110 protein-coding genes (2 of these 110 cut by a window edge) are annotated in these 112550 nt (G+C 65.3%); 71 read left to right on the top strand and 39 right to left on the bottom strand.

The genetic code is table 11. The annotated features are described in order from the left end of the window. Nucleotides 1-816, top strand: partial view of a DNA polymerase III subunit delta gene (gene holA, locus OSH05_RS10075; protein ID WP_104219328.1) — the 3' portion only. The gene continues 222 nt to the left of window position 1, outside the view; 816 of the gene's 1038 nt are visible here — the last part of the coding sequence; the start codon falls outside the window, past its left edge; the stop codon is at nucleotides 814-816. 124 nt (nucleotides 817-940) lie between these two features. Here holA and OSH05_RS10070 read toward each other — a convergent pair whose 3' ends face one another. The 5 genes from OSH05_RS10070 to mnmE all read right to left on the bottom strand — a co-directional run bounded on the left by OSH05_RS10070 (nucleotide 941) and on the right by mnmE (nucleotide 6767). After that, on the bottom strand, nucleotides 941-1813 hold the full coding sequence (locus OSH05_RS10070; RefSeq protein ID WP_104219329.1) for a ParB/RepB/Spo0J family partition protein: 873 nt from the start codon (nucleotides 1811-1813) through the stop codon (nucleotides 941-943). A gap of 46 nt (nucleotides 1814-1859) precedes the next feature. After that, nucleotides 1860-2708 carry a ParA family protein gene (locus OSH05_RS10065; protein WP_104219330.1) on the bottom strand — a complete coding sequence of 283 codons (849 nt, stop codon included), beginning with the start codon at nucleotides 2706-2708 and terminating at the stop codon, nucleotides 1860-1862. A 23-nt stretch (nucleotides 2709-2731) separates the two neighbouring features. Next, complete coding sequence (gene rsmG, locus OSH05_RS10060; RefSeq protein WP_266352144.1) at nucleotides 2732-3316, bottom strand: 16S rRNA (guanine(527)-N(7))-methyltransferase RsmG; 585 nt, start codon at nucleotides 3314-3316, stop codon at nucleotides 2732-2734. 95 nt (nucleotides 3317-3411) lie between these two features. Next, on the bottom strand, nucleotides 3412-5286 hold the full coding sequence (mnmG, locus tag OSH05_RS10055; RefSeq protein ID WP_104219332.1) for a tRNA uridine-5-carboxymethylaminomethyl(34) synthesis enzyme MnmG: 1875 nt from the start codon (nucleotides 5284-5286) through the stop codon (nucleotides 3412-3414). Between the two features lie 170 nt (nucleotides 5287-5456). After that, a complete protein-coding gene (gene mnmE / locus OSH05_RS10050; RefSeq protein WP_165801609.1) occupies nucleotides 5457-6767 on the bottom strand; it encodes a tRNA uridine-5-carboxymethylaminomethyl(34) synthesis GTPase MnmE in 1311 nt (436 codons plus the stop codon). 64 nt (nucleotides 6768-6831) lie between these two features. On the opposite strand from mnmE, the gene OSH05_RS10045 reads away from it, so the two are divergent. Beyond that, complete coding sequence (locus OSH05_RS10045; protein WP_104219334.1) at nucleotides 6832-8850, top strand: thioredoxin domain-containing protein; 2019 nt, start codon at nucleotides 6832-6834, stop codon at nucleotides 8848-8850. Between the two features lie 59 nt (nucleotides 8851-8909). On the opposite strand, the gene rho is transcribed toward OSH05_RS10045, so the two are convergent. From rho to hemE, 3 genes are all read right to left on the bottom strand, one after another. Beyond that, on the bottom strand, nucleotides 8910-10175 hold the full coding sequence (gene rho / locus OSH05_RS10040; RefSeq protein ID WP_104219335.1) for a transcription termination factor Rho: 1266 nt from the start codon (nucleotides 10173-10175) through the stop codon (nucleotides 8910-8912). 213 nt (nucleotides 10176-10388) lie between these two features. After that, the gene (gene hemJ, locus OSH05_RS10035; RefSeq protein ID WP_104219336.1) at nucleotides 10389-10817 is read right to left on the bottom strand and encodes a protoporphyrinogen oxidase HemJ; all 429 of its coding nucleotides are present in this window, start codon (nucleotides 10815-10817) and stop codon (nucleotides 10389-10391) included. Nucleotides 10818-10826: 9 nt separating this feature from the next. Next, nucleotides 10827-11858 carry a uroporphyrinogen decarboxylase gene (gene hemE, locus OSH05_RS10030; RefSeq protein WP_104219575.1) on the bottom strand — a complete coding sequence of 344 codons (1032 nt, stop codon included), beginning with the start codon at nucleotides 11856-11858 and terminating at the stop codon, nucleotides 10827-10829. A gap of 434 nt (nucleotides 11859-12292) precedes the next feature. Here hemE and OSH05_RS10025 point away from each other — a divergent pair, with 434 nt between their 5' ends. From OSH05_RS10025 to dnaQ, 5 genes are all read left to right on the top strand, one after another. Then, the gene (locus OSH05_RS10025; protein ID WP_104219337.1) at nucleotides 12293-13141 is read left to right on the top strand and encodes a pyruvate, water dikinase regulatory protein; all 849 of its coding nucleotides are present in this window, start codon (nucleotides 12293-12295) and stop codon (nucleotides 13139-13141) included. Continuing rightward, nucleotides 13138-13728, top strand: coding sequence for a Maf family protein (locus tag OSH05_RS10020; RefSeq protein ID WP_104219338.1), 591 nt, complete (start codon nucleotides 13138-13140; stop codon nucleotides 13726-13728). Before OSH05_RS10025 ends, OSH05_RS10020 begins: the two co-directional genes overlap by 4 nt. 8 nt (nucleotides 13729-13736) lie before the next feature. After that, on the top strand, nucleotides 13737-14582 hold the full coding sequence (locus OSH05_RS10015; RefSeq protein WP_104219339.1) for a shikimate dehydrogenase: 846 nt from the start codon (nucleotides 13737-13739) through the stop codon (nucleotides 14580-14582). Continuing rightward, nucleotides 14579-15187 carry a dephospho-CoA kinase gene (coaE, locus tag OSH05_RS10010; RefSeq protein WP_104219340.1) on the top strand — a complete coding sequence of 203 codons (609 nt, stop codon included), beginning with the start codon at nucleotides 14579-14581 and terminating at the stop codon, nucleotides 15185-15187. Before OSH05_RS10015 ends, coaE begins: the two co-directional genes overlap by 4 nt. Nucleotides 15188-15254: 67 nt before the next feature. Further along, entirely contained in the window at nucleotides 15255-15965 is a 711-nt protein-coding gene (dnaQ, locus tag OSH05_RS10005; RefSeq protein ID WP_104219341.1) for a DNA polymerase III subunit epsilon, read from the top strand. On the opposite strand, the gene secB is transcribed toward dnaQ, so the two are convergent. Beyond that, nucleotides 15966-16439, bottom strand: coding sequence for a protein-export chaperone SecB (secB, locus tag OSH05_RS10000; protein WP_104219342.1), 474 nt, complete (start codon nucleotides 16437-16439; stop codon nucleotides 15966-15968). It lies immediately after the preceding gene. Nucleotides 16440-16684: 245 nt separating this feature from the next. Between secB and OSH05_RS09995 the strand changes: the two genes are divergently transcribed. From OSH05_RS09995 to OSH05_RS09975, 5 genes are all read left to right on the top strand, one after another. Then, nucleotides 16685-17428 carry a Tim44/TimA family putative adaptor protein gene (locus tag OSH05_RS09995; protein WP_104219343.1) on the top strand — a complete coding sequence of 248 codons (744 nt, stop codon included), beginning with the start codon at nucleotides 16685-16687 and terminating at the stop codon, nucleotides 17426-17428. 12 nt (nucleotides 17429-17440) lie between these two features. Further along, complete coding sequence (gene mltA / locus OSH05_RS09990; protein ID WP_104219344.1) at nucleotides 17441-18520, top strand: murein transglycosylase A; 1080 nt, start codon at nucleotides 17441-17443, stop codon at nucleotides 18518-18520. Next, nucleotides 18517-19098 carry a Smr/MutS family protein gene (locus OSH05_RS09985; protein WP_104219345.1) on the top strand — a complete coding sequence of 194 codons (582 nt, stop codon included), beginning with the start codon at nucleotides 18517-18519 and terminating at the stop codon, nucleotides 19096-19098. Before mltA ends, OSH05_RS09985 begins: the two co-directional genes overlap by 4 nt. After that, nucleotides 19095-19463 carry a helix-turn-helix domain-containing protein gene (locus OSH05_RS09980; protein WP_104219346.1) on the top strand — a complete coding sequence of 123 codons (369 nt, stop codon included), beginning with the start codon at nucleotides 19095-19097 and terminating at the stop codon, nucleotides 19461-19463. Before OSH05_RS09985 ends, OSH05_RS09980 begins: the two co-directional genes overlap by 4 nt. Nucleotides 19464-19541: 78 nt before the next feature. Further along, nucleotides 19542-19925 carry a hypothetical protein gene (locus tag OSH05_RS09975; protein ID WP_133163116.1) on the top strand — a complete coding sequence of 128 codons (384 nt, stop codon included), beginning with the start codon at nucleotides 19542-19544 and terminating at the stop codon, nucleotides 19923-19925. 7 nt (nucleotides 19926-19932) lie between these two features. On the opposite strand, the gene OSH05_RS09970 is transcribed toward OSH05_RS09975, so the two are convergent. From OSH05_RS09970 to hslV, 4 genes are all read right to left on the bottom strand, one after another. Beyond that, on the bottom strand, nucleotides 19933-20880 hold the full coding sequence (locus OSH05_RS09970; protein WP_104219348.1) for a DUF1402 family protein: 948 nt from the start codon (nucleotides 20878-20880) through the stop codon (nucleotides 19933-19935). 144 nt (nucleotides 20881-21024) lie between these two features. Continuing rightward, nucleotides 21025-22329, bottom strand: coding sequence for an ATP-dependent protease ATPase subunit HslU (gene hslU / locus OSH05_RS09965; RefSeq protein WP_104219349.1), 1305 nt, complete (start codon nucleotides 22327-22329; stop codon nucleotides 21025-21027). Between the two features lies 1 nt (nucleotide 22330). Then, the gene (locus OSH05_RS09960; protein WP_104219350.1) at nucleotides 22331-22843 is read right to left on the bottom strand and encodes a GNAT family N-acetyltransferase; all 513 of its coding nucleotides are present in this window, start codon (nucleotides 22841-22843) and stop codon (nucleotides 22331-22333) included. Then, on the bottom strand, nucleotides 22833-23414 hold the full coding sequence (hslV, locus tag OSH05_RS09955; RefSeq protein ID WP_165801597.1) for an ATP-dependent protease subunit HslV: 582 nt from the start codon (nucleotides 23412-23414) through the stop codon (nucleotides 22833-22835). Before hslV ends, OSH05_RS09960 begins: the two co-directional genes overlap by 11 nt. A gap of 172 nt (nucleotides 23415-23586) precedes the next feature. Here hslV and hisB point away from each other — a divergent pair, with 172 nt between their 5' ends. The 10 genes from hisB (at nucleotide 23587) to OSH05_RS09905 (ending at nucleotide 30517) form a co-directional block, all read left to right on the top strand. Continuing rightward, entirely contained in the window at nucleotides 23587-24180 is a 594-nt protein-coding gene (gene hisB / locus OSH05_RS09950) for an imidazoleglycerol-phosphate dehydratase HisB (RefSeq protein WP_104219351.1), read from the top strand. A 4-nt stretch (nucleotides 24181-24184) separates the two neighbouring features. After that, nucleotides 24185-24667: a DUF2628 domain-containing protein gene (locus OSH05_RS09945; protein ID WP_104219352.1), complete on the top strand. Its 483-nt coding sequence runs from the start codon at nucleotides 24185-24187 to the stop codon at nucleotides 24665-24667. Next, on the top strand, nucleotides 24664-25314 hold the full coding sequence (gene hisH / locus OSH05_RS09940; protein WP_104219353.1) for an imidazole glycerol phosphate synthase subunit HisH: 651 nt from the start codon (nucleotides 24664-24666) through the stop codon (nucleotides 25312-25314). Before OSH05_RS09945 ends, hisH begins: the two co-directional genes overlap by 4 nt. Next, nucleotides 25314-26057, top strand: a complete 744-nt coding sequence (gene hisA / locus OSH05_RS09935; RefSeq protein ID WP_104219354.1) for a 1-(5-phosphoribosyl)-5-[(5-phosphoribosylamino)methylideneamino]imidazole-4-carboxamide isomerase — start codon at nucleotides 25314-25316, stop codon at nucleotides 26055-26057. Before hisH ends, hisA begins: the two co-directional genes overlap by 1 nt. Further along, nucleotides 26057-26845, top strand: coding sequence for an imidazole glycerol phosphate synthase subunit HisF (gene hisF, locus OSH05_RS09930; RefSeq protein WP_104219355.1), 789 nt, complete (start codon nucleotides 26057-26059; stop codon nucleotides 26843-26845). Before hisA ends, hisF begins: the two co-directional genes overlap by 1 nt. Nucleotides 26846-26852: 7 nt before the next feature. Further along, the gene (locus OSH05_RS09925) at nucleotides 26853-27176 is read left to right on the top strand and encodes a phosphoribosyl-ATP diphosphatase (protein WP_104219356.1); all 324 of its coding nucleotides are present in this window, start codon (nucleotides 26853-26855) and stop codon (nucleotides 27174-27176) included. A 21-nt stretch (nucleotides 27177-27197) separates the two neighbouring features. Further along, nucleotides 27198-28151, top strand: a complete 954-nt coding sequence (gene coaA / locus OSH05_RS09920) for a type I pantothenate kinase (protein ID WP_104219357.1) — start codon at nucleotides 27198-27200, stop codon at nucleotides 28149-28151. Between the two features lie 116 nt (nucleotides 28152-28267). Then, on the top strand, nucleotides 28268-29167 hold the full coding sequence (locus OSH05_RS09915; protein WP_104219358.1) for a cation diffusion facilitator family transporter: 900 nt from the start codon (nucleotides 28268-28270) through the stop codon (nucleotides 29165-29167). An 87-nt stretch (nucleotides 29168-29254) separates the two neighbouring features. Continuing rightward, nucleotides 29255-29866, top strand: a complete 612-nt coding sequence (gene grpE, locus OSH05_RS09910) for a nucleotide exchange factor GrpE (protein ID WP_104219359.1) — start codon at nucleotides 29255-29257, stop codon at nucleotides 29864-29866. A gap of 6 nt (nucleotides 29867-29872) precedes the next feature. Further along, nucleotides 29873-30517 (top strand): trimeric intracellular cation channel family protein, encoded by a 645-nt coding sequence (locus OSH05_RS09905; RefSeq protein ID WP_104219360.1) that lies wholly within the window; start codon nucleotides 29873-29875, stop codon nucleotides 30515-30517. 3 nt (nucleotides 30518-30520) lie between these two features. On the opposite strand, the gene OSH05_RS09900 is transcribed toward OSH05_RS09905, so the two are convergent. Next, on the bottom strand, nucleotides 30521-31381 hold the full coding sequence (locus OSH05_RS09900) for a GNAT family N-acetyltransferase (RefSeq protein WP_266352379.1): 861 nt from the start codon (nucleotides 31379-31381) through the stop codon (nucleotides 30521-30523). A 282-nt stretch (nucleotides 31382-31663) separates the two neighbouring features. Beyond that, nucleotides 31664-33196: a YifB family Mg chelatase-like AAA ATPase gene (locus OSH05_RS09895; protein WP_104219362.1), complete on the bottom strand. Its 1533-nt coding sequence runs from the start codon at nucleotides 33194-33196 to the stop codon at nucleotides 31664-31666. Between the two features lie 186 nt (nucleotides 33197-33382). Between OSH05_RS09895 and OSH05_RS09890 the strand changes: the two genes are divergently transcribed. Then, nucleotides 33383-34078 carry an HNH endonuclease gene (locus tag OSH05_RS09890; protein WP_165801598.1) on the top strand — a complete coding sequence of 232 codons (696 nt, stop codon included), beginning with the start codon at nucleotides 33383-33385 and terminating at the stop codon, nucleotides 34076-34078. Between the two features lie 28 nt (nucleotides 34079-34106). Here the strand turns inward: OSH05_RS09890 and gshB are convergent, their stop codons facing one another. From gshB to rsmI, 3 genes are all read right to left on the bottom strand, one after another. Next, nucleotides 34107-35048, bottom strand: coding sequence for a glutathione synthase (gshB, locus tag OSH05_RS09885; RefSeq protein WP_104219364.1), 942 nt, complete (start codon nucleotides 35046-35048; stop codon nucleotides 34107-34109). An 89-nt stretch (nucleotides 35049-35137) separates the two neighbouring features. Beyond that, on the bottom strand, nucleotides 35138-35515 hold the full coding sequence (locus OSH05_RS09880; RefSeq protein WP_266352143.1) for a YraN family protein: 378 nt from the start codon (nucleotides 35513-35515) through the stop codon (nucleotides 35138-35140). Continuing rightward, on the bottom strand, nucleotides 35493-36401 hold the full coding sequence (rsmI, locus tag OSH05_RS09875) for a 16S rRNA (cytidine(1402)-2'-O)-methyltransferase (protein ID WP_104219366.1): 909 nt from the start codon (nucleotides 36399-36401) through the stop codon (nucleotides 35493-35495). Before rsmI ends, OSH05_RS09880 begins: the two co-directional genes overlap by 23 nt. Before the next feature lie 198 nt (nucleotides 36402-36599). Here rsmI and OSH05_RS09870 point away from each other — a divergent pair, with 198 nt between their 5' ends. Beyond that, the gene (locus tag OSH05_RS09870; RefSeq protein WP_266352142.1) at nucleotides 36600-37757 is read left to right on the top strand and encodes a penicillin-binding protein activator; all 1158 of its coding nucleotides are present in this window, start codon (nucleotides 36600-36602) and stop codon (nucleotides 37755-37757) included. Between the two features lie 7 nt (nucleotides 37758-37764). Here OSH05_RS09870 and hemW read toward each other — a convergent pair whose 3' ends face one another. The 3 genes from hemW to rph are packed head-to-tail and all read right to left on the bottom strand — an operon-like array spanning nucleotide 37765 to nucleotide 40290. Further along, nucleotides 37765-38922, bottom strand: a complete 1158-nt coding sequence (gene hemW, locus OSH05_RS09865) for a radical SAM family heme chaperone HemW (protein WP_104219368.1) — start codon at nucleotides 38920-38922, stop codon at nucleotides 37765-37767. A 5-nt stretch (nucleotides 38923-38927) separates the two neighbouring features. Further along, a complete protein-coding gene (gene rdgB, locus OSH05_RS09860) occupies nucleotides 38928-39569 on the bottom strand; it encodes an RdgB/HAM1 family non-canonical purine NTP pyrophosphatase (RefSeq protein ID WP_104219577.1) in 642 nt (213 codons plus the stop codon). 7 nt (nucleotides 39570-39576) lie between these two features. Beyond that, entirely contained in the window at nucleotides 39577-40290 is a 714-nt protein-coding gene (gene rph, locus OSH05_RS09855; RefSeq protein WP_104219369.1) for a ribonuclease PH, read from the bottom strand. 134 nt (nucleotides 40291-40424) lie between these two features. Between rph and hrcA the strand changes: the two genes are divergently transcribed. Beyond that, a complete protein-coding gene (gene hrcA, locus OSH05_RS09850; RefSeq protein WP_104219370.1) occupies nucleotides 40425-41510 on the top strand; it encodes a heat-inducible transcriptional repressor HrcA in 1086 nt (361 codons plus the stop codon). An 85-nt stretch (nucleotides 41511-41595) separates the two neighbouring features. Then, the gene (locus OSH05_RS09845) at nucleotides 41596-42567 is read left to right on the top strand and encodes a complex I NDUFA9 subunit family protein (protein ID WP_104219371.1); all 972 of its coding nucleotides are present in this window, start codon (nucleotides 41596-41598) and stop codon (nucleotides 42565-42567) included. A gap of 106 nt (nucleotides 42568-42673) precedes the next feature. Here the strand turns inward: OSH05_RS09845 and OSH05_RS09840 are convergent, their stop codons facing one another. Then, nucleotides 42674-43480, bottom strand: coding sequence for an undecaprenyl-diphosphate phosphatase (locus OSH05_RS09840; protein WP_104219372.1), 807 nt, complete (start codon nucleotides 43478-43480; stop codon nucleotides 42674-42676). Between the two features lie 151 nt (nucleotides 43481-43631). Between OSH05_RS09840 and OSH05_RS09835 the strand changes: the two genes are divergently transcribed. Then, nucleotides 43632-44324, top strand: coding sequence for a glutathione S-transferase family protein (locus OSH05_RS09835; RefSeq protein WP_104219578.1), 693 nt, complete (start codon nucleotides 43632-43634; stop codon nucleotides 44322-44324). Then, the gene (gene queG / locus OSH05_RS09830) at nucleotides 44321-45457 is read left to right on the top strand and encodes a tRNA epoxyqueuosine(34) reductase QueG (protein ID WP_104219579.1); all 1137 of its coding nucleotides are present in this window, start codon (nucleotides 44321-44323) and stop codon (nucleotides 45455-45457) included. The genes OSH05_RS09835 and queG overlap by 4 nt, the downstream gene beginning before the upstream one ends. Here queG and OSH05_RS09825 read toward each other — a convergent pair. The 8 genes from OSH05_RS09825 to dnaK form a co-directional block, all read right to left on the bottom strand. Further along, nucleotides 45442-45666 (bottom strand): type II toxin-antitoxin system HicB family antitoxin, encoded by a 225-nt coding sequence (locus OSH05_RS09825; RefSeq protein WP_104219373.1) that lies wholly within the window; start codon nucleotides 45664-45666, stop codon nucleotides 45442-45444. The two genes, queG and OSH05_RS09825, sit on opposite strands and share 16 nt — an antisense overlap. Before the next feature lie 240 nt (nucleotides 45667-45906). Then, nucleotides 45907-46527, bottom strand: coding sequence for a 2,3-bisphosphoglycerate-dependent phosphoglycerate mutase (locus OSH05_RS09820; protein ID WP_104219374.1), 621 nt, complete (start codon nucleotides 46525-46527; stop codon nucleotides 45907-45909). Nucleotides 46528-46555: 28 nt separating this feature from the next. Further along, nucleotides 46556-47365 (bottom strand): 4-hydroxy-tetrahydrodipicolinate reductase, encoded by an 810-nt coding sequence (gene dapB / locus OSH05_RS09815; protein ID WP_104219375.1) that lies wholly within the window; start codon nucleotides 47363-47365, stop codon nucleotides 46556-46558. 59 nt (nucleotides 47366-47424) lie between these two features. After that, a complete protein-coding gene (gene pyrF / locus OSH05_RS09810; protein WP_104219376.1) occupies nucleotides 47425-48132 on the bottom strand; it encodes an orotidine-5'-phosphate decarboxylase in 708 nt (235 codons plus the stop codon). 32 nt (nucleotides 48133-48164) lie between these two features. Then, on the bottom strand, nucleotides 48165-48731 hold the full coding sequence (locus OSH05_RS09805) for an NADPH-dependent FMN reductase (RefSeq protein ID WP_104219377.1): 567 nt from the start codon (nucleotides 48729-48731) through the stop codon (nucleotides 48165-48167). A gap of 69 nt (nucleotides 48732-48800) precedes the next feature. Next, nucleotides 48801-49397: a class I SAM-dependent methyltransferase gene (locus OSH05_RS09800; RefSeq protein ID WP_104219378.1), complete on the bottom strand. Its 597-nt coding sequence runs from the start codon at nucleotides 49395-49397 to the stop codon at nucleotides 48801-48803. 68 nt (nucleotides 49398-49465) lie between these two features. Continuing rightward, on the bottom strand, nucleotides 49466-50608 hold the full coding sequence (dnaJ, locus tag OSH05_RS09795) for a molecular chaperone DnaJ (protein ID WP_104219379.1): 1143 nt from the start codon (nucleotides 50606-50608) through the stop codon (nucleotides 49466-49468). A gap of 118 nt (nucleotides 50609-50726) precedes the next feature. After that, complete coding sequence (gene dnaK / locus OSH05_RS09790; RefSeq protein WP_266352141.1) at nucleotides 50727-52631, bottom strand: molecular chaperone DnaK; 1905 nt, start codon at nucleotides 52629-52631, stop codon at nucleotides 50727-50729. A gap of 213 nt (nucleotides 52632-52844) precedes the next feature. Between dnaK and OSH05_RS09785 the strand changes: the two genes are divergently transcribed. Both OSH05_RS09785 and pncA read left to right on the top strand, forming a co-directional pair. Next, nucleotides 52845-53474 (top strand): alpha-ketoglutarate-dependent dioxygenase AlkB family protein, encoded by a 630-nt coding sequence (locus OSH05_RS09785; RefSeq protein ID WP_104219380.1) that lies wholly within the window; start codon nucleotides 52845-52847, stop codon nucleotides 53472-53474. Nucleotides 53475-53544: 70 nt separating this feature from the next. Further along, nucleotides 53545-54162, top strand: a complete 618-nt coding sequence (gene pncA / locus OSH05_RS09780; protein WP_104219381.1) for a bifunctional nicotinamidase/pyrazinamidase — start codon at nucleotides 53545-53547, stop codon at nucleotides 54160-54162. 17 nt (nucleotides 54163-54179) lie between these two features. Here the strand turns inward: pncA and OSH05_RS09775 are convergent, their stop codons facing one another. Together OSH05_RS09775 and OSH05_RS09770 are read right to left on the bottom strand one after the other, a co-directional pair. Then, nucleotides 54180-54560: a VOC family protein gene (locus OSH05_RS09775; protein WP_104219382.1), complete on the bottom strand. Its 381-nt coding sequence runs from the start codon at nucleotides 54558-54560 to the stop codon at nucleotides 54180-54182. 75 nt (nucleotides 54561-54635) lie between these two features. Further along, on the bottom strand, nucleotides 54636-56918 hold the full coding sequence (locus tag OSH05_RS09770; RefSeq protein WP_104219383.1) for an NADP-dependent malic enzyme: 2283 nt from the start codon (nucleotides 56916-56918) through the stop codon (nucleotides 54636-54638). A gap of 155 nt (nucleotides 56919-57073) precedes the next feature. On the opposite strand from OSH05_RS09770, the gene mutS reads away from it, so the two are divergent. The 5 genes from mutS to OSH05_RS09745 all read left to right on the top strand — a co-directional run bounded on the left by mutS (nucleotide 57074) and on the right by OSH05_RS09745 (nucleotide 65866). Further along, complete coding sequence (gene mutS / locus OSH05_RS09765; RefSeq protein WP_266352140.1) at nucleotides 57074-59809, top strand: DNA mismatch repair protein MutS; 2736 nt, start codon at nucleotides 57074-57076, stop codon at nucleotides 59807-59809. A 67-nt stretch (nucleotides 59810-59876) separates the two neighbouring features. Continuing rightward, nucleotides 59877-62654 (top strand): [protein-PII] uridylyltransferase, encoded by a 2778-nt coding sequence (locus OSH05_RS09760; RefSeq protein ID WP_104219581.1) that lies wholly within the window; start codon nucleotides 59877-59879, stop codon nucleotides 62652-62654. Between the two features lie 6 nt (nucleotides 62655-62660). After that, on the top strand, nucleotides 62661-64223 hold the full coding sequence (gene murJ, locus OSH05_RS09755) for a murein biosynthesis integral membrane protein MurJ (RefSeq protein WP_104219384.1): 1563 nt from the start codon (nucleotides 62661-62663) through the stop codon (nucleotides 64221-64223). 60 nt (nucleotides 64224-64283) lie between these two features. Then, the gene (trpS, locus tag OSH05_RS09750) at nucleotides 64284-65324 is read left to right on the top strand and encodes a tryptophan--tRNA ligase (protein ID WP_104219385.1); all 1041 of its coding nucleotides are present in this window, start codon (nucleotides 64284-64286) and stop codon (nucleotides 65322-65324) included. Nucleotides 65325-65374: 50 nt separating this feature from the next. Further along, nucleotides 65375-65866 (top strand): universal stress protein, encoded by a 492-nt coding sequence (locus tag OSH05_RS09745; protein WP_104219386.1) that lies wholly within the window; start codon nucleotides 65375-65377, stop codon nucleotides 65864-65866. Nucleotides 65867-65928: 62 nt separating this feature from the next. Here the strand turns inward: OSH05_RS09745 and OSH05_RS09740 are convergent, their stop codons facing one another. Beyond that, nucleotides 65929-67566 (bottom strand): alkaline phosphatase PhoX, encoded by a 1638-nt coding sequence (locus OSH05_RS09740; RefSeq protein ID WP_104219387.1) that lies wholly within the window; start codon nucleotides 67564-67566, stop codon nucleotides 65929-65931. Between the two features lie 168 nt (nucleotides 67567-67734). Between OSH05_RS09740 and OSH05_RS09735 the strand changes: the two genes are divergently transcribed. From OSH05_RS09735 to OSH05_RS09605, 27 genes are all read left to right on the top strand, one after another. Next, nucleotides 67735-68292: a NifU family protein gene (locus OSH05_RS09735; RefSeq protein WP_104219388.1), complete on the top strand. Its 558-nt coding sequence runs from the start codon at nucleotides 67735-67737 to the stop codon at nucleotides 68290-68292. A 38-nt stretch (nucleotides 68293-68330) separates the two neighbouring features. Then, entirely contained in the window at nucleotides 68331-68996 is a 666-nt protein-coding gene (gene tsaB / locus OSH05_RS09730) for a tRNA (adenosine(37)-N6)-threonylcarbamoyltransferase complex dimerization subunit type 1 TsaB (RefSeq protein ID WP_104219389.1), read from the top strand. Further along, nucleotides 68993-69484, top strand: coding sequence for a GNAT family N-acetyltransferase (locus OSH05_RS09725; protein ID WP_104219390.1), 492 nt, complete (start codon nucleotides 68993-68995; stop codon nucleotides 69482-69484). Before tsaB ends, OSH05_RS09725 begins: the two co-directional genes overlap by 4 nt. 40 nt (nucleotides 69485-69524) lie before the next feature. Next, complete coding sequence (locus OSH05_RS09720; protein WP_104219391.1) at nucleotides 69525-69968, top strand: Fur family transcriptional regulator; 444 nt, start codon at nucleotides 69525-69527, stop codon at nucleotides 69966-69968. Beyond that, nucleotides 69968-70810: a lysophospholipid acyltransferase family protein gene (locus OSH05_RS09715; RefSeq protein ID WP_104219392.1), complete on the top strand. Its 843-nt coding sequence runs from the start codon at nucleotides 69968-69970 to the stop codon at nucleotides 70808-70810. The genes OSH05_RS09720 and OSH05_RS09715 overlap by 1 nt, the downstream gene beginning before the upstream one ends. A gap of 53 nt (nucleotides 70811-70863) precedes the next feature. Continuing rightward, complete coding sequence (miaB, locus tag OSH05_RS09710; RefSeq protein WP_104219393.1) at nucleotides 70864-72267, top strand: tRNA (N6-isopentenyl adenosine(37)-C2)-methylthiotransferase MiaB; 1404 nt, start codon at nucleotides 70864-70866, stop codon at nucleotides 72265-72267. 50 nt (nucleotides 72268-72317) lie between these two features. Then, nucleotides 72318-73361 (top strand): PhoH family protein, encoded by a 1044-nt coding sequence (locus OSH05_RS09705; protein WP_104219394.1) that lies wholly within the window; start codon nucleotides 72318-72320, stop codon nucleotides 73359-73361. Continuing rightward, a complete protein-coding gene (gene ybeY, locus OSH05_RS09700) occupies nucleotides 73358-73873 on the top strand; it encodes an rRNA maturation RNase YbeY (RefSeq protein WP_104219395.1) in 516 nt (171 codons plus the stop codon). The genes OSH05_RS09705 and ybeY overlap by 4 nt, the downstream gene beginning before the upstream one ends. A gap of 11 nt (nucleotides 73874-73884) precedes the next feature. Next, nucleotides 73885-74862, top strand: a complete 978-nt coding sequence (locus OSH05_RS09695; RefSeq protein WP_104219396.1) for a hemolysin family protein — start codon at nucleotides 73885-73887, stop codon at nucleotides 74860-74862. Nucleotides 74863-74928: 66 nt separating this feature from the next. Further along, nucleotides 74929-76572: an apolipoprotein N-acyltransferase gene (gene lnt, locus OSH05_RS09690; protein WP_104219397.1), complete on the top strand. Its 1644-nt coding sequence runs from the start codon at nucleotides 74929-74931 to the stop codon at nucleotides 76570-76572. Between the two features lie 146 nt (nucleotides 76573-76718). Next, on the top strand, nucleotides 76719-77132 hold the full coding sequence (locus OSH05_RS09685) for a helix-turn-helix domain-containing protein (protein WP_104219398.1): 414 nt from the start codon (nucleotides 76719-76721) through the stop codon (nucleotides 77130-77132). Nucleotides 77133-77326: 194 nt separating this feature from the next. Further along, nucleotides 77327-78517, top strand: coding sequence for a methionine adenosyltransferase (metK, locus tag OSH05_RS09680; protein WP_104219399.1), 1191 nt, complete (start codon nucleotides 77327-77329; stop codon nucleotides 78515-78517). Further along, the gene (gene trmB, locus OSH05_RS09675; protein WP_104219400.1) at nucleotides 78514-79212 is read left to right on the top strand and encodes a tRNA (guanosine(46)-N7)-methyltransferase TrmB; all 699 of its coding nucleotides are present in this window, start codon (nucleotides 78514-78516) and stop codon (nucleotides 79210-79212) included. Before metK ends, trmB begins: the two co-directional genes overlap by 4 nt. Nucleotides 79213-79665: 453 nt before the next feature. Further along, complete coding sequence (gene rimP / locus OSH05_RS09670) at nucleotides 79666-80283, top strand: ribosome maturation factor RimP (protein ID WP_104219401.1); 618 nt, start codon at nucleotides 79666-79668, stop codon at nucleotides 80281-80283. Nucleotides 80284-80323: 40 nt separating this feature from the next. Then, nucleotides 80324-81919: a transcription termination factor NusA gene (nusA, locus tag OSH05_RS09665; RefSeq protein WP_104219402.1), complete on the top strand. Its 1596-nt coding sequence runs from the start codon at nucleotides 80324-80326 to the stop codon at nucleotides 81917-81919. A 28-nt stretch (nucleotides 81920-81947) separates the two neighbouring features. Next, nucleotides 81948-82640: an RNA-binding protein gene (locus OSH05_RS09660; protein WP_104219403.1), complete on the top strand. Its 693-nt coding sequence runs from the start codon at nucleotides 81948-81950 to the stop codon at nucleotides 82638-82640. A 7-nt stretch (nucleotides 82641-82647) separates the two neighbouring features. Continuing rightward, nucleotides 82648-85338 carry a translation initiation factor IF-2 gene (gene infB / locus OSH05_RS09655; RefSeq protein WP_104219404.1) on the top strand — a complete coding sequence of 897 codons (2691 nt, stop codon included), beginning with the start codon at nucleotides 82648-82650 and terminating at the stop codon, nucleotides 85336-85338. A gap of 21 nt (nucleotides 85339-85359) precedes the next feature. Then, complete coding sequence (gene rbfA / locus OSH05_RS09650; protein ID WP_104219405.1) at nucleotides 85360-85794, top strand: 30S ribosome-binding factor RbfA; 435 nt, start codon at nucleotides 85360-85362, stop codon at nucleotides 85792-85794. A 3-nt stretch (nucleotides 85795-85797) separates the two neighbouring features. Next, nucleotides 85798-86733 (top strand): tRNA pseudouridine(55) synthase TruB, encoded by a 936-nt coding sequence (gene truB, locus OSH05_RS09645; protein WP_104219406.1) that lies wholly within the window; start codon nucleotides 85798-85800, stop codon nucleotides 86731-86733. Between the two features lie 218 nt (nucleotides 86734-86951). Continuing rightward, the gene (gene rpsO, locus OSH05_RS09640; RefSeq protein WP_104219407.1) at nucleotides 86952-87221 is read left to right on the top strand and encodes a 30S ribosomal protein S15; all 270 of its coding nucleotides are present in this window, start codon (nucleotides 86952-86954) and stop codon (nucleotides 87219-87221) included. Between the two features lie 194 nt (nucleotides 87222-87415). Beyond that, on the top strand, nucleotides 87416-89551 hold the full coding sequence (pnp, locus tag OSH05_RS09635; RefSeq protein WP_104219408.1) for a polyribonucleotide nucleotidyltransferase: 2136 nt from the start codon (nucleotides 87416-87418) through the stop codon (nucleotides 89549-89551). A gap of 363 nt (nucleotides 89552-89914) precedes the next feature. Beyond that, nucleotides 89915-90907, top strand: a complete 993-nt coding sequence (locus OSH05_RS09630; RefSeq protein ID WP_104219409.1) for an alpha/beta hydrolase family protein — start codon at nucleotides 89915-89917, stop codon at nucleotides 90905-90907. 274 nt (nucleotides 90908-91181) lie between these two features. Beyond that, nucleotides 91182-92060 (top strand): DMT family transporter, encoded by an 879-nt coding sequence (locus tag OSH05_RS09625; RefSeq protein WP_104219582.1) that lies wholly within the window; start codon nucleotides 91182-91184, stop codon nucleotides 92058-92060. Between the two features lie 178 nt (nucleotides 92061-92238). After that, the gene (locus OSH05_RS09620; protein ID WP_104219410.1) at nucleotides 92239-93153 is read left to right on the top strand and encodes an ABC transporter permease; all 915 of its coding nucleotides are present in this window, start codon (nucleotides 92239-92241) and stop codon (nucleotides 93151-93153) included. 9 nt (nucleotides 93154-93162) lie between these two features. Beyond that, complete coding sequence (locus tag OSH05_RS09615; RefSeq protein ID WP_407660357.1) at nucleotides 93163-94098, top strand: ABC transporter permease; 936 nt, start codon at nucleotides 93163-93165, stop codon at nucleotides 94096-94098. Continuing rightward, nucleotides 94091-95722, top strand: coding sequence for an ABC transporter ATP-binding protein (locus OSH05_RS09610; RefSeq protein ID WP_104219412.1), 1632 nt, complete (start codon nucleotides 94091-94093; stop codon nucleotides 95720-95722). The genes OSH05_RS09615 and OSH05_RS09610 overlap by 8 nt, the downstream gene beginning before the upstream one ends. Continuing rightward, on the top strand, nucleotides 95719-96669 hold the full coding sequence (locus tag OSH05_RS09605) for a 2-hydroxyacid dehydrogenase (RefSeq protein WP_104219413.1): 951 nt from the start codon (nucleotides 95719-95721) through the stop codon (nucleotides 96667-96669). Before OSH05_RS09610 ends, OSH05_RS09605 begins: the two co-directional genes overlap by 4 nt. A gap of 27 nt (nucleotides 96670-96696) precedes the next feature. Here OSH05_RS09605 and OSH05_RS09600 read toward each other — a convergent pair whose 3' ends face one another. After that, nucleotides 96697-97410, bottom strand: coding sequence for a GntR family transcriptional regulator (locus tag OSH05_RS09600; protein ID WP_104219414.1), 714 nt, complete (start codon nucleotides 97408-97410; stop codon nucleotides 96697-96699). A gap of 147 nt (nucleotides 97411-97557) precedes the next feature. Here OSH05_RS09600 and araD point away from each other — a divergent pair, with 147 nt between their 5' ends. The 6 genes from araD (at nucleotide 97558) to OSH05_RS09570 (ending at nucleotide 104668) form a co-directional block, all read left to right on the top strand. Further along, nucleotides 97558-99294: an L-arabinonate dehydratase gene (araD, locus tag OSH05_RS09595; RefSeq protein ID WP_104219415.1), complete on the top strand. Its 1737-nt coding sequence runs from the start codon at nucleotides 97558-97560 to the stop codon at nucleotides 99292-99294. An 8-nt stretch (nucleotides 99295-99302) separates the two neighbouring features. After that, nucleotides 99303-100028, top strand: a complete 726-nt coding sequence (locus OSH05_RS09590; RefSeq protein ID WP_104219416.1) for a ribonuclease activity regulator RraA — start codon at nucleotides 99303-99305, stop codon at nucleotides 100026-100028. 39 nt (nucleotides 100029-100067) lie between these two features. Further along, nucleotides 100068-100973, top strand: coding sequence for a 5-dehydro-4-deoxyglucarate dehydratase (locus tag OSH05_RS09585; RefSeq protein ID WP_104219417.1), 906 nt, complete (start codon nucleotides 100068-100070; stop codon nucleotides 100971-100973). Continuing rightward, nucleotides 100970-101875 (top strand): dihydrodipicolinate synthase family protein, encoded by a 906-nt coding sequence (locus tag OSH05_RS09580; protein WP_104219418.1) that lies wholly within the window; start codon nucleotides 100970-100972, stop codon nucleotides 101873-101875. Before OSH05_RS09585 ends, OSH05_RS09580 begins: the two co-directional genes overlap by 4 nt. 156 nt (nucleotides 101876-102031) lie before the next feature. After that, nucleotides 102032-103543 carry an ABC transporter substrate-binding protein gene (locus OSH05_RS09575; protein ID WP_165801610.1) on the top strand — a complete coding sequence of 504 codons (1512 nt, stop codon included), beginning with the start codon at nucleotides 102032-102034 and terminating at the stop codon, nucleotides 103541-103543. A gap of 57 nt (nucleotides 103544-103600) precedes the next feature. Further along, nucleotides 103601-104668, top strand: coding sequence for an Ldh family oxidoreductase (locus OSH05_RS09570; RefSeq protein ID WP_104219583.1), 1068 nt, complete (start codon nucleotides 103601-103603; stop codon nucleotides 104666-104668). Between the two features lie 23 nt (nucleotides 104669-104691). Here OSH05_RS09570 and OSH05_RS09565 read toward each other — a convergent pair whose 3' ends face one another. The 5 genes from OSH05_RS09565 to OSH05_RS09545 form a co-directional block, all read right to left on the bottom strand. Further along, nucleotides 104692-106203 carry a sugar ABC transporter ATP-binding protein gene (locus OSH05_RS09565; RefSeq protein WP_104219420.1) on the bottom strand — a complete coding sequence of 504 codons (1512 nt, stop codon included), beginning with the start codon at nucleotides 106201-106203 and terminating at the stop codon, nucleotides 104692-104694. 14 nt (nucleotides 106204-106217) lie between these two features. Continuing rightward, on the bottom strand, nucleotides 106218-107201 hold the full coding sequence (locus OSH05_RS09560) for an ABC transporter permease (protein ID WP_104219421.1): 984 nt from the start codon (nucleotides 107199-107201) through the stop codon (nucleotides 106218-106220). Next, a complete protein-coding gene (locus OSH05_RS09555; RefSeq protein ID WP_104219422.1) occupies nucleotides 107198-108109 on the bottom strand; it encodes an aldose 1-epimerase in 912 nt (303 codons plus the stop codon). Before OSH05_RS09555 ends, OSH05_RS09560 begins: the two co-directional genes overlap by 4 nt. A gap of 3 nt (nucleotides 108110-108112) precedes the next feature. Beyond that, nucleotides 108113-109162: a zinc-dependent alcohol dehydrogenase family protein gene (locus OSH05_RS09550; protein ID WP_104219584.1), complete on the bottom strand. Its 1050-nt coding sequence runs from the start codon at nucleotides 109160-109162 to the stop codon at nucleotides 108113-108115. A 77-nt stretch (nucleotides 109163-109239) separates the two neighbouring features. Continuing rightward, a complete protein-coding gene (locus OSH05_RS09545) occupies nucleotides 109240-110217 on the bottom strand; it encodes a substrate-binding domain-containing protein (RefSeq protein ID WP_104219423.1) in 978 nt (325 codons plus the stop codon). Nucleotides 110218-110492: 275 nt separating this feature from the next. Between OSH05_RS09545 and dgoD the strand changes: the two genes are divergently transcribed. The 3 genes in view from dgoD to OSH05_RS09530 are tightly spaced (at most 58 nt apart) and all read left to right on the top strand, a layout consistent with a single transcriptional unit that may run on beyond the window. After that, the gene (dgoD, locus tag OSH05_RS09540; RefSeq protein WP_266352138.1) at nucleotides 110493-111683 is read left to right on the top strand and encodes a galactonate dehydratase; all 1191 of its coding nucleotides are present in this window, start codon (nucleotides 110493-110495) and stop codon (nucleotides 111681-111683) included. Nucleotides 111684-111690: 7 nt separating this feature from the next. Further along, nucleotides 111691-112485 carry an SDR family oxidoreductase gene (locus OSH05_RS09535; protein ID WP_104219425.1) on the top strand — a complete coding sequence of 265 codons (795 nt, stop codon included), beginning with the start codon at nucleotides 111691-111693 and terminating at the stop codon, nucleotides 112483-112485. Between the two features lie 58 nt (nucleotides 112486-112543). Beyond that, nucleotides 112544-112550: the beginning of a FadR/GntR family transcriptional regulator gene (locus OSH05_RS09530; protein ID WP_266352137.1), read on the top strand. It continues 740 nt past the right edge of the window; 7 of the gene's 747 nt are visible here — the first part of the coding sequence; its start codon is at nucleotides 112544-112546; the stop codon falls past the right edge of the window.

Raw genomic sequence — 112550 nt, 5'->3', positions numbered from 1 at the left:
ACCATTCCGCTTTTCGGCGGCTCCCGCGTCATCCGCGTCCGCGTGTCGGGCAACCGACCCATCCTGAATGCCGTCGAGGCGGTACTTCGTTCGCCGCCTAAGGATAGCTGGATCGTTCTGGAGGCAGGCGAGATTCGCAAGGGCGTGGGCCTCCGCAAGCTCTGCGAGGCCGCGCCCGGCGCGGCCGCCATTGCCTGCTATGCGGACGAAGGCCCAGCGCTAGAGCGATTGATAGACAGCGAACTATCGGCCTTCCGCCTCGATCCCGAAGCACGCGCGCTACTGCGCACGCTGCTGGGTTCGGACAGGCTGGCAAGCCGCTCGGAGCTCTCCAAACTGGCGCTCTTCGCCCGCGGACAGGCGACAATCAACGTCGAAGATATACGTACCGTCATTGGCGATGGCGGGGGCTTCGCGGCCGACGACGCTGTCGATGCGGCGGCCACGGGCGATGCCGAGGGCCTCGACCGGAATTATCGCCGCATCCTGGCCTCCGGCACGCCGGCCTACGTCGTCGCCTCGGCGGCGCTGCGCTATTTCCAGCATCTTCACCGCATCCGCGCCGCCATCGAAGCTGGAGAATCGACGCAAAGCGCGATGGACCGCGCCGGCGGAGCTATCTTCTTTCAGCGCAAGGCGAAGCTCGAACAGGCGGTTCGGGTCTGGACGGGCGACCGGGTACTCTCCGCGCTGGAACGTCTCGACCGCGCCATCCTCGACAGCCGCCTGAAGGCCGCAATCGGCGACGAGATCATCGGCCAGGCCCTCCTCTCGATCGCTGTCCTGGCCCGCCAGGCTCGCCGCCTCACGACGTAAAGCGGAGCGGACCCTCCCTCGGGGTTGAGACCCTGGCGCTCGGACCGCGGTGGCGGCGGGATCGCAAATAGCTATTGAAGGATGCGGGTGGCGATCAGCGGCACTTATGCGTCGCCAACGCCCGCTATTCTCGCTTGAGCAGCCGGCATACCCCGTCGAGCTGCTCAAGCGTGCTGTATCCGACGCGAAGCGTGCCCGAACCATCGCGCCGGTGATCGATCGTGACGACGAGGCCGAGCATGTCGGAAAGCAGACGCTCCAAGGCCCGGGTGTCGGCATCCTTTTCCGGACGCGGCTTCGTCTCGCCGCGCCTCGGCTCCTGCTGCGTCAGCGCCTCGGCATCACGCACGGTGAGCCCGCCCTCGACAATCCGGGCCGCGACGGCCGCCGGATCATTGACGGTGACCAACGCACGCGCATGTCCGGCCGTCAGCTTGCCCTCACGCAGATAGGTCTTGACGCTGTCGGGCAGCTTCAACAGCCGCAGCGTATTGGCGACATGCGGCCGGCTCTTGCCGATGACATCGGCGAGCGCCGTCTGGGTATAATCGAACTCGTCGATCAGCTGCTGGTAGCCGAGCGCTTCTTCCAGCGCATTGAGATCGGCGCGCTGCACATTTTCAATGATGGCGAGTTCGAGCGCCTCCTTGTCGGAAACGTCGTTGATGATGACCGGGACGTCGTGCAGGCCAGCGCGCTGGGCGGCGCGCCAACGCCGCTCGCCGGCGATGATCTCATAGGCCTCGCCGCCGCCGCGCACTGGACGAACCAGGATCGGCTGAACGATCCCCTTCTCGCGGATCGACGCCGTCAGATCGGCAAGATCCGCCTCTTCGAAGGACTTGCGCGGATTGCGCGGATTGGGCGACAGGAAGGCGACGGGAACCCGTCGCGACGAGCGAGAGCGCTCATTGACCACCGCCTCCGTATCGACATCGCCGATCAAAGCTGCCAGGCCGCGGCCGAGGCGTCGGCGAGATCCATCTTCGAAACTCATGAGGATACTCCCGGGCTAGTCGAATGATATTCCGGCCGCGACATCGTCATGCCGCCCGCAGGCGCTTCTCGCGCTGGATGATCTCGGAAGCGAGCCGCAGATAGGCCTGGCTGCCCGTCGATTTGAAATCATAGAGCAGCACCGGCTTGCCATGCGACGGCGCCTCGGAAATGCGGACATTGCGCGGGATGATCGTGTCATAGACGGCGGCGCCCATATGGGCGCGCACATCCGCCACCACCTGGCCGGCGAGATTGTTGCGGCTATCGAACATGGTCATGACGATGCCATGGATCGAAAGCTCCGGATTGAGCGCCTGCTTGACCTGCTCGACCGTCAGCAGCAACTGGCTGAGCCCCTCCAGCGCGAAGAACTCGCATTGCAGGGGCACCAGGATCGAATGCGACGCCGACAGCGCGTTGATGGTCAAGAGGTTCAGAGACGGCGGGCAATCGACCAGGACATAGGTATAGTTTCGGCCACGAATCGATTCCGCGCGCTGCATATGACTGGCGAGGGCGCGGCGTAGACGGAAGGCGCGATCGGATCGGCTCGCAATCTCCAGCTCGACGCCGAGGAGATCCATCGTCGACGGCGCAACCGAGAGCCGAGGCACGGCGGTCTCGACGACGATTTCCGACAGAACGGCATCGCCCACCATCAGATCATAAGTCGAGCGCAGCCGGCTCCGGCGGTCGATGCCGAGCCCGGTCGAGGCATTGCCCTGCGGATCGAGATCGACGATCAACACCTCCTCGCCGATCGCAGCCAGCGCCGTGCCGAGATTGATCGCCGTCGTCGTCTTGCCCACGCCGCCCTTCTGATTCGCAAGCGAGATCACCCTCGGATGCGGAGGAAGCAGGGAGGGGGGCGAATAGTTCTCATTCAGGGTCATCGGAGGCCTCTTCCAATGAACTATTAACCCGCCGGACGGCGCTCCGCCCGAAGGATCTCGACGACGGAACTGTCCGCGTCGATCATGCTCTTGTGTCTTACCAGATCGAGCGACCAAGATTTAGAGGCTTCTCTCAGTTCCCCCTCGAAATCTGCACCTTTATGAAAGGCTGCGCGGGCGCCAGAGGCGAACAGGGGTTCGCTGAGGTCGAGAAGCGAAACGAGCGGCGCCAGCGCGCGGGCACTGACATAGTCGACCGGCTCGACGAAATGCTTCAGAACCGATTCGATCCGCCCTTCATGCACCATCGCCGGCGCGCCAGTCTCCCGGACGACGGTTCGGAGGAAGGCGCATTTGCGCTGATTGCTCTCGACGAGGTGCACCGCGGCTCCATCGCGGCCCGTTAGTAGAATCGCGGTGACCAAGCCTGGAAGTCCGGCGCCGCTGCCAAGATCCGCCCATCTGAGAGCCGCAGGAAACAGGGCGACGAGTTGGGCCGAATCCGCGATGTGTCGCCGCCAGATCTGGTCCATGGTCTTCGGGGAAACGAGATTTTGCGCCGGCTGCCACTTTCGGAGCAGCGCCACATAGATCTCGAGCCGCGCCATTGTTTCACGTGAAACAGGGAGGATCCGCGCAATCGCCCCGGGCCCGTCTACGACGGCGCTCGCCGGCCTTCGAAGGCCGCCCATCCCACCATCGCTCATGCCACACCTCGTATGGCTGGGCGCCGGCTCCGCGCAAGGATCAAGGCCAAGGCCGACGGTGTCATTCCCTCGATCCGGGCTGCTTGCCCAAGCGTGCCAGGACGGACCAACGACAGCCGCTGCTTCAGTTCGTTCGAAAGCCCATCCATGGCGCTGAAATCTATATCCTCAGGCAGCGCGACACCTTCGTCGCGACGTACCGCTTCAATGTCATGGCGCTGCCGATCGAGATAGACGGCATATTTCGCATCCGATTCGATTTGCGCCAGCACACCCACCTCAAACAAGCTCAGTTCTGGCCAAATCGCGGCGAGACGCTGCGGCGTGACATCCGGATAGGCCAGGAGATCGAAGGCGCTGCGCCGGACGCCATCCTGATTGACGCTCAGACCATGCCGCGCCGCCTCGGTCGGCGTCAGGTTCGCCGCGTGAAACGCGTCACGCGCCGCAACGAGCGCCGCTAGCTTCTCGCCATACCGGCGGCGACGTTCCATCCCCACGACACCGAGCGCATCGCCCCAAGCGGTCAGACGCTGGTCAGCATTGTCGGCACGCAACGACAAACGATATTCGGCGCGGGATGTGAACATGCGGTAGGGCTCGCTAACGCCGCGCGTGACGAGATCGTCAATCATAACGCCGATATAGCTGTCGGAGCGCGCCATAACGACGCCGTCCCGGCCACCGGCCCGCAGCGCCCCGTTCAAGCCGGCAACAATGCCCTGCGCCGCGGCCTCCTCATAGCCCGTCGTGCCATTGATCTGTCCCGCCAGAAACAAGCCGGCGACCCGCTTCGTTTCCAGCGTCGGATGCAATTCGCGCGGATCGACATGATCATACTCAATCGCATAACCGGGACGCAGGATCACCGCGTTCTCAAGCCCCGGAATCGACGCGACCAGCGCCCGCTGCACGTCTTCAGGCAGCGAAGTCGAGATGCCGTTGGGATAGACCGTCGGATCGTCGAGCCCCTCCGGCTCCAGGAAGATCTGATGCCCGTCCCGCTCGCCGAAGCGGACGACCTTGTCCTCGATGCTTGGACAATAGCGCGGTCCGCGGCTTTCGATCTGGCCGGAATACATCGGCGACCGCGCCAGGTTGGCCCGGATGACACGATGCGTTTCGTCCCCCGTCCGGGTGATAAAGCAGTCCACCTGTGGCCGTGTGATTGCCTTGGTCAGGGTCGAGAACGGCTCCGGCTCGTCATCGCCCTTCTGGCGCTCGAGGCTGGCCCAATCGATCGTCCGTCCATCCAGCCGCGGCGGTGTCCCGGTCTTGAGTCGCGCCAGCCGAAAACCCGCGCGCTCCAGCGTGCGCGACAGGCCCATGGCCGGCTGCTCGCCCATTCTCCCCGCTGGAAAGGACCGCTCGCCGATATGAATGAGGCCGCGCAGAAACGTACCGGTGGTAATGACGACGCTGGCGCAGGTCAGATCACGGCCATCCGCTAGGCGAACGGATTGAACCGCACCGTCCGAGACGACGATATCGTCGGCCTCGCCTTCAACGACGGTCAGATTGTGCGTCCCTGCGATCGCCGCCTGCATCGCCTCGCGATAGAGCTTGCGATCGGCCTGCGCACGCGGGCCGCGCACGGCCGGACCCTTGCGCCGATTGAGCAGACGAAACTGGATACCCGCCGCATCAGCAACCCGGCCCATCAATCCGTCCAGAGCATCGATCTCGCGAACGAGATGGCCCTTGCCCAGACCACCGATCGCCGGGTTGCAGGACATGATCCCGATCGTGGCGTGGCTGTGGGTGACCAGCGCCGTGCGGGCGCCCATGCGCGCGGCGGCAGCGGCGGCCTCGCAGCCCGCATGACCGCCACCGATCACGACGACATCAAACGCGCTCCTGGCGTCGTCCATGGTTCATCAAACTCCGAGGAAATGGGTTCGGCTGTCAGACCGCACGCGGAACCGCGCCTTGGCCCGACAATAGCCGCACCGCAAGGCCATAGCCGCAACCGTGCCTGTCGTCAAAGCCACAACTGTTTCACGTGAAACAACGCCGCCAATTACACCGCTTTCGCAGCAGCTCACTTTCCGATGCAGAACTCACGAAAGATCACGTCAAGCCATTCATCCACATCGATCCGCCCCGTTAGCCGGCCGATGGCATCGCCGGCCTGCCGCAAGCGCTCGGCCTTGAGCTCGGCCGCCGTCTCCCCGACCGCGAAGCGCAATGCCGTAACGGCGGTGCCGAGTTCCCGCCGCTGCCGCTCCCGTGTTATCAGGGCGGCCGGACGTGGGTTCAACAGGCCTAGCGCCGTGACGATCGCCGCCTTCAGATCCCCGAGCCCGGAACCGTTGGCTGCCGAAACCGCCACGTCATATTGGTTCGGACCCGAATCGATCCGTGCGAGATCCGTTTTCGTCCTTACGCGGATCACACCTCTGATCGTCGACGGCAGATCCTCCGGGGCCGCGATCTCGCCGTCGGAGAGGACGAGCACAAGGTCCGCCGCCCCGCCGCGAACCCTGGCACGCCGAACCCCCTCGCTCTCGACCAACCCAGTCGTCTCGCGAAGTCCGGCAGTATCGACCAGAGTCACCGCGTAACCTTCCAGATCCATGGCGACCTCGATCATATCGCGCGTCGTACCGGCTTCGGCCGTCACGATGGCCACATCCCGTCGCGCCAAGGCGTTCAGCAGGCTCGATTTGCCAACATTGGGAGCGCCGAGCAGCACCACTTCGAAGCCCGAACGGACGCGCTCGCCAAAATCCGCCGCCCGCAGATGGCCTTCCATCTCCTGTGCCACGGCCTCCGCGACTTCATCCGCCGCCGAGCCGATCAACTCCGGCACGTCGTCCTCATCGCTGAAATCCAGCTCGGCCTCCAGATATGCCCGAGCCTGGATAAGCCGCGCCCGCCAGTCCTCGGCGATTTTCCGCATGGCTCCGCCGGCAACGCCGACCGCCTGGCGACGCTGCGCTTCCGTCTCCGCCGCGATCAGATCCGAGAGACCCTCTACCTCGGTCAGGTCGGCCTTGCCATTGGCGAAGGCCCGACGTGTGAACTCGCCCGCTTCCGCCGGCCGGTAGCCGGGGAGCGAAGCCAGAGCGGATAGCGTGGCGGCGACAACAGCGCGTCCACCATGGACATGCAACTCCGCGACGTCCTCGCCGGTGAAGCTCCCAGGCGCTGCGAAATACAGGATCAAAGCCCGGTCGAGGCTGCCGCCCGAACGATCGCGCAGGGTTGCGAGGGTGGCGATCCGCGGCGCCGGAACATGCCCGGCCAACGTTTCGAGTCCGAATCGAATCCCGGGTCCGCTGGCCCGGATGACGGCCACGCCGGCTGGGGGCATGCCGCTGGAAAGCGCAAAGATCGTCTCGCCGCTCATTGTCATGCTCGACCCGTTGTCATTCGGCGCTACTCTCTCCCGCGAAACGATCGGAAGGCCTGACATGAGCAAAAACCTGCTGCGTCATGAGACCAGCCCCTATCTGCTGCAACATCGCGATAACCCCGTCCATTGGCGGGCCTGGAATGCGGCGGCTCTCACCGAGGCTGCGACGCTGAACCGCCCGATCCTGCTGTCCGTCGGCTATGCGGCCTGCCACTGGTGCCATGTGATGGCCCATGAATCGTTCGAGGACGTAGAGACCGCCGCCGTCATGAACGCTCTGTTCGTCAACATCAAGGTCGATCGAGAGGAGCGGCCCGACCTGGACCAGATCTATATGGCGGCGCTCCACGCGATCGGCGAGCCCGGCGGCTGGCCTCTCACCATGTTCCTGACGCCGGACGGCAAGCCGATCTGGGGCGGCACCTATTTTCCGAAACAGGCGCGCTATGGTCGTCCCGGCTTCATCGATGTGATGCGCCGTGTAGCCGAGGTCTATGCCGACGATCCAGTCGGAGTCACAGAGCAGGCAAGCTGCCTAACGGCGCACCTGTCCGCGCCGCCGAGGCAGGATCGCACGGCCCAGCTCGACGGGGCCTTGCTGGACCAGGCGGGACATTCCCTGCTCGGCGTCATGGACCCCGAGCTAGGTGGAACGCGTGGCGCCCCGAAATTCCCGAATTTCCCGCTCCTGGACTTCCTCGCCCGGAGCGCCGAGCGGACCGGCCGCGTCGACCTGACGGAAGCCGTCGACGCCGCGCTTCACGGCATGACCGCAGGCGGCATCTTCGATCATGTCGGCGGCGGTCTCGCGCGCTATTCGACCGATCCGAAATGGCTTGTGCCGCATTTCGAGAAGATGCTGTCCGACAATGGATTGCTGCTCGAACGTCTAGCCTTCGCGGTCCCGCTCGACGAGCCCGACCACCTGTTTCGTGACCGAATCGAATCGACGATTGCCTGGCTCGAGCGGGACATGCGGCTCGACAACGCGCTCTTCTGCGCCAGCCTCGATGCCGATTCCGACGGCCATGAAGGCGCCTTCTATGTCTGGCGACGCCATGACCTGGACGAACTCCTGACCGAAGCCGATGCGGGCTTCATCGCCGCGCTCTACGACATTTCAGCCGAAGGCAATTGGGAAGGCGTTTCGATCCCGAATCGTTTGCACCCCCACCCAGTGCTAAGCGAAGCGGAGGACGCTCGCCGACGTCGCATTCTTCAAACGCTGCGAATCGCGCGCGAGCGCCGCCCGCATCCTGCCCGCGACGACAAGCAACTCACCGACTGGAACGCCTTCGCCATTGCCGGCCTTGCGGCAGCCGCCTTTCGGCTGGATCGATCGGACTGGCTCGCTCTCGCAGTCGATGCCTTCGCGGCAACGGGGACTATCCTCCAGCTGGCCGGAAGGCCGGTCCATGCCCACCGCGCTGGCCGCCATATCGGACCTGCCTTCTCGTCCGACCTCGCTGCCCTCGCCCATGCCGCGCTCTCGCTGCATCGCGCGACGCAGGACACCGCCTATATCGACGAGGCCATCCGGCTGCTGGGCCTCCTTGACAGCCACCACGCGACCGGCGATGGCGGATACTTCTTCACGGCCGACGATGCCGAACCGCTAATCCAGCGTCGACGCGACCGACAGGATGACGCCGCGCCCAACGCGCACGGTCTGGCGGCCGATGCACTCATCCGCCTCTGGTCGCTGACGGGAGAGGACCGCTTCCGCGCCGAGGCCGACGCGCTCCTGGCCGCGGCGGGCGGCAGTATCGCGGCCAACGCCTTCGGCGCGGCAAGCCTTCTCGCCGCGCTCAATCTGCGCATCCGTGTGAGGAGTATCGTTATCGTGGCGCCAAATGTCGAGGCCGCCGAGCCCCTGCGCCGCGTCGTCGCTCAGAACTGGCGCTCGAACTGGACGCTGGATATCCGGACGGACGGAGCCACGTTGCCGTCCGATCATCCCGCCCATGGCCGCGGCGCCATCGAGGGCCGCGCGACCGCCTATCTGTGCCGGGAAGGCTCGTGCTCGCTGCCGATCCAGGAACCCGCCGAATTGGCAGATCAGCTGGTCGAAGGCTGAACCGGACCGCGACAAGCGCCTCCGCGGTCCCGCGGAAGCGCTCCGCTTCCGGATTCCGATCAGGTATTCATCTGATCGAAGAAGTCCGAATTGCTCTTGGTCTGCTTGAGCTTGTCGAGCAGGAATTCGATCGCGTCGACCGTGCCCATCGGCATGAGGATGCGGCGGAGCACATACATCTTCTTGAGCACATCCGGCGGAACCAACAGCTCCTCCTTGCGCGTACCCGAGCGGGTGATGTCGATCGCGGGGAAGGTGCGCTTGTCCGCGACCTTGCGGTCGAGGATGATTTCCGAGTTGCCCGTGCCCTTGAACTCTTCGAAAATGACTTCGTCCATGCGGCTGCCGGTATCGATCAGGGCCGTGGCGATAATCGTCAGCGAACCACCTTCTTCGATATTGCGCGCGGCGCCGAAGAAGCGCTTCGGCCGCTGCAGCGCATTGGCATCGACGCCGCCGGTCAGCACCTTGCCGGACGATGGCACGACGGTGTTGTAGGCACGGCCGAGGCGTGTGATCGAATCGAGCAGGATCACGACGTCGCGGCCATGTTCGACCAGCCGCTTCGCCTTTTCGATGACCATCTCGGCGACGGCGACGTGGCGCGTCGCGGGCTCGTCGAAGGTCGAGGAGATCACCTCGCCTTTCACCGAGCGCTGCATGTCGGTGACTTCTTCCGGACGTTCGTCGATCAGAAGAACGATCAGGTAGCATTCCGGATGGTTGACGGCGATCGACGACGCGATGTTCTGCAGGAACACGGTCTTGCCGGTACGCGGCGGCGCAGTGACAAGCGCGCGCTGGCCTTTGCCGAGCGGAGCCACGAGATCGATGATTCGCGGCGTCATATCCTTCGAGGCCGGAACCTCGAGTTCCATCTTGAAGCGCTCATTGGGATAAAGCGGCGTCAGATTGTCGAAATGGACCTTGTGGCGCGCCTTGTCCGGATCTTCGAAATTGATCGTGTTGACCTTGAGCAGCGCGAAATAGCGCTCGCCATCCTTGGGGCTGCGGATATAGCCCTCGACCGTGTCGCCGGTCCGCAGCGAGAAGCGGCGGATCTGGGAGGGCGACACATAGATATCGTCGGGACCCGCCAGATAGTTCGCGTCGGGGGAGCGCAGGAAGCCGAAGCCGTCCTGGAGAACCTCGACCACGCCCTGGCCGACGATCTCGACATCGTTTCCGGCCAGCTGCTTCAGGATCGCGAACATCAATTCCTGCTTGCGCAGGGTGCTCGCATTCTCGACCTCGAGCTCTTCCGCGAAGGCAAGAAGCTCCGTCGGCGATTTGGACTTGAGGTCCTGTAGTTTCATTTCACGCATGTGTCTTGCGAATCTCGCTTGGATTCAACGAAGAATGGTTCGTCAGGGGATTGGCAGAACTTCAACCAGCGGCGGCTTCAAGGGCCGGCGGTGCGGTGCTTCCATCAACCCTGGCAGGCCGACTGGCACCCGTCTGCTTCGATAAGATGCCGCACCTTAATCGCTCGAACGCCGATCGGCAAGCGCAACGCTCACGAAAGGTGTCGTTTCGTTTCAGAATGGCTTTACCACGACGAGAACGACGATAACGATCATCAGGATCGTAGGGATCTCGTTGGCAAGCCGATAGCCTCGTTCGGAGATACGATTGCGATCCGCGGCAAAGTCGCGGCGCCGGGCGGCAAGCCACATATGGAAAGCGCTCATGGCGACGACAAGGGCGAATTTCGCCATGAACCAGCCCTGCTGTGTCCAGCCGCCATCCCAGGCAAGCCAGAGACCGGCAAGCCAGGTGACGATCATCGCCGGATTCATGATGATCCGCAGCAGCTTGGCTTCCATGACCTTGAAGGTCTCGCTGGCTTCCGAACCGACCGCCGCGTGGCTGTGATAGACGAAGAGGCGGGGCAGGTAAAAAATGCCCGCCATCCAGCTGATCACCGCGATGATGTGCAGCGCCTTGATCCATTCATAGCCGGCCATCCTCGTCTCCTATCCGCGTATGCGGCGCACGAGCTGTTCGACATGCGCGATGGGCGTTTCCGGCACGATACCATGACCGAGATTGAAGATGTGGCGGGCCCCTTCCATCGCGGCAAGGATCGAATCGATACCCGCATCCAGAGCGGCACCGCCCGTAACCAGCGCCATCGGATCGAGATTGCCCTGCAAAGCGACGCGGTTCTGCGTCTCCCGCCGGATGGTCTCCAGATCCACAGTCCAGTCGAGCCCGATAGCATTGGCTTCCATCGCCGCCGCATAGGCCGACAGCGCCCGATCCGCGCCTTTGGGAAAACCGATGATGCGCGCACCCGGAACGCGGGCCCGCACGCCGGCTGCGATCCGGGCCGCCGGACCCAGCGACCAATTGGCAAACGATGACGGCGACAGAACGCCGGCCCAGCTATCGAAGATCTGCACAGCGTCGGCGCCAGCCTCCAACTGCGCCACCAGATAATCCGTCGAAGCGATGACCAGCGCTTCGATCAGGCGCGCAAAGGAATCAGGATCGGCCAGCCCAAAGCGACGGGAGGGCGCCTGGTCGCTCGTGCCGCGCCCGGCGATCATGTAGGTGGCAACCGTCCAGGGCGCGCCGCAGAAGCCGATCAGAGCCGTTTCCGGAGCCAATGCCGCACGAACGCGGCGCACCGTCTCGATCACCACACCGAGATCGTTGACGACGGCACCCGTCTCCCGGCTTCGGGCCAGAACCTCGACAATCCCCGCCGCATCGATCGGATCGAGCCGGGGTCCTTCGCCCTCGACGAAACGAACGTCGCGGCCAAGCGCCTTGGGGATCACCAGAATGTCGGAAAAAAGGATAGCAGCATCGAAGCCGAAGCGGCGGATCGGCTGCAATGTCACCTCGGTGGCGAGATCGGGCGAAAAGCAGAGATCGAGGAAGGAGCCTGCCTTGGCTCGCAGCTCTCGATATTCAGGAAGATAGCGTCCCGCTTGCCTCATCAGCCAGATTGGCGGAGAGGCCAGGCTCTCTCCGTCCAGCACGGCCAGCAGCGGAGAGATTGGGCGAGAGCCGGGGTCGCGCTGCACAGGCACCTTCCAATCAAGAGAGAGAGTCTAGAAATGTTTCTTCTTATTGACCGGGGATTAGCGTCATTCCTATCCATCCACAATGCGGCGCATTCGTAAGGCCACCAGCGCTGGTTTGGGCCGCTCGCAGGCACCCATGTGGAAATGTTAACGCACCCGGCGGCGCATCGGCCTGAATCTTAACGGATCTTGCCCATTCGTTAAAATTGTAACGATCTGGTCCGCTTGTTAAGAACTCGTTCATAATTGGCTATCATTACGGCTTGTCCCCGATTCCCGCGAAAGGCTCGGATTGGATCCCCAGCCCCACTGCCTGTTGATCCTTTCGAGCGGATCGGGGAGAGTTCGGCCTTGAGGCTGGAGTGGGCGATTTCGTCCCTATTTTTCCACAGCCCGGCGGAGCGACTGTGAAGAACGAGGCGCGCCACCTTCATCTCCATCTTGTCTCCGACGCGACTGGCGAGACGCTCATTACCGTCGCCCGTGCCGCTTCCGCGCAATATCCAAGCGTTGCCGTCGTCGAGCATCTCCATTCGATGACGCGGGCGCCCAAACAGGTCGAGCGGATCCTCGCCGATATCGAGCGCGAACCTGGCATCGTCCTGTTCACCCTGGTCGATCGCGCCATCGCCGATCCGCTCGAGCTGGGCTGCCGCGAGATCGCCGTGCCATGCTTCTCCGTCCTCGGCCCGGTGCTGCAACTCTTCCAATCCTATCTTGGCGCTTCCAGCGAAGGCCGTGCCGGGGCCCAGCATGCGCTGGACGGCGAATATTTCCGTCGCATCGAGGCGCTGACCTTCGCGATGATGCATGATGACGGCCAGCTCCCCGAAGAACTAGACCTCGCCGAAGTGGTGATTCTCGGCGTCAGCCGCACCTCGAAGACGCCGACGAGCATCTATCTCGCCAATCGCGGCGTGCGCGCGGCCAACATCCCGATCGTTCCCGGCGTCGCCTTGCCGGTGCAGCTCGCCGAGGCGAAGCGGCCATTGATCGTCGGGCTGATCGCGACGCCGGACCGGATCGTGCAGATGCGCGAGAACCGGCTTCTCGCCTTTTCCCAGGTTCCCGGCGGCGATGTCTATGTCGACCGCGCCGCCGTCGCCAACGAAGTGGCGGCGACACGCAAGATTTGCGCGCGCAATGGCTGGCCGGTCATCGACGTTACCCGCCGTTCTATCGAGGAAACGGCGACAGCGATCCTGGCGCTGCGCCGCGGTGAACAGAACCGAATCCGCGAGGCTCTTGGACCATGATCGTTCTCGCTTCCTCCTCCAGAGCGCGCCAGTCGCTGCTGACCCACGCCGGAATCCGCTTCGAGGCGTTATCCCCGGGCGTGGACGAGCGTCGCATCGAACGTTTGCTGGCAGCGGGTGGAGCCTCGCCTGGCGATCTCGCCATCGCGCTCGCCGATGCCAAGGCGCTCGCGGTGCTGCCGCTGCGACCCGACGATATCGTCATCGGCTCGGACCAGGTGCTGGATCTGGCGGGCGAGCGCTTCAGCAAACCTGCCGACCGGGCGGCGGCGGCCGACCAGCTGGCGCGTCTCTCCGGCCGGACCCATCGCTTGAATTCGGCAGTATCGATCGCGCGAGGCGATATCGTCGTTTGGCGCCATATCGCCACCGTCTCGCTCACGATGCGGTCGCTTTCGGAACGGGCGATTTCGCGCTATCTGGACGCCGCCGGCGAGGATGTCCTCCATTCCGTCGGCGCCTATCTGATCGAAGGCATCGGCATCCAGTTGTTCTCAGCCATAGAAGGCGATTATTTCGCGATTCTCGGCCTGCCGATGCTGCCTCTCCTCGAAGCGCTGCGCGAACTCGGCGCCCTCGAAAGTTGATCCCGCCGATGTCCGCCTTTGCCGTTCCCACCGCCTGCATCCTTGGCTGGCCCGTGCGCCATTCGCGCTCGCCTCTGATCCACCGTCATTGGCTCGGTCGCTACGGCATCGCGGGTGACTACATCCCTCATGCGGTTCCGCCGGAAAAAATCGCTGGCTTCCTTCGTGCCTTCCCCGCCAGCGGATTCGTCGGTGGCAATGTCACGGTCCCGCACAAGGAGATTGCCTTCGCCTCGGTCGATCGGACTGATGCGGTGGCCGAGGCGCTCGGCGCCGTGAACACGATCTTCTTCGAGGACGGCAAGCTCGTAGGTGCCAACACCGATGCGCCGGGCTTCCTCGCCAATCTCGACCAGAGCGCATCGGACTTCGGTGGACGCGGCGGTCCGGCGATCGTGCTGGGAGCCGGCGGCGGCGCAAGGGCGGTCATCTGGTCGCTGCGCGAGCGGGGCTTCGCGCCGATTCATGTCGTGAACCGCACCCGCGCTCGCGCGGAAGCGCTCGCGGAGCGATTCGGCGCCGCCGTCCGGGCGGCGGGCTGGGAGGATCTGCCGGCGCTGCTGCCTTCGGCGTCCATTCTGGTCAACACCACATCCCTCGGCATGGAGGGCGAGCCGCCGCTGGAGATCGATCTCGAGCCGGCGCCCGACGAACTTCTCGTCACCGACATCGTCTATGTTCCGCTGGTGACGCCGCTGCTCGCCAAGGCACGCCAGCGCGGCCTTGCCACGGTCGACGGCCTCGGCATGCTGTTGCATCAGGCGGCGCCCGGCTTCGAGCGCTGGTTCGGTACACGTCCCGAGGTGACGGAGGAACTCCGGCAGCTTGTGCTCGCCGACATGGAATCCCGATGATCACCATCGGCCTTACCGGCTCGATCGGCATGGGCAAGTCGACGCTCGGCCGTTTTTTCGCGGCGCGAGGCGCCCCTTTGCTCGACGCCGATGCCATGGTCCACGCCCTCTATCGCGGCGCCGCCGTCGATCCGGTTGGGCAGGTGTTTCCGGACGCCATTCGTGATGGAGCCGTCGACCGCGCGCTCCTCTCGGCCGAAATCGCCCGGCGGCCAGCGGCGCTGGCCGAGCTGGAAGCGATCGTCCATCCTCTGGTGCGGGCCGGGCAGGCGGAATGGCTGGCGAAAGTCCGGGGCGCCGGGCATGCCTTCGCTGTGCTCGACATTCCGCTGCTGTTGGAGACCGGCGGCGAGACGCGCGTCGACGTCGTGGTGGTGGCCTCGGCTCCATCGCAGATCCAGCGCGCCCGCGTCCTGGCTCGTCCCGGCATGAGCTCGGCGAAGCGGGACGCAATCCTGGCGCGGCAAATGCCCGATGCGGAGAAACGCGGGCGCGCGCATTTCGTCGTCGATACGGGCGGGGCGCTGGAAGCGGCCGAACGCCAGGTGGACGACATCCTGCGCGCGCTGGCTGCCAGCGCAGCGGCGCGAGGTGTCAGGGGATGAACGCCCTCGAGGCTTGTACGGCCGAAGGCGACGCCGCAGGATAACAGCGGCAAAAGGAAGAACGAATTTGCGCGAGATCGTTTTCGACACCGAAACCACCGGCCTCGAGCCGTTGAAAGGCGACCGGCTGGTCGAGATCGGCGGCATCGAGCTGCTCAACCACATCCCCACGGGCCGGAGCTATCACGTCTATGTCAATCCCGAGCGCTCGATGCCGGTCGAGGCATTTCGCGTTCATGGCCTCTCGGACGAATTCCTCGCCGACAAGCCGCTGTTTCGCGATGTGGTCGACGATTTCATCGCCTTCATAGAGGGCGCGACGTTGATCGCTCACAATGCGACCTTCGATATCAGCTTCATCAATGCGGAATTCGCGCGGCTCTCGCGTCCGCCGATCCCGCCGGACCGCGTGATCGACACGCTGATGCTGGCGCGTCGCAAGCATCCTGCCGGGCCGAACTCGCTGGATGCGCTCTGCTCGCGCTACGGCATCGATACGTCGAAGCGTACGCTGCATGGCGGCCTGCTCGACGCCGAACTGCTGGCGGAGGTCTATATCGAGCTGATCGGCGGGCGCCAGCCGGATCTGGTTCTGGTGAGGGCGGAGGAGAGGACGACAAGCTCCGGCATCGCCGGGTCGGCCGTGCGACGGCCGCTGGTGCGGCCTGCGCCGCTCGCCCCGCGCGGCAACGAGGAAGAGTTCGCCGCGCACGAGGCCTTTGTTGGGAAGATCAAGGACGCACTCTGGAGCCGCTATGCGGCGGCAGAGGCGGAGTGATCAGCTAGGGCGGCCAGAAGGCTGCGTCTGGGCGAATTCCATCAGGCGCTGGCGATACAACGCGGTGAAATCGACCGGATCGATAAGCAGCGGCGGGAAGCCACCATTGCGCGTCAGGTCGGCGAGGATCTGACGAGCGAACGGGAACAGCAGCCGCGGGCACTCGATCATCAGCAGCGGCGGAAGGTTTTCCTTCGGCACATTCGTGATGCGGAACACGCCAGCATAAAGCAGCTCGGCCACGAAGAGGACCTGATCGCCGTCGGTGGCGCGGCCCTCAAGGCGGAGTTCGATTTCGAAATCCTCCTCGTCCAGCGGGTTCGCCGAGACGTTGATGCCGATATTGATGTTCGGAGCCTGCCTGCGCGGACCGAGCGAACGCGGTGCTCCGGGGTTCTCGAACGACAGGTCCTTTACGTACTGGATAAGGACCGTGAGGTTCGGCTGCGCGCCGTCTTCATTGATATCGGCCATGGCATGGCGCTCCTGTCGACTGGCGGAATTCGATCGTCCGCTTTCGGACGGCTCGCTAACACTTCCGAACCGGCGACACAAGCGCGAGGGGGGCTCCGGCGCGCGACGGCTTGACAGCACCGCCCTTCATCGGGCTTGAGAGCTTGACGCTCTTGGATCGGCGATCGACCATGACCAGATATAGGTTAAGGTCATGCGCGACCGGGTCTAGCGGCGCTACCGAATTGGGACAGGATGCCATCGGCATGAGCTTTGATATCTACACGCTGATATTCCTCGTCCTCGCGGTCGTGATCTTCTTCAAGCTCAGAAGCGTGCTGGGCCAGCGCACGGGCACGGAGCGACCTTCTTTCGATCCATTCTCAAGGCGCAACAAGAATGCCGAAAAGCCGGATGACGGCAAGGCGATCGACGCGCAGCCGGTTGGCGGCGCGGGGCAGGACGGCGGCAATGTCGTGTCGCTGCCGCGGCCCGAGGGCGCTCCCGCAGCTGTGGCTGCGGATGAGCGCATCGCGGCGGTGGCCACAGCCGGCTCGCCGGCGGCGATCGGCCTTGGCGCCATCCTGCTCGCCGACCGCAACTTCGATCCCGGGCAGTTCCTCGACGGCGCCCGCACCGCGTACGAGCTGATCGTAACCGCTTTCGCGCGCGGCGACCGCAAGGCGCTCAAGCCCTTGCTCGGCCGCGAAGTCTTCGACGGTTTCTCGAACGCCATCCAGCAGCGCGAGCAGAATGGCGAGACGGTCGAGTTCAACTTCGTCGGCATCGAGAAGGCGGAAATCGTCGACGCGGCGATGAAGGGCTCGACCGCGCAGGTCACGGTTCGGTTCGGCTCCAAGCTGGTTTCGGCCACGCGCGACAAGGCGGGCGAGGTCGTCGAGGGCGATCCAGTCCTCGTCGCCGATGTCACGGATGTGTGGACTTTTGCCCGCGACGCCAGTTCGCGGGATCCCAATTGGGCACTGGTCGCGACCGAAACGGTCGAGTGAGCTGTTCTTGCCATGCCGTCCGTGGGTCTCTTTCCGGCCGAATTCGACGCGCTGGAAGGCTGGGCGGCGGATGATCACGCCGCGGCTTTTGCTGCCTTCCGCCTGAGCGCTGCCCACGCGGCAAACCAACCGCCCAAGACCCGCGCGCTCGGCATCGACGGCGCGGCGCTGGCGCGGATCGCGGCGGCTGCGCTCGCTCTGCCTCCCGTCCTGGACCGCGAGACCGCGCGCAGATTTTTCGAGAGCCATTTCGAACCTCGGATCGTCGGCGCCGATGGCTTCTACACCGGCTTCTATGAGCCGGAATGCGAGGCGCGACGTCAGCCCGAGCCGGGCTTTTCGGTGCCGCTGCTGCGTCCGCCGCCTGAACTCGTGGAAATCGACGAGCAGAGCCCGCCGCCCGCCCTTCCGCCCGGAATGCGTTTTGCGCGGCGGACGGCTTCCACTTTCGAGCCCTTCTTCGATCGCGGCGAGATCGAGCGTGGCGCTCTTGCGGGCCGAGGCCTTGAGATCGCCTGGCTCGCCGATCCCGTCGACGCCTTCTTCATCCATGTCCAGGGCGCGGCGCGGCTGAAGCTCGGCGACGGCAGCCTGCTGCGCGTTACCTATGCGGCGAAGTCCGGCTACGACTACACCGCGATCGGGCGCGTGCTTCTCGACAAGGGTGCGCTGCAGAGCGGCGGCGTCACCATGCAGACGATCCGTGCCTGGCTCGCAGCCCATCCGGATGAAGGCCGCGAGGCGATGTGGAAGAATCGCTCCTACATCTTCTTTCGCGAGGCGCCGGTTGAAAACGCCGCGCTTGGCCCGATCGCCGCTGCCAAGGTGCCGTTGACGGAAGGGCGCAGCCTCGCCGTCGACCGCACGCTTCACACCTTCCATATGCCGATCTGGATCGAGACCCGCCTGCCGGCCGAGGAGGGCGGCGGCGCCTTCAACCGGCTGATGATGGCGCAGGACACCGGGTCGGCGATCCTGGGACCGGCGCGGGGCGACATCTTCTTCGGCTCGGGCGAAGCCGCTGGCCGTGTTGCCGGCCGGATGGCCGCCAAGGGCCGCTTCGTCGTCCTCGTGCCGCGGCAATCGGTATGAGCCGGCGTCGCCGCGGCCTCTCCCGCGAGGAGAAGACCCTCTGGGAGACCGTCGCGCGCACCGTGGCACCCTTGCGGCCGGAGGAGGTGCCTGAACCGCCGCCTGTTGAGATCGGGGTCCCGGATCCGGCGCCCGCTTCCGCGTCGTCCAAGATGCCGGCTTTGGCGGCTTCACCGCCCCCCGCCAAGCCATCCCGCCCGCCGCTGCATCCGATCGAGAAGCGCACGCTGACTCGCGTCGCGCGCGGCACCACGCCGATCGACAGCCGCATCGATCTGCATGGCATGACGCAACTCGCCGCTCATGACCGCCTGCACCGCTTTCTGCGCGACGCGCAGGCTTCGGGCGCCCGACTCGTGCTGGTCATCACCGGCAAGGGCCGGCCGGGCTCGGAGGATCTTCCGCTCGGCGAGGAGCGCGGCGTACTGCGCCGGCGCGTGCCGCACTGGCTGTCCGAGCCGGGTCTCCGGTCGGTGGTCATCGGTTTCGAGGAGGCGCATCGCAGCCATGGCGGCGGCGGCGCGATCTATGTGCGGATCCGCAAGCCCCGCACGCCGGGCGGGATGGCGGGAGCGTGACGCCGTTCGGCAGCAAGCTGCGCGACATGCGCCGCGAGCGCGGCGTGACGCTGAAGGACATGGCCGCCGCGCTCGGCGTCACGGCGAGCTATCTCTCGGCGCTGGAGCATGGCAGGCGGGGCGCGCCGACCTGGCTGATGGTCCAGCGCATCATCACCTATTTCAACATCATCTGGGACGAGGCCGAGGCGCTGCAGCGGCTGGCCTCCCGTTCGCATCCGCGCGTGGTGATCGACACTGCCGGTCTCGATCCGGAGGCGACGGAGCTGGCGCATCGGCTGGCCGAAGATATCCGCCGGCTCAGCCGGGACGACCTTCGCGATATCGCGGCGCGAATAGAATCGGCGGCGAAGCGAGAGTCCTGAAGGCTATTGCCCGTCCGGGTTGCGGTTTCGTCGGACTGGTCGCACACTGATGGCGTGGAGCTCACCGGGGAGGCGACCATGCCGGGAAATGTTCGGTGCGTGCGTTTTGTGGCGCGGCTTGCCGCGCTGATCATGGCCGGCGGGATGTCGGCCGCTCTGGCGGCGGAACCCTATGTCGGCCTCTGGGCCAAGGATCCCAAGGACTGCGCGTCGAAGACGGTGCCGCCGCTGACCAAGGTCGACGAGGGCGGCGCCTATTGGGGCGAGTTCTATTGCCCGAGCGCCACCTTTACGCCGGATGGCGCCTCATGGATCGTCCATGTCGATTGCCAGGACCCGATGGCGGGACCCAGCGACGACGATCCATCGTTCGACTATCGCTTCTCGGTGATCGACGACAAGCTGCACTGGGATCCGGTCGGCGAAGGCACGGGCACCGTGCTGCAGCGTTGTCCCGGCTGAAGAGGTCTCAGAGCAGCGCGCGCAGATCCGCTTCGCGCTCGTTCACCAGCCAGCCATAGTAGTTTTCCTGGGGCATGGCCGATTTGTTGCGCTTGCGCTCCCGGGCCAGTTCGGCGGCGCGGACCTTGACGTCGCCGACATTGTACAGCGTCGCAGTGACGCCGGGATTCTTGGAGATATCGACGCCGGCCGTGTCGCGATAGACGTCGATCGACAGACGGATGATCGCGGCCATGTAGTCGAGCGACATGTCGGGATCCATGATCGCCTGATAGAGCTCGGGCGCCTGGTCCTCCGTCAGCAACGGCAGCTTGCTGGTGCGGTGAACGATGTCGGTGACGGTCAGCGCCGTCAGCGGATTGATCTGGCCGAGGCCGAAGGTCTGGCCCGCGAACATCGGCTGGAAGAACGTCTTGGAGAAGCGGTCGCGCGGGTAGGAAATCCCATCGACGGCCTTGCCGCGGAAGCTCTTGTCATAGACATCCTCGCGACAGTTCCAGAGGTCGTAATTGTTCTTGTAGGTATCGCAGCCGGCGAATTCGGGCTTTGCCAGGAATTCATCAATCGTCTGACCGCCGAACCCGAAGACAAGGTCCTTGGTGCCGAGATAAGCGAGCGCCTTGACGTAGTATCCCTGCGCGCTGTCGATCGCGCCGACATTATAGGTGTGCTCGCCGACGATCGCGCCGATCATGTGGATCGGATCGATACCGTATCGCGCTGCGGAACTCTTGATCGAGCGGATGAGGCCCTTGTCGCGTTTCAGGAGACCGTAGATCTGGCGATACTTCGCCTCGAAGCTCTCCTTGGTCTCGCCAACGCGCTTGATCGAACTCATGTCGATCGCCGGCTGCGTCTTCGAACGGTTGCCGGGCGGTACCATGACGGCCGCGAAGGCGGGCGTGACGAAGGCAAGGGCCAGGAGAAGGATGAAGGCTCTGCGCAGAAGCTGCATCAAGACGGCCGCCGGTCGAACAGGGGAGGGCCGCTCCGGCGTTTCCGGTTCGGCAGGCGGGCCTTATAGCATCCGGGATCGCCCGGCAAAATGGTGCGGCTGCCGACATGTGATCACGATCACGCGTCGTCAGCCGCTACGTCGTCAGAGGATATAGCGCGACAGGTCGACGTTGCGGGTCAGATCGCCGATATGCTTCTCGATATAGGCGGCGTCGACCGTAACCGTCTCGCCGGCCCGGTCGGGAGCGGCGAACGAGATCTCGTCGAGGATCCGCTCCATCACCGTCTGCAGTCGGCGCGCGCCGATATTCTCGATCGAGGCGTTGATCTCGACGGCGATGCGGGCGATCGCGTCGATCGCATCGTCGGTGATCTCCAGCGCAACGCCTTCCGTGCCCATCAGCGCGATATATTGCTTGATGAGGCTCGCCTCGGTCTCCGTCAGGATGCGGCGGAAATCCGACTGGGTCAGCGCCGAAAGTTCGACGCGGATCGGCAGCCGACCCTGAAGCTCGGGGAGCAGGTCCGACGGCTTGGCGATGTGGAAGGCGCCTGAGGCGATGAAGAGGATGTGATCCGTCTTCACCGGCCCGTGCTTGGTCGCCACCGTCGTGCCCTCGATGAGCGGCAGAAGGTCGCGCTGCACGCCTTCGCGCGAAACATCGCCGCCGCGGCCCTCGCGCGAGCAGATCTTGTCGATCTCGTCGATGAAGACGATGCCGTCATTCTCGACCGTCGCGATCGCCTCGGCGGTGAGCTGCTCGTCGTCGAGCAGCTTGTCCGATTCCTCGTCGATCAGGATCTTGTACGAATCCTTGACGTTGACGCGCCGCGTCTTGGTCTTGCCGCCGAACGCCTTGCCGAGCATGTCGCCGATGTTCATGACGCCAATCGAGGCGCCCGGCATGCCGGGGACCTCGAATTGCGGCATGCCGCCGGAGGCATCACGCACCTGGATCTCGATCTCCTTGTCGTCGAGTTCATTGGCCCGCAGCTTCTTGCGGAAGCTCTCGCGGGTCGCGGGAGACGAGGATTCGCCGACCAGCGCCGTCAGAACGCGCTCCTCGGCCGAGAGATGCGCCTTGGCCTCGACATCCTTGCGCTTCCTCTCGCGGGTCAGCGAGATGCCGACTTCCAGCAGGTCGCGCACGATCTGCTCGACGTCGCGGCCGACATAGCCGACCTCGGTGAACTTGGTCGCCTCGACCTTCAGGAACGGTGCGCCGGCCAGTCTGGCGAGACGGCGGGAGATCTCGGTCTTGCCGACGCCGGTCGGTCCGATCATCAGGATGTTCTTCGGCAGAACCTCTTCGCGCATAGACCCGGTCAGCTGCTGGCGACGCCAGCGGTTGCGGAGCGCGATGGCGACGGCGCGCTTGGCGTCGTTCTGTCCGATGATGAAGCGGTCGAGCTCGGAGACGATCTCGCGCGGAGAGAAATTGGTCATATCAGTCTCTGTCCTCGGCATCCCGCCTCATGATGAGCGCGGGACCGTAAATCGATGTGCGTCGGTCGAGGATGCGGAACCCGGCCTTGTGATAGGCCCGGATCGCCCGATGATTGTCGGGATCCGGGTCGGCGATGACATGCGGCACGCCTTCTTCGAAGCGCTGCCGCACGAATTCCGCGACCAGCCGCGGCCCATGGCCGAGACCGACGAGATCGAGTTCGCCGATGAACTGGTCGATCCCGATCGTTCCGATCGGCTGGTCCTGGTAGGGGTGATCCGCCTCCGCATGCGGATCATAGCTTTGCAGATAGCCGGCCGGCCGGCCCTCGATCGAGACAATATAGGGCGTGACCTCGTCTTCGATCAGATGCCGGCCGATCCGGTCGATCTCATCCTTGGCGGGCTCCCACCATCGGGCGACATGCGGCCTCTCAAGCCACGCCGCGATCCGGCCGAAATCTTCATCGGTCAACGGCCGAAACGCGTAGCGGGACGACTCGTCAGGCGGCATCGAGCTGTTCGAGCGTCACATGAGTGTTGGTGTAGACGCAGATGTCGGCGGCGATCGCCATCGCCTTGCGCGCGATCTGCTCGGCGCTCTGGTCGGTGTCCATCAATGCCCTGGCCGCGGCCAGGGCATAGTTGCCGCCCGATCCGATGCCCATCACGCCGCCTTCGGGCTCCAGCACGTCGCCCGTGCCGGTGAGAACCAGGCTGGTGGTCTTGTCGGCAACCAGCATCATCGCTTCCAGCCGGCGCAGATAGCGATCGGTGCGCCAGTCCTTGGCGAGCTCGACGCAGGCGCGCGTCAGCTGGCCGGGATATTGGTCGAGCTTGGCCTCGAGCCGCTCGAACAGGGTGAAGGCATCGGCCGTCGAGCCGGCGAAGCCGGCGATGACGCCGCCCTTGCCGAGCGGGCGAACCTTTTTCGCATTGTGCTTGATCACGGTCTGGCCGAGGGACACCTGACCGTCGCCGGCGATCACGACCTTGCCGGCCTTGCGCACGGTGATGATCGTCGTGCCGTGCCAGGGGCCGTAGGGATCGTGGCCCTGGCTGTCTTGCAGAGAGAAATGGGTCATGGAAGCTTTCCGGCGGGCCGCCTTGGTCCGATATGGCCCCGCGGCGACCCCTCTTGGTTGGAGAGCCTTATGTAGGCTGGACATTCGACAATGCAAAGGCTTGCGCGATGGTGTGGCTTTACGGCGTTTCGCCTGCTAAAAGCCGCGTGTTTCCAAGGATGAGGACGAGGCGATGCGCAGCGCGACGATCGAGCGCAAGACGAAGGAGACCGAGATCGAGGTGACCCTCGACCTCGACGGGACCGGCCGCTCGGACGTTGCGAGCGGCATCGGCTTCTTCGATCATATGCTCGACCAGCTCGCCCGCCACGGCATGTTCGACCTGACCGTCCGGGCCAAGGGCGATCTCCATGTCGACCAGCACCACACGGTCGAGGATGTCGGCATCGCGATCGGCCTCGCCTTCCGCAAGGCGCTCGGCGATTATCGCGGCATCACGCGCTATGCCGATACGCATCTTGTCATGGACGAGGCGATGACCCGCGCGGCGGTGGACGTGTCGGGGCGGCCTTATCTCGTCTTCAAGGTACCCTTCTCGCGGCCCAAGGTCGGCGATTTCGACACCGAGCTGTTCAAGGAGTTCTTCCAGGCCCTGGCCCAGAACGCCGCGATCACGCTGCACATCGAAAATCTCCACGGCGAGAACAATCACCACATCGCCGAGACCTGCTTCAAGGCAGTGGCCCGCACGCTGCGGGCCGCGGTGGCGATCGATCCGCGTCAGGGGGACAGGGTCCCCTCGACCAAGGGCAAGCTGGGCGACTGAGGCCATGACCATCTACACCGTGCACGTCCCGCCCGCCCGCGACCGCCGGGCCGGGCGCGACGCGTTCCGCGCCGTCTTCGTCAAGGAAGGCTTCTGTTGGCCGGGCCTGGTCGTGGCGTTCCCATGGCTGGTCTTCCGCCGCATGTGGATCGTGCTGGCCTTCTACATCATTGCGGGCGCCGGCATCATTGCGCTGTCGCGGCAGGAGGAGCTCATCCTCGTCGCGATGGCGGTTGGCGCCTTCGTGCCGCTGCTGCTCGGATTCGAGGGCAATGATCTGCGGCGGTGGCAGCTCGGCCTGCGCGGCTATGAGATGATGGCCGTGGTCGAGGCGGCCTCGCGCGCTGAGGCCGAGATCCGCTATTTCTCCGGGCGCCCGGAGCCTGTGGCGAAGGAGCCGCCGCCCGTGCCGCTGCTCCGCCCGCAGCCGATCGCACCCTCGCGCGGCGTGGTGGGGTTCTTTCCCGCGTCCGGAGGTGCATCGTGAGCATCGCCGTCATCGACTATGGCGCCGGCAATCTGCATTCGGTCCGCAAGGCGCTCGAGCTCGCATCGAACCTGACCGGCGTGAACGGTCCTGTCGTCGTCACCGACGATCCGGAGCGCGTCGCTGCCGCCGATCACGTGATCCTGCCCGGCGATGGCGCCTTCGCCGATTGCCGCGCCCATCTCGATGCCGTGCCCGGCATGATCGAGGCGATCGGTGAGGCGGTGGATCGGCGCGGCCGGCCCTTTCTCGGCATCTGCGTCGGCATGCAATTGCTGGCGACGCGCGGTATCGAATATGGCGCCACGCCTGGCCTCGGTCGGATTGCTGGCGAAGTGCGCCCCGTGGAACCGTCCGATGGGCGGCTCAAGGTGCCGCATATGGGCTGGAACACGCTGCAGGCAGGCCGCAGTCACCCGCTGCTGGACGATATCCCGCTCGGACCGGAAGGCTGGCACGCCTATTTCCTGCACGGCTACCAGCTCTATCCGGAGGATCCTGCCGATGTCGTGGCGAGCGCCGATTATGGCGGTCCGGTCACGGCGATCGTTGCGACCGGCAACCTCGCGGGCACGCAGTTCCACCCCGAAAAGAGCCAGAAGCTCGGCATCGCGCTCCTTGCCAACTTCCTGAAGTGGAAGCCCTGATGATCCTCTTCCCCGCCATTGATCTGAAGGACGGTGCCTGCGTCCGCCTGAAGCTCGGCGACATGAACGAGGCGACGGTTTTCAACCCCGATCCCGCCGCGCAGGCCCGGGCCTTCGAGGCCGATGGGTTCGAGTATCTGCATGTCGTCGATTTGAACGGCGCGTTTGCCGGCCGTCCGGTGAATGGCGCGGCGGTGGAGGCGATCCTGGCGAGCGTCAAGATGCCAGTCCAGCTCGGCGGCGGCATCCGCGATCTCGCCGGCATCGACGATTGGCTGGCCAAGGGCATTCGCCGCGTGATCCTCGGCACGATCGCGCTGCGCGATCCCGATCTGGTGCGCGAGGCCTGCCGTGCCCATCCCGGCCGCATCGTCGTCGGCATCGACGCCCGCGGCGGCCGCGTCGCCGTCGAGGGCTGGGCCGAAACCTCGGAGCTGACGACGATCGAACTCGCCCGCCGCTTCGAGGACGCCGGCGTCGCCGCCATCGTCTATACCGACATCGACCGCGACGGCGTGCTGAAGGGATTGAACATCGGCTCGACGCTGGCGCTCGCCCGCGCCGTGCAGATCCCCGTCATCGCCTCGGGCGGCCTCGCCTCGCTCGACGACGTGCGCCGCCTGCTCGAACCGGACTGCCGCATCCTCGAAGGCGCGATCTCCGGCCGAGCCCTCTATGACGGTAGGCTCGACGCCAAGGAGGCGCTGAAGCTCATCCGCGCCACGCGGGAGGTGCTGAACTGATGCTGAAAACCCGCGTCATTCCCTGCCTCGACGTCAAGGACGGCCGTGTCGTCAAAGGCGTGCAATTTGTCGATCTCGTCGATGCCGGCGATCCGGTCGAGGCAGCCAAGGCCTATGACGAGGCCGGGGCCGATGAGCTCTGCTTCCTCGATATCACCGCGACGCATGAGAACCGCGGCACGATCCTCGATGTCGTGGCGCGAACGGCCGAGGCCTGTTTCATGCCGGTGACCGTCGGCGGCGGCGTTCGGGCGATCGAGGATATCCGGGCGCTGATGCTGGCCGGGGCCGACAAGGTCGCGATCAACAGCGCGGCGGTGACCGACCGGCGCATCGTCGCCCGGGCGGCGGAAAAATTCGGCGCACAGGCGATCGTCGTCGCGATTGACGCCAAGCAGACGCGCCGGCGCGGTGTGGACGGCGCCACGGAAGACCGCTGGGAGATTTTCACTCATGGCGGCCGCAAGCCGACCGGCATCGATGCCGTCGACTACGCGATCGAAGTCGCGTCGCTTGGGGCCGGCGAAATCCTGCTGACCTCGATGGACCGCGACGGCACGCGCGACGGCTTCGACCTCGCCCTGACGCGCACGATCGCCGATGCGGTTTCCGTGCCTGTCGTCGCCTCGGGCGGCGTCGGCAATCCTGGCCATTTCGTCGCCGGCGTTCGCGACGGCCATGCGAGCGCCGTTCTGGCCGCCTCCGTCTTCCATTTCGGCGACTTTACGATCCGGGAAGTGAAGGCGCATATGTTGGCGGCCGGCATTCCGGTTCGCATCGACGGTTGAGGACATCTTGCCCGATTTCACGCTCGCCGATCTGGCCGCCACTGTCCGCGCCCGCGCCCATTCCGGCGACCCGTCGTCCTATACCGCCAAGCTGATGGCGAAGGGATCGGCGCGGATCGCCAAGAAGTTCGGCGAGGAGGCGGTCGAGGCGGTGATCGCCGCCGTCGAGCGCGATAATGACGCGCTCGTCTCGGAAAGCGCCGATGTGCTCTATCACCTTGCCGTGCTGCTGGAATCGCGCGGCGTGTCGTTCGAAGCCGTCTTTGCCGAGTTGGCCCGGCGGACGGCACAGACAGGTCTTCAGGAAAAGGCATCGCGACCGGTGGAGTGATCCATCGCGTGAGGAGGATGGATGGACTGGATCCTGAGGCCGGAACATGCCCCGCATCGCGTCTTCGAGCGTGATGAATGGGCCAATCTGCGCGCCGACACACCGCTCACCCTTGACGAGGCGGATCTCGCTCGCCTCCGCAGCTTGAACGACCCGATTTCGCTGGAAGAAGTCGTGACGATCTATCTGCCACTGTCGCGCCTGCTGAATCTCTATGTCGCCGCGACGCAGCAGCTTTATTCCGCGACGCGGACCTTTCTCGGCAATGAGGATGGCAAGACCCCTTTCATCATCGGTATTGGCGGTTCTGTTGCCGTCGGCAAGTCGACGACGGCGCGTATCCTGACGGCCCTGCTCAGTCGCTGGGGCAATACGCCAAAGGTCGAGCTGATCACGACGGATGGCTTCCTCTACCCCAATGCCGTGCTGCAGCGCGAAGGGCTGATGGAGCGCAAGGGCTTTCCCGACAGCTACGATCTTCCGGCCTTGCTTTCGTTCCTCTCCGACATCAAGGCCGGCGCGAAGAACGTCTCTGCCCCGGTCTATTCGCATCTCGTCTACGATATCGTCCCCGGCGAGCGGGTGACCATCGACCGTCCGGACATCCTGATCGTCGAGGGCCTCAACGTACTACAGACGCCCCGCCTTCCGCGCGACGGCAAGGCCGTGCCCTTCGTCTCGGATTTCTTCGATTTCTCGATCTATATCGATGCCGACGAAGCCGACATCCATCGTTGGTACGTGTCACGCTTCCAGCGTTTGCGCGAGACGGCGTTCCGCGATCCGAACTCCTATTTCCACCGTTACGCGCTGATCCCGGAAGCGGAGGCGATCGAGATCGCCGAGCGGCTCTGGTCGCGCATCAATCTCGCCAATCTGCGCGACAACATCCTGCCGACCCGGCCGCGGGCCGATCTGATCCTGCGGAAGGGCGAGCATCACCGCATCGAGGAAGTCGCGCTCCGCCGGCTCTGAGGCGAGGGGAGAGAAGGGCGCTGCCGCAACTCGTTCGCAGTTGCGAAGATAGGCGTTGAACCCCTTTCCTGCCGGTGTTAAGGCCGCGACATCACCTTGAGACGGGAGGGCGGGCCATGCCGAAATGGATCGACAGGACCACGGCGGTCGCCTCGGCGTCGATCATGATCGCACTCGTCGTCATGGGCATCAAATATATCGCCTATGCGATGACGGGCAGCGTGGCGCTCTATTCCGACGCGCTCGAGAGCATCGTCAATTTGGTAACGGCGGTCGCGGCTTTCTGGGCGATCCAGGTCAGCCGCAAGCCGGCCGACAGCGACCATCAGTTCGGCCACCACAAGGCCGAGTATTTCTCGGCCGTGCTTGAAGGCGTCCTGATCGTCGTAGCCGCCCTGCTGATCTTCCGCCAGGCGTGGATCTCCTATGCCACCGCTAACACGCCCGAGAACACGCTGATGGGCCTCGCCGTCAATTCCGTGGCGACGGTGATCAACGGCGCCTGGGCGATGTTCCTGTTCCGCTTCGGACGCCGGCGACGCTCCCCCGCCTTCATCGCCGAAGCCTGGCATTTGACCAGCGACGTAATCAGTTCGCTCGGCGTGCTGGTCGGCCTGCTCCTCGTGGTCGCTACCGGCTGGGCGGCGCTCGATTCGCTCGTCGCCGTTCTCGTCGCCGGCAACATTCTCTGGTCGGGCTGGAAGGTGATTCGCGAATCGGTCAGCGGGTTGATGGACGCCGCGGTATCGAGCGATGTGGAGCGCGAGATCCGCGCGATCATCGCGACCGAAGCGGAAGGGGCCCTCGAAGTCCACGATCTGCGCTCGCGCCATGCCGGCCGCGCGACCTTCGTGGAGTTCCATCTGGTCGTTCCAGGATCGCTCTCCGTCGTGGCGGCGCATGAGATCTGCGACCGCATCGAGGCGGCGCTCCAGGCCGCCGTCGAGGGTGCGGAAGTGCTGATTCATGTCGAGCCCGATTCGGAAGCACGCCATCACGGCGTCATCGTCCTTTAGAACAAAGGCCGCCGCGCTTGATTTTCGGCGCCGGAATCCTGATATCGGGCAGGAAATTACAACGTCGATAGAAAGCGAGATTTCGCGATGTCCAACGATACCCAGTCCCCGCCCGGCTCCGAGACGCCCAATGAGGCCGTCTCCACCCCGGCCGGAGCCGAGGTCGCCGGCGAAGCGAATGCGCGCATCGCCGCTCTTGAGGCGGAAGTGGCCGAGAACAAGGATCGCGCACTGCGCACCTTGGCCGAGATGGAGAATCTCCGCCGCCGCACCGAGCGTCAGGTCGCGGAGGCACGCCAATACTCCATCGCCGCCTTCGCCCGCGATATGCTGACGGCCGGCGACAACCTGTCGCGCGCCATCCAGGCCATTCCTGACGATGCGCGCGGCGCCAGCGAGGCGCTGACGACGCTGATCGAAGGCGTCGAGATGACCGAGCGCGATCTCCACAATTCGCTGGAGAAGCACGGCGTCAAGAAGCTCGATCCGGTCGGCCAGAAATTCGACCCGAACCTGCATCAGGCCATCTTCGAGGTCCCGACGGAGGAGCATCCAACGGGTACGGTCGTGCAGGTCATGCAGCCGGGCTATGTCATCGGCGAGCGCGTTCTGCGGCCGGCCATGGTCGGTGTCGCCAAGGGCCCGGCCAAGCCGAAGGCCGAAAAGCCGGCCTCATCCGACGCCGAACAGTCCGCCTGACGGATCATGGACCTGGGGTTCAGCCTGCTCCAGGTCCTCGATATCATCGGCGTTGCCGTCTTCGCCGCGACGGGGGCGCTGGCGGCCTCGCGCAAAGAACTCGACATCGTCGGCTTCGTCTTTCTCGCCGCCATCACCGGCATTGGCGGTGGCACGTTGCGCGACGTCCTCCTTGGCGAGACGCCCGTGTTCTGGATCCGCTCGCCGCAGCCGGTCCTCGTGTGCGTCGCTGCGGGGGTCGCGGTCTATTTCCTCGCGCCCTTCATCGAATATCGCTACCGCCTGCTGCTCTGGGCCGACGCGATCGGCATCTCCGGCTATTGCGTCATGGGCGCGTCGCGGGCGCTGGAGGCGGGCGCCAGCCCGACTGGCGCCATCGTCATGGGCATCATGACCGCATCCTTCGGCGGCATTATCCGCGACATCGTCGTGGGCGAGCCGTCGGTGCTCCTGCGCAAGGAGATCTATGTGACGGCGACGCTGGCCGGCGCGGCGTTCTTCGTCATCGCCGTTCGAACCGGCCTGCCCTTCTGGCCCGCGGCGTTTGGCGGCTCGCTCATCGCGTTTGCCATTCGCGCCGGCGCGCTTGCCTTCGGCTGGACCTTGCCGGGATATCGCTCGCGGCCGGGCCGCGACTTTCCCCCGCGCTGATCCTCAGGCGGCGTAGCGTGTTGCGTCGACGCCGTAATGATTGACGTAGCGCTCGCTGATCGCGCTGACGGGCAGCACGATCATGACGTCTGTGGTCCCGAACTGGCGGTCGATCACGGCGCCCTCGCCGACATAAGCGCCGATCCGCAGATAGCCCTTGATCAGCGGTGGCAGCGCGTGAAGCGCCGCCTTCATGTCGATCGCCTCGCGCGGCAGGCGGTCCATGGCCACATGTCGGCCTGGCAGTGCCGCGACGCGCCATTCGCCTGGCGCCCGGGCATGGTGGTGCAGGAAGGAGAGCGGCAAAGCGAGGCGATCCGGGTCGGTGCCTTCGAGCGAGGCGCAGCCGACCATGACGTCCATCCCGTGGTTGCGGACATAACTCCAGATGCCGTGCCACAGCAGCTCGACCGTCCGCTTGGTGCGGTAGGGCGGCAGCACGCAGGAACGGCCGAGTTCCAGGAATTTGAGGCCGGAATGGCGCGCCACGAGAGGCCCGACATCGAACTCGTTCGACGTGTAGAACCCGGAATAGCGCGCGGCCACATCCTGGCGCAGCAGTCGATAGGTTCCCACAATTGCCGGCTCGCCGGACTTCGTCATCGTGTCGTGATCGATGACGAGGAGATGGTCGCAGATCGCGTCGAAAGCATCGCGGTCGCGGCGCGACATCTGTGTCTGGATATCGGCGATCGCCGACAATTCCTCATAGAAGACCTTGAAGCGCAGCTTCTGCGCCTTCTTGATCTCGCGTGACGTGGCGGCCAGCCGCACTTCGAGCGATCCGAGCCGCCCGAGCGTCTCCGGCATAGCGGACGCCAGTCGAAGTCCCTTCGGCATAGTCAGCTTCAGCCCGTGCAGCATCCGTCGCGAAAAGTCCGGCAGCGACGCGATGGGCGATGGGAAGGTCGTGCCCCGCTCGCCGCTTCGTGCGTCGCCATGCTTGACCATATCACGATCCTCCCCCGCCGATCACCCCGCCGCGCCCGCGCGTCAAATCATGATCCGGGGTAGTTTAATCATGCAATTCATACAGTTTGGTGACGAAGCGTTTTCACCCGGCGCCGGAATCGCAGGCAAGCGCGACCGCGCGGCGCAGCGAATCAGTACCGGCTTGGTGATGGCGAGGTCGGCGTCGGCCTCGGGTCACGCCGCGGCGAGCAGCCTCTCGCCCGAGCTGCGATAGCCGAGCGCCTCGGCGAGATGGATACGGCCGACCTGGGCCGCGCCGTCGAGATCGGCGATGGTGCGCGCCACTTTGAGCACCCGGTGATAGCCTCGCGCCGAGAGCTTCATCCGGCTCGCTGCTTCACCGAGCAGGGCTTGGCCGCCGGCATCCGGCTCGGCGATCGCCTCCATCAGCGAGGACGGGCAGCGCGCATTGGTGACGAAGCTGCCATTGCCGAGTGCTGCATAGCGCTCGGCCTGGATCTCCCGCGCCAGCGCGACACGCCCCGCGACCGTCGCGCTTGTCTCCGAGCGGCCGGGCTGGATCAGGTCGGAAGCCATGACGGAAGGGACCTCGATCCGGAGATCGATCCGGTCGATGAACGGCCCGGAGAGGCGTTCCTGATAATCGGACGCGCAGCGCGGCCCGCGCCGGCAGGTGTGTCCCGGCTCGCCGGCCATCCCGCAGCGGCAGGGATTCATCGCCGCGACCAGCTGGAAATGCGCCGGATAGGAGACGCGGTGATTGGCCCGCGCAATGATCGCCTCGCCGCTCTCCAGCGGCTGGCGCAGCGAATCGAGCACCTGCGGCGAGAATTCCGGCAGTTCGTCGAGAAAGAGCACGCCGTGATGGGCGAGCGACACCTCGCCGGGCCGGATGCGCAAGCCTCCGCCGACCATGGCGGCCATCGAGGCCGAATGATGTGGTGAGCGGAAGGGGCGCCGATCGGTCAGCTTGCCGCCGACCAGTTCGCCGCCGATCGAGGCGACCATCGACACTTCGAGCAGTTCGCGCGGCGAAAGCGGCGGCAGGATCGAAGGCAGGCGGCTCGCCAGCATCGACTTGCCGGAACCGGGTGGCCCCGTCATCAGCAAATTGTGCCCGCCAGCCGCTGCGATCTCCAGCGCGCGCTTGGCCAGTTCCTGCCCCTTGACGTCGGCCAGGTCGGCCAGATGCGGCGGGTCGCCCATCAGCGCCGCGATCGGACGCGACAATATCTGCGTGCCCTTGAAATGATTGGCGATGGCGATGAGGCTGCGCGGGGCCAAAATGTCGAGCGCGCCGCTCGCCCAAGCCGCTTCCGGCCCGGCGGCGGCCGGGCAGATCAGCCCGCGGCCGAGCGCATTGGCGCCGATCGCCGCCGGCAGGACGCCGGCAACCGTCGTGATCGTGCCGTCGAGCGCCAGTTCGCCGAGCACGACATAGTCGCGGAGCTGCTCGCCCGGAATGGCACCGAGCGCCGCCATCAGCGCCACCGCGATCGGCAGATCGTAATGGCTGCCTTCCTTGGGCAGGTCCGCCGGGGCGAGATTGACGATGACGCGCTTCGGCGGCAGGGCGAGGCCGGAGGCATGCAGGGCCGAGCGCACCCGCTCGCGACTCTCGGCCACGGTCTTGTCCGGCAGGCCGACGATCAGGAAGCCCGGCAGGCCCGGGACGATCTGGACCTGCACGTCGACGGGAACCGCCTCGATCCCCTGGAACGAAACCGTCGTGACATGCGCAACCATCGGTAAGCCCCCTGTTGCAGGAAGCTTAAGCGAAACGGCAACGCTCGACAAGAACAGGAAGGGAACAAAAATCGCGCGTCAGTTGCCGCGCGGTTGTGCACGGTTGAAAAGCGTTCACCTTTTGGTCGAACGAAATTGGGGCAATGCTATTATAGCGGTATCAGCACAGCTGGCGTGGAGGGCTGCGTGATCACAAGATATCGAAGAAGGATCCCTGCTGACGTGGCGAGAAAACTACGTCAGGAGGCAGGGTTCGGGTGCGCCAAATGCGGCCATCCGTACTTAGAATATCATCACATCGTCCCCTGGCGAGACGACCAGCATTATCGAGTCGAGGATATGGTGGCGTTATGCGCCAACTGCCACGCAAATATCGATGTCTACAGAGCGGATAGGCAATATCAATTAAAATATAAACCAAAGAATATCGTAGAGGATCGGGTCCAAGGATTCCTTGATTTTGACAAACGAGACCTAATTTTTCGCGTTGGGGGAAACTGGTTTGAAAATGTCGATACAATGATCCAATTTCGCAATACACCGATCGTATCCGCAAGGATAATCGACAATCAAGCCCGCGTTTCATTAAATCTATTCAACAGTGCAGGACGTCTTGTCTTGCAGGTGGTGGACAATGAAATAGCGCTTCGAGCGAGTACTTTCTGGGATTTTGAATGTCGCCAGGGTGTCGCGATTGCGCGATCAGCGACAAGGAGTATCGCGCTTCGGATGGATTTCCAAGGAAATGAGGCATCGATAGAAGGCGAAATATGGATGGGGGGTAAGGCAGTACGGCTGGGTCGCGAAGAAACAAGTGTGGGCACGAATACTCTTCGGAACAATAGGATCGTCGGGTCGCGAGTGGGTATTCAGATCGGGTGAGCCGCACCCATGCGCAAGACTCGCCAAATCACCTTTTGGCTTCGATCGCGTCCCAGAGCAGCGCGGCGATGTCGGCGCCGCCGAAGCGCTTCACTTCGCGGATGCCGGTCGGCGAGGTGACGTTGATTTCAGTCATGGAGTCGCCGATGACGTCGATCCCGACGAAGAGGAAGCCGCGCGCCTTCAGCGCCGGGCCGATCGCCTCGCAGATCTCGCGGTCGCGCCGTGTGATCTCGATCGGCTCAGGCCGGCCGCCGACATGCATGTTGGAGCGCGATTCACCGTCCGCCGGCACGCGGTTGATGGCGCCCACGGCCACGCCGTCGACGAGGATGATGCGTTTGTCGCCGGCCCGCACCGCCGGAAGATAGCGCTGCACGACATAGGGCTGGGCGCGATAGGCGGCGCCGAATATCTCCAGCAGCGAGGCGAGGTTCTGGTCGCCCTCGGAGAGACGGAAGACCCCGGCGCCGCCATTGCCATAGAGTGGCTTGATGATGATGTCGCCATGCTCATGCCGGAACAGGCGGATCTCCTCCGGGTCGCGCGAAATCAGCGTCGGCGGCATCAGGTCCGGGAATTCGGTGACGAAGATTTTCTCCGGCGCGTTGCGCACATTGGCCGGATCGTTGACGACCAGCGTCTTCGGATGGATCCGCTCCAGAAGATGCGTCGTCGTGATGTAGCCCATGTCGAAGGGCGGATCCTGGCGCAGCAGCACGACGTCGAAGGTCGAAAGATCGGTCCGCTCGGTTTCGCCGAGCGAAAAATGGTCGCCGGGAATATCGCGGACGGAAACGCTCTCCAGCCGCGCCTCGACCCGCCCATTGCGCAGCGACAGCCGCTCCGGGGTGTAATGGAACAGCTTGTGGCCGCGTTTCTGCGCTTCCAGCATCAGGGCGAATGTCGAGTCGCCTTTGATGTTGATGCTGGCGATGTGGTCCATCTGGACGGCGACGGAAAGCGACATGGCGAACCCTCGTTTCGCAAGGCCGGCGCGATCGCGCCGGTGCTGGAAGCCTTATGTCGTGTGAGAGGCCGTCTACGCAATCCCGGCCGTCAGCGATCGAGCGAGAAAGCGTCGCGCAGATGATGTGGCCAGCGCCGCGGCGCCAGGGCCACGACATCGAAGCGCACGCCGAAATCCGCAGTTGCCGGACGGCTGGCGATGAACCAGTCCGCCGCGCGCAGGATGCGCCGCCGCGCTGTTGGCGAGACGGCTGAGATCGCCTCATCCGCTGTGCGGCGAGCCTTGACCTCGACGAACACGAGCAGCCGGCCACGCCGCATGACGAGATCGATCTCGCCGACCGGCGTCTTGAATCGACGGGCAATCAGCCGGTAGCCCTTCAGTTGGAGGTAGAGCGCCGCGAGCGTCTCCGCTCGGTGACCCTGCCGTTCGGCGGCGCGGCGATCACGCGCCATCGTCCGGGTCATCCTTCAGCTCCAGCGCGCGTTGATAGAGATCGCGGCGGGAGAGGCCGGTCGTCTCGGCGGCGAGCTTCGCCGCCTCCTTGAGCGGATGCTCAGCCAGCAGGCCGATCAGGAGACTGTCGACGTCATCGGCCTCCGGTATCGCGGCGACCGGCGGGCCGGCGAGGATGACGATCTCGCCCTTCGGGTCCGGGCCGGCGGCGAATTCGGCGGCGAGCGAACCCAGCGTCCCGCGCTTCACCGTCTCGAATGCCTTGGTGAGCTCGCGGGCGACCACGGCGGGGCGGTCCGCTCCCAGCACGACGGCCATGTCGGCGAGCGCATCGGCGGTGCGGTGCGGCGATTCGTAGAAGACGAGCGTCGCCGGTGTCGCGGCGAGTTCGGCGAGCCGCTTCCGCCGCCCGACGGTGCGCGTCGGCAGGAAGCCGGCGAAGAGGAAGGCATCGGTCGGCAGCGCGGCGGTGACGAGCGCGGAAAGGAGCGCCGATGCGCCGGGCACGGGAAAGACGGGATGGCGCGCCTCCACCACAGCGCCGACGAGACGGAAGCCTGGATCGGAAAGCAGCGGCGTCCCGGCATCGCTGACCAGCGCCACTACCTTGTTCTCGGCCAGCGCGGCGAGGATGCGGGGCCGCTGCTGCTCGGCATTGTGCTCATGATAGGGAAGCAGTGGCGCCTTGATGCCATAGTGACGGGTGAGCACCGCCGTGACCCGCGTATCCTCGCAGGCGACCAGATCGGCGCATGCCAGCGTCCCGAGCGCGCGGATGGTGATGTCCTTGAGATGGCCGATCGGCGTCGAGACGATATAGAGCCCCGGCGCGAGCGGCGGCGCCGGCAGGACGTGGCCGTCGATCGAAAAGCTGCGCGCCTCCGTGAGCATGCTCATCGAAGGCCTGTGACCGCAGCGGCGGCGTGGTAGCGATGCGACAGAAAGAGAGAAAACAAGGGCAAGGCTCGCTTTTCGCCCCTGAATAGCCCAGAAGGCTGGGCTATGGCTACCGTAAGGGGAAGCCGGGGGCAAATGGTGAGCAAGGTGGAGCGGAACGGATTGGCTGGAAGGACAGGTATTTCGAGGCGCGGCCTCATGGCCGCTCTGGCCTCTACCGGATTGCTTTCCGCCTGCACATCGCCGGTTTCGACATCGGAGGGCGGACCGGCGACATCGGCGCTCCCGATCCCCGCGACCGGGGAGGTGCTCGGCAATGGCAGCGTCCGCGTGGCTCTGATCGTCCCCGCGACGGCGACCGGCAATGCCGGTGCCATCGCTTCGAACCTGAAGAATGCCGCTGATCTCGCCCTGCGCGAGTTCCAGGGTGCCAATCTGCAGATTCTGGTCAAGGATGACCGCGGCACGCCCGAAGGCGCCCGTGCCGCCGTGTCGGAGGCGATCCAGCAGGGCGCCTCGCTGATCCTCGGGCCGCTCTTCGCCCCGTCGGTCGGCGCGGCGGCGGCGATCGCGAGGCCCGCCGGCATTCCGGTGATCGCGTTCTCGACCGATACCACCGTTGCCTCTCGCGGCGTCTATCTTCTGAGCTTCCTGCCGCAGAGCGATATCGAGCGGATCGTTTCCTTCGCCGGCATGCGCGGCAAGCATGCGATCGCGGCGCTGCTGCCCGCCAATGGCTATGGCACCGTCGTCGAGGCCGCCTTGCAGAAGGTAGCGACCGTCAACAACAGCCATATCGTCGCCATCGAGCGCTATCAGCTCGACCGTGTCTCGATGCAGGTGCAGACCGAGGCGATCGTGCCGGTGTTGCAGAAGCGCCAGGCCGACGCGCTGCTCCTTCCCGATGCGGGCGATGCGGCGCCGTTCCTGGCCCAGATCCTCTCGGCGCAGAATATCAAGCCCGGCGATATCCAGATCCTCGGCTCCGGCCAGTGGGATGATCCGCGCATCCGCTCGGAAACGGCGCTTCGCGGCGCCTGGTATCCCGCGCCCGACAAGACGACCTATGATGCCTTTGCCGCCCGCTACCAGGCCGCTTTCGGCGCGGCGCCGCTCCGGGCCGCCTCGCTGGCCTATGATGCGGTCAGCCTGGCCGCCGGGCTCGCATCTCGTTATGGCCAGCAAGCCTTCACGGCCCAGACGATCACCAACCCGAACGGCTTTCTCGGTGTCGATGGCGCCTTCCGCTTCCTGCAGGACGGCACCAACCAGCGTGGGCTCGCCGTCTACGAAGTTGGCAGTGGCACGGTCACACAGATCGATCCGGCGCCGCGGACCTTTGCCCGCACGATGTGAGGGCGGATCAGGCTGCTAGGTCGGCGACGACGGCGTCGAGCACGAAGGCGCCGGCCCGCGTGGCGCGGACGCGATCGGTCGAGATCTCTTCGACCATGCCGTGGTAAATCAGATCGGAAAGCCGGCTCGGATCGAGAGGCCGCCCGGAGATCTTGCGATAGCGGCGGAGGTCGATGCCCTCCGTCAGGCGCAGGCCCATCAGCAGCAGCTCGTCGCCGGCTTCCTCGGGCGTCAGCACGTCGTTGGTATCGATGCCGTCGCCCCAGGATTCGACGCGTTCCAGCCATTTCTCGGGCTCGCGGGTCGCCGCCGTCGCATAGCGCCGGCCGTCCATGACGAGCCGTCCATGCGCACCAGGGCCGACACCGGCATATTCGCCATAGCGCCAATAGAGCAAATTGTGCCGGCATTCGCCGCCGGGAACCGCATGGTTCGAGATCTCATAGGCCGGCCGTCCGTGGCGATCGCAGATCTCCTGCGTCATCTCAAACAATGTCGCCGCCGTATCCTCGTCGGGAATCTGCAGCTTGCCGGCCTTGTGGAGCGTCTCGAACATCGTCCCCGGCTCGATCGTGAGCTGGTAGAGCGACATGTGGTCGGAGGCGCGCTCGATGGCACTTTCGAGTTCCGCCGCCCAGGCCTGCGGCGTCTGGCCGGGGCGGGCATAGATCAAGTCGAAGGAATATCGGGGGAAGGTGGCGCGGGCGATGTCTACCGCACGCATCGCGTCCTCGACGCTGTGCATGCGGCCGAGCGCCTTCAGATCGGCGTCGTTCATTGCCTGGACGCCGAGCGAGACACGGTTGACGCCGGCGGCACGATAGCCGCGGAAGCGCTCGGCCTCGACGCTGGTCGGGTTGGCTTCCAGCGTCACTTCGACGTCGGGAGCAACTTCCCAGGCGCCGCCGATCGCATCGAGGATCGCCCCGACGGTCGCGGGCGCCATCAGCGACGGCGTGCCGCCGCCCAGGAAGATCGAGCCGACACGGCGCCCGGGCACTTTCTCGGCCAGAGTGCGGATCTCGGTCGTGAGCGCCGCGGCGAAGCGGGCTTCGTCGACGCCATGGTGGCGGACATGCGAATTGAAGTCGCAATAGGGGCATTTGGCCAGGCAGAAGGGCCAGTGCACATAGACGCCGAAGCCGGGGTCGAGCGGTTCCGCCAATGCGGTCAGTCTCCGAGTTCGGATGCAGCGAAAAGCGAGAAGGCACGGGCGCGATGGGAGAGCGCGTCGGTTCGGCCGGCAGACCAGCCGTGCTTTTCCTCCGCCGCCATCTCGCCGAAGGTCCGTTCATGGCCCTCGGGAAGGAACATCGGGTCGTAGCCGAAGCCGAGCTCGCCGCGCGGCGGCCAGACCATCGTGCCTTCGATCTCGCCCCGATAATAGCGCGTCGTGCCATCGGGAAAGGCGAGGCAAAGCACGGCGACGAAGCGGCCCTTCCGCGCCTCGGGCGCCAGGGCACCCACCTGCTGCAGCTTTTCCTCGACATTGCGCATGGCGCGGGCGAAATCCTTGTCGGGAGCCGCCCAATCGGCCGAGTAGACGCCAGGGTCGCCGCCGATCGCATCGACGCAGAGGCCGGAATCGTCGGAAAGCGCCGCAAAGCCCGAAGCGGTGGCTGCGGCATGCGCCTTGATGGCGGCGTTTTCCTCGAAGGTCGTCCCGGTCTCGGGCGGCTCGGGCAGGCCGAGCTCGCCGGCCGAGACAGTCTTCAGCCCGAACGGCGCCAACAAATCCGCGAATTCGCGCAATTTGCCCTTGTTGTGGCTGGCGACGACGAGCGTGTCGCCGGGCTTGAGGCGGTGCGTCATGGTCATCTCAGGCAAGTACGGCTTTCTGCATCTCGATCAGTTCGCCAATGCCCTGCCGGGCCAGCGCCAGCATGGCGGTAAGCTCCGCCTCGTCGAAGGGCTTGCCTTCCGCCGTTCCCTGGATCTCGACGATGCCGCCCGATCCGGTCATGACGAAATTGGCGTCGGTCTCAGCTTCCGAATCCTCGGCATAGTCGAGATCGAGCACGGGCTTTCCGCGATAGATGCCGACCGAAATGGCGGCGACATGGTCGCGGATCACCTTCGGTCCGACCATGTCGCGAGACTTCATCCAGTTGAGGCATTCGGCGAGCGCGATGAAGCCGCCGGTGACGGAGGCGGTCCGCGTGCCGCCATCGGCCTGCAGGACGTCGCAATCGATGGTGATCTGCTTCTCGCCGAGATGGACGAGATCGACAACGGCGCGCAGCGAGCGCCCGATCAGTCGCTGGATTTCCTGCGTGCGGCCCGACTGCTTGCCGGCGGTCGATTCGCGGCGCATGCGGTCCCCGGTCGAACGCGGCAACATGCCATATTCGGCCGTCACCCAGCCCTTGCCGCTGCCGCGAAGCCAGGATGGCGGCTTCTCCTCGAGGCTCGCTGTGCAAAGGACGTGCGTGTCGCCGAATTTGACGAGGCAAGAGCCCTCGGCATGCTTGGCGACGCCACGTTCGAACGAGACAGTGCGCAGCGCGTCGGGAGCGCGTTTCGAAGGTCGCATGGGTATTCCTTGCCGGATCCGATGGTCGCTTGTAGCCGCGTGAGGCCCTGGAAGCAAAGGCCGCTTGAAGCGGCCGACAAAATCGACACTTAATCATCGGGAAGAAATGTGAATTCGGCAAGGATCGATCCAAGGTGTCCGGCGAACGCGCGAATCCTGAAACGACAGCGTCGGCGCTCGCGCAGCTGGACCGGCGCTCTCGCGAAATTTTCCGCCGCATCGTCGACAGCTATCTTGAGACCGGCGAACCGCTCGGTTCGCGCAATCTCGCGCGCATATTGCCGATGTCGCTCTCGCCCGCTTCCGTCCGAAACGTCATGTCGGACCTTGAGAATCTCGGCCTGGTCTATTCGCCGCATACGTCGGCCGGCCGGTTGCCGACAGAGAGTGGGCTGCGCCTTTTCGTTGATTCCATGCTGGAGGTCGGCGATCTAACCGCGGAAGAACGACGCGACATTGAAGCGCGCGTCGTTGCCGGCGGCGCCAGCCGCTCCACCGACGATGTCCTTGCCGATGCGAGCCGCATGCTGTCCGGCCTCTCGCGCGGGGCCGGCGTGGTGCTTGCCTCCAAGAGCGACCAGCGCCTGAAGCATATCGAATTCGTGCGCCTGGAACCGACACGGGCTCTGGTTGTGCTCGTTGGTGTGGATGGATCGGTCGAGAACCGGCTCATCGATCTCGATCCAGGCGTTTCCCCGTCGGCGCTGATGGAGGCCGCCAATTATCTCAACAACCATCTGCGCGGCCGCACCCTTTCTGAAGCGCGGTCTGAAGTGCTGCTGCGCCAGGGCGAGGCACGGGCGGAGCTCGACCAGCTGACGGCTGGTCTGGTCGATGCAGGCCTCGCCAGTTGGGCCGAGGCCGCCTCCGGCCGACCGGATACCCTCATCGTCCGCGGCCAGGCCAATCTGCTGGAGGATGTCCACGCGGCGGAGGATCTCGAGCGCATCCGCCTGCTCTTCGACGATATCGAGACGCAGAAGGAACTGGTGCGCCTGCTGGGTGATGCCGAGGACGGCGAGGGTGTGCGCATTTTCATCGGCTCGGAAAACAAGCTGTTCTCGCTCTCCGGCTCATCGCTGGTCGTCTCGCCCTATCGCGATTCCGAGCGCCGCGTCGTCGGCGTGCTCGGCGTCATCGGGCCGACGCGGCTGAACTATGCGCGCATCGTGCCGATGGTGGACTACACCGCGAAGCTGGTGGGGCGCCTCATCCGCTGAAAAGGGCGGCGAAGCGCGACCGGATGGCGTCTGTACAGCCCCCGTACCAGCCGATATGAGAACCGGGAACGGATAGGAGACTTGCATGACGACCCATAGCGGCAAGCTGGTCACGGTATTCGGCGGCTCGGGCTTCATCGGTCGCCACGCGATTCGCGCCTTGGCGAAGCGCGGCTGGCGCATTCGCGCCGCCGTGCGCCGGCCCGATCTCGCTGGCCATCTGCAGCCGCTCGGCACCGTCGGCCAGATCATGCCGATCCAGGCCAATCTGCGCTATCGCTGGTCGATCGACCGCGCGGTCGAGGACGCGGACGCCGTGGTCAATTTGGTCGGCATCCTGCATGAGAGTGGCCGCCAGACCTTCGGGGCGGTGCAGACCTTCGGCGCCCATGCCGTGGCGGAAGCCACCCGCAACGCCGGCATCCCGACCCTCGTGCACCAATCGGCGATCGGAGCCGACCCGCGCTCCGATTCGGCCTATGCGCGCAGCAAGGCGGAAGCCGAGGCGGCCGTATTCGAGACGATGCCAGGAGCCGTCGTGCTGCGGCCATCCATCGTCTTCGGCCCGGAGGATCGCTTCTTCAACCGCTTCGCCGACATGGCGCAGATGATGCCGTTCCTGCCACTGGTCGGCGGCGGCGCTACCAAGCTGCAGCCGGTCTTCGTCGGCGACGTCGCCGAGGCCATTGCCCGTGCCGTCGAGGGACAGGTCCCGGGCGGCAAGGTCTATGAGCTCGGCGGACCGGAGGTAAAGAGCTTCCGCGAATGCATGGAATTGCTGCTGGCCGAAATCGAGCGCCCGCGTCCGCTGCTGCCGCTTCCCTTCAGCCTCGCCCGTGCGCTTGCCTCGGTGATGCAGCGCCTGCCCAATCCGATGCTGACCGTCGATCAGGTCCGCCTGCTCGCCCATGACAATATCGTCTCGTCGGCGGCGCTTCATGAGGGCCGGACGCTCTCCGGCCTCGGCATCCAGCCGACCAATCTTTCGGCTGTCCTTCCGTCCTATCTCGTCCGGTTCAAGCCGCACGGACAGTTCGACCACAAGCGGACGGGCTGAGCGAGCGGCACAGCCAGACGAAGCTGCAATCGCTTTGTTGGAAAGACTTGCCAAATCAACGCTATAAGAATCCGGGCGCCTTCGTCGAGGCGCCCGGATTTTTCGTTCAGCCAAAGGTCAGTAGCGCGGCGAGGCCGACGCTGCCGACCAGGATGCGCCAATAGGCGAAGGGTGCGAAGCCGCGGCGGCTGACGAAGTCGAGCAGATGGCGCACGACGAATACGGCCGTCACGAACGCGGCGATGAAGCCGATGGTGATATCGAGCGCTGCGGCGCCCGTGATCGCATCGCGGTTCTTGTAGAGGTCGTAGGCGAACGCTCCCGCCATGGTGGGCAGCGCCAGGAAGAACGAAAATTCCGCCGCCGAGCGCTTGTCACCGCCAAGCAGCATCGCCGCAACCACCGTCGATCCTGAACGCGAAACGCCAGGGATCATGGCGAGGCACTGCGCAAGGCCGATCACGAAATACATGCCGAGCGGAAAGCGCGTCGCGTCATGATAGCGCGGGTTAACATCCAGCCGGTCGACGATCAGCAGCACGAAACCGCCGAGGATGAGCGCGATGCAGACCAGCATCGGGCTTTCGAACAGGACCGCCTTGATGAAGCCATGCGCCGCGACGCCGATGATGACGGCAGGGAGGAAGGCGATCAGCACGCCATAAACGAATCGCCGCGTTGCCGGATCGGAGGGGAAATCGCGGATGATCTCGATGATGCGGCGGAAATAGACCGTGAGGATGGCGAGGATGGCGCCGAGTTGGATGAGCACCTCGAAGGCGCGGCCCGGGCTCTGGAAACCGAGGAAATGCCCGGCGAGGAGCAGGTGACCGGTGGACGAGACGGGGATGAACTCCGTCAGGCCTTCAATGAGGCCGAGTATGAGGGCATCCAGCAGACTCTGGGTATCCATGATCTCTCCCGTGGGGACGGAGCAGTGCCGTTCACCGCGAATCGGCTTGATCGCGGTCGCAATCGAAGCCTATATGCGGGCCGCGACACGGCGCTGGCAATTGGACGAACCGCCGCAAAATCGCTTCGTTTTCTCCCCACCTTCCGCGACCATGGCTCATCTGCATCACCATCCGTTTTCCGCCGCATCCCGGTTCGTTCGTCTCGTCCTGGCCGAGTATGACGAGACCGCTGAATTCATCGAGGAGAAGCCCTGGGTTCGCAATCCGGCGCTGCTGACGCTGAATCCTGCGGGGACGCTGCCTGTTTTGATCGACGACAACGAGACGGTCGTCTGCGGCGGCTCGGTGATTGCGGAATATCTGGTCGAGACCAAGGGCGCCCGGATGGGCGAGATGCGGCTAATGCCGGATCACGCCACCGACCGGGCTGAAGTGCGCCGCCTCGTCGAGTGGTTCAGCCGCAAGCTGAACGGCGAGGTGACGGATTATCTTGTCACCGAGAAGGTCTATAAGCGTCGTATGACGCCCGCCGAAGGCAAGAATTCGCCCGATCCCGCCGCCATCCGCGCGGCGCGCGCCAATATCCGCTATCATCTCCAATATATCGGATATCTCGCCGGTCGCCGGAACTGGCTGGCCGGCCGTGAACTCACGCTGGCCGATTTCGCCGCCGCCGCCGAGATATCCTGCATAGACTATCTCGGCGAGGTGCCATGGGAAGCGGACGAGACGGCGAAGGCGTGGTACGCGCGCATCAAGTCGCGCCCGTCCTTCCGTTCTCTGCTGACCGACACGCTGCGCGGGGTGCCGGCGTCGACCCACTACGCCGATCTCGACTTCTGAGCGAGGCCGACGCGCTTCGCCAAAAGGACCTTCTTGTCCAGGACGCCCTCTCGGAAGGTTTCTCCGTCGTCCGCGTGACGACGCCGGATGCCATCCCTTTCGCGGCCGAGCGCCTTCATCGTGCGCTAGAAGACGGCCACCACGCGACAATGGGCTGGATGACGGACCATGAAGACCGACGCGGTAACCCGCGAGTCCTTTGGCCTGACGTTCGCTCGATCGTGATGCTCGGCATGAATTATGGGCCGGACGAGGATCCACGGGCGCTGCTGGAGCGGGCGGATCGCGGTGCCATCTCGGTTTATGCCCGAAACCGCGACTATCACGACGTCATCAAGGGCAGGCTGAAGCTCATCGCCGGCCGCCTTGCCGCCCGCACCGGCGCGGAGGTCAAAGTCTTCGTCGATACGGCCCCGGTCATGGAAAAGCCGCTCGCCGAGGCGGCGGGCCTCGGCTGGCAGGGCAAGCACACCAATCTCGTCTCGCGTGAATTCGGCTCCTGGCTGTTTCTGGGCTCGATCTTCACGGCCCTCGAACTGCCGCCGGACGAGGCGGAGGCCGATCATTGCGGCTCGTGCCGTGCCTGCCTCGCCGCCTGCCCGACCGACGCGTTTCCCGCGCCCTACCGGCTCGATGCCCGCCGCTGCATCTCCTATCTGACGATCGAGCATGCGGGCCCGATCCCGCAGGAATTCCGTGCGGCCATGGGCAATCGCATCTACGGCTGCGATGATTGTCTCGCCGCCTGCCCATGGAACAAGTTCGCGCAATCCGCCTCCGAGATGAAGCTGAAGGCACGCGACGATCTCCTCGCGCCGGAACTGGCCGAGCTTGCCGGCCTCGACGATGCAGCGTTCCGCACTCGTTTCGCCGGCTCGCCGGTCAAGCGCATCGGCCGCGACCGCTTCGTTCGCAACGTCCTGATCGCAATCGGTAATTCGGAACGGCTGGAGCTGGTGAAAGTCGTTCTCGCGCGACTGGATGATGCCTCGCCATTGGTGCGGGGCGCTGCGGTGTGGGCGCTTGGGCGATTGGCGTTGGAGCGTTGGGAGGTTGAGCGGGATGCTCGCGTCGACGCGGAGACCCACGTGTCCGTTCGGGCCGAGTGGGCGAGGGCTCAGCCGGTCACTTGAAGATGGCGCGAGGGCTCCGGCATTTTACGCCCCATATCGCGAGCGGCCTCGATCCACGTAGAGATGGCGTCCTGAACGTTCGAGACAGCTTGCTCCGGTGTCTCTCCGTCGCTCATGCATCCTGGAAGATCCGGGACGATCGCAACAAAGCCGCCTCGGTCCTCGCGAGAAAGGGGCTCGATCACGACGGGATATTGAAGCGCCGTCATGGCAAGGCCTCCAGACGATCGATGAACGATACCAAGCTCTTGATATATAAAGCTTTGATGGGTCGCTTAAAGAGTATCGTCAGTATCTCGGGCAATCTCGGATGCGCGACCTTGTAATGTGACCCGCCTCCGCGCGCGGGAGCGCAGACCATATCAAATTCCTGCACACCGCTTCGACATCTCCGATCGTCCAGTTGGACGCCGGACTGCGGCGCATGGCTTCGAGGCGCTTGCTCGTCCTTACCCCTTGAGGACGCGCTTCTCCGCCACCGTCGTATCGGCGTTGAGGCGGTAGACGATCGGTACGCCCGTTTCCAACTCGCGCTTCAGGATCTCTTCGGGCGACAGGCCTTCGAGCGCCATGATCAGCGCGCGCAGCGAATTGCCATGGGCGGCGACGAGCACCTTCTCGCCGCGCATGACGGGCGGCAGGATGTTGAAGATGTAGTAGGGCCAGACCCGGGCCCCCGTATCCTTCAGCGATTCGCCCCCGGGCGGCGGCACGTCATAGGAACGGCGCCAGATATGCACCTGCTCCTCACCCCATTTGGCGCGGGCGTCGTCTTTGTTGAGGCCCGAGAGTTCGCCATAGTCGCGCTCGTTCAACGCCTGGTCGCGGATCGTTGGAATATCCGGCTGGCCGATCTCGCCGAGCATCAGCTTCAGCGTGTGCTGCGCGCGGGTCAGCTCCGAGGTGAAGGCGAGGCCGAAGGAGAGGTCCAGTGCCTTCAGCCGCTGGCCGGCATGGGTCGCCTCCTCGACGCCAAGCGGCGTCAGGTCCGGGTCGCGCCAGCCGGTGAACAGGTTCTTCAAGTTCCAGTCGCTCTGGCCGTGGCGCACGAGCACGAGGAGGCGGTCCATGCGGGATTCCCTTGGGTCGGCAGTTGAATCAGGAAAGGCCGAGCACATCGGCCATCGAATAGCGGCCCGGCTTGCGGCCGGAAGCCCAGAGTGCCGCCTTCACGGCGCCGCGGGCGAAGATCGCCCGGTCGGAAGCGTGATGCGAAAGCGTAATCGTTTCGCCCTCGCCGGCGAAGAGCACGGAATGGTCGCCGGCGACGGAACCGCCGCGCAGCGTCGCAAAGCCAATGGATGCGGGCTCGCGCGGTCCGGTATGGCCGTCGCGCACCCGCACCGAATGATCGGCGAGCAGGATCTGGCGCCCTTCTGCGGCGGCCTGACCGAGCAGCAGGGCGGTTCCCGACGGCGCATCGACCTTGTGGCGGTGATGCATCTCGACGATCTCGATGTCGAAATCGGCGTCGAGGGCGCGGGCCGCCTGTCGCACCAGGCTCGCCAGCAGGTTGACGCCGAGGCTCATATTGCCGGACTTGACGATGGTCGCATGGCGCGCGGCAGCGTCGATCGCCGCCTCGTCATCGGCTGAAAGGCCGGTCGTGCCGATGACATGGACGATCCTGGCCTGCGCCGCGATTTCGGCGAAGCCGACAGTCGCCGAGGGTATCGTGAAGTCGACCACGCCTTCGGCGCGTGAGAAGACGGTGAGCGGGTCATCCGATACGGCGATCCCGAGCGGCGGCAGCCCGGCGAGCGTCCCGGCATCCTGGCCAAGCACGGCCGACCCCTCGCGCTCGATCGCCCCGGCGACGCGAACGCCATTCGTCTCGTGAATGATGCGGATCAACGTCCGGCCCATCCGGCCGGCCGCGCCGACGACGACGAGGCCCATCTCGCTCATGCTGCGTTTCCTTGTTGCTCGAGCGATATAGCAGGAGCGGGCGGACGGCGGAAAGAGCGTCAGACGGAAAGGGCGAGCGCGATTTCGGCCTGGATCGCGGCGGCGGCGGCGCGCGGGTCCGCCGCCTCCAGAATGGGCCGGCCGACGACGAGATGGTCAGCCCCGGCCCGAATGGCGGCTGTTGGTGTGGCGACGCGCTTCTGGTCCCCTGCCGGCGATCCGCCGGGGCGAATGCCGGGCGTCACGATCGCCATGCCGGCACCGACGATCGAGCGCATGGCCCGCGCTTCCTCGGGCGAACAGACGATGCCGTCCATGCCGGCAAGGCGTGCATCGGCGGCCCGCGCCGCCACGATTTCGGCGACGGTTCCTGCATAGCCGGCAGCCTTGAGGTCGGCCTCGTCCATCGAGGTCAGAACCGTGACGGCGAGGAGGCGCAGGTCGCGCATGCCCTTGCCGGCGACGGCAGCCCGCATCGCTTTCGGATAGGCGTGGATGGTGCAGAAGGTCACGCCAAGGCGGGCAATGTTCTCGACGGCATGCTCGACCGTATTGTCGATGTCGAGCAGCTTGACGTCGAGAAATACCTTCTTGCCGCTGTCGGCCAGACGGCGCGCGAAATCGATGCCGCCCGCGAAAGAAAGCTGCAGTCCGACCTTGTAGAACGAGACGGTGTCGCCGAGCGTCGCCACCATGGCCTCGGCTGCCTCGACGGTCGGCAGGTCCAGTCCGACGATGAGGCGGTCACGCATATCGAGGAGGGGCATGGCTTCTTCCCGGTTTGAGCAGCAAATTCAGGTCATGGCTCGGAGCCAAGTGCGCGCGCCGTCCGCACGATCTCGCGGGCGAGGGCCTGCAGCGCAACGGCGAGACGCGGATCGTCGAGCCCGCCCTTGGCATCGAAGGCGAGTCCAGCGCGGCCGATCGCCAGCCCGCCGCCGATGATGGTCGCGCCGAGCCCCTGCGAGACGGCCGTGACAAGCTCGGAGAGCGCGGCGGCGGCGCTCGCGTCGTCCTCGGCCGTGGCCGCAAGGGCAAAGGGTGGCAGCGGGCGCCGGCGCGGTTCCTCGCGCGAGCCGAGCCATTCGAGCAGATTGCGGAAGATGGCCGGCATGGCGCCATGCCGGCTCGGCGTCGCGAGGAAAACGGCGTCATGCGACTGAACGAGCCCACGCAGCGCCTTCAGGGCGGCCGGCGTTGCGCTCAAGGCGTCGGCGTCGAACAGCGGCAGCGTATAGTCGGCGAGCGAAATCCGAGTCGGCGCGGCGTCGAGAAAGGCGAGCTCCCGTGTCAATGCGCCCGCAAGGAGGTTGGCGGAAGCGGCGGGTGCGGTCGATCCGGCGAGAAGGAGAATGCGTGGCGGCATCGGAACTCCAGTCGCGCGATGCTGTATCAGGCCACCCCGCTTCGCGACAAGAAGGCCGCTGAACCGCCGCTACGCTATCTTGCGATAGATCCAGACGCGGGCTGGCGGCAGGTTCATCACCACCCAGCTCGTATGCTCGACGGTGAAGCGGCCCGCTTCCGCCGGGACCGGCGGCACCAGCGCATAGGAAAACTGGATGAAGGGCCTTCCGGCCGGCATGCGGTCCAGCGCCTCGACAATCAGCTTGCGGCGCAGTTCCGGCGGGCGGGTGAAGAGCGGCAGGCTGGAAACCACGGCGGATACCGGCCCGTCGACCCATCCTTTCAGCGTCGTGCCGAAGCCATAGGCGTCGCCCTCGATGATGCGCACGCCGGAAAAGCGCTTCTGCAGCAGCGTGCAGAACTCGGGATTGAACTCGATCGAAACAATGCGGCCGGGCGCGACGCCGCGCTCGAGCAGGGCCTGTGTCACGACGCCGGTGCCCGGCCCAAGCTCGATCACCGGCAGCGTATCCTGCGGATCGACAAAGCTCGCCATCAGCCGCGTCAATGCCTTGCCCGACGGGCTGACGGCGCCGGTCGTCAGCGGTCGGCCCATCCAGTTGCGCAGAAAGCGGACCTCGTCCGCCATCATGGCCTTCAGCTTGCGCTTCTCGATCGACGACATGAAACCCCCAAGCTTCGACGCGCGCCGACTATGGTTCGCACTTCACGGCATTCCTGTGACGAAACGGCTCACGCGCCGCCAAAGAAGTCGCGGATGCGGGCGAAGAAGCCCGCCGATTCGGGATTGTTCTCTTCCGAGGACGCCTGCTCGAATTCCTCCAGCAGTTCGCGCTGGCGGCGCGACAGCTTGCTGGGCGTCTCGACTGCCACCTGGATATACATGTCGCCCATCTGCGCCGAGCGCAGAACCGGCATGCCCTTGCCCTTGAGGCGGAATTGCTTGCCGGTCTGGGTCCCCTCGGGAACCTTGACACGGGTCTTGCCGCCATCGACCGTCGGCACGTCAAACTGCCCGCCGAGGGCCGCCGTGGTGATCGAGATCGGCACGCGACAGAAGATGTCGGCGCCCTCGCGCTGGAACAGGCTGTGCGGCTTCACCGACAGGAACAAGTAGAGATCGCCAGCCGGACCGCCGCGCAGGCCTGCCTCGCCCTCGCCGGACAGGCGGATGCGCGTGCCATCCTCGATGCCGGCGGGGATGTTGACCTGGAGCGTGCGCTCCTGCGTTATGCGGCCGGAGCCGGCGCATTTGTCGCAGGGGTCGGTGATGATTTCGCCGCGTCCGCCGCAGGTCGGGCAGGTGCGCTCGATCGAGAAGAAGCCCTGCGCCGCGCGCACCCGGCCATGCCCGTCACAGGTGGTGCAAACCTTCGGATGCGAGCCCGGCTTCGCGCCGGTTCCCGAGCAGGTCTCGCAGGCGATGCGGGTCGGGACGCGCACTTCGGCGGTCTTGCCGGCAAACGCCTCCTCCAGCGTGATTTCCATGTTGTAGCGCAGATCGGCGCCGCGCTCGCGCCCACCGCCGCCAGCGCCACTCCGCTGGCCGCCGCGCCGCCCACCCATGAACTCGCCGAATATGTCGTCGAAGATGTCCGACATGGACGAGGAGAAGTCGCCCGAAAAGCCCTGAGGCCCGCCGCCGCCATTTTCGAACGCAGCATGGCCGAAACGGTCATAGGCGGCGCGCTTCTGCGGGTCGCGCAGCATCTCGTAGGCTTCGTTGATTTCCTTGAACTTCGCCTCGGCCGTGTGATCGCCCGGATTCTTGTCCGGGTGATACTGCATGGCGAGCTTGCGGAAGGCGGTCTTCAATCCCTTGTCGTCGGCATCGCGGGTTACGCCGAGAAGTTCGTAGTAGTCGACTTTGGCCATCCGGCGGAGCTCTCGGTGGTGTCGGGGTTGGAAGTCCGGGATCGGGAGAAGGACGCCGTACTATAGAGGAAACCCGGCGCGTTGCCGCGCCGGGTCCGGATCAGTCGCGGCGCGAAGCTTACGCCGACTTCTTCTTGTCGTCGTCGACTTCCTCGAAGTCGGCGTCGACCACGTCGTCGGAACCCGTTGCTTCGGGGTTGCCGGCGGCGTTGTCGGACTGCGAGGCGGCATACATCGCCTCGCCGAGCTTCATCGAAGCCTGAGCGAGCGTATTGGTCTTCTGCTCGATGGCCTCGGCGTCGTCACCCTCGAGCACGGTCTTCAGATCGGCGATCGCCGTTTCGATCGCGCCCTTGTCAGCGGCCGAGATCTTGGAACCGTACTCGCCGAGCGACTTCTCGGTCGAATGAACAAGGGCCTCGCCCTGGTTCTTCGCCTCGACGACGGCGCGGCGCTTCTTGTCCTCGGCCGCATGGGCCTCGGCGTCCTTGACCATCTTCTCGATGTCGGTGTCGGAAAGGCCACCCGACGCCTGGATGCGGATCTGCTGCTCCTTGCCGGTGCCCTTGTCCTTGGCCGAGACATTGACGATGCCGTTGGCGTCGATGTCGAACGTCACTTCGATCTGCGGCACGCCGCGCGGCGCCGGCGGCAGGCCGACGAGGTCGAACTGGCCGAGGATCTTGTTGTCCGCCGCCATTTCGCGCTCGCCCTGGAAGACGCGGATGGTCACGGCGGACTGGCTGTCCTCAGCCGTCGAGAACACCTGGCTCTTCTTGGTCGGGATCGTCGTATTGCGCTCAATCAGACGCGTGAACACGCCGCCGAGCGTCTCGATGCCGAGCGAGAGCGGCGTCACGTCGAGCAGCAGCACGTCCTTGACGTCACCCTGCAGCACGCCGGCCTGGATCGCCGCGCCAGCCGCGACGACTTCGTCCGGATTGACGCCCTTATGCGGCTCCTTGCCGAAGAACTGCTTCACGATCTCCTGAATCTTCGGCATGCGTGTCATGCCACCGACCAGGACCACCTCGTCGATCTCGCCCTTGGCAAGGCCGGCATCCTTCAGCGCTGCGATGCAGGGTGCCACGGTCTTCTGCACCAGATCATCCACCAGCGCCTCGAACTTCGAGCGCGTCAGCTTGATCGCGAGATGCTTCGGGCCCTTGGCGTCGGCCGTAATGAAGGGCAGGTTGATCTCGGTCTGCTGCGAGGAGGAGAGCTCGATCTTCGCCTTCTCGGCTGCTTCCTTCAGGCGCTGCAGTGCCAATTTGTCGCCGCGCAGGTCAATGCCCTGCTCGCGCTTGAACTCGTCCGCCAGATAATTGACCAGGCGCATGTCGAAATCCTCGCCGCCGAGGAAGGTGTCGCCATTGGTCGACTTCACCTCGAACACGCCGTCGCCGATCTCGAGGATCGAGATGTCGAAAGTGCCGCCGCCGAGGTCATAGACCGCGATGGTCTTGCCCTCGTTCTTGTCGAGACCGTAGGCGAGCGCCGCCGCCGTCGGCTCGTTGATGATGCGCAGCACTTCAAGGCCGGCGATCTTGCCGGCGTCCTTGGTGGCCTGGCGCTGGGCGTCGTTGAAATAGGCCGGAACGGTGATGACGGCCTGATCGACGGTTGTGCCAAGGAAGGCCTCGGCGGTCTCCTTCATCTTCATCAGGATGAAGGCGGAGATCTGGGACGGGGAATATTTCTCGCCGTCGACCTCGACCCAGGCGTCGCCGTTCGGGCCCTTGACGATCTTGTAGGGGACGAGATGCTTGTCCTTCTCGACCATCGGGTCGTCGTAGCGGCGACCGATCAGGCGCTTCACTGCAAAGAAGGTGTGTTCCGGATTGGTGACCGCCTGGCGTTTAGCCGGCTGGCCGACGAGCTTCTCGCCCGTATCGGTAAAAGCGACCATGGACGGTGTCGTCCGCGCGCCCTCGGCGTTCTCGATAATCTTCGGCGCCTTGCCGTCCATAACGGAAATGCACGAATTGGTCGTTCCGAGGTCGATACCGATGACCTTTGCCATATTCATTCTCCTTTTCGGCGGGCCGGGCGGACCCTCTTAAGAGGCCTCCGCCGTTCCGGTCCTGCCGGACGGCCCCCATGGACTATGTAATTTCTCGCCGGGCCGAAAGGTCCCAAGCGGGTTCCCGGCGTATATAAGAAGATGCCGAATAGGCCGCAAGGCGGCGAATGAGAGGATTGGGGCCGCTACCGGCTGTTATCGGGGCGTGGAAACATGCAGGCAAGCACAGCATCGCCGCCGCCAACAGGCTTCCGGATCTTCCCTGGCCGCTTCGATCGCCGCGAGCAGGAAGCGCTGCGCGACGCAGTCCTCGCCGCCGTCGCCGCGGCGCCGCTCTATCGGCCGGAAATGCCGAAGACGGGCAAGCCCTTCTCGGTCCTCATGACGAATTGCGGCACGCTTGGCTGGGTCTCGGACCGCGCCGGCTATCGCTATCAGGCAGTCCACCCCGTCACCGGCGCCGCCTGGCCACCGATTCCGCCCGCCTTGTTGCAGCTATGGAGCGACGTCGCCGATTTCCCGGAGCCGCCCGAGGCCTGCCTCGTCAATGTCTACGATGCCGATGCGAGGCTTGGTCTGCATCGCGACGAGGACGAGGCCGAGTTCGCCGCGCCCGTCGTCTCGGTATCGCTGGGGGACAGCTGCCTCTTCCGTCTCGGCGGGCTCCGGCGCGGGGACCCGACCCGCTCGCTGCGCCTTGCCTCGGGCGACGTGGTCGTACTCGGCGGCGAGGCGCGCCTTGCCTATCACGGCGTCGACCGCATCTATCCGGGAACCTCGACGCTCCTTCCTGGTGGCGGGCGGATCAATCTCACCCTGCGCCGCGTGACAAGGGCGGGTTGATGGGGCGGGTTGACGGGGGAGGCGTTCGCAGGGACTTATCGGCGGCACAACAGAAGGGACGGCTAGATCGATGGATTCGACCAGCGTACTGATCGTAACGGACATCCAGAACGACTTTCTCCCCGGCGGCGCGCTCGCCGTCGCGGATGGCAACGCGATCATCCCGCTGGTCAATGATCTCGCCCGACGCTTCAAGAATGTCGTCATCACGCAGGACTGGCATCCCGCGCACCACATCTCCTTTGCCTCGTCCCATCCGGGCAAGGCGCCGTTCGACGTGATCGATCTTCGCTATGGGCCGCAGGTACTGTGGCCGGATCATTGTATCCAGGGCTCGTTCGGCGCGGCGCTCGCCGACGGTATCGATATCCCCCACGCCCAGATGATTATCCGCAAGGGCTATCACGCCCACACCGACAGCTATTCCTCCTTCTTCGAGGCCGATCGCAAGACCCCGACCGGGCTCACCGGCTATCTGTTCGAGCGTGGCATCGAGAAGGTCTATGCTGTCGGCCTCGCCACCGACTTCTGCGTGTCCTGGACGGCGCAGGATGCTCGCGCCCATGGTTTCGAGACGGTCGTGATCGAGGATGCCTGCCGCGCCATCGACACGAATGACTCGCTGGCGGCGGCCATCGCGGCGATGGACGCGACCGGCGTCCGCCGGATCGCTTCGTCAGCGCTCTGAGTTATCGGCCCCGTAGTCTACATCGGGACCGGAACCATCCAGCCCTGCGCCGCGCCGCCGGGAATGGCGATGATCGCGATCCGGCCGACGCCCGGCACGTCGAAGGGCTCGCGGATCACCATGCCGCCATTTTCTTTCAGCAGGGCAAGGCGCTGGTCGAGGTCGTCGACCGCGATATAGCTGAACCAATTGTCGGGCACGCCCTCGAACTGCGCGCCTGACAGTTCCATGATGCCGCCGACCATCGTGTCGCCGACCTTGGCGATATGGTAATCGCCAGCCTCGCCCATCGGCATGGAATCGAACGTCCAGCCCAGCGTCTTGGCGTAGAAATCCTTCGCGCGCGCCGCATCGCGCGTCATCAGCTCGTTCCAGTAGAATGTGCCCGGCTCGGCCATGTCGATCTCTCCCCTGCTTATCGGTTGGCAGAGGCTAACATCGGCGTTCCCGATTGCAAATTGATGTCGGCGGCGTCAACCGCCGACATTGAACGCGGCCAGAGCCGCCATATTGACGATGTCGCTGTCGCGCGAGCCCAGCGACAGGATCTGCACCGGCTTGTCGAGGCCCACCAGCAGCGGGCCGATCACGGTGGCGCCGCCCAGTTCCTGCATCATCTTGGTCGAGATCGAAGCGGAGTGGAACGCCGGCATGACCAGAACCGTGGCCGGACCGGAAAGCCGGCAGAACGGATAGGACGCCATGACCTTCGGGTTCAGCGCCACGTCGGCCGCCATCTCGCCGTCGAACTCGAAATCGACCCGCCGCCGTTCCAGGATCTGGACGGCCTCGCGCACATGGCGCGAGCGCTCGCCTTCCGGCTGGCCGAAGGTCGAATAGGCGAGCATGGCCACGCGCGGCTCATAGCCGAGCCGCTTGGCGAAGCCCGCGGCTTCCTCCGCGATATCGGCGAGTTCCTCGCCGGACGGCATGTCGTGCACGGCGGTGTCGGCGACGATCACGGTCCGGCCGCGCACCAGGACGATCGAGATGCCGATCACGCGGTGGCCGGGACGGGTATCGATCACCCGGCGGACATCGGAGAGGACGGTGGAATAATTGCGGGTAACGCCGGTCACCATCGCGTCCGCGTCGCCAAGCGCGACCATGGTGGCGCCGAAATAATTGCGATCGGTGTTGATGAGGCGCTGGCAGTCGCGGAAGAGATAGCCCTGGCGCTGCAGGCGGGCATAGAGATTGTCGATATAGTCCGGGTTGCGGCGCGACAGACGGGCATTGTGGATCTCGATGCCGTCACGGATCTCGATGCCGGCCTGAGCGGCCGTGTCGCGGACGATATCCTCGCGGCCGATGAGGATCGCGGTGCCGAGCTTCTGGGCGGCGAAGCTGGCGGCGGCGCGGATGACCTGCTCTTCCTCGCCTTCAGCGAACACGACGCGCTTCGGGTTGCGCCGCACGCGCTCATAGATGCGCGCCAGCGTGCCGACGATCGGATCGCGCCGGGCCGAGAGCTGGATCTTGTAGGCGGCGATGTCGGCGATCGGCTTGCCGGCGACGCCGGAATCCATCGCCGCCTGCGCCACCGCCGCGGGAATCTCGGACAGAAGGCGCGGGTCGAATGGCACGGGGATGATGTAGTTGGACCCAAAGCGCGGCCGGACGCCCTGATAGGCGGCGGCCACTTCATCCGGCACGTCCTCTCGGGCGAGCTCGGCGAGGGCCTTGGCTGCGGCGATCTTCATCGGCTCGTTGATCGTCCGCGCGCGAACGTCCAATGCGCCGCGGAAGATGTAGGGGAAGCCGAGGACGTTGTTGACCTGGTTCGGATAGTCCGATCGCCCAGTCGCCATGATCGCGTCGTCGCGAACCTCGGCCACCTCTTCCGGCGTAATCTCCGGATCCGGGTTGGCCATGGCGAAGATGATCGGCCGCGGCGCCATCGAGCGCACCATGTCCGGCGTCAGGGCGCCTTTCGCCGAGACGCCGAAGAAGATATCGGCGCCGACCATGGCGTCTTGCAGCGTGCGCGCATCCGTCCGCGTCGCATGCGCCGTCTTCCACTGGTTCATGCCCTCGGTGCGGCCCTCATAGACCACGCCCTTGGTGTCGCAGAGCAGCACGTTCTCCGACGGCATCCCCATTGCCTTGACCAGCTCGATGCAGGCAATACCGGCAGCACCGGCGCCGTTGCAGACGAGGCGCGTCGTCTTGATGTCGCGTCCGGTCAGGTGCAGCGCGTTGATCATTCCGGCGGTCGCGATGATCGCCGTGCCGTGCTGGTCGTCATGGAAGACGGGAATGTCCATCAGCTCGCGCAGACGGCTCTCGATGATGAAGCAGTCCGGCGCCTTGATGTCCTCGAGATTGATGCCGCCGAAGGACGGGCCGAGATAGCGAACCGAATCGACGAAGGCGTCGACATCTTCCGTATCGATCTCCAGATCGATCGAATCGACGTCGGCGAAGCGCTTGAAGAGAACGGCCTTGCCTTCCATCACCGGCTTGGAGGCGAGCGCACCGAGATTGCCGAGGCCGAGAATGGCGGTGCCGTTGGTGATCACGGCGACGAGGTTACCGCGGGTCGTATAGTCGAAGGCAAGGCTCGGATCGGCGGCGATCGCCTTCACCGGGACAGCGACGCCAGGCGAATAGGCGAGCGACAGATCGCGCTGCGTTGCCATCGGCTTGGTCGGCGTGATCTCGAGCTTGCCCGGTCGGCCGCGTGAATGGAATTCCAGCGCTTCCTGGTCCGTCACGGCAGGACCGTTCCGGGTAGGTCTCTTCGTCTCTGTCATGTGTCGCTCGGGGTCAGGCGTTTCCGGAAGGCGGGAGGCTCTTGGCGGCCACCCTTATCGTGGTCGGCGACGATAACACCGGTTTCTGTGATCTCAAGCCATGAGATTGATGCCGGGACGGTGAAACAGCTTTGGCGTTTTGCTAGGGTCCGGCCATGCTGGATCCCACCCACGAAATTCCCGCCCCTTCGGTGCGCCCGACGCCGATGATGGAGCAGTATATCGAGATCAAGACGGCCAATCCGGATTGCCTCCTGTTTTACCGGATGGGTGATTTCTACGAGCTCTTCTTCGACGATGCCGAAACGGCTTCGCGCGCGCTCGGCATCACGCTGACGAAGCGGGGCAAGCATCTGGGCGAAGACATCCCGATGTGCGGCGTGCCGGTCCATGCGGCCAATGACTATCTGCAGAAGCTGATCGGTCTCGGTCATCGCGTCGCCGTCTGCGAGCAGACCGAGGATCCGGCCGAGGCGAAGAAGCGTGGCGGCCGTTCGGTGGTGCGCCGCGACGTCGTGCGACTGGTGACGCCGGGTACGATTACCGAGGAGACGCTGCTCGACGCCGGCCGCAACAATTATCTGGCGGCGGTGGCGCGTTCGCGTGGTACGGGCGCGGAGGGTGCGGACCGCTTCGCGCTCGCCTGGATCGATATATCGACCGGCGAATTCCGCCTGGCGGAGAGCGAGGCCGGGCGTCTGGCTGCCGATCTCGCCCGTATCGACCCGCGCGAGGTCCTCCTTCCGGACAGCTTTTTCGCGGACGAGACGATGCGCGATCTTATCCGCGTCCTGCCGGGAGCCACGACCCCGCTGCCGTCGGCCTTCTTCGACGGTGCGTCCGCGGCGAGCCGTCTTGCTGCCTATTTCGGCATCGATACGCTGGACGGCCTCGGCGCCTTCTCACGTGTGGAACTCGCGGCGGCGGCGGCGGTACTCGCCTATGTCGAGAAGACGCAGATCGGCGAACGGCCGCCCCTTGCCCGCCCGGTTCGCGAGAGCGACGGCACGGTCATGCTCGTCGATGCGGCGACGCGGGCCAATCTGGAGCTGACGCGCACGCTGTCCGGCGAGCGCCGGGGCAGCCTGCTTGCCGCCATCGATCGGACCGTGACCGGCGCCGGGTCGCGCCTCCTTGCCAGTCGCCTCGCCAGCCCCTCGACCGATCCAGACGAGATCGGCCAGCGCCTCGATTCGGTCGCCTTCATGCTGTCGCTCGGCTTCGCGCGGGGGCAGATCCGTTCGCTGCTTGCCTCCGGCCCAGATCTGTCGCGCTCGCTGTCGCGGCTGATGCTGCACCGGGGCGGTCCGCGCGACCTGGCGGCGATCGGCATGGGCGTTTCGGCGGCCCTCGGCCTCGCCGAGCGTCTTTCGCAGGCATCCGGGGGGCTTCCGGCAGAGCTTGACGCCGCCGTGGATGATCTGGCCAAGGCCCCTGCCGCACTGGCCGGCCGCCTCGCCGCTGCGCTCGGAGACGAGTTGCCGCTATTGCGCCGCGACGGCGGCTTTGTGCGCGCCGGCTATGATGCCGATCTCGATGCGACGCGCGCGCTGCGCGACGAGAGCCGGCAGGTCATCGCCGGCCTGCAAGGCAATTATGCGGCTGAGACCGAGATCCGGGCCTTGAAGATCCGGCACAATAACGTGCTCGGCTATTTCATCGAGGTGCCGCAGCAATATGGCGAGCGGCTGCTCGGAGCCGATTTCGCCGGTCGCTATATCCACCGCCAGACCATGGCCGGCGCGATGCGTTTCATCACGACGGAATTGGCCGAGCTGGAGGCGCGCATCGCCACGGCGGCCGATCGCTCGCTCGCCATGGAGCTGTCGATCTTCGACGCGCTGCTGGCCGCGGTATCCGCCGAGGCGGAGGCAATCCGCCTCGGCGCCGATGCGCTGGCGAAGCTCGACCACGCGGCGGCGTTGGCCGAGCTGGCCGATGCCGAGGGCTGGTGCCGGCCGATCATCGATCGGTCGCTAGCCTTCGAGATCGAGGGTGGCCGCCATCCGGTGGTCGAGCAGGCGCTCCGGAACGAGCATGCCGATCCGTTCGTGGCGAATGATTGCCGTCTCGGGGAAGCGGGCGCGGAGGCGGGACGCATCTGGCTGATCACCGGTCCCAACATGGCCGGCAAATCGACCTTCCTGCGCCAGAACGCGCTGATCGCCGTCCTCGCCCAGATGGGCAGCTATGTTCCGGCTCGCGCCGCCCATATCGGCGTGGTCGACCGCCTGTTCAGCCGTGTCGGCGCCGCCGATGATCTGGCGCGCGGCCGCTCGACCTTCATGGTCGAGATGGTCGAAACCGCGTCGATCCTGAACCAGGCGACTGAGCGCTCGCTCGTCATCCTCGACGAGATCGGCCGCGGCACCGCGACCTTCGACGGCCTCTCCATCGCCTGGGCAGCGATCGAGCATCTCCATGAAGTGAACCGCTCGCGCGGCCTGTTCGCGACGCATTATCACGAGTTGACGGCCCTGTCGCAGCGCCTCGCGCGGCTCGAAAATGCGACGGTTCGCGTGAAGGAATGGGAGGGCGACGTCGTCTTCCTGCATGAGATCGTTCCCGGCGCCGCCGACCGGTCCTATGGCATCCAGGTCGCGAAGCTCGCCGGGCTGCCATCTTCCGTCGTGGCGAGGGCGCGCGACGTGCTCTCGCGGCTGGAGGAGACGGATCGCCAGTCGCCATCGGCGACATTGATCGACGACCTGCCGCTCTTCGCCGCGGCGCTGTCGCGCGCCGTTCCCGAGCGGCCGGTCGTGACCGATCCGATGGCCGAGGAACTCGACCGGATCCTGCCGGACGACCTGACGCCGCGCGAGGCGCTGGAGGCGCTCTACAGGCTCAAGGCGCTACGCACCGAAGCGAAGGCGTCGTCGAAACGCGCTTGAGGTGGTTTATCCCCGCGAACCGGTCTAGGTTCCGAAAAATTCTCTTCTCTGGATGTCGCAGAACCCGATGATCCGATCCGACTCCGCGCTTGTCGACCGCGATGAACTCGCTGCCGAACTCGAGACGATCGCCACCCATTCGGAAAAATCACAGGTCCGCGCGGCCGCGCTGTCGCGGCTCAAGGACGTGATGAAGAAAGGCCGGGCGCGCGCCGAGCAAGATCTGCTGGCAGGCGGGCGCGGCAGCGTATGCGCGCGGCGACTTTCCGATCTCGTCGACGAAGTCATCGGCGCGATCTTTCAACTGGCGATCCGTCACGTCTATCCGGCGCAGAACCCTTCCTCGGCCGAGCGCATGGCGCTCGTCGCCGTGGGCGGCTATGGCCGCGGCATGCTGGCGCCGGGCTCCGACATCGATCTCCTGTTCCTGCTGCCCTACAAGCAGACACCCTGGGGCGAGAGCGTCGTCGAGTTCGTCCTCTACATGCTCTGGGACCTCGGCCTGAAGGTCGGCCATGCGACCCGCAACGTCGACGAGTGCATACGCCTCTCCGGCGGCGACATGACGATCCGGACGGCGATCCTCGAAGCCCGTTTTCTCTGGGGCGACGAAAAGCTGTTCGGTGAGCTTACCCTCCGTTTCGACGAGCAGGTGGTGCGGAACACCGGCCCGGCGTTCATCGCGGCCAAGCTTGCCGAGCGCGACGAACGTCACCGCCGCCAGGGTGCCTCGCGCTATGTCGTTGAGCCGAACGTGAAGGAGGGCAAGGGGGGCCTTCGCGACCTCCATACGCTGTTCTGGATCGCCAAATATTTCTACCGCGTGCGGTCCGGTGACGCGCTGGTCGAGGCCGGCGTCTTCTCTCGTTCCGAGTTGGCGCTCTTCCGCAAGTCGGAGGACTTTCTCTGGTCGGTGCGCTGCCACCTCCACTTTCTCACGGGCCGGGCCGAGGAACGGCTCTCCTTCGACCTTCAGCGCGAAATGGCGGTACGCCTCGGCTACACGTCCCATCCAGGGATGAAGGACGTCGAGCGCTTCATGAAGCACTATTTCCTCGTCGCGAAGGATGTCGGCGATCTGACGCTGATCTTCTGTTCGGCGCTGGAGGAAGAACACGCCAAGACGACGCCGAGGCTCAATCGCTTCTTCGGCATCGCGCCGCGCCGGAAGCTGAAGAAGATCCCCGGCACCACCGATTTCGTCGTCGAGCATGATCGCATCAACATGGCGGCCGCCAATGTCTTCGAGCGCGATCCGGCCAATCTGATCCGTCTCTTTCACCTGGCCGACAAGCACAACCTCGCCTTCCATCCCGATCTGATGAAGGCGGCGACCCGCTCGCTGAAGCTCATCGACGGAGAGATGCGCGAGGATCCTGTCGCGAACCGGCTTTTTCTGGAAGTCCTCTCCTCAAGAAGCCAGCCGGAGATCGTTCTTCGACGGATGAACGAGGCCGGCGTACTCGGCCGTTTCCTTCCCGATTTCGGCAAAATCGTCGCGATGATGCAGTTCAACATGTATCATCACTATACGGTCGACGAACATCTGATCCGTTCGATCGGCATCCTTTCGTCGATCGAGCGCGGCGAGCATGCGCAGGATCATCCGCTAGCTAGCAGCCTGATCCCGAATATCCAGGACCGCGTCGTGCTCTATGTGGCGATGCTCCTGCACGATGTCGCCAAGGGGCGGCCGGAGGATCATTCGATCGCCGGCGCGCGGGTCGCCCGCAAGCTCGGCCCGCGGCTTGGGTTGTCGCCCGCGCAGACCGAGACGGTGGCCTGGCTCATCGAGAACCACCTCCTGATGAGCATGACGGCGCAGTCGCGCGACCTTGGCGACCGCAAGACCATCCAGGATTTCGCGGCCGTCGTGCAGAGCCTGGAGCGGTTGAAGCTCCTGCTGATCCTGACGATCGCCGATATCTCCGCCGTCGGTCCTGGCGTCTGGAATGCCTGGAAGGGCCAGTTGCTGCGCACGCTCTACTACGAGACCGAGCCCTTGCTGACCGGCGGCCACAGCCAAATTTCGCGCGACAAGCGCGTCGCCGCGGCGCGGGCCGAGCTGGGCCATGCGCTGTCGGGGTGGTCGGCTCCCGATCGCGAGGCCTATCTGGAGCGGCACTACCCGGCCTATTGGATGCGCGTCGACCTGCCGCGCAAGATCGCCCATGCCGAAATGATCCGCGAGGCCGACGCGGCGGGCAAGACGCTCGCCACCGCCGTTTCCATGCGCCCCTTCGAGGGCGTCACCGAGATCACCATCTTCGCGCCAGACCATCCTCGCCTATTGTCGCTGATCGCGGGCGCCTGCACGGCCGCAGGCAGCAACATTGTCGATGCGCAGATCTTCACCACCACCGATGGCCGCGCCCTCGACACCATCGTCCTGCAGCGCGAGTTCGATTCGGACGAGGAGGAAGAGCGGCGGGGCTGGAAAGTCGGTGCTCTGATCGAGGACGCGCTGTCCGGGACCGTGGCGCTGCCCGAGGCGATCGCCCGCAAGGCCAAGCCGCGCGCCAAGATCAAGGCCTTCACGGTCAAGACCGAGATCCTGTTCGACAATTCCTGGTCCAACCAGTTCACCGTCATCGAAGCCTCGGGCATCGATCGGCCCGGCCTGCTCTACGACCTGACGCGTTCGATCTCGGACCTCAATCTCAACATCGCCTCCGCCCATGTGGCGACCTTCGGCGAGCGGGCCGTCGACGTCTTCTACGTCACCGACCTGATGGCGCGGAAGGTCACCAACGCCGCCCGCGAGGCGAATATCCGCCGCCGGCTGCAGCAGGTCTTCGAGGGCGATATCGCTGCCGATAAGTCATCCGCCCGCCGGACGGGATAACGGGCGGTGTCGCTCGCGCGCAATTTTGCGACGGTCGCGAGCTCCACGATGTCGAGCCGACTGCTCGGATTCGTGCGCGACATGTTCATGGCGGCGGCGCTTGGTACGGGGCCGGTCGCCGACGCTTTTCTCGTCGCCTTCCGCCTGCCCAATCTCTTTCGCCGCCTCTTTGCGGAAGGCGCGTTCTCCGCGGCCTTCATCCCGCTCTTCGCCCGCCGTCTGGAAGAGAGCGGCGACGAGGCGGCGCATCGATTTGCCGGCGAAGTATTATCGGCCTTCGCGCTGCTCCTCGTGATCGTCACGATCGTGGGCGAGATTTTCATGTCGCCGATCATCGGAGTTCTGGCACCGGGCTTTGCAGCCGACCCGGAGAAATTCGCGCTCGCCATCCTGCTGACGCGGATCGCGCTGCCCTATCTGGCGCTGATTTCGCTGCTCGCGCTCTATAGCGGCGTGCTGAATGCCCATGGGCGCTTTCTCGCCGCCGCCATGGCGCCGGCGCTGCTCAATGTGGTCCTGGTCGGCGCGCTGGCCTATGTGATCGTGACCGGGCGGCAGGATACGGAGCAAGCCGGTATCCTGCTGGCGGTGGCAACCCTGGTCGGCGGCCTCGCCCAGCTTCTCATGGTCGTTGTCGCGACCCGCCGGGCAGGGATCGACCTGCCCTTGCTTCGCCCGCGCCTGACTGCCGGGGTGCGGCGCCTGACGGCGCTCGCCGTCCCGGGTCTGATCGGTGGTGGCGTCACGCAGATCAACATCGTGATCGGCACGATGATCGCTTCCTTCGCTCCCGGCGCCATCGCGGTACTGGGCTATGCCGATCGCCTCTACCAGCTGCCACTCGGCATTGTCGGCGCCACCATCGCCGTCGTCGTGCTGCCCGATCTGTCGCGCCAGCTTCGTGCCGGTCGCGCCGATCTCGCCGCGGCGCTGCAGAACCGCAGCGTCGAATTCTCGATGGCGCTGACGCTTCCGGCGGCGGCGGGACTGTTCGCTCTGGCCGAGCCGATCGTCCGCATCATCTATGAGCGCGGCGCCTTCGATGCTGCCGATACGCTCGTCACGGCGCGAACGCTGATGGGCTTTGCGCTCGGCCTGCCGGCCTTCGTCCTGATCAAGGCGCTGTCGCCGGCCTATTTCGCCCGCGAGGACACGAAGACGCCGATGTGGTTCGCTGCCATCGCGGTGGCAATCAACGTCGCGGGCTCGCTGGCGCTGTTCCCCGTGTTGTCGGAAGTCGGCATCGCCCTCGCGACGTCACTCTCGGCCTGGGTGAATGCCGGCCTTTTGGGCGGATTGCTGCTTGTCCGTGGTCATTGGCAGCCGGACGCTCGGCTCCGCCGCTCGGCTCTCCTGCTCATCGTGGCCACGGCCGCCATGACCCTTGTTGCCCGGTCCGCCGCCGCGCTCGCCGAGCCGTTGCTTCGGACGCATGGCGGGCTCATTGCCGCGTTGACGTTGGCGGCGATCTGCCTCGGCGCCGCCGTGCTCTACGCGATGCTCTGCCAGTTTGCGCGCATCGTCGACTTTTCCGAGCTGATCCGCGTTCTGCGCGCGCGGCAAGGCTGAGCGGCGCTTGCGCGAGGCCTTTCGCCGCGCGATAAGGCGGCCGATCAACGGGGTTTCCTCATGACCGAATTCCAGCCGCGCGTCTTTTCCGGCGTCCAGCCGACCGGCAATCTGCATCTTGGTAATTATCTCGGCGCGATCGTCAATTTCGTCGCGCTGCAGGAGAGCCACGATTGCATCTATTGCGTCGTCGACATGCACGCGATCACGGTCTGGCAGGATCCCGCCGAGCTGTCGCGCCAGATCCGCGAGGTCACGGCCGCCTTCGTCGCGGCCGGTATCGATCCTGTGAAGCACATCGTCTTCAACCAGAGTCAGGTCTCGGTTCATGCCGAGCTCGCCTGGGTATTCAACTGTGTTGCCCGCATCGGCTGGATGAACCGGATGACGCAGTTCAAGGACAAGGCCGGCAAGGACAAGGAAAACGCCTCGCTCGGGCTCCTGGCCTATCCGAGCCTGATGGCGGCCGACATTCTCGCCTATAAGGCGACGCATGTTCCGGTCGGCGAGGACCAGAAGCAGCATCTCGAGCTGACGCGCGACATCGCGCAGAAGTTCAACAACGACTATGCCGGCTCGATCGCCGCGCATGGCTATGGTGATGCCTATTTCCCGATCACCGAGCCGCTGATCACCGGTCCGGCGACGCGGATCATGAGCCTGCGTGACGGCACTAAGAAGATGTCGAAATCCGATCCGTCGGATTATTCGCGCATCAACCTGACCGACGACGCCGACGGCATCGCCCAGAAGATCCGCAAGGCCAAGACCGATGCCGACGCGCTGCCGAGCGAGGTCGAAGGCCTCAAGGGACGTCCGGAGGCGGATAATCTCGTCGGCATCTACGCGGCGTTGTCGGGCCTTGCGAAGCCGGATGTGCTGAGCCAGTTCGGCGGCCAGCCATTCTCCGCCTTCAAGCCGGCCCTGGCCGATCTGGCCGTGGAGAAGCTGGGCCCGGTCGGCGGCGAGATGCGCCGGCTGATGGGCGACCCTGGCCATATCGACCAGATTCTCGCCAATGGCGCCGCCCGTGCCGAGGCGATAGCCCGGCCGATCATGGACGGCGTCAAGGATATCGTCGGCTTCATCCGCCGCAACTGATCCCTCGCCCTCGCCTTGCGGGGGTGACCGGCGAGTGGCAGCATAGAGCGATGCTGAAGCGCAGAAGCACCGAGGCCGGACACCGGCGCAAGTTCCTGGCCGTAATCGACGACAGCCCCGAATGTTCGCGCGCGGTCGTCTATGCCGCCCGAAGGGCCGAGCGAACCAGCGGTGCCCTGGCCTTGCTTTATGTGATCGAACCGCCCGGCTTCCACGATTGGATCGGCGTCGAGAACATCATGCGTGCCGAGGCGTCGGAGGAGGCGGAAAAGGCACTGGCCCGCTTCGCCGATCTCGCACGGCGCCATTCTTCCGTCGAGCCGGAGCTGGTGATCCGCGAGGGCGCGCGGGCCGAGCAGGTCAATCACCTCATCGCCGAGGACGAGGACATCGCGATCCTGGTGCTGGCCGCCGGCATCGACAAGGAAGGGCCAGGCCCGCTCGTCACCGCGATCGCCGGGCGCCTTGCGGGCACCTTTCCGGTGCCGATCACCATCGTTCCGGGTGCCCTGACGGACGAGGAAATCGCCGCCATCGCCTGACAGCGGACGCAAAAAAAGGGCGCCCGAAGGCGCCCTTTCCGTTTTCCGATCGGCTCGGGTGACTACATCTTCTTCGCCTTGGCTTCGTCCTTCTTTGACGATGCCGGATCTTGGACGATCTCGAAGGTGATGTTGCGGCCATGCTGGCGGGTATAGAACACGCGCCAGCCATTTTCGAACGGTGTCGGGACAGCGGTGCCGATCAGGCCTTCGACTGTCGGATTGCCGTCGGAGACGTGAATGCCGGTGATCTCGTTGTCACCGTCATTCTGGAAGCCCTCGGCCGAGGTGAGCGCCTCGTCGATCGTCGCCATGTCGTCGCGGCCCTGGCTCAGGAAGCGAACCGGATCCGGCGTGCTCGCCTTCGCATAATCAGCCGTCACGTCGACGATATAGCCGGAGTCGAAGGCGTTGCGCTGCATGTGCAGCTTGTCGCCGGCATCCTCGACGACGAGCAGCTGCGTGTCGTTGAGGAAAGAGAGATTGTCGAAGCCCGTGCGGGTCGCATCGCCGCGATAGACGAGCGCGACCGTCGCCCTGTCGGGGTTCTTCTTCGACTGGGCGATCTTGAACACGCCGCCGAACCCGCCGAAATCAACGCCGGCCTCGGTCTTGGCGTTGGTGTCGCCGGTTGCCGTGAAATAGAACTCCTTGAAGCTCGTTCCCGGACGGAACTGGCCGTTTTCGGGGCGCTTGAACGGCGTGCCGCCCGCCTTCTTGGCGAGATCGTTGGCGTCGAAGGCCTCGGCCGGATGCTCGTCGCTGTCGCGGATCGTGACCCACTTCGCCGGCAGCTCGTTGCCATAGGTGTAGAGGGTCTTCTGGTTCGGCGAGAGGATGTCGCCGTCGATGTCGTCCTTGTGGAAGACGACCGGCTGCGACTGGGCGTCGAGCACCTGCAGCACCTGCAGCTTGCCGCCGAGCGAGAGGTTCGTCTTGTCCTTCGGCACGAAGCGATAGACGAAGGAGTTCGGCTGCTTGGCGTTCTTCGTCTTCGGGCCACCCTTGCCGCCGGCGTCCTCGACCAGCCAGAGCGAGCCGTCCGCATCGACTTCAACGCCTTCATACGCGGCGCGGCCGGTGAAGGCGGAGAGGTCGACGACCTTGGAGGGGAAATCGACCGTCGCGGCCCAGACGCCGCCATCCGTGCCTTCCTCGGAGGTCAGCAGCAGCATCTTGGCGAAGGGGTCCCAGGCCGAGCCGTCGATCAGCGGCAGCGGCTTGCCATCGACATCGGTGTCGGCCATCAGCGTGACGCGATGCGCCTTCGACGCGTCGAGATTGATGCGGGTCAGGCCGCCGCGCGACACGCCGTTCTCGTCTTTCGGGCCGCTCTCATGACCCTGGAAAACGAAATGGGTGCCATACTTGACGCCCTTGGCCGGGCCGGTCGCGCCCTCGAGCACGAGGTAGGTATTCTTGTCGGGCTCGGTCTTGGAAGCCTCGACATTGTGGTCCTTCGACTGAACCGCGCCCTTGGCCGGGACCAGCGGGCCGTCCTTGCCATAGCCGTAATAGCCGAGATATTTCGACGGATTCTCGAGCTTGAACGCGCCTTCGGCGACGGGGACCTGCGAGAGACCCGGCGACAGAACGTCTTCCGCAGGCTTGACCTGCGCGGAGCCGAGCTTGATCGGATCGGCGAGAGCGGGTAGCGAGAGAGCGACAAGCGCGCTGGTCGCGAGCAATATGATCTTCATGGTCGTAAAGTCCCCGTGGTGGCGAGAGAACATCCCGATAGGCTCGGTCTGTTGCGTTCCCATGACAGGCGCCGACCTTGCGATGGATCTCTGTCCTGGCCTTGAAGGCGGACCGGCGATCCATCACATTATGGCTTTGAAGAATTCCAAGGTGACGTGAGGCCCAAAATGTTCATCCAGACCGAAGCGACACCCAATCCGTCGACGCTCAAGTTTCTCCCCGGTCGCCCCGTCCTGCCCGATGGCACGGCGGAATTCCGGGATTCGTCCGAGGCAGGCCGTTCGCCGCTGGCCGAGCGCATCTTCTCCGTATCCGGCGTATCGGGCGTGTTTCTCGGTCACGACTTCATCAGCGTGACCAAGAACGAAGGGGAATGGCAGCATCTGAAGCCGGCCCTCCTCGGCGCGATCATGGAACATTTTGTCGCCGGTGCGCCCGTTATGGCGGCTGCCGAGCCGTCCGACAGCGGTTCCGAGTTCTTCGAGGCCGAAGACGCCGAAACGGTCGAGACGATCAAGGAACTGATCGAGACCCGAGTTCGTCCGGCCGTCGCCCAGGATGGCGGCGACATCACCTTCCAGGGCTATCGCGACGGCATCGTCTATCTGAACATGCGCGGTTCCTGCGCCGGCTGCCCTTCCTCGACGGCGACGCTGAAGAACGGCATCCAGAACCTGCTTCGTCATTTCATCCCCGAAGTGCGGGAAGTCCAGGCGGTAGGCTGAGGCTCGACAGCTCGGGCTGACGCGGCTATCTCGTCCGCATGATTGTGCTGGCCATCGATACCGCGCTTGAGGACTGCTCCGTGGCGATCGGCCAGGGCTCGGATATTCGTTTGTCCGAGCGCACGATCGGGCGTGGTCATGCCGAGATCCTTATGCCAGCCACAGCCGCGCTTCTGGCCGAAGCGGGGCTGTCCGCACGCGATCTTGACCGCATTGCCGTCTCGACAGGCCCCGGCTCCTTCACTGGGCTTCGTGTCGGGATCGCCGCCGCCCGCGGTCTTGGCCTCGCCTTGGATATTCCCGTGATCGGCATTCCAACGCTCAAGGCCCATGCCGTGCTGGCGTCCAAGATGCGCGATTCGGTTTCGGCCCCGAATCGGCCGATCCTGGCGCTGCTTCCAGCCCGTGCCGACGAGCTCTATGGGCAAGTCTTCTCGGGCGAAGGCGATCCGCTGGGGCCTCTCACTGTTGCCAACGCGGGGCGCTTCGGCGAGTTGGCGCCCGAGGGCAGCTACGATGTCGCTGGTGCTGGCGCGGCGCTGCTCGGCGCGGCGTTCGCCCCGATTCACCTTCGCTCGGCACCTTCCATCGCGACGCTGCTCGACCTTGGCGCCGCGCTTTCTCCCGATGCGTTTCCTCCGGCGCCTGTCTATGGCAAGCCGCCGGATGCCATTCCTCATAGCGGCGGGATTGCCCGGCGATGATCGAACTGTTGCCAAGGCCACGGATTTTCTTCGACGAGGTGCGCGATGCCGCCGATCTCGAGGCGCTTGCCACCATCCATGCCGAAGGCTTTCGCCGCGGCTGGAGCGTCGATGAGTTCGAGAGCCTGCTCGCCGACGACACCGTCCGCTGCATCCTGCTGCGCCGCGAATCGGTGATTGGCTGGCGCCGGATTCTCGGCTTCGTCATCGCCCGCAACACGGCCGGCGAGGCCGAGATACTTACTGTCGCCGTTTTGCTCGGGCGCCGTGGGCAGGGTTTCGGCCGCCGGCTGATGGATGAATTGCTGCGTCGTCTCTATGCTGACAGGGCCGCCGAGGTGTTCCTGGAGGTCGATGAGAGCAATCCACCCGCCATCGCGCTCTATCGCCGTCTAGGCTTTGTCGAAGTCGGCCGACGGAAGGGCTATTATCGCGGTGCCGATGGCCGGGAGAGCGGCGCGCTTGTCTTGCGGTTGCAACTTCACTAAGCGGCTGTCACCCTTTCTGTAGAGTTGAAGGACGGGCGGCATGGAAGAGAACACGCCGATACAGACGCTCGAGGAGGCATGCGCCGCCAAGGGCATGCGCATGACGGAGCAGCGGCGGGTGATCGCGCGCGTCCTCGATGCCGCCACGGATCACCCCGACGTCGAGGAGGTCTATCGGCGCGCCTTCGCGATCGACGCCCGCATCTCGATTTCGACCGTCTACCGGACGGTGAAGCTGTTCGAGGACGCGGGCATCATCGAGCGCCACGATTTCCGAGACGGCCGCAGCCGTTATGAGACCGTGTCGGAAGAGCATCACGACCACTTGATCGATCTTCGCTCGGGCGAGGTCATCGAATTCCGCAGCGAGGAAATCGAAGCGCTGCAGGAGATGATCGCCAAGCGTCTCGGTTTCCGGTTGGTCGGCCACCGTCTTGAGCTTTACGCCCTCCCGCTGACCGATCCCCCCAAGGAAACCCATTGATGGCTCGACTGCGCGTTGGTCTTGTCCTGCTGGTCCTCGCGCTGACGACCCTCGTTTTGCTGCCTCTGCAGCTGGTCGCCATCCGCTTTTCCGCATCGCTCGCGGGACGGATCCCGATGTGGTGGCAACGCGTCGCTGCCTTCTGCCTGGGCCTGAAGGTAACGATCCAGGGCGCCCCGGCGTCGGAAAGGCCACTCCTCATCCTCTCGAATCACGTTTCCTGGCTCGATATCGTCACCCTGGGAAGCGTGCTTCCGGTTTCCTTCATCGCGAAAAGCGAGGTCGGGACCTGGCCGGTGGTGAAATGGCTCGCCCGCCTGCAGCGGAGCGTCTTCATCGATCGCACCCGTCGCGGCTCGGCACCGGCCTCGAACGAGGCGATCGCCGCGCGTCTCGTCGCCGGCGATGCCATCGTGCTGTTTGCCGAAGGCACGACCGATGACGGCATCTCGGTTCTGCCCTTCCGCAGTGCGCTCGTCGGTGCCGCGCGGCACGCTACCGGCCCCGACGCCGAGGTCGTCGTCCAGCCCGTGGCGATCGTCTACACGGCGTTGCAGGGCTTGGCGATCGGGCGACAGCGCATGGCCGACGTTGCCTGGCACGGCGACATGGATCTAGCGCCCCATCTCACCGGCCTGATCTGCGTTGGATCGATCGACGCGGTCGTCGTCTTTGGAACGCCGATCGCCTTCGGGCCTGAAACGGACCGCAAAGTCGTTGCCGCCGCGGCGGAAGCCGAGGTCCGCCGCATGGTCCGGGCCGTGAGGGCCGGGCGCAACAGACCGCCGGTTCCGCCGCCGACGGCACCGGCGCCTATTCTCAGCGTCACGGAAAGCGGCTAGGAAGGGTCAAGGGATGCAACCAGCGTTCCGCCCCTTGCCATTCACCGGGATCGATGACCGGAATTCGAGAACCAAAGCGCGTCTTCATCAAGACCTATGGCTGCCAGATGAATGTCTACGATTCCGATCGTATGGCGGACTCACTGGCGGTTGAGGGCTACCAGCAGACGGATCGTGTCGAGGATGCCGACCTCGTCCTGCTCAATACCTGCCATATCCGCGAGAAGGCGGCGGAGAAGGTGTATTCCGAGCTTGGCCGCGTCCGTCTCCTGAAGGAGGAAGCGGCGCGGGCCGGTCGGCGCGTTGTCGTCGGCGTCGCAGGCTGCGTTGCGCAGGCCGAAGGATCGGAGATCGCGCGCCGCGCGCCCGTTGTCGATTTGGTCGTCGGGCCGCAATCCTATCAGCACCTGCCGGCGCTCTTGCGCGACGTCGAGCGCGGCGGCCGCCCGGTCGAGACCGAGTTCGCCATAGCCGAGAAATTCGAGCGCCTTCCTGCCGCCGCGGCCGCGCGTACCCGATCGCGCGGCGTCACGGCCTTCCTGACCATTCAGGAGGGCTGCGACAAGTTCTGCACCTTCTGCGTCGTGCCCTATACGCGCGGTGCCGAGGTGTCGCGCCCGGTGTCGCGGATCGTCGAGGAAGCCCAGCGGCTCGCCGAGGCGGGCGTGCGCGAGGTGACGCTGCTCGGCCAGAACGTCAACGCCTGGCATGGGCTTGGCGATGATGGCAGCGAATGGGGGCTGGGACGGTTGCTCTTTCGCCTCGCCGAGATTCCCGGACTCGACCGGCTGCGCTATACGACGAGCCATCCGCGCGACATGGACGACGCGTTGATCGCGGCCCATCGGGATCTGCCGGCGCTGATGCCCTATCTGCATCTGCCGGTTCAGTCGGGCTCGGATCGCATTCTCGCCGCGATGAACCGCCGCCACCGCGCCGACGATTATTTCCGCCTCGTCGACCGCATCCGCGACATTCGGCCGGATATCGCGCTCTCTTCGGATTTCATCGTCGGTTTCCCGGGCGAGACCGATGCCGATTTCGAGGCGACGATGCATCTCGTCGAGCGCGTCGGCTATTGCGCCGCTTATTCCTTCAAATATAGCGCCCGTCCCGGCACGCCGGCCGCCGGCCTTACGGATTTCGTTGCCGATCCGATCGCGAGCGAGCGGCTTTCCGGGCTGCAGGCGCTCATCCTCGATCAGCAGACGGCGTTCAACCGTTCCAAGGTCGGAACGTCGATGGACGTGCTCTTCGAGCGGGCGGGCCGCCAGCCGGGCCAGATCATGGGCCGCTCCCCCTATCTGCAGGCGGTGCAGCTCGATGGCGACGCCAGCTGGATCGGCAAGATAGGCCGCGTCTCGATCGCGTCACTCGGCAGCAACTCTCTCTTCGGCGAGCGCATCGAGGCGCTTGCGAGGCATCGCCCGTCCGTATCTCTGGAGGTCACGACGTGAACGCACGCTCCTCGACGCCCCCGAGGCCGCCCGGTGGCACGGTATCGGAGATGTCGCATGCCTCCGATATCGCCCATGTGGTGATCGGTTTCGACGACAATCGCCTCGCCAGCGAACTGTTCGGCCAGTTCGACCAGAACCTCGCCATTCTCGAGCAGAAGCTCGGCATCGAGGCGGTGGCGCGTGGCAATCAGCTGACCATCCGGGGACGTCCGGAGGCCTGCGCGCAAGCCCGCCTTGCGCTTGACCTGCTCTACATCCGCCTGCAGCAGGGGCACGAGATTGGCCCGGCCGATGTCGAGGGCGCCGTCCGGATGGCCGAGACCGCCGACGAGCAGCTCAGCCTGCCGAGCTTCGAGCCGAAGGGCCGCCTCGCCATGGCTCAGATCTCGACGCGCCGGCGCACGATCATGGCCCGCAATCCGGCGCAGGACGCCTATATCCGGGCGATGGACCGCTCCGAGATGGTGTTCGGCATCGGGCCGGCCGGAACGGGCAAGACCTATCTGGCCGTGGCCTATGCGGCGGCGCTGATCGAGCGCGGCGACGTCTCACGCCTCATCCTGTCGCGTCCGGCTGTGGAGGCGGGCGAGCGGCTCGGCTTCTTGCCCGGCGACATGAAGGAGAAGGTCGATCCCTATTTGCGTCCGCTCTATGACGCGCTCTACGACATGATGCCGCCCGACAAGGTCGAGCGCGGCCTGACGTCGGGCATGATTGAGGTGGCGCCGCTTGCCTTCATGCGCGGCCGTACGCTCGCTAATGCCGTGGTGATCCTCGACGAGGCCCAGAACACGACCTCGATGCAGATGAAGATGTTCCTGACGCGTCTGGGCGAAGGCTCGCGCATGATCATCACCGGCGATCCGACCCAGGTCGACCTGCCGAACGGCCAGGTTTCGGGCTTGGCCGAGGCGGCGGATCTGCTGCGTGACGTGCCCGGCATCGTGCAGATCCGCTTCACGGATGTCGACGTCGTCCGCCATCCGCTCGTCGGCCGCATCGTCCGCGCCTATGACGCCGCGTCGCGGGTCACGCCACCGCACCGCTCGGCCGGCTCGCATGGCGGCGGTGGTTTCGGGAGCGCCGGATGACGTCCGAGTTGCCGATCGCGGTCGATCTCCTGGTCGAATCCGGGAACTGGCCGGGCGATCCGGACCTGGCCCGACTCGTGGCCGATGTCGTTGAGGCCAGTATTGCCGTGGGCGGCCTGCGCTTCGTCGAAGGCTCCGAGCTCTCCGTTGTGTTCACCGACGACGCGCATGTCCGCGCGCTGAATGCGCAGTACCGCGAGAAGGACCGGACGACCAACGTCCTGTCGTTTCCGGGCACGCCCCCGGGCCGCAAACGGTTCGGGCCGCTGCTCGGCGATATCGTGATCGCGCAGGAGACCGTGTCGGCCGAAGCGGAAGCCGAAGGGCTTTCCTTCGACCACCATCTCACTCACTTGGTCGTGCACGGCTTGCTTCACCTGTTCGGGCATGATCATCTGGAAGATGCCGAGGCGGAGCGTATGGAAGCTCTGGAAGCGAAGATACTCGGCAGATTGGGTATCGCCGACCCCTATGCCGGTTCCGACCCGGACGGCGGCGACCCACACCACTAGATAGCAGGACGATGACCGACACCGACACGCCCGGCCCGGGCGCCGAAGCGAATTCCGAACCGCAGAGTAGCCAGGCCTTCGCGCCCGAGCGGGAGGTGGAAAAGAGCAGCGAAAGCTGGTTCGATCGCCTCCGACAGGCCGTGGGCTTGAAGCCGTCCATATCCCTGCGCGACAATATCGAGGATGCGCTTCAGGCGGAGGGGGCGGAGGCCGCCTTCTCAGAAGAAGAGCGGCGCATGCTCCGCAACATCCTGCATCTGCGCGAGGTCCGCGTCGACGACGTGATGGTGCCGCGCGCCGATATCCTTGCCCTGGACGTCGACATGACCGTCGGCGAGGCGCTGAAGGGCTTCAAGGAGTCCGGTCATTCGCGCATGCCGGTCTACCGTGAATCGCTCGACGATGTGATCGGGATGATCCACATCAAGGATCTGATGGACCGCATCCTCTCCAAGGCACTGACGGAGTCCGGCCTCGAACTCGCCCGCGTCGATCTTCAGGTCAAGCTCGCCGACGCCGACATCGTTCGCCGCGTCCTCTTTGTCCCGCCCTCGATGCAGGCTGCCACCATGCTCTCGACGATGCAGGCGAACCGAGTCCAGATGGCACTCGTCATCGACGAATATGGTGGTACGGACGGCCTCGTTTCGCTGGAGGATGTGGTGGAGATCGTCTTCGGCGAGATCGAGGACGAGCATGACGAGGAAGAGGCGCCGCAGATCGTCCGCGAGGCGGATGGCAGCTACCTCGCCGACGCGCGAGCCGATCTCGACGAGTTCGAGGCGACGGTCGGAACCCGTCTCGATCTCGGCTCCGAGCATGATGATGTCGACACCGTCGGCGGCCTTGTCTTCACCCTGCTTGGCCGCATTCCGCTGGCTGGCGAACGCGTCGAGATTCCCGGCGGCCTCGAATTCGAGATCCTGGATTCCGACCCTCGCCGCGTAAAGCGCCTCCGCATTCGCCGCAGCGACGCGGCCGCCGCTTGACGGGCGGCGCCCGCTCGCTCATCCCTCCATAGTCTGCCTCTTTTCACGAAGTTTCGAGGAATCTCCATGCCGAACGGGTCCGCCATCCGGCGCGCCGCGCTCGAATTCGGCCATTTCGTCCTGTTGAGCTGGGGCTGGCGTCGGCTGGCGTTGGCGATCGGAGCCGGCGCGTTTTCGTCGCTCGGACTTGCGCCGCTCGGCTGGTTTCCCGTCCTGTGGGTGACGGTTCCGGTATTCGTCTGGCTTCTCGACGGCTGCATCGCCGAGCCACGGGCGGGGGTTCGGGCAAGCCTCGGCCCAGCCTTCGCGGTCGGCTGGGGCTTTGGTTTCGGCTATTTCCTCGGCGGCCTCTGGTGGATCGGCGCGGCCTTCCTCGCCGATGCGGGGGCGTTTCTCTGGCTCATGCCCATCGCCGTCGTCGCGTTGCCCGCGGGTCTGGCGCTGTTCTGGGGCGTCGCGACTGCGGTCGCTCGGCGCTTCTTCTGGTCGGAGGGCTGGCCCCGGATCGTCGTTCTGGCCATTGCGCTCAGCCTCACGGAATGGCTTCGGGGACATGTGCTCACTGGGTTCCCCTGGAACGCGCTCGGCTATGTCCTGACGCCGACACCGCTCTTCATGCAGATCGCTTCCCTTATCGGCATCTGGGGTGTGACGCTGCTGGCGGTGCTGGTCTTCGCGGCGCCGGCTCTGGTGATCGGCCCCTCGTCCCGCGTCCGCCGCGGTGACCCTGCCGCCTTCGCATTCATTCTTCTGCTGCTCCTGGCGGATATTGCCTTCGGCGCCTATCGCCTCGCGCTGGCTGACGGGGCCGTCGTCGATAGCGTCCGCCTCCGATTGGTCCAGCCCGCCATCGCGCAGGACGAAAAGTGGTCGCCGGAGCATGAAAGCGATGTGATGGCGCGCTATCTGAGCCTCTCCGCCACCGGCATGACCGAGAGCGGCCCGGCCCCGTTCACGGTGCTCATCTGGCCGGAGACCGCTTTCCCCTTCTACCTGACCGACCGGCCCAATGCGCTCGCCGCGATAGGCGCTTTGTTGCCTCCAGGCACCACATTGCTGACAGGTGCCGCGCGGGCAGAACCCGATATTGACGGCATCGACGGCGCCCGGGTCTTCAACAGCCTCTATGTCATCGGTGATGACGGAACGATCCGCGATGCCTTCGACAAGGTCCATCTTGTTCCGTTTGGAGAATATCTTCCCTTCGAGGGCTGGTTACGGCAGCTCGGCTTCCGCCAGATGGTGGCATTGCCGGGCGGCTTCGATCCGGGTCGTCGCCTGCGCACCTTGCCACTGGAGCATGCACCCTCCTTCGGCCCGCTCATCTGCTATGAGATTATCTTTCCCGGGGCCGTCACCGATCCTGCCAATCGGCCGTCCTGGTTCGTGAACGTCACCAATGACGGCTGGTTCGGCGATACGCCCGGACCGCGCCAGCACCTGCAGCAGGCGGTCGTGCGGGCGGTTGAAGAGGGCCTTCCGGTCGCGCGTGCCGCCAATTCCGGCATCTCGGCGATCATCGACCCCTATGGTCGGATCCTGGCCCGGCGCGAAGTCGGGGAGGCGGGGATCGTAGACGGGCCGCTGCCGAAGCCGCTGAGCCAGACGATCTATTCACGGTTTGGTGATGCAGTCTATCTTGCGTTATGCCTATTGTCCGCAGCCGTTGCGGCTACTGGAAGTTTCACTAGAACTAAACGTCGCAATTGACAGCATGTCGGATGGGCTTCATTTTGACGCCGTGGGGCTTACGTCCACCGCCGCAAAAGCGATGGACCGAGACTGTTGTTCGACACGTGTAGAGGTAGGATTGGATCCGTCCTCGCTCGCGCATACCCGTTTTTATAGGTGAGCCCTTGATGGTCAATAAGAAGCAGCCCAACCCGATCGACATCCATGTTGGAAGCCGCGTGCGTCTTCGACGCATGATGCAGAGCATGAGCCAGGAACGGTTGGGCGAGAGCCTCGGCATCACCTTTCAGCAGATCCAGAAATATGAGAAGGGCACCAACCGCATCGGCGCGAGCCGGCTCCAGCACATTGCTTCCGTTCTGGAGGTTCCGGTTTCCTTCTTCTTCGAGGATGCTCCGGGGGCTTCGACGGAAGCTGGGTTTGCCGAGTCCCGTCCTGCGGCCTTCGTGACCGATTTTCTCGCCAGCGCCGAAGGGCTGCAGCTCAACAAGGCCTTTGTACGCATCAAGGATGCCAAGGTGCGCCGGCGCATCGTCGAACTCGTGCGTTCGATTGCGGGCGAGGAAGCGACCGACTGAACGGAGCCGGGCGGAGTATTGGCTGGCGCAAACGTTTTGCGGGGCTTGCGGCCGCGTTGGAACGCCGTTTCGGCTGCAGGCAATCTTCCGGAAACCGCGGCAATCTCGCTTGACCGATAGAATGATCGGGTTAAAAGCGTTCGTCTGTTGCCAGGGTGAACGACCCGGCCGAACCTTGTGCGGGGTCTTTCTAAGTGTCCAGGACGTCCTATCTGTTCACGAGTGAATCCGTTTCCGAAGGCCACCCCGACAAGGTCTGTGACAGAATATCCGATGAAGTGGTCGATGCCTTTTTCCGGATCGGACCGGAACAGGGCTGGGATCCTTCGCATCTGCGCGTCGCCTGCGAGACGCTTGCGACCACCAATCGCGTCGTGATCGCGGGCGAAACGCGCGGCCCCTCGGCGATCACACGCGACTTCGTCGCGCACACGGCACGGCTCGCGATCCGGGACATCGGCTACGAGCAGGCCGGCTTCCATTGGGAGACGGCCGCTATCGACGTGCATCTGCACGCGCAGTCGGTCGATATCGCGGTCGGCGTCGATTCCGCCGGCAACAAGGATGAAGGCGCCGGCGATCAGGGCATCATGTTCGGCTATGCCTGCTCCGAGACGCCGGAGCTCATGCCGGCTCCGATCTTCTATGCTCATCGCATCCTGAAGCGTCTGTCGGAAGCCAGGCGCACCGGCGAGACGCGGGCGCTCGGCCCGGACGCCAAGAGCCAGGTCACGGTTCGCTATGAGGATGGCAAGCCGGTCGAGGTGACGCAGATCGTGCTCTCGACCCAGCATCTGGACGAGCACCTGACCTCGCATGACGTCCGCGCGATCGTCGAACCCTATATCCGCGAAGCGCTTCCCGAAGGTTGGATCTCGCCGTCGACGATCTGGCACGTCAATCCCACCGGCAAGTTCGTGATCGGCGGCCCGGATGGCGACGCCGGCCTCACTGGCCGCAAGATCATCGTCGACACCTATGGTGGCGCGGCTCCCCATGGCGGCGGCGCGTTTTCGGGTAAGGATCCGACCAAGGTCGACCGGTCCGCTGCCTATGCGGCGCGCTATCTCGCCAAGAATGTCGTGGCCTCCGGCGTCGCCGGCCGCTGCACGATCCAGCTCTCCTATGCGATCGGCGTGTCGCAGCCCCTGTCGATCTATGTCGATCTGCATGGCACGGGGCAGGTCGAGGAAGCGCAGCTGGAAAGGGCGCTGGCAGAGGTCATGGACCTGTCGCCGCGCGGCATCCGCGAGCATCTCGATCTCAATCGGCCGATCTATGCCCGCACCTCGGCCTATGGCCATTTCGGCCGCCCGCCGGAGGCCGATGGCGGCTTCTCGTGGGAGCGGACGGATCTCGCAGAACGGCTTCGCAAGGCGCTGTGAGCGACACGGAAATCGGTCAGCGCCGCGATTCCTTCTTCGGGCGCCGCAAGGGTCATACGCTTCGTGCCGGCCGTGCCGACACGCTGGAACGCGTGCTCGGCCGCCTGGAACTCGATCTATCGCAGCCCCCGCCCGAGCGGCTCGAAAAACTGTTCGAGGTCCCCGTCGGTTCAGTGGTACTTGAGATTGGCTTCGGTGGCGGCGAGCATCTCCTCCACCGTGCGGTCGAAGCACCCGCGATCGGCCGCATCGGCGTCGAGCCGTTCCTGAACGGGATGGCCAAGGCGGCCACCGCGATCGAGGAACGCGGCGTCCGCAATCTGCGTCTCTTCAGCCGGGACGCCGCGGAACTGCTGGATTGGCTGCCGTCCGAGAGCCTCGCCGCAATCGATCTGCTCTATCCAGATCCATGGCCGAAGTTCAAGCACTGGAAGCGGCGCTTCGTTTCGGCAAAGAATGTCGAGCGCTTTGCTCGGGTCCTGAAGCCCGGGGGACTGTTCCGCTTCGCTTCCGACATCGACAGCTATGTCGAATGGACGCTGCTGCATCTGCGCGACGCCCCCGCCTTCGAGTGGCTGGCCCAGGATGCGGACGATTGGCGCACGCCTTTCCCGGGCTGGCCCGGCACGCGCTATGAGGCAAAAGCGATCCGCGAGGGTCGGCGCGGAACCTATCTGACCTTCAAGAGGCGCTGACAGCACTCCGACGGCGTCCAAGCCAACGGGGAACCGGCTCGCCAGGAAGCAAGCGGACCCTGGCCCAGTTCTAGTTCTGCACCAGATAGGGCAGCGCCAGGATCCAGGTGCCGGCGACGGAGAGCAGCAGGAAAGCGACGAAGCGGATGAGAACGGACTGCATCGGTTACGCAACTCTAGGGAGGAGGGGGTGCCGGTCGACGAAGGACTATCCCGGCATGCTTTGCGAATCGTTACGAAACGCTGCTCAAATTAGAATAATCCGCATGACGCGCCAGTGAACGCTGTCACAGGCGCCATCGGATCATTTCAAAGTCCCCAGCTTTCGGGTCGCTTGCATTTGAGCGCGTCTCGGCCTATAGCGCTTGTCATTCATCTCAAACGATCGGTTCGTTAGAGAGTGGACCCGCCGGGCCCGCTCCTTTCGGTCTACGCCGATCGTCAAGACGGAGGATGCGGCGCTTGGCCGACAGCAGTTCCGAGATCGAGGTTCGCATCGTCGTCGAGACGGGACTCGATGCCCGCATCGCTGCGATCGTCGAGCCGGTCGTCGAAGGACTCGGCTATCGCCTGGTCCGCGTGAAGACCTCGCGCCGTAACGGCCTCACCCTCCAGATCATGGCGGAGCGGCCTGACGGGACGATGACGGTAACCGATTGCGAGGCGATCAGCCGCGATCTGTCGCCGGCGCTCGACGTCGATGATCCGATCGCCGAGGCCTACCATCTTGAAGTATCGTCGCCCGGCATCGACCGTCCGCTGGTAAGGCGTTCCGATTTCGAGCGCTGGTCCGGTCATGTCGCCAAGATAGAACTGGCCATTCCGATCGAGGGTCGTCGCCGGTTCCGCGGCACCTTGCTCGGTCTGGAGGGCGATGAGATCGGCGTGAAGATCGACGACGCCCAGCCGGACGCACCGGATCGTTTTCGCCTGCCGCTTTCGGCGATCGGCGAAGCGAAGCTCGTCCTGACGGACGCGCTGATTGAGGACACCCTTGTCCAGACCAAGGCGGCGAGAAGCGTCGCCGGGCTGGATGACGAGGACTTAACCGACGAGTCGTCCGACGCCTGAGGCGGGACGCTTGTTCAGACGTTAAAGTGGAGACAGGACGATGGCAGTCAGCGCCAACCGGCTGGAACTCTTGCAGATCGCCGACGCGGTCGCCCGCGAGAAGGTGATCGATCGCCAGATCGTCATCGCCGCCATGGAAGATGCGATCCAGAAGGCAGCCCGCTCGCGCTACGGTTCCGAGACAGACGTGCGCGCCGAGATCAATCCGAAGACCGGCGAGATCCGGCTCCAGCGCCTGCTTCAGGTCGTGGAGACGGTCGATAATCCGGCGGTCGAGGTGTCCCTTGAAGTAGCGACCGACCAGAACCCCGCCGCCCGCATCGGCGACTACATCGCCGAGCCGCTTCCCCCGATGGATTTCGGCCGCATCGCGGCGCAGTCGGCCAAGCAGGTCATCGTCCAGAAGGTTCGTGAGGCCGAGCGCGATCGCCAGTTCGACGAATACAAGGATCGGATCGGCGAGATCGTCAACGGCTCGGTCAAGCGCGTCGAATATGGCAATGTCATTGTCGATCTCGGCCGCGGCGAGGGCATCGTGCGCCGTGACGAGCTGGTTCCGCGCGAAGTCTTCCGCTATGGCGACCGCATTCGCTCCTACGTCTACGACGTGCGGCGCGAGCAGCGCGGCCCGCAGATCTTCCTCTCCCGCACGCACCCGCAATTCATGGCGAAACTCTTCGCCCAGGAAGTGCCGGAGATCTATGACGGCATCATCGAGGTGAAGGCGGTTGCCCGCGATCCGGGTTCGCGCGCCAAGATGGCCGTGATCTCGCGCGACAGCTCGATCGATCCGGTTGGCGCCTGCGTCGGAATGCGTGGCAGCCGCGTCCAGGCGGTGGTGAACGAGCTTCAGGGCGAGAAGATCGACATCATTCCCTGGTCCGGCGACCCGGCCACCTTCATCGTCAATGCCTTGCAGCCGGCCGAAGTCGCCAAGGTCGTGCTGGACGAAGACGCCGAGCGTATTGAAGTTGTCGTCCCCGATGACCAATTGTCGCTTGCGATCGGACGGCGTGGCCAGAACGTGCGCCTCGCTTCGCAGCTTACCGGCTGGGACATCGACATTCTGACGGAGCAGGAAGAGTCCGAGCGCCGGCAGAAGGAATTCCAGGAGCGGTCCACCCTCTTCAACACGGCGCTCGACGCCGACGAGGTCGTGGGCCAGCTGCTGGCATCGGAAGGCTTCGCCTCGCTGGAGGAGATCGCCTTCGTCGCACCGGAAGAACTCGCTTCGATCGAAGGCTTCGACGAAGAGACGGCCGGCGAGCTTCAGCAGCGCGCCCGCGACTATCTGGAGCGTCTCGAAGCCGAGCACGACGAGGAGCGTCGCAAGCTGGGCGTTGAGGACGATCTGCTCGAACTGCCCGCCATGACCTCCTCGATGCTGGTCGCGCTTGGCAAGGACGGCATCAAGACGATGGATGATTTCGCCGGAAGTGTTCCGGACGATCTGGTCGGATGGGCGGAACGAAACGATGGCGAGACGAAGCGTCATTCGGGCCTGCTCGACAAGTTCGGGCTGACCCGAGCCGACGCCGAGGCGATGATCATGGCCGCACGCGTGAAGGCGGGATGGATCACCGAGGAAGAGGCGGCCGCCGAGGTTCAGGAGACGGAGGAAGAGAGCGGGTCTTGAACCCGTCTCTCTTCTTGCGGAGGTAGTTTTGGCGAGCCGCAACGAGCCCTTGATCCGAAGCTGCGTCGTCTCGCGCCTCGCGATGCCGACGGACCGGATGATACGTTTCGTGCTCGATCCGGAGGGCCGGGTGGTTCCCGATCTTCGCCGCCGGCTTCCTGGAAGGGGAGTCTGGGTGACGGCGCGGTGGGAGATCCTGGCCGCGGCGGAGCGCAAGAAGGTTTTCTCGCGCGGGTTTCGCGTCGAGGCGAAGGTCGAGCCCGGCCTTGCCGATCGCGTCGACAGCCTGCTGGAGGATGCAGCGTTGCAGTCGCTGTCCTTCGCGCGAAAGGCCGGTGAGATCCTCACCGGCTTTGCGAAGGTCGAGGCGGCGATTGCCAGGGATGCCGTGATCGCCATCGTTCAGGCCAAGGAAGCCGGCGATGACGGGCGCGAAAAGATCGAGGCGGCGCTTCGGCGGCGCTTTGGAAAGGCCAATTCCGTTCCGATTGTCCGAATCTTTGCTTCCGGACAATTGGATTTGGCATTAGGCCGGTCAAATGTGATACATGCTGCTCTGCTCGCGGGCCGGGCGAGCGAAAATGCTATGGAGCGTGTCGCAACGCTCGCCCGTTTTCGAGGCGAAGACGGGCTTGTCGGCATTGGCGACGGCTCCGAGACAGAACCGCCGGAAATGCCCGAGAAGAACGCGCCGGGAGCGGCGCAGGACCCGCAGGACTAAAGACCGAATGAACGATACGAGCAATAGCGGCGACAAGGATGTTGGCGGCGCGAAGAAGACGCTGAGCCTCAAGGGCCGTGACCTCGAGCGTGGGACAGTCAGGCAGAGCTTCTCGCACGGGCGGACGAACACCGTCGTCGTGGAGAAGAAGAAGCGTGTCCTGATCCCGGGCAAGAGTGAAACGCCGCCGACGGTAGCCGCCGCGCCAAGCGCGCCCGCGCCGGCGTCGCAGCGCCCTGCTGGCGCTCCGCCTTCGCAGACCCGCACCATCCAGTCCACACAGGTTCGCCCGACGCCGGCCGCTCCGCAGCCGCGCCAGCAGCCGCGTGGCGGCATGGTGTTGCGTCAGCTTTCAACCGATGAACTCGACGCCCGCGCCAAGGCGTTGGCCGGGGCGCGTGTCCGCGATGCGGAAGAGCGTCGCCAGGCGGAGGAAGATGCGCGCCGCCGTGCCGAGGAAGAGATTCGCCTCGCCAAGGAGCGCGAGGAGGCCGCGAAGCGTCAGGCTGAAGAGGATGCACGCCGTCTCGTTGAGGCCGCGGTTCGCGAAAAGTCCGAAGAGGCCGCGCGTCGGCGTCTCGGCGAAAGCGAAGCCGCGCGTCCGCAGGGAACGGTCCAGCCGTCTCGTACCGCACCGACCCAGCGCGACCCCAATGCTACCGAAAAGCCGGCGAGCCGCACGGCCGCTCCGGGCGCGGCGCGGCCTTCCGGTCGCGACGAGGAGGAGGATCGCTCCGGCGGCCTGCGTCCTTCCACGTCCAAGCGCCCCAAGGCCGTTGATCCCAAGCCCGTCAAGAAGGAAGACGCCAAGCCGCGCGGCCGCCTGACGCTTTCGAATGCGCTGGATGATTCCGAGCGTGAGCGTTCGCTCGCCTCGGTCCGCCGCCGCCGCGAAAGGGAACGGGCCCGCCAGATGGCGCAGGGACCGCGCGAGAAGATTTCTCGTGAGGTCATCCTTCCGGAAACGATCACCATCGGCGATCTTGCCAACCGCATGGCAGAGCGCGCCGTCGACGTGATCAAGTTCCTGATGAAGCAGGGCCAGCTCCTGAAGGCGACCGACGTGATCGACGCCGACATGGCGCAGCTGATCGCCGAGGATATGGGCCATACCGTCCGCCGCGTCGCCGAATCCGACGTCGAGGAAGGTCTGTTCGACCGCAACCGCGTCGAGGATGACGTCGAGCGGCGTCCGCCGGTCGTCACCATCATGGGCCATGTCGACCACGGCAAGACGTCGCTGCTCGACGCGATCCGCAAGACCAGCGTCGTCTCCGGCGAAGCCGGCGGCATCACGCAGCACATCGGTGCCTATCAGGTCGAGCAGGACGGGGAGAAGATCACCTTCATCGATACCCCCGGTCACGCCGCCTTCACGGCAATGCGCCAGCGCGGCGCACGGGCGACGGATATCGTCGTCCTCGTGGTGGCCGCGGATGACGGCGTCATGCCGCAGACGATCGAGGCGATCAACCATGCTCGCGCCGCCAAGGTGCCGATCATCGTGGCGATCAACAAGATCGACAAGCCGGACGCCGATCCGCAGCGGGTTCGCACCGAGTTGCTGCAGCATGAGGTCTTCGTCGAAACCATGGGCGGCGAGACGCTCGACGTCGAAGTCTCGGCCAAGACCGGCCTCAATCTCGACAGGCTGCTGGAGACGATCCTGCTGCAGGCCGAAGTTCTCGATCTCAAGGCCGATCCCCGCCGCGTTGCGGACGGCGTCGTCATCGAGGCCAAGCTCGACAAGGGTCGCGGTCCGGTTGCGACCGTTCTGGTCCAGGGCGGCACGCTGCATCCGGGCGACATCGTCGTGGCCGGCTCCGAGTGGGGCCGCGTCCGCGCGTTGATCGACGACCACGGCAAGACCGTATCGGAGGCGGCGCCTTCGATGCCGGTCGAGGTGCTCGGCTTCCAGGCGGCTCCCGAGGCCGGCGATCGTTTCGCCGTCGTCGAGAATGAGGCGCGGGCTCGCGAAATCGCGGACTATCGCGCTCGCCAGAAGCGCGAGAAGGCGGTTGCCCGCCAGACCAGCGCCCGTGGCTCGCTGACCGAAATGATGAACCAGCGCCAGAGTGCCGGGCTCAAGGAGTTCACGATCGTCATCAAGGGTGACGTTCAGGGCTCGGTCGAGGCCATCATCGGTGCGCTGGAGGCGCTCGGAACTTCCGAGGTCGCTGCCCGGATCCTGCATGCAGGCGTCGGCGGCATCACGGAGTCCGACGTCACGCTCGCCGCAGCCTCGAATGCGGCGATCTTCGGCTTCAACGTTCGCGCCAACAAGCAGGCGCGTGACGTATCGGACCGCGACGGCATCGAGATCCGCTACTACAACGTCATCTACGATCTCGTCGACGACGTGAAGGCGGCGATGTCCGGCCTGCTGACGCCGGAGCGGCGCGAGACGATGCTTGGCAATGCGGAGATCCTCGAGATCTTCCACATCACCAAGGTCGGCAAGGTCGCGGGTTGCCGCGTCACCGACGGCACGGTCGAGCGCGGCGCCAATGTCCGCCTCATCCGCGAGAACGTCGTCATCCACGAGGGCAAGCTCTCGACGCTCAAGCGCTTCAAGGACGAAGTCAAGGAAGTGCCGGCGGGCCAGGAATGCGGCATGGCCTTCGAGAAATACGAAGACATGCGTGCCGGCGACGTCATCGAGTGCTATCGCGTCGAGGAGATCAAGCGGTCGCTCTAACGAGCGACCGTGCGGGATTTCATGGCGAGAACGGCTTCAAACGGAAAGAAGATCGGCACGCCCGGTCAGCGCCAGCTCCGCGTCGGCGAGCTGGTGCGGCATGCGCTGTCGGAAATATTGGCTCGCGGCGAACTCCGCGAGCCTGCGCTCGAGGGCGTGATCGTCACGGTCCCGGAGGTCCGCCTTTCGCCGGACCTCAAGGTTGCGACGGCCTATGTCATGCCGCTTGGCGGCCAGAACGCCGAAGGCGTCGTCGCGGCGCTGGAACTGCACAGGAAGTTCCTGCGCGGCGAGGTGGCGCGGCGCGTGAACATGAAATTCGCGGCGGATCTGCGCTTTCGTGTCGATACCTCCTTTGCCGAGGGATCGCGCATTGACGCGCTGCTGCGCTCCGATCCGATCGTGCGCCACGACATCGAGGCGGCGAAGCCTGAATCCGACAGCGACGAAGACTGAGCCATGGCCCGCCGCAAGAAGGGCCGGCCGGTTTCCGGCTGGCTGATCCTCGACAAGCCGCTCGGCATCACGTCGACGCAGGCTGTGGCCGTCATACGCCGGCTGTTCGATGCCCAGAAGGCCGGACATGCGGGTACGCTGGATCCGCTGGCGACCGGCATGCTGCCGATCGCGCTCGGCGAGGCGACCAAGACCGTCCCCTATGTCATGGACGGGCGAAAGGTCTATTCCTTCTCCGTGCGTTGGGGCGAAGAGACGGCGACGGACGATGCGGAGGGCGACATTGTCGCCCGCTCGGATCACCGCCCGGATCGCGCGGCGATCGAGGCGGCGCTTCCAGACTTTATCGGCGAGATTCTCCAGACACCACCGGCGTTCTCCGCCATCAAGGTCGATGGCGACCGCGCCTATGACCTCGCCCGCGAAGGCGAAGTCGTCGAGCTCGATGCCCGGCCCGTTCAGGTGCACCGGCTGGAGATCGTCGACCTGCCGGATACCGATACGACCATATTCGAGGCGGAATGCGGCAAGGGCACTTACGTCCGAGCGATTGCAAGGGATCTGGGGCGTGCGCTGGGAACGCATGCCCATGTCGTGCAGCTCCGCCGCCTGATGGTCGGGCCGTTTGACGAGGCTTCGATGATCCGGCTCGACGATCTACGCACGATGCATGAGGAAGGCGGCCCCGAGGCCGTCGCACCCCAGCTGACGCCGATCGAAGCGGCACTCGCCGAACTCACCGAGGTCCGGGCCTCCGATAGCGAGGCGGCTCGCCTGCGCAATGGCCAAGGCTTCATCCTGCGCGGTCGCCCGGAAGCCGCCAACGGCGAGACCTGCTATGCAACCCACAAGGGCGTGCTCGTGGCTATCGGCGAAATCGAGCGCGGCGAGTTTCTCCCGTCCCGGGTGTTCCCGCCGGAAACCCATTCTGCCGCCTGAACATTCCGCTGGTCATGGCACGCCATATCGTGCATATGTCGCCCGCTCCCGGACGGCCCTGCGGCCATCCGGGGTTTAGCCGTTTGCGCGGCGACCGTGCTGGACGACATCCCGGCACTGGCCGCCCCGAGACCGGCGAGCGCGTGGACCCGAACGAGGCCGCGCGTCGACGAAGCTCCGGCTCCTGCCGGAACCCCAATCACGAAAGGGATGCCCCGATGTCGATCACAGCTGCTCGCAAGCAGGAATTGATCAAGGAATACGCCACCGGACCCGACGATACGGGCTCGCCGGAGGTGCAGGTCGCCGTTCTTTCCGAGCGGATCGCCAATCTGACCGAGCATTTCAAGACCCACGGCAAGGACAATCACTCCCGCCGCGGCCTCCTGAAGATGGTCAGCCAGCGCCGCAGCCTTCTCGACTATGTGAAGAAGGTCGAGGAAGCCCGCTACAAGTCGCTGATCGAGCGCCTCGGCCTGCGTCGCTGAGCGGATCGGGCCGAGGCCCGTATCCGGAAGACGAGAATTGTACGGCGCGGCGGCATGGGGCTGCCGCGCGACTGGTTCGCGGATGACAGCCCGAGCCATGGCAGGATTGCCGGACGCTTTCGGGTGTGAACCGAAAGCCTCTCGTCATCTTGTCCATGGCTGAGCCGAGGCATCCGCCAAGGATAGGAACAGCCATGTTCGATACACAACGCGTCGAAATCGAGTGGGGCGGACGCACCCTCGTTCTCGAAACCGGCAAGATCGCCCGCCAGGCCGACGGTGCCGTGCTCGCCACCTATGGCGAGACCACCGTGCTGGCGACCGTCGTCGCCGCCAAACAGGCCAAGCCGGGAATCGACTTCTTCCCGCTGACCGTGAACTACCAGGAAAAGACCTTCGCAGCCGGCAAGATCCCCGGCGGCTTCTTCAAGCGCGAAGGCCGTCCGTCGGAGAAGGAGACGCTGACCTCGCGTCTCATCGACCGGCCGATCCGCCCGCTTTTCGCCGAAGGCTTCCGCTGTGAGACGCAGGTCGTCGCGACGGTTCTGTCGCATGATCTCGAGAACGATCCCGATATCGTCGCACTCGTCGCCGCCTCGGCCGCTCTGACGCTTTCCGGCGTGCCCTTCATGGGCCCGGTCGGCGCCGCCCGCGTCGGCCTGATCGATGGCGAGTTCGTCCTGAACCCGCTGCTCGACCAGCATGAGAATTCCAAGCTCGACCTCGTCGTCGCCGGTACGGGCGATGCGGTGCTGATGGTGGAATCGGAAGCGCAGGAGCTTTCCGAGGACACGATGCTCGGCGCCGTCATGTTCGGCCATCGCGGCTTCCAGCCGGTGATCGACGCGATCATCGCGCTCGCCGAGAAGGCCGCCAAGGAGCCGCGCGATTTCGTAGCTCCCGATCTTTCGGCGATCGAGACCGAAATGCTCGGCATTGCCGAGACCGAACTGCGCGCCGCCTACAAGAATACCGTCAAGCAGGAGCGCTACGCCGCCGTCGACGCCGTCAAGGCGAAGGTGATGGCGCATTTCTTCCCGGAAGGGCAGGAGCCGCGCTTCGACAAGGAAAAGATCGGCGCCGTCTTCAAGGAATTGCAGGCGAAGATCGTCCGCTGGAATATCCTCGACACCAAGAGCCGCATCGATGGCCGCGACCTGACGACGGTTCGCCCGATCGTTTCGGAAGTCGGCGTCCTGCCGCGCACCCATGGTTCGGCGATCTTCACCCGCGGCGAGACGCAGGCTCTCGTGGTTGCGACGCTCGGCACGGGCGATGACGAGCAGTTCATCGACGCGCTGGAAGGCACCTACAAGGAAACCTTCCTGCTGCACTACAACTTCCCGCCCTATTCGGTCGGCGAGACCGGCCGCATGGGTTCGCCCGGCCGCCGCGAAATCGGTCATGGCAAGCTCGCCTGGCGCGCCGTGCGCCCGGTCCTGCCGAACCATCATGAATTCCCCTACACGCTCCGCGTCGTCTCCGAGATCACGGAGTCGAATGGTTCGTCTTCGATGGCCACCGTCTGCGGCACCTCGCTGTCGCTGATGGATGCCGGCGTGCCGCTGAAGCGTCCGGTGGCGGGCATCGCCATGGGCCTGATCCTCGAAGGCGACCGCTATGCGGTTCTCTCCGACATCCTCGGCGACGAGGATCATCTCGGCGACATGGACTTCAAGGTCGCCGGCACCGAGCTTGGCGTCACCTCGCTGCAGATGGACATCAAGATCGCCGGCATCACCGAGGAGATCATGAAGGTCGCCCTCGACCAGGCGAAGGGCGGTCGTGCCCATATCCTCGGCGAGATGTCGAAGGCCCTGACCTCGGCGCGCCCCTCGCTCGGCGAGCATGCGCCGCGCATCGAAGTGATCCAGATTCCGACCGACAAGATCCGTGAAGTGATCGGTTCGGGCGGCAAGGTCATCCGCGAGATCGTCGAGAAGACCGGCGCCAAGATCGACATCTCGGACGACGGCACCGTCAAGGTCGCCTCCTCGGACGGCAAGGCGATCACCGCCGCGCTGAACTGGATCCGCGGCATCGCCGCTGAGCCGGAGGTCGGCCAGATCTACCAGGGCACCGTTGTGAAGGCCGTCGATTTCGGCGCCTTCGTCAATTTCTTCGGCGCCAAGGACGGTCTCGTCCACATCTCGCAGCTTTCCAGCCAGCGCGTCGCCAAGACGCAGGACGTGGTCAAGGAAGGCGACAAGGTCTGGGTTAAGCTGCTCGGCTTCGACGAGCGCGGCAAGGTCCGCCTGTCGATGAAGATGGTCGACCAGACCACCGGCCAGGAAATCAAGGAAGACAAGGCGGAATCCGCCGCGGAGTAATCTCCCGCTTCCGACCATGACAAAGGCCCCGGCGAGCGATCGCCGGGGCCTTTTGCGTTTCGGGCTCGTCGATCAGGAGGCTTCGCGCGATCGGTTCCGCCAGGACGGAGCGAGCACGGAGCGCGAGGAAGCCAGAGACGGCCACTTGGACCATCTTTAGCGAGTGGCATTGGTGCGCGTGAAGGAAGTGAGCTGGGCAATAGACATGTCACCGCTCTTCGATCCCATGAAGCACGGAACAGCTTGAATGCCGGAAACGGCATGGCCAGGTTTCATTAACGCTGTCGTCGGATGCGCCAAAACGGTCAATTTCAGATCAAAGTCTAACGGTTTGATGCAGGCTCCCGTCCTTGGAGCCAATCGATGCCCACTTTCCTGAATCTCCGAAGAACCCTGGTTCTGGCGGTATTGTTCGCCATAGCCGGACCTGCGATCCCGTCCTTCGCGCAGTCTCGGCCGGAGAGTCAGTTCTTCGATCCCGTCGCCGTCGTCGATGGAATCCAGCTCAGCCGGTCGGAGTGCGCGGCCCTGGAGAAGAACGAAACGGCGATCTGGGTGGAGGCCGACGGGCAGCCGGCATGCCTGCGATATTTCGCGGCTGGCCTCAAGACCGGGCCCGGTCCCAATCCGATCGCCGCCATCTGGCTGAACGGCGATGTGCTGGGACCGGGCGGCCGCAACGCCGACAAGCGGCAGAAGGGTTTTGGTCCCGCCGTCATGGTCGCGCAGGAGCAAAGGCTTGCCGATCGCTTCGGTGTGCCGTCGATCTTCCTCGGACGGCCGGGAACCTATGGCAGTTCCGGCAAGCACTACACGATGCGCGGCCGGCCGATCGAGGCCGACCTCGTGAATGCCGCACTCGATGGCCTCAGCAAGCGCTACGGAATTCAGTCATGGGCGCTCGGCGGGCATAGCGGCGGTGGCACGATCGTCGCGGAACTGCTGGCCCGGCGGGACGACGTGCGCTGCGCCGTCATCTCCTCCGGTGCCTCGGCCTATCGGACCTATCTGGAGGCGCGCGGACTGATCAAGCCGGGCGACAAGCTGACGCGCTTCGACCCCTACGTCTCGCTCGACAAGATCCAGGCTGACCCCGCGCGCCGGATCTTCATCATCGGCGATCCGCGTGAGACGAACGTCCCGTTCTCGTCCCAGACGCTCTATTTCGAGGGCTTGGTGGCGCGCGGCCATTCGGCCTGGCTTATTCCCCTCCGGCGCGCAACCGACGAGCGGCATCATGATCTGGTGGATTTCGGCGAGACGGCCAATGAAATGTGTGCCGCTGGCGCCAGTACCGAGACAATCCTCGCGACGATGAAGACAATGCCCGAGCCGCCGCCGCGTTTGACGAATTGACGTCGGCGCGCTTTGCGGCGAAGCCCGATACCCGTCCATCGCGTGTACGAGAACCGCTCGGGCTTCTCTCCGGCTCAGCACGACGAGGTGTTGGCCCGCCATCTGATATTTTTGTATTTCAGATATGGATGTGCGGCCACGAGTTGAATAACCTCCGGGAACGGAGGAGACAGCACATGTGTCGAAGATGGCCGCTCGATCGGGGACGTGACTTGTGGCGGTTTCCGGCGCCAATCCGGGCTGAGCCATGGCCGTCAGCGATCCGTTCCCGGCCATGACGCGGCAGCGCCGTGCCACCCTGGCCGCCCTGATGATGATAGCGGCCGCCTTCCTGAACGGGCTCGACGCGGCCATCGTGCGCACGCTCGCCCATGGCGTCCATCCGCTGATCATCGGCTTCTTTCGCGCCTTCTTCGGCCTTCTGGTGCTGCTGCCCTGGATCGTAACGCAGGTGGACCTGCGCGCCTCGCCCTATCGCTGGCTGCATGCTCTGCGCGCCGGCCTGAAGCTCGCCGCGCTGGTCTCGCTGTTCGTCGCTTTCATGCATGCCCCGCTGGCCGATGCGACGGCGATCAATTTCTCCATGCCGATCTTCCTGATCCTCGGCGCCTGGCTCTTTCTCGGCGAGCAGATCGGCATCGGGCGTATCCTCGCCGTGCTGGCCGGATTCGCAGGCATCATGATCATCATCCGCCCCGGCGTCACCGGTTTCGATCCCTGGCTCCTGTTCGCCCTGGCCGGTGCGGTGCTGACGGCGATCATCCAATTGATGCTGCGCCGTATGGCCCTTAACGACACGACCGACCGGCTGGTCGCGTGGAACCTGCTGGCCATGGCGCCGATCGGCCTCATCGTCGCGCTGCCGGTCTGGGTCACGCCCTCGCCCTGGCAATTGGCGCTGCTCGCGCTACAGGGCGGGCTCGGCGCGCTGAATATGACGCTGATCACCCGCGCCTTCGGCATGGCCGATGCCTCGTTCCTGGCACCGCTCGATTTCCTGCGCCTGCCGATCGTCGCGCTCCTTGCGTTCCTCCTCTTCGGGGAAGTCGCAACGACGTCGACATGGATCGGCGCCGCCATCATCTGCGCCGCTCCGCTGGCCTTAGCCGGTGGGTCGCGGCTGCTGCGCCGGCGGTTTGACGACGCCCCGTGACCTCGTGCTGGAAAAGGGCTTTCACAAAAATCTTAGATGCACTAATATTTCAATTAAGCAGGGAATGCACCGGTGGCCGGCCCGATCGAGGGTGAGCCGCCTTGCGCTATCGCGGCGGCGGGCCGGCCTGGAGGGACGGGCTCGCCCATCCGCCGACACCCAAGGGAGGAGGGTGGGCATGGGAACATTCATCGGAAAGCGGGCGCTCGCCAGCGGCGTCTCGCTGCTCGGTCTCGTCATCCTCGTCTTCTTCCTGTCGCGGCTGACCGGCGATCCGACGGATCTCTATCTGCCGCTCGACGCCTCGGTCGCGGCGCGCGAGCAGTTCCGGGAGATCCACGGCTTCAACGATCCGCTGATCGTGCAGTTCGGCCGCTATGCCGCCGATCTGGCGCATGGCGATTTCGGCCAGTCGCTCCGGCAGGCCCGCCCCGCCATGGATGTCGTGCTGCATGCCTTCGGCTGGACGCTGTGGCTGGCGGTGATCACCATGAGCTGCGTGACGGCGGCGGCGATCATCATCGGCTCCCTCGCGGCCTTTCGCGTCGGCGGCATCTTCGATCGGATCGCGACCTTCTTCTCGCTCATCGGCGCATCAGCCCCGGATTTCTGGATCGCGATCGTCGCGATCGTCATCTTCGCGGTCCATCTCCACTGGCTGCCCACCTCGGGTACCGGCACGGCAGCGCATTGGATCCTGCCGGTCTCGGTGCTCTTCATCCGGCCCTTCGGCCTGATCCTGCAGGTCGTGCGCGGCGCGATGATCTCGGTCCTGACCTCGCCCTATGTGAAGACGGCGCGGGCCAAGGGCGTGCGGACGATGCCGATCATCTTCATCCACGCCCTTCGCAACGCCATGCTGCCGGTGATCACAGTGATCGGCGACCAGGCGGCGGCGATCCTGAACGGCGCTGTCGTGGTCGAGACCATCTTCGGCTTTCCCGGCATCGGCAAGCTGATGATCGATTCGGTCCTGCTGCGCGACTTCTCGGTAGTCATGGCCGCTATCATGGTCTCGGCCGTCGCCATCTTCCTCATGAACCTCGTGATCGACCTTGCCTATGTGCTGCTCGATCCCCGCATCCGGTATTGAGCGATGGCCATGAGCGAGACCCGAGCCGATACGCAAACCAAACCCACGGGGCGGAGACCGGAAAGCGCGGCCGCGCGGTGGCTCGCCATGTTGTGGGCCGACAAGTTCGCCTTCTGCGCAGCGCTGTTCCTGCTCATCGCGGTGCTTTGCGCGATCTTCGGCCCGGCCTTGCTGGAGACGGCGGCGATCAAGCAGAACCTGCGCGGCCGCAACGCCGCCCCGTTCGAGCTGGCGCGGGGCTGGCTCTATGTTCTTGGCGCCGATGCGCTCGGCCGGCCGCTCCTGGCGCGGATCGTCGTGGCGGCGCAGAACACCCTGCTCGTCGCCGGCGCAGCGGTACTGGCCTCCTCGATCGTCGGCTGCGCGCTCGGTCTCGTCGCGGGCTACAGCCGCCGCCGCGCGGCACAGTGGATACTGCGCCTCGGGGACGTGATCATGTCCTTCCCCTCGCTTCTGCTTGCCGTGGTCGTGCTCTACATGCTGGAGCCCTCGATCGCCAATATCGTGCTCGTTCTGGCAATCACCCGCATCCCGATCTACCTGCGCACCACCCGCGCCGAGGTGCTCGAACTGCGCGAGCGCATGTTCGTGCAGGCGGCCAGGGTCATGGGCGCCTCGGACCGGCGGATTCTCTTCCGCCACATCCTGCCGATGGTTCTGCCCACGCTCGTCACCATCGCCACGCTCGACTTCGCCTATGTCATGCTGGCGGAATCGGCGCTGTCCTTTCTCGGCATCGGCATTCAGGCACCGGAGATCACCTGGGGCCTGATGGTGTCGCAGGGCCGGCCCTACCTGACCACGGCCTGGTGGCTGTCGTTCTGGCCCGGCCTCGCGATCATCCTGACGACATTGTCGCTGAACCTTCTCTCCAACTGGATGCGCATCGCGCTCGACCCGGCACAAAGATGGCGGCTCGAAATGGGAGGACGCCGCAATGGCTGATCACCTTCTGGAAGTGCGCGATCTGTCGGTGGAGTTCCACACGGCCGCCGGCACGGTGCAGGCCGTCCGCAATGTGAGCTGGCATCTCGATCGGGGCGAGACTCTGGCGATCCTCGGCGAGAGCGGCTCGGGCAAGTCGGTCTCCGCCGCGGCGGTGATGAACCTGATCGACATGCCGCCGGGCCGCATCACGAGCGGCGCGATCTTGCTCAACGGAAAGGACATGCTGGCGATGTCCGCCGAGGCGAGGCGCGCGATCAACGGCGCCCGCATCGCCATGATCTTCCAGGATCCGCTCGCCCACCTCAATCCGGTCTATTCCGCCGGCTGGCAAATCGCCGAAATGATGACGACGCATGGCGAGCCTCGGGAAAAGGCGCGCGCCAGGACGCTGGAATTGCTGACGCGCGTCGGCATTCCCGACCCGGAGCGAGCGATGAGCCGCTATCCGCATCAGTTCTCGGGCGGCCAGCGCCAGCGCCTGATGATCGCGATGGCGCTCGCCTGCAAGCCCGACATCCTGATTGCCGACGAACCGACGACGGCGCTCGACGTGACCGTGCAGGCGCAGGTCCTGGCACTGCTTGAGGAATTGCAGCAGGAGACCGGCATGGGGCTCCTGCTGATCACTCATGACCTCGGCGTGGTGGCGGAGATCGCCGATCGCGTCGTGGTGATGAACGGCGGCAGCATCGTCGAGACCGGCCAGGCAGCCGAGGTCTATCGCGATCCGCAGCACCCCTATACCCGCAAGCTGATCGCCGCCGCCCCCGGCAAGGGCGTCATGCCCGCCGAGCGCGACAGGAGCGGCGAGCCGCTGCTGCGGGTGGAAGGACTGCACAAGCGCTTTGGCGCCTTCCATGCGCTGCAGGGCGTCGACCTCACGATCATGCCGGGCGAGACCGTGGCGGTGGTGGGCGAGAGCGGCTCGGGCAAGTCGACGCTGGCCCGAGCGATCCTGCGCCTCGACGACCCGGATGCCGGCCGCGTCCTCTATCGCGGCAACGACCTGATCACGATGGGCGCGCGCGAATTGTTCGCGCTCCGTCGCGATCTGCAGATGGTCTTCCAGGATCCGACCCAGAGCCTCCATCCGCGCATGACTGTGTTCCAGCTCATCGCGGAAGCCTGGGTGATCCATCCCGACATCCTGCCCCGGGCCGCCTGGCGGGAGCGGGTGGCCGAACTGCTGGTCAAGGTCGGGCTGACGGCCGACATGGCGGCGCGCTATCCGCATCAGTTCTCCGGCGGCCAGCGGCAGCGCATCGCCATAGCCCGCGCCCTGGCGATGAACCCGAAGCTGATCGTCTGCGACGAGGCGGTTTCGGCGCTCGACGTCTCGATCCAGGCGCAGGTCATCGCACTGCTCGAGGGGCTGCGTCGCGAGTTTGGCCTCTCCTATCTGTTCATCGCCCATGACCTGCCGGTCGTGCGCGATTTCGCCGACCGCGTCATCGTCATGCAGGCTGGCCGGATCATCGAGCAGGGTCCGGTACGGCAGATCTTCGAGGCGCCGGTCGAGCCCTATACGCGCGCCCTCCTGGCGGCGAGCCTCGATCCCGATCCCGAGGTTCAGGCCAGACGCCGTGCTGCCCGCCACGATGCCGAGATCATAGCCGCATGAAGCCCGATGTCCTCGTCGCCTATCCCCTGCGCCCCCGCCAGATGGCGGTGCTGGAGGAGCGCTATACGCTGCACCGCCTCGATCTCGCGGCGGACGAGGCCATGCGCGCGGCCGTGCTCGCCAAGGCGGGTCCGCTCTGCAGGGCCATGGTGGTGAATGGCCATGTCACCGTGGACAAGGCCCTGCTCGACCAGCTGCCGGCTCTGAAGCTTGCCGTCTGCTCGTCGGCGGGTTTCGACCGGATGGACCTCGCCGAGATGGTGCGGCGCCAGATCCGCCTGACCAATACGTCAGACGCGTTGGTGGACGAGGTTGCCAACATGGCGGTGTTGCTCGCGCTGGCGGCGCGACGTCAGCTCGTGCGCGCCGATGCCTATGCGCGAACCGGCGAATGGGGCCGCAGCGGCATGTTTCCGCTGACGGCCGCGACCGCCGGCAGCCAGGCCGGCATCGTCGGCCTCGGCAAGATCGGCTTGGCGATCGCGACCCGCCTGCAGGCGCTTGGCATGCGCATCGGCTATTTCGGCCGTCGACGGAAAGAGGGCGTCGACTACCCCTTCTTCGCCGACCTGGCGGGTCTGGCGGCCTGGTCGGACGTCCTGCTTGTCGCAACGCCGGGCGGGCCGGAGACGGAGGGGCTCATCTCGGCGTCCGTCCTGGCGGCGCTGGGCCCTGAGGGAACTTTCGTCAATGTCTCGCGCGGGAGCGTGGTCGACGAGACGGCGTTGATCGGCGCGCTGCAACGGGGCGAGATCGCCTCAGCGGGGCTCGATGTCTATTGGAACGAACCTGATCCAGATCCGGCCTTCGCCGCGCTCCGCAATGTCGTGCTCTATCCCCACCACGCCAGCGGCACCGTCGAGACCCGCGATCGCATGGCCGAGCTGACGCTCGGCAATCTCGCAGCTTTCTTCGCCGGAGAACCGCTCCTGACACCGGTCAATTGAGAAGGCGCCCGGCGTGATGCCGCTCGTTCAGGCGAAATAATGCGGGAATTCGCGCTGCAATTCCTCGACCTTCGCCACGGTGCGGCTCAGATGGTCGCGGATCGCGGCGACGGCGCCGTCGGCATCGCCGGCAGCGATCGCTTCGACGATGGCGCGGTGGCCTTCGAGGATGCTGACGATCTTGCCTTTTTCCGGAAGATGCAGGCGGCGTACCCGCTCCAGATGGCCCGAACGCTCGCGCACGAGTTGATGCAGCCCGCTGCGCCCCACCCCGGAGAAGAGCGTCTGGTGAAAAAGCTCGTCCAGTTCCTGGAAAATCGCGAGTTGCTCGGGGTCGTCGGCCACCGCCTCCTGCATGCGGATGATCGAGCGGGCACGCGTGACGGTCGCAGCGTCGCCGTCGGCGGCCAGACGGCGGCAGACCTCGGTTTCCAGCGCGACCCGCAGAAAATGCGCCTCGTAGATCTGCGGCGCGTCGATCCGCGTCACGATCGTCTTCGATTGTGGATAGATGCGGACGAGCCCCTCCTGCTTCAGCAGCTGCATAGCCTCGCGGATCGGGGTCTGGCTGACCTCATAGGTATCGGTCAGTTCGGACCGCGAGAGCGTGGTGTCGGGTGGGAGCTGCAGCGTGATGATCCGCCGACGCAGATCGTCATAGACGCGCTGCACGGTCCCGCCGTTCAGCGCGGGAAGTCCGGGCGGGGTCAGGCCGAAGGTCGAGGCGAGCGAGGTGTTCATGTTTTGAGTTCCTGCCAGGCGAATCCTAGCGGCGGCGCGACTGATGCACAACGACACAAATATAGCTGTTGATATAGATGCCATACTGAAATATTAGTATCAATGAAGACGGCGCGATCTTTCGTCGATCGCGCGAGGGAGGGAAAAATGGCCGCGAATAAGGCCTATGAGCAGCTGCGCTCGGCGCGGTGGATGCAGCCGGACGACCAGCGGTCCTTCGGTCATCGCTCACGGACCATGCAGATGGGCTATGCGCCGGAGGATTGGCAGGGCAAGCCGATGATCGCGATCATCAACACTTGGTCCGACGCCCAGCCCTGCCACATGCATTTCAAGGACCGCGTGGAATGGGTGAAGCGCGGCATCCTGCAAGCGGGCGGCTTCCCGATGGAACTGCCGGCGCTTTCGCTTTCCGAGAACTTCGTGAAACCGACGACGATGCTCTATCGCAACATGCTGGCGATGGAGACCGAGGAGCTGCTGCGCTCTCATCCCGTCGATGGCGCTGTGCTGATGGGCGGCTGCGACAAGACCACCCCCGGCCTGGTTATGGGCGCGGTCAGCATGGGCCTGCCCTTCGTCTATCTCCCGGCCGGCCCGATGCTGCGCGGAAATTACGCCGGCAAATATCTTGGCTCCGGCACGGACGGCTTCAAATATTGGGATGAGCGCCGGGCCGGTACCATCTCGAAGGAGGAGTGGCAGGGCATCGAAGGCGGTATTGCCCGCAGCTATGGCCATTGCATGACGATGGGCACCGCCAGCACCATGACGGCGATCGCCGAGGCGATGGGGCTGACGCTTCCCGGTGCCTCGTCCATCCCGGCAGCGGATGCCAACCATCAGCGCATGTCGGCGAGTTGCGGCCGGCGGATCGTCGAGATGGTATGGGAAGACCTGACGCCCGATCACATCATCACCCCCGCCGCGGTGAAGAACGCCGTCGTCGTCGCCATGGCGACCGGCTGCTCCACCAATGCGATCATCCATCTCATCGCCATGGCGCGCCGCGCCGGCATTCCCTTGGAACTGGACGACCTCGACCGCATCGGCCGCACCACGCCGGTGCTGGCCAATATCCGCCCCTCCGGCACGACCTATCTGATGGAGGACTTCTTCTATGCGGGCGGATTGCGCGCGCTGATGAAGCAGTTGGGCGACAAACTCGATCCGGAGGCGATCACCGTTACCGGCCGGCCGCTTGTCGAGGGGCTCGACAGCGTCAAGATCTGGAACGAGGACGTGATCCGGCCCCTGTCGAACCCGGTCTATCATGAAGGCTCGCTGGCGGTGCTGAAGGGCAATCTCTGTCCCGACGGCGCAGTCATCAAGCCCGCTGCCTGCGACCCGAAATTCCACCTTCACACCGGCCCCGCCCTGGTTGCCGACAGCTATCCCGAGTTGAAGACGATCATCGACGATCCCGACTATCCGCTGACCCCCGACACGGTGCTGGTCCTGCGCAATGCCGGGCCGCAGGGTGGGCCGGGAATGCCGGAATGGGGCATGATTCCCATGCCCAAAGCGCTGCTGAAGCTCGGCCTGCGCGACATGGTGCGCATTTCCGATGCGCGCATGTCGGGAACGAGCTTCGGTGCGTGCGTGCTGCATGTCGCGCCGGAGGCCTTCATCGGCGGGCCGCTGGCGCTGCTCCGGACGGGGGACATGGTGTCGCTCGATATTCCGAACCGCAGCCTGAACATGCTGGTCGGCGATGAGGAGCTCGCCGCGCGCCGCGCGGCCTGGATCGCGCCTCAGCCGAAATATGAGCGCGGTTACGGCTTCATGTTCTCCAAGCATATCGAGCAGGCCGACAAGGGTTGCGACTTCGATTTCCTCAAGACGGAATTCGGCCGCCCCGTCGACGAACCCATCATCTATTGAGGCGAGAGATGACCGACTATCTGCTTTCCGACGCAACCCGCGCCAAGCTGAAGGGGGTCTCGACGGCCTCGGTCGCCACGGCGCTCTTCAAGCGCGGCCTTCGCAACCAGTTCGTCCAGGGCGTCGTCCCCGTCTCGCCGAAGGAGGCGACGATGGTCGGGCAGGCTTTCACGCTGCGCTACATCCCGGCGCGCGAGGACCGCAACCCCATCAGCGTCTTCCGCAACCCCGACCATCCTCAGCGTGTCGCTATCGAGACCTGCCCGCCCGGCTGGGTGCTGGTGATGGACGGGCGCAAGGATGCGCGGGCGGCGACCGCCGGCTCGATCCTGATCACCCGCCTCGCGCTGCGCGGGGCGGCGGGCGTCGTGTCGGATTCCGGCTTCCGCGACGCGGAGGGCATCGGCAAGCTGGACATGCCCGCCTATTTCGCCCGGCCCTCGGCGCCCACCAATCTGACGCTGCACGAGGCGCTGGATATCAATGTTCCCATCGCCTGCGGCGACGTCGCGGTGTTTCCGGGCGATGTGATGCTGGGCGACAAGGACGGGGTGATGGTGATCCCCGCCCATCTGGCCGACGAGATCGCCGATGAATGCACCGGCATGGAGAGCTTCGAAGCGTTCGTGCTCGAGGAAGTCCAGTCGGGAGCCTCGATCATCGGGCTCTATCCGAGCACGCGTGAGGAAAATCAGAAGAAATATGAGGCCTGGCGCGGCCGGACCGGACGCTGACCCCAACCGCTGCCTGGATCGCTGACCGTGGAAAGCCCGATGATCTCACCCACTGAACTGCGCGATATCCTTCGCAACGGCCTTCTCTCCTTCCCCGTGACGCCCTTCGACGGCGAGGACCGCTTCGCGCCGAAGCCCTTCGCGGCCCATCTCGATTGGCTGTCCTCTTATCCCGTCGCGGGCCTGATCGTCGCGGGCGGTACCGGGGAACTGTTCTCGCTCACGCCAGCCGAAGTGGTCGATGTCGTGCGCACCGCTCGCGCCGTCGCGGGCAGCGCGCCGGTCATCGCCGGTTGCGGCTATGGCACGCGCATCGCTTGCGACCTGGCTCGCGATATCGAGGCGGCAGGCGGCGACGGCATCCTGCTCCTGCCGCATTATCTGACCGAGGCGCCGCCCGAAGGCATCGCTGCTCGCATCCGCGCAGTATGCCATGCCACGCGGATGGGCGTGATCGTTTATAATCGCGGCCAGGCGCGCGTCTCGGCCGAGCAATTGGCGCGGCTTGCCGATGAATGCCCCAATCTGATCGGCTTCAAGGACGGCACGGGCGACATCGACACCGTCCGCCGCGTCACGATCCAGTTGGGCGACCGCCTCTCCTATATCGGTGGCATGCCCACGCATGAACTGTTCGCGCAGGCCTATAAGGGGGCGGGAATGCCCACCTATTCCTCGGCGGTGTTCAATTTCGTGCCCGAGACCGCCCTCGCCTTCCATCGCGCCCTCAGCGCGGGCGACGATGTGGCCTGCGAGACGATGCTGCGCGACTTCTACTATCCCTTCGCCCGCATCCGCGACCGCCAGGCCGGCTATGCGGTTTCCGCCATCAAGGCCGGCGTGCGCCTGCGCGGCTTCGATGCCGGCCCGGTCCGCGCGCCGCTGGTCGATCTGAACGAGGAGGAGGTTGCGATGATGCAGGCATTGATCGCGACAGCGACATGAGCGCGCGGCTCCATTCCGCGCTGACGGGCATTTCCGGCATCTTCGTCACGCCCTTCGACGCCGACGACCACGTCGCACCCGATCGGCTCCGTCCCCTGGTCGAGCGCGCCTTGGCGGCCGGGCTGCATGTGCCGGTCGCAAACGGCAATACCGGCGAGTTCTATGCGCTCTCCATCGAGGAGGCCGAGACCATGGCGAGCGCGCTCGTCGATCTGGTCGCCGGCCGCGCTCCGGTCCTTTGCGGCGTCGGGCGCTCGGTCGGCGATGCCTGCCGTCTGGCACGCTCGGCCGCCCGTGGCGGGGCGGCCGGACTGATGGTGCACCAGCCGCCCGATCCCTTCGCGGCGCCGCGCGGCGTCGCCGAATATGTCCGCCGCGTCGCCGCGGCGGGCGACGGCCTGCCGGTAATGCTCTATCTGCGCAATGACGCCATCGGGACGGCGGCGATCGCGGATCTCTGCGCCATTCCCGGCGTGATCGGGGTGAAATGGGCGACCCCCAACCCGATGCGTCTGGCGGAGGCCATCGCCGCTTGCGACCCCGGCATCATCTTCGTCGGCGGCCTCGCCGAGATCTGGGCGCCGGCGCTCTATGCCGTTGGCGCGCGCGGCTTCACCTCGGGATTGATCAACATCTGGCCGGAGCGGTCGCTCGCGATCCATGCAGCCCTTGAGGCCGGCGACTATCCACGAGCCCGCGCCCTGATCGCCGGCATGGCCGCCTTCGAGGAAATCCGCGCCACGGAGATGAACGGCGCCAATGTCTCGGCCGTGAAGGCGGCGCTTCTCGCCATGGGACAGGATTGCGGGCCGACCCGTCCGCCCTCCGCCTGGCCGCTCCGCGCCGACCAGCAGGCGCGGCTTGAGGAATTCCTGGCGAATGCCGGCCTCGTGAGAAATTGAACTGGAATATTAGTGTTCATGTGTATAAGTTCGTGAAGCGTTGGCTGGTAGCGGCGCGCCCGAGTGAGCGCCGTCCCGATTGAGGAGTCGGATCGCCAGCGACCGCAGATCGCGCCTTGGATGCGCGCAAAGGGAGGGAACCGAAAAATGAACCTGATGAGGACAGCCATCTGTCTTTCCACCACCATGCTGGCGATGGGCCTCGCGCCCGCCTTCGCCGCCGATGCCGGCCGCGACGTGACGATAGTCCTCGCCGAGACGGTGGACGTGGTCGAGCCCTGCATGGCCGCGCGCCAGGATGTCGGCCGCGTCATCTCGGAAAACGTCAACGAGATGCTCGTCGAGTTCGATTATGTGAATGGTGGACTGAAGCCGCGCCTCGCTACAGGATGGTCGCAGATCGACGCGGACACCTGGGAATTCAAGCTGCGCCCCGGCGTCAAATGGCATGATGGCAGCGACTTCACTGCCAAGGACGTGCAATTCACGATCGAGCGCAACAAGAAGGCCGAGCTGAGCTGCGAGACCGGCGGCAAATATTTCGGTGGCACCGATTTCAGCTTCGAGATTCCGGACGAGCACACGATCCGCATCACGACGAATCCCGCGCAGCCGATCCTGCCGCTGCTGATGACGGTGATGCCGGTGGAATCGGCCGCGGCAACGCCCCCGGACCAGTTCACGCGCAGCCCGGTTGGCACCGGTCCCTATGTCTTCTCCGACTGGAAGGTCGGCCAGTCGATCACGCTGACGCGCAACCCGAATTATTGGGGCGACCAGCCGAAGGTGGAGAAGGCGACCTATCTGTTCCGCTCCGACAGCGCCGTGGCCGCCGCCATGGTCGATACGGGCGAGGCCGACATCGTGCCCTCGATCGCGCTGCAGGACGCGACCAACCCGAAGACGGACATCTCCTATCCGAACTCCGAGACCACCTCGCTGCGCATCGACACGCGCACGGCGCCGCTGAACGACCGCCGCGTCCGCGAGGCGCTCAACCTTGCCATCGACCGCCAGGCCATGCTCGGCACGCTGTTCCCTGCCTCGGCCCAGGTCGCGACGCATCTCGTCGTGCCAACCACCATCGGTTACAACAAGGACGTGCCGGTCTGGCCCTATGATCCCGCCAAGGCCAAGGCGCTGATCGCCGAAGCCAAGGCCGACGGTGTGCCCGTCGACACGCAGATCCGCATCATCGGCCGCAACGGGCAATATCCCAATGCTACCGAGGCGATGGAAGCCATCATGGCGATGCTTCAGGACGTCGGTTTCAACGTCAAACTCGACATGTACGACGTCTCGGTCTGGAACAATTACTTCGTGTCGCCCTTCGTGGCGGATGCCGGCCCGACGCTGACCCAGTCACAACACGACAATGCCACCGGCGATCCCGTCTTCACGGCCTTCGTCAAATATGCCTCGACCGGGACGCATTCCATGCTGCGCGACCCCGAGGTCGACGCGCTGATCGCGAAGGCGACCGCGGCGACGGGCGAGGAGCGCACGAAGCTGTGGCAGGAGCTGTTCGCCAAGGTGAACACCCAGGACATCGCCGACATTCCCATGTTCCACATGGTCGGCTTCACCCGGGTGTCGCCGCGGCTGGACTTCAAGCCGACCATCGCAACGAACTCGGAACTGCAGCTCTCGCAGATCGAGTTCAAGTGATCCTCTTCGCGGGCCGGAGGCTCCGGCCCGCGAACCTGCCGTGTGATGGAGAATTCCATGCCCCTGATCGAACGCCCGGTCCTGATCGCCTTCGCCCGTAACCTTCTGGTGTGCGCGGGGATGGAGGACGACAAGGCCGCCGTCACAGCCGAAGTGCTGGTCGAGGGCGACATGATCGGCCACGATACCCATGGCCTCCAGCTGATGCCGTGGTATCTGGAGCAACTGGCCGATGGCAGCCTGAATGGCAAGGGCAGCTTCGACGTCGTGGCCGACAAGGGATCGGCCTTCGTCTGGGACGGACGGCTCCTGCCGGGCGCATGGCTGCTGACCCGGGCGCTTGACCAGGCGTGCGAGCGCGTTGCCGATCACGGCATCGTCGGGGCGGCGATCCGCAACAGCCACCACACCTGCGCCCTGTCGGCGTACATGCGCAAGGTGACGGATCGCGGGCTGATCGTGCAGATCTCCGTGTCGAACCCGGCGGCGGCGCGCGTGGCTCCTTTTGGCGGCACAAAGCCGCTGCTGACCCCGAATCCGCTGGCCATGGGCTTCCCGACCTCGGGCGACCCGATCCTTGTCGACGTGTCCTGTTCCATCACCACCACGACGACCACTCAGCTCCTCGCCAAGCGCGGGGAACTCTATCCCGAGGCCTGGGGACTGACGGCGGAGGGTGAGCCGACCGACGATCCGCGCGAAATCACCGAGCGCGGCGGGTCGATGATGCCGCTGGGCGGCGCGCTGAAGGGCCACAAGGGCTATGGGCTGGCGCTTATGGTCGACCTGCTGGGCCAGGGCCTCTCGGGCAAGGGGCGCGCCAATACGGCGCCGGGACCGCTGGCGCAAAGCGCCTTCCTTCAGGTGATCGACCCGGCCTTTTTCGCAGGCTTTGGCGCCTTCGCCGAGCAGTCGGACTGGACGGCTGAAGCTTGCCGGACCAATCCGCCCGCGCCGTGGAACAACGGCCCGGTGCGCGTCCCGGGCGACAGCGCCTCCCGCAAGCGCCGGAAAGCACTGGCGGAGGGCGTGCCGGTCGTCGAAGCGCACTGGCTGAAGCTCGCCGGCCATGCCGCGCGCCTCGGCGTAGACATGCCGTCAGCGTCGGTCGCGGCCGAGGCCTGATCGTACGGCCAGCCCGGCGCCTGTCAGAGGCAGGCGGCCATCAGCCGGTCGGCGTCGATTTCGGGCGGCACGAATTCCTGCGCGATCGCGCCGTCCTTCAGCACCAGCACGCGGTCGCAGACCTTGGGCAGTTCCTCGATCTCGCTGGAGACGAAGAGGATGCTCTTTCCCTCGGCCGCGAGCTGCCGGATGATCGCATAGATCTGCGACTTGGCCTCGACATCGACGCCGCGCGTCGGCTCGTCCAGGAGGAGGATGCGGCTGCCGGCATAGATCCAGCGACCGATCACCACCTTCTGCTGGTTGCCGCCCGATAGCGTGCCGATCGGCGTCGATGCCCGCGCCGCCTTGATCCCGATGCGGCGGATGATCTCGCCGGCGGCGGCGGCGACCTTGTCGCTGGAGAGTATCCCGTTCGCGGTGACCTTGGAGAAGTCGGTGGCGACGATGTTCTCGTCGACGCCGAGCAGCGGCACGATACCGTCCTCCTTGCGGCTTTCCGGCGTCATGCCGATGCCGAGCCGCACCATGTCGCGGTAGCGCCGCCCCGTCACGTCCTCCGCGTCGAGCGTCACGGTGCCACTATCCACCGGGGCGAGGCCGGCAATGGCCTTGAGCAATTCGGTGCGGCCGGAGCCGAGCAGTCCGGCAAGGCCGAGGACCTCACCGCGAGCCAGGTCGAAATCGATGCCGGCGAGCTTCGGGGCCATGGTCAGGCCGCGAACGGAGAGAACGGTTTCGCGTCGCTCCGAGGCACCGACCGGCCGATCCTCCGTCTCGCTATGGCCGAGCATGAGGCGGACGATCTCGGACGTCACCGCGCCGGCGACGTCGACCGTCGCCGCGATGCGGCCATCGCGCATCACCGTCGCCGCCTCCGCGATCTGGCGGATCTCACTCATGCGATGGCTGACATAGATGACGGCGATGCCTTCAGCGGAGAGGCTGCGCACGGCCTTGAACAGCATCTCGACCTCGGCCGCCGCCAGCGAACTGGTCGGCTCGTCGAGGATCACCAACTTCGGATGGCCGAGCATGACCCGGCAGATTTCGGTGAGCTGGCGCTCCGCTGGGCTCAGCGTCTCGACCGTGCGGCGCGGATCGAGGTCGAGGCCGAGGCGGGCCAGCGTCGCGGTGGTGAGACGGGCCATCTCGTCATGGGCGAGCACGCCGCCCCGGCTCGGCCAATGGCCAAGAAAGAGGTTCTCGGCGATGCTCATCGTCGGAATCAGGCTGAGTTCCTGATAGACGGCGCGCACGCCGAGGCGGGAAGCCTCCAGCGTCCGCTGCGTGCCGCTGCCGCCCAGCTTCTGTCCGTCGATGACGACCTCGCCGCTGTCGGGCACGGCGGCGCCAGTGAGGAGACGGATCAGCGTCGACTTGCCGGCGCCGTTCTTGCCGAGCAGTGCCCTCACCTCCCCTGGGCGGACCTCGAAATCGACATCGTCAAGCGCCAGCACGCCGGGATATTGCTTGCGGACCCCGCGCACCTGCGCAACGGGCCGGTGAGCCTCGCTTTTCTCTGCGGTCGGCATCGGACCTCCTCCGGTCAGGCGCTCTGCTTGCGATAGCGCGCGATCAGGATGTTGGCGAGCACCGCGGCGACGATGATCACGCCGCGCACGACCTCCTGGAAGAACGGATTGATGCCGCGCAGCACCAGGCCGTTGCCGATCAGCGTGATCACGAAGACGCCGAGCAGCGTTCCCAGCAGCGAGCCGCGTCCGCCCGACAGCGACGTGCCGCCGATGACGACGGCTGCGATCACGTCGAATTCGAGCCCATTGGCGGTGCCGGCGTTGCCGGAGCCGAGCCGGGCCGTGAGCAGCACGCCGGCCAGCGCCGCCATGACGCCGGACGTCGTGAAGATCAGGACGCGGATCCGCGCGACCGGTATGCCGCAAAGCTCCGCGGCGCTCGCATTGCCGCCGATCGCATAGATCGAACGGCCATAGGCGGTCTTCCGGCTGATGAAGGCGAAGATGACGAACAGCACCAGCATGACGATGGCCGAGGCAGGTATGCCGAGAATGTTGTCCGCGAGCACGTCGAGCAGCGCATTGTCCTTGAAGGTCACGGGCAGGGCATTGGTCGTGAAGAACGACATGCCGCGCAGCGCACTCCACAGGCCCAGCGTCGCGACGAAGGACGGCATACCGAAATAGGCTCTGAGCGACCCCGCCAGGGTTCCCAATGCTCCGCCGATCGCGAGCGCCGCGACGATGGCGACGACGACGTTGACTTCCGCTTTGAGCATGAAGGCGAGGCACACGGAGGTGAACGCCACCATCGGCCCGACGCTGACGTCGATCTCGCCGGCGATGATGATCAGCGTCACCGCCCAGGCGGCGATGGCGATCGAGGCCGCGTCCCGCAGCAGCGAGAGATGGTTGTTGGCCGACAGGAAGCCATTCGTGGTCAGGCCGAAGCCGAAATAAAGCAGCAGAAGGATGCCGATCAGTCCGATCTCGTTCATGTCGAGCGACAGGAGACGGCTGCCGCGTCGGCCGGAAGTTGGAGGCGCTTCAGTCATCGCGAAGGATCCTGTTGGGTCGGCGCGCCGTGATGGCTGCAACTGTAGCGGACGGTGCCGGAAAAACTCTGGCCGGGCTCCAGCCGAATCAGTCCGCCATCGTCCGTATGATGGGCATCGGCGCTGTGGCTCATCGGCTCGAAGCAGAAGAAGTCGTAATCATAGCCCGGGTCGAAAGCGGGATCGGAGACGAAGACGAGATAGCGCGAGAAGACCGGATCGGCGGCGATCGCGAGCGCCAGCCCGCGCTCCGGCCAGATGATCTCGGCCTCGCCGTTCCAGCCCTCGAACAGGGTGTTGACCCATCGCCGCGGAAGGGGCGCGGGGGACGAGAAGTCGATCGCGCCGCCGACGGGATGGCGTGTTGTCGGCAGCCAGCTTTCGTCCTCGTCCCAGTAGTGCGAAGCGGACGCCTTGAGGGATGTCTGTGGCGTCAACGGGAAATAGGGGTGCCAACCGAGGCCGAACGGCAGGGCAAGCGGCCCCCGATTGGTGATCGAGAGGGATGTGGTCAGCGTCGAGCCGTCGAGGGAGAAGAGCTGCTCTGCCTCGTAGCGATAGGGTGTACCGCCGCCTGCGTGGCGATAGCGGAGGGCAAGCGAGGTTGGTGTTACCTCGGCAGCTTCCCATTCGCCGGTCCAGCCGTCGCCATGGAGATAGTGACGGTCCCAGTCCATGTTCGGCTCGAATGCGTAATCGCGCCCCTCGAATGAGAAGCGATTGTCGCGGACGCGGTTGCCGAACGGCACCAGCGGAAAACAGCCGGAGGCGAGGGGAGCCCTGTCCGGTCCGGCCGGCGGGGCGCGAAAGAGCGGCTCGCCGGCGGAGGTGGCGAAGCGCCAGACCGAGCCTCCGGTGGTCGTGACCGCGAGACGGAGCGCCGCGTTGGCGATCTCGAAATCGGCCATGGCTCAGCCCGGATATTCGATGATGACCTTGCCGGAACGCCCGCCCGCCATCAGCGCATAGGCTTGCGGCGCCCTTTCCAGCGGGAAGGCATCGGTGATGATGTCGTGCGGATGCAGGCCCCAGGCATCGAGGTCCTCGCAGCACTGATCCATATTGTGCACGCTGGTGACCCAGGACCCGTAGATGGTGCGCTGGCGGTGCAGCAGATCATCGCTGACATTGAACTGCACCATGCCGGTCTCGCCGATATAGACGCAGCGCCCCCAGGTGCGCGTCGCCTGCAGCGCCAGCACCCGGCCGCGCGGATTGCCGGAGCAGTCGATCGTCACGGCCGCGCCGCCTTTGGTGAGCGCCTCGATCTCGCCAAGCGTATCCGGTCCCGCGATGAGGCCATGGTCGAGCAGGCCGAGCTTGAGGGCCGTCTCGACGCGCTCCGGCTGGACATCGACGCCGATCGTCGCCCGGGCGCCCCGGCCGCGGGCCAGCATCAGCGCCGCCATGCCGACCGGGCCGAGCCCGACGACGAGGACGGCGTCGCTGCCGGAGATGTTGCCGCGCAGCACGGCTTCATAAGCCGTGCCGACGCCGCAGGAAATGAAGCAGCCGTCGCGGTAGCTGAGCGAATCCGGCAGGTGAACGAGGTCGCGCTCGTCGGCGACCATATATTCCGCATGGCCGCCGTCACGCTGCCAGCCATAGGCGGCGCGCATCGGGTCGGTGCAGGAGATCTGGAATCCCTTGCGGCAATTGCGGCAGAAGCCGCAGCCGGAGATATGATAGACGGCGACGCGGTCGCCGGGTCGGAAATGCCGGCAACCGATGCCCAGTTCTACGATTTCGCCGGCCGGCTCATGTCCCGCTACCACCCCCTGATAGGAGGTGCGCGGATCGTCGCCGAGGTGCTTGTGGTAGATGTAGTGGATGTCACTTCCGCAAATGCCGGAAGCTCTCATCTTCAGTAGCACTTCGCCGACGCCCGGCTTCGGGACGTCGATCTCGCGCATGTCCACGGTGGAATTTCCGGGCAGATAGGCGGCGAGCATTCTGGGCATGATTTCGTCTCCGCAGGTCAAGATGGCCGCCGCACCGGGCGGCGGCCAGGATCGCATGGCTCGGGAGGAAGCGGCGATCAGGAAAGCCCGTCGGGATGGGCGGCAAGCCAGGCCTTGGCTTCTTCCGGCGACTTGAAGATCGAGATGCTCATCGGCACGACGATGTTGTCTATCTTCTGGCCGTCGGCGCCCTTCAGCGCCTGCTCGAGCGCGAGCTTGCCGATGCCCTGGCCGGACACGTCGGCGATCGCCTTCATCACGGTGAAGTCGGCGAGCGCCTCGGCGGCTGACGAGGTCATGTCGGCGGCGAAGACGACGACCTTGCCGGCGAGGCCGCGCTGCTTGATGGTGCGCACGGCGCCGGTGCCGGCATCGCCGCCCTCGCCGAAGAAGGCGTCGATATCGGGGTTGGCCGACAGCATCTGGTCGCTGACCGAAACCGCCTCGTCGAGAACGGTGCCGCGCTGGTTGCCGGCAATGACGTAGCCCGGAACCTTGGCCTTCAGCGCTTCCTCGAAGCCTTCGCGGCGCAGCACGCAGACCTCGACGAATTCGCAGTTCAAGACGCCGATCTTCGGTGCCTTGATGCCCTTCTCGACGAAGTAATCGGCAGCGACGTCGCCGAGCTTGCGGCCGAATTCCTTCGGATCGGCGACAGCGTAGGCGAAGACATACTGCTTCATGTCCGCTTCATTGATGCAGGTATTGTAGCAGACGACCGGAATGCCGGCTTCATGCGCCCGCTTGATCGCGCGCACCGAACCATCCGCGGAAACGGCGGAAAGGATGATCGCCTTCACATTGGCCGAGATCAGCCGGTCGATGAACGAGGCCTCGGCGCCGGGGTCGGCGCGAGCGTTCGTCTCCAGCAGGTTGATCTCCCGGCCCATCGACTTGGCGCCGTCCTGGATGCCTTTGCGGACGGCAGCATAGAAGCCGACATCGTCCAGATAGATGGCGCCGATGCCGATCGAATCGGCGCGGGCCGGGGCTGCGACCGACGCGAACGATGCGGCGGCCAGAGCGGCGACGGCGAGCTTTTTGGCGAATCTCATTCGGTCCTCCCCTCGGATGATGAAGTGTTCCAAAACCGCCTCCGCGGCTGGAAACGGCCGGACTTAAGTTCCTCGTGGCCGGCTCGATCGACTGTTTATGTCTGATCAAACGAAAGTTAGATACGATGTTTAAAACTGGCGGTCAACGGCCAGAGCGAAGAACATAGTGTGCATTGCAACAGCCTGTTGCGGCGCAATATCGGCTTCATGCCTTTGTTTCGAAGGTCGTTGTATCCGGCCAGCAAGTCGCTTATTGTCGATATAGATATGATCTAATGCAGCTGAGGAACGCCTTGAAGATCACCGGTATCGAGACCCGCATCGTCAATGCGGAAATGCGCAACTGGGTGTTCGTCAAGGTGCTGACGGATACGCCGGGCCTCTATGGATGGGGCGAGGCGACGCTCGAATGGAAGACGCGGGCCGTCGTCGGTGCCGTCGAGGATCTGGCGCCGCTTCTCCTTGGCCGCGATCCGCGCGATATCGAGCAGGCCGTGCGCGTCATGAAGAAGCAATCCTTCTGGCGGCTCGGGGCGATCGGCATGAGCGCCATTTCCGGGATCGAAATGGCGCTATGGGACATACTGGGCAAGGATTTCGGCGTCCCGGTCTGGCGGCTGCTCGGCGGCAAGGTGCGCGACAAGGTCGGCGTCTATACGCATCTGGGCCTCGGCGACATGCGCGCCGTCTATGAGACGCTGGAAGCCGACCCGCTTGTCGAGCGGGCGCGCGAGGTCATCGAGAAGGGCTATCGCGCGTTCAAGGCCGTCTTCATCCCTTATACGCATTATCATGCGCCGCTGCCGGACGTGGACAAGGTCGCCCGGCTGATGGAGGGCCTGCGCAAGGCGGTGGGTCCGACGGTGGAGATCATGGTCGATTTTCACGGCCGCCCGGCTTCGATCGGCGCCGCGCTCGCCTATATCGATGCGCTGGCCCCGGCGCGGCCGATGTTCGTCGAGGAGCCGCTGCCGCCGGGCGATACAGCCGGGCTGAAGGCGATCGCCGCACGCTCGTCCGTGCCTCTGGCCACCGGCGAGCGGCTTGTCGAGCGCAGCGAATTCGTCGAGCTCCTGGCGGCGAACGCGGTCAGCATCATCCAGCCCGATATCTGCCATTGCGGCGGCCTGCTGGAGGCGAAGAAGATCGCGGCCCATGCCGAATCCGTCGGCGTCGGCGTCGCCCCGCACAATCCTCTCGGACCGATCGCCGGCGTGGCGGCCCTGCATTTTGCCGTATCGACGCCCAACCACGTCATCCAGGAGGAGATGGTCGGCGCAGTGCCCTGGTATTTCGACGTCGTCCAGGGGCCGATCCGCATGGTGGATGGCTATTGGCAGGTGCCGGAGGCGCCCGGCCTGGGCATCGAGGTCGACGAGGCCGTCTGCGACCGCCATCCCTTCGCGCAGGAGGTGCTGCACACGCAGAATGCCGTGCTGGGCGATGGCACGGTGGTGGATTGGTGAGGCGGCCATGAGTGGAAGATCCGATGGTTGCGGCAGGCTTGAAGGCAAGGTCGCGATCATTACCGGCGCCGGTCGTGGCATCGGCGAGGCCACGGCGCGCGCCTTCCACCGGGAGGGCGCGAGGGTCGTCATTGCCGAGATCGACGCCGCGACGGGGGCGGCGGTCGCGGCCAGCCTGTCGCCGGAGGGATCGTCGGCCCGGTTCCTCCCCTGCGACGTGCGCAGCGCCGACAGCGTCGAGGCGGTGGCGAGCGCGACGCTGGCGGCGTTCGGCCGGATCGACGTCCTGGTCAACAATGCCGGCATCAACGTCTTCCATGATCCGCTCGAAACCAGCGAGGCCGAATGGCGCCGCTGCTTCGACATCGATCTGGACGGCGTCTGGCGCATGAGCCGCGCCGTCCTGCCGGCGATGCTCGATCAGGGCCATGGGGCGATCGTCAACATCGCCTCGACGCACAGCTTCTCGATCATTCCCGGCTGCTTTCCCTATCCCGTTGCCAAGCATGGCCTGCTCGGCCTCACCCGGGCGCTCGGCATTGAATATGCTGCCCGCGGCCTGCGTGTGAACGCGATCGCGCCGGGCTATATCGAGACGCAGATCGCGATCGATTATTGGAACGGCTTTCCCGATCCGGAAGCCGAAAAAAGACGGGCCTATGAATTGCATCCGCAAAAGCGCATCGGAAAGCCGGACGAGATCGCGATGACCGCGCTGTTTCTTGCGTCCGACGAGGCGCCGTTCCTGAACGCGGCCTGCATCGTCGTCGATGGCGGCCGGTCGGTGCTCTATCATGAATGACGGTCGCGTCTTCGACATCGTCGCAGGTCCGGCTGCCGAAGGAATGCGGGGGACGAACATGACAG

This window comes from Kaistia algarum (genome assembly GCF_026343945.1).
Lineage (GTDB): Bacteria > Pseudomonadota > Alphaproteobacteria > Rhizobiales > Kaistiaceae > Kaistia > Kaistia algarum.
Note: the sequence above shows the minus strand (reverse complement) of the source record. Positions and strands in the feature narration are given on the sequence as shown.

Excerpts from the sequence above, each read along its gene's own strand:
- grpE (WP_104219359.1), top strand. The coding sequence starts at position 29,255 with ATGTCCAACGATACCCAGTCCCCGCCCGGCTCCGAGACGCCCAATGAG.
- hslV (WP_165801597.1), bottom strand. The coding sequence starts at position 23,414 with ATGACCCATTTCTCTCTGCAAGACAGCCAGGGCCACGATCCCTACGGC.
- OSH05_RS09625 (WP_104219582.1), top strand. The coding sequence starts at position 91,182 with ATGACGCGGCAGCGCCGTGCCACCCTGGCCGCCCTGATGATGATAGCG.
- OSH05_RS09725 (WP_104219390.1), top strand. The coding sequence starts at position 68,993 with ATGATCGAACTGTTGCCAAGGCCACGGATTTTCTTCGACGAGGTGCGC.
- OSH05_RS10015 (WP_104219339.1), top strand. The coding sequence starts at position 13,737 with ATGTCCGCCTTTGCCGTTCCCACCGCCTGCATCCTTGGCTGGCCCGTG.
- araD (WP_104219415.1), top strand. The coding sequence starts at position 97,558 with ATGGCCGCGAATAAGGCCTATGAGCAGCTGCGCTCGGCGCGGTGGATG.
- rsmI (WP_104219366.1), bottom strand. The coding sequence starts at position 36,401 with ATGAGCATGCTCACGGAGGCGCGCAGCTTTTCGATCGACGGCCACGTC.
- OSH05_RS09620 (WP_104219410.1), top strand. The coding sequence starts at position 92,239 with ATGGGAACATTCATCGGAAAGCGGGCGCTCGCCAGCGGCGTCTCGCTG.
- pncA (WP_104219381.1), top strand. The coding sequence starts at position 53,545 with ATGGATTCGACCAGCGTACTGATCGTAACGGACATCCAGAACGACTTT.
- OSH05_RS09900 (WP_266352379.1), bottom strand. The coding sequence starts at position 31,381 with ATGCTGCACGGGCTGAAGCTGACTATGCCGAAGGGACTTCGACTGGCG.
- OSH05_RS09915 (WP_104219358.1), top strand. The coding sequence starts at position 28,268 with ATGCCGAAATGGATCGACAGGACCACGGCGGTCGCCTCGGCGTCGATC.
- rimP (WP_104219401.1), top strand. The coding sequence starts at position 79,666 with ATGCGGCGCTTGGCCGACAGCAGTTCCGAGATCGAGGTTCGCATCGTC.
- ybeY (WP_104219395.1), top strand. The coding sequence starts at position 73,358 with ATGACGTCCGAGTTGCCGATCGCGGTCGATCTCCTGGTCGAATCCGGG.
- pnp (WP_104219408.1), top strand. The coding sequence starts at position 87,416 with ATGTTCGATACACAACGCGTCGAAATCGAGTGGGGCGGACGCACCCTC.
- OSH05_RS09905 (WP_104219360.1), top strand. The coding sequence starts at position 29,873 with ATGGACCTGGGGTTCAGCCTGCTCCAGGTCCTCGATATCATCGGCGTT.
- rbfA (WP_104219405.1), top strand. The coding sequence starts at position 85,360 with ATGGCGAGAACGGCTTCAAACGGAAAGAAGATCGGCACGCCCGGTCAG.
- mltA (WP_104219344.1), top strand. The coding sequence starts at position 17,441 with ATGCCGTCCGTGGGTCTCTTTCCGGCCGAATTCGACGCGCTGGAAGGC.
- OSH05_RS09975 (WP_133163116.1), top strand. The coding sequence starts at position 19,542 with ATGCCGGGAAATGTTCGGTGCGTGCGTTTTGTGGCGCGGCTTGCCGCG.
- pyrF (WP_104219376.1), bottom strand. The coding sequence starts at position 48,132 with ATGCCCCTCCTCGATATGCGTGACCGCCTCATCGTCGGACTGGACCTG.
- OSH05_RS09565 (WP_104219420.1), bottom strand. The coding sequence starts at position 106,203 with ATGCCGACCGCAGAGAAAAGCGAGGCTCACCGGCCCGTTGCGCAGGTG.
- rpsO (WP_104219407.1), top strand. The coding sequence starts at position 86,952 with ATGTCGATCACAGCTGCTCGCAAGCAGGAATTGATCAAGGAATACGCC.
- OSH05_RS09580 (WP_104219418.1), top strand. The coding sequence starts at position 100,970 with ATGAGCGCGCGGCTCCATTCCGCGCTGACGGGCATTTCCGGCATCTTC.
- OSH05_RS09770 (WP_104219383.1), bottom strand. The coding sequence starts at position 56,918 with ATGACAGAGACGAAGAGACCTACCCGGAACGGTCCTGCCGTGACGGAC.
- infB (WP_104219404.1), top strand. The coding sequence starts at position 82,648 with ATGAACGATACGAGCAATAGCGGCGACAAGGATGTTGGCGGCGCGAAG.
- mutS (WP_266352140.1), top strand. The coding sequence starts at position 57,074 with ATGCTGGATCCCACCCACGAAATTCCCGCCCCTTCGGTGCGCCCGACG.
- lnt (WP_104219397.1), top strand. The coding sequence starts at position 74,929 with ATGCCGAACGGGTCCGCCATCCGGCGCGCCGCGCTCGAATTCGGCCAT.
- OSH05_RS09550 (WP_104219584.1), bottom strand. The coding sequence starts at position 109,162 with ATGCCCAGAATGCTCGCCGCCTATCTGCCCGGAAATTCCACCGTGGAC.
- secB (WP_104219342.1), bottom strand. The coding sequence starts at position 16,439 with ATGGCCGATATCAATGAAGACGGCGCGCAGCCGAACCTCACGGTCCTT.
- dnaK (WP_266352141.1), bottom strand. The coding sequence starts at position 52,631 with ATGGCAAAGGTCATCGGTATCGACCTCGGAACGACCAATTCGTGCATT.
- rho (WP_104219335.1), bottom strand. The coding sequence starts at position 10,175 with ATGCGTGAAATGAAACTACAGGACCTCAAGTCCAAATCGCCGACGGAG.
- dnaJ (WP_104219379.1), bottom strand. The coding sequence starts at position 50,608 with ATGGCCAAAGTCGACTACTACGAACTTCTCGGCGTAACCCGCGATGCC.
- OSH05_RS09845 (WP_104219371.1), top strand. The coding sequence starts at position 41,596 with ATGACGACCCATAGCGGCAAGCTGGTCACGGTATTCGGCGGCTCGGGC.
- coaE (WP_104219340.1), top strand. The coding sequence starts at position 14,579 with ATGATCACCATCGGCCTTACCGGCTCGATCGGCATGGGCAAGTCGACG.
- OSH05_RS09895 (WP_104219362.1), bottom strand. The coding sequence starts at position 33,196 with ATGGTTGCGCATGTCACGACGGTTTCGTTCCAGGGGATCGAGGCGGTT.
- rph (WP_104219369.1), bottom strand. The coding sequence starts at position 40,290 with ATGCGACCTTCGAAACGCGCTCCCGACGCGCTGCGCACTGTCTCGTTC.
- OSH05_RS09545 (WP_104219423.1), bottom strand. The coding sequence starts at position 110,217 with ATGAGATTCGCCAAAAAGCTCGCCGTCGCCGCTCTGGCCGCCGCATCG.
- OSH05_RS10020 (WP_104219338.1), top strand. The coding sequence starts at position 13,138 with ATGATCGTTCTCGCTTCCTCCTCCAGAGCGCGCCAGTCGCTGCTGACC.
- OSH05_RS09785 (WP_104219380.1), top strand. The coding sequence starts at position 52,845 with ATGCAGGCAAGCACAGCATCGCCGCCGCCAACAGGCTTCCGGATCTTC.
- truB (WP_104219406.1), top strand. The coding sequence starts at position 85,798 with ATGGCCCGCCGCAAGAAGGGCCGGCCGGTTTCCGGCTGGCTGATCCTC.
- OSH05_RS09695 (WP_104219396.1), top strand. The coding sequence starts at position 73,885 with ATGACCGACACCGACACGCCCGGCCCGGGCGCCGAAGCGAATTCCGAA.
- OSH05_RS09745 (WP_104219386.1), top strand. The coding sequence starts at position 65,375 with ATGCTGAAGCGCAGAAGCACCGAGGCCGGACACCGGCGCAAGTTCCTG.
- OSH05_RS09610 (WP_104219412.1), top strand. The coding sequence starts at position 94,091 with ATGGCTGATCACCTTCTGGAAGTGCGCGATCTGTCGGTGGAGTTCCAC.
- OSH05_RS09605 (WP_104219413.1), top strand. The coding sequence starts at position 95,719 with ATGAAGCCCGATGTCCTCGTCGCCTATCCCCTGCGCCCCCGCCAGATG.
- coaA (WP_104219357.1), top strand. The coding sequence starts at position 27,198 with ATGGACTGGATCCTGAGGCCGGAACATGCCCCGCATCGCGTCTTCGAG.
- hemJ (WP_104219336.1), bottom strand. The coding sequence starts at position 10,817 with ATGGCCGGCTATGAATGGATCAAGGCGCTGCACATCATCGCGGTGATC.
- hslU (WP_104219349.1), bottom strand. The coding sequence starts at position 22,329 with ATGACCAATTTCTCTCCGCGCGAGATCGTCTCCGAGCTCGACCGCTTC.
- OSH05_RS10045 (WP_104219334.1), top strand. The coding sequence starts at position 6,832 with ATGAGCAAAAACCTGCTGCGTCATGAGACCAGCCCCTATCTGCTGCAA.
- nusA (WP_104219402.1), top strand. The coding sequence starts at position 80,324 with ATGGCAGTCAGCGCCAACCGGCTGGAACTCTTGCAGATCGCCGACGCG.
- mnmE (WP_165801609.1), bottom strand. The coding sequence starts at position 6,767 with ATGAGCGGCGAGACGATCTTTGCGCTTTCCAGCGGCATGCCCCCAGCC.
- OSH05_RS09740 (WP_104219387.1), bottom strand. The coding sequence starts at position 67,566 with ATGAAGATCATATTGCTCGCGACCAGCGCGCTTGTCGCTCTCTCGCTA.
- OSH05_RS09945 (WP_104219352.1), top strand. The coding sequence starts at position 24,185 with ATGACCATCTACACCGTGCACGTCCCGCCCGCCCGCGACCGCCGGGCC.
- OSH05_RS09560 (WP_104219421.1), bottom strand. The coding sequence starts at position 107,201 with ATGACTGAAGCGCCTCCAACTTCCGGCCGACGCGGCAGCCGTCTCCTG.
- OSH05_RS09820 (WP_104219374.1), bottom strand. The coding sequence starts at position 46,527 with ATGGACCGCCTCCTCGTGCTCGTGCGCCACGGCCAGAGCGACTGGAAC.
- OSH05_RS09535 (WP_104219425.1), top strand. The coding sequence starts at position 111,691 with ATGAGTGGAAGATCCGATGGTTGCGGCAGGCTTGAAGGCAAGGTCGCG.
- OSH05_RS09775 (WP_104219382.1), bottom strand. The coding sequence starts at position 54,560 with ATGGCCGAGCCGGGCACATTCTACTGGAACGAGCTGATGACGCGCGAT.
- gshB (WP_104219364.1), bottom strand. The coding sequence starts at position 35,048 with ATGTCGCTTTCCGTCGCCGTCCAGATGGACCACATCGCCAGCATCAAC.
- trpS (WP_104219385.1), top strand. The coding sequence starts at position 64,284 with ATGACCGAATTCCAGCCGCGCGTCTTTTCCGGCGTCCAGCCGACCGGC.
- OSH05_RS09800 (WP_104219378.1), bottom strand. The coding sequence starts at position 49,397 with ATGTCGTCGATCGAGAAGCGCAAGCTGAAGGCCATGATGGCGGACGAG.
- OSH05_RS10070 (WP_104219329.1), bottom strand. The coding sequence starts at position 1,813 with ATGAGTTTCGAAGATGGATCTCGCCGACGCCTCGGCCGCGGCCTGGCA.
- OSH05_RS09615 (WP_407660357.1), top strand. The coding sequence starts at position 93,163 with ATGAGCGAGACCCGAGCCGATACGCAAACCAAACCCACGGGGCGGAGA.
- OSH05_RS09570 (WP_104219583.1), top strand. The coding sequence starts at position 103,601 with ATGCCCCTGATCGAACGCCCGGTCCTGATCGCCTTCGCCCGTAACCTT.
- mnmG (WP_104219332.1), bottom strand. The coding sequence starts at position 5,286 with ATGGACGACGCCAGGAGCGCGTTTGATGTCGTCGTGATCGGTGGCGGT.
- OSH05_RS09835 (WP_104219578.1), top strand. The coding sequence starts at position 43,632 with ATGGCTCATCTGCATCACCATCCGTTTTCCGCCGCATCCCGGTTCGTT.
- OSH05_RS09760 (WP_104219581.1), top strand. The coding sequence starts at position 59,877 with ATGATCCGATCCGACTCCGCGCTTGTCGACCGCGATGAACTCGCTGCC.
- hisA (WP_104219354.1), top strand. The coding sequence starts at position 25,314 with ATGATCCTCTTCCCCGCCATTGATCTGAAGGACGGTGCCTGCGTCCGC.
- rsmG (WP_266352144.1), bottom strand. The coding sequence starts at position 3,316 with ATGGCGCGGCTCGAGATCTATGTGGCGCTGCTCCGAAAGTGGCAGCCG.
- OSH05_RS09825 (WP_104219373.1), bottom strand. The coding sequence starts at position 45,666 with ATGACGGCGCTTCAATATCCCGTCGTGATCGAGCCCCTTTCTCGCGAG.
- rdgB (WP_104219577.1), bottom strand. The coding sequence starts at position 39,569 with ATGACGCACCGCCTCAAGCCCGGCGACACGCTCGTCGTCGCCAGCCAC.
- OSH05_RS09970 (WP_104219348.1), bottom strand. The coding sequence starts at position 20,880 with ATGCAGCTTCTGCGCAGAGCCTTCATCCTTCTCCTGGCCCTTGCCTTC.
- OSH05_RS09630 (WP_104219409.1), top strand. The coding sequence starts at position 89,915 with ATGCCCACTTTCCTGAATCTCCGAAGAACCCTGGTTCTGGCGGTATTG.
- OSH05_RS09555 (WP_104219422.1), bottom strand. The coding sequence starts at position 108,109 with ATGGCCGATTTCGAGATCGCCAACGCGGCGCTCCGTCTCGCGGTCACG.
- OSH05_RS09585 (WP_104219417.1), top strand. The coding sequence starts at position 100,068 with ATGATCTCACCCACTGAACTGCGCGATATCCTTCGCAACGGCCTTCTC.
- OSH05_RS09590 (WP_104219416.1), top strand. The coding sequence starts at position 99,303 with ATGACCGACTATCTGCTTTCCGACGCAACCCGCGCCAAGCTGAAGGGG.
- miaB (WP_104219393.1), top strand. The coding sequence starts at position 70,864 with ATGACCGGAATTCGAGAACCAAAGCGCGTCTTCATCAAGACCTATGGC.
- OSH05_RS09705 (WP_104219394.1), top strand. The coding sequence starts at position 72,318 with ATGTCGCATGCCTCCGATATCGCCCATGTGGTGATCGGTTTCGACGAC.
- OSH05_RS09960 (WP_104219350.1), bottom strand. The coding sequence starts at position 22,843 with ATGCCGCCTGACGAGTCGTCCCGCTACGCGTTTCGGCCGTTGACCGAT.
- OSH05_RS09735 (WP_104219388.1), top strand. The coding sequence starts at position 67,735 with ATGTTCATCCAGACCGAAGCGACACCCAATCCGTCGACGCTCAAGTTT.
- tsaB (WP_104219389.1), top strand. The coding sequence starts at position 68,331 with ATGATTGTGCTGGCCATCGATACCGCGCTTGAGGACTGCTCCGTGGCG.
- OSH05_RS09840 (WP_104219372.1), bottom strand. The coding sequence starts at position 43,480 with ATGGATACCCAGAGTCTGCTGGATGCCCTCATACTCGGCCTCATTGAA.
- dapB (WP_104219375.1), bottom strand. The coding sequence starts at position 47,365 with ATGAGCGAGATGGGCCTCGTCGTCGTCGGCGCGGCCGGCCGGATGGGC.
- OSH05_RS09995 (WP_104219343.1), top strand. The coding sequence starts at position 16,685 with ATGAGCTTTGATATCTACACGCTGATATTCCTCGTCCTCGCGGTCGTG.
- OSH05_RS09715 (WP_104219392.1), top strand. The coding sequence starts at position 69,968 with ATGGCTCGACTGCGCGTTGGTCTTGTCCTGCTGGTCCTCGCGCTGACG.
- OSH05_RS09805 (WP_104219377.1), bottom strand. The coding sequence starts at position 48,731 with ATGCCGCCACGCATTCTCCTTCTCGCCGGATCGACCGCACCCGCCGCT.
- hisB (WP_104219351.1), top strand. The coding sequence starts at position 23,587 with ATGCGCAGCGCGACGATCGAGCGCAAGACGAAGGAGACCGAGATCGAG.
- dgoD (WP_266352138.1), top strand. The coding sequence starts at position 110,493 with ATGCAGCTGAGGAACGCCTTGAAGATCACCGGTATCGAGACCCGCATC.
- OSH05_RS10065 (WP_104219330.1), bottom strand. The coding sequence starts at position 2,708 with ATGACCCTGAATGAGAACTATTCGCCCCCCTCCCTGCTTCCTCCGCAT.
- OSH05_RS09600 (WP_104219414.1), bottom strand. The coding sequence starts at position 97,410 with ATGAACACCTCGCTCGCCTCGACCTTCGGCCTGACCCCGCCCGGACTT.
- OSH05_RS09575 (WP_165801610.1), top strand. The coding sequence starts at position 102,032 with ATGAGGACAGCCATCTGTCTTTCCACCACCATGCTGGCGATGGGCCTC.
- OSH05_RS09870 (WP_266352142.1), top strand. The coding sequence starts at position 36,600 with ATGGCCGCTCTGGCCTCTACCGGATTGCTTTCCGCCTGCACATCGCCG.
- OSH05_RS09880 (WP_266352143.1), bottom strand. The coding sequence starts at position 35,515 with ATGACCCGGACGATGGCGCGTGATCGCCGCGCCGCCGAACGGCAGGGT.
- OSH05_RS09720 (WP_104219391.1), top strand. The coding sequence starts at position 69,525 with ATGGAAGAGAACACGCCGATACAGACGCTCGAGGAGGCATGCGCCGCC.
- OSH05_RS09985 (WP_104219345.1), top strand. The coding sequence starts at position 18,517 with ATGAGCCGGCGTCGCCGCGGCCTCTCCCGCGAGGAGAAGACCCTCTGG.
- hisF (WP_104219355.1), top strand. The coding sequence starts at position 26,057 with ATGCTGAAAACCCGCGTCATTCCCTGCCTCGACGTCAAGGACGGCCGT.